The sequence below is a fragment of the Methylibium rhizosphaerae genome (assembly GCF_006386545.1).
Classification (GTDB): Bacteria; Pseudomonadota; Gammaproteobacteria; order Burkholderiales; family Burkholderiaceae_C; genus Pseudorivibacter; species Pseudorivibacter rhizosphaerae.
Map to the genome: position 1 here is coordinate 1 of NZ_SWAR01000001.1, position 115,343 is coordinate 115,343.

Genomic DNA, 115,343 nt, shown 5'->3' on the forward strand with positions numbered 1-115,343 from the left:
GTGAGCGTTTGTGGATCCGTAGATCCTTGGCATTCGCCTTCAAACGCCCACGCTTATCGGCTGTAACTTTTTAAAGAACTGCACCCTTCGGCGCGTCGCTGACTTCGTTGTGTTGTCATCAGCTGAGCCCGCAATTATGTTGACCTTCTGGGGGGTCGTCAAGCGGTCTGCGCGAAAAAATTCAAAAAAGTTTGCGAGCCCCTCCTGGAAGTACCCGCACGACAGTCAGGCTCGCAGTCCTTGACAGCCGGCAAGCGAGCGGTGTGGCGGCACCGGCCATGCAGACATAGACTTCCCCGCAGCGATGGGAAGGTGGTGGACATGGAGCGGCCGGCAAACCTATCAGCCACGCCAGCCGATGCGCGGCCGGCGAGGATCCTCGTCGTCGATGATGTGCCGCGCAACCTCGACATCGCGGCACTGCACCTGGAGGAACGCGGCCACGAGGTCCTCGTCGCGCAAGACGGCGAAGAGGCGATTGCGCGTGCCGAACTCGTCCACCCCGACCTGATCCTGCTCGACGTGGTGATGCGCGGGCTCGACGGGCTGGAGACTTGCCGCCGCCTGAAGGCGGCCCCCGCCACCGCCGACATCCCGGTGATCTTCATGAGCGCCATGACCGAATCGGTCGACAAGCTCGCCGGATTCGCGGCGGGCGGCGTTGACTACATCACCAAGCCCATCGACGGGCCCGAGTTGCTCGCGCGCGTGGACACCCACCTGGCCCTGCACGCGCTGCGCCGGCAGCTCGCCCTGCGCAATGCCGACCTGCAGCAGGAAATCGCCATCCGCGAGCAGACCCAGGCGGCGCTCGAACGCTCGAACAAGGAGCTCGAGCAGCTGGCCTACGTGGCCTCGCACGACATGCAGGAGCCGCTGCGCATGGTGGCCAGCTATCTGCAGCTGGTCGCCAAGCGCTACCAGGGGCGGCTGGATGCAGAGGCCGATGAATTCATCGGCTACGCGGTCGACGGCGCCAAGCGCATGCAGACGCTGATCAACGACCTGCTCGCCTATTCCCGCCTGGGCACCAAGGCCCGGCCGTTCGAGCCGACCGACTGCGGCGCGCTGATGGTCACCGTGCGGCGCAACCTGCAGATCGCCATCGAGGAAAGCGGCGCCAGCATCGAATGCGAGCCGCTGCCTCTCGTACAGGGCGACCCCACGCAGCTGCTGCAGCTGTTCCAGAACCTGGTCGGCAATGCCATCAAGTTCCGGCGCCACGGGGAGCCCGTCCGGGTGCAGGTGCGAGCGCAGCGGCGCGACGAGCACTGGCACTTCTCGGTGCAGGACGACGGCATCGGCATCGCGCCCGAATACTTCGAGCGCATCTTCGTGCTGTTCCAGCGGCTGCATGGACACGGCGCCTACCCCGGCACCGGCATCGGGCTGGCCCTGTGCAAGCGGATCGTCGAGCGGCATGGCGGCCACATCGGCGTCGAGTCGTCGCCCGGCCACGGGTCGACGTTCTGGTTCACCCTTCCTTAGCCTGAGGATGGCTGCGGCTCACGGGCCCCGAGCATCCACCTCGAACGAGAACGTGGTGCCGGCCCCCGGCCGGCTCGAGACGTGCAGGTCGCCTCCCATCATCTGCACGAACTTGCGGCTGATCACCAGGCCCAATCCGGTCCCGGCGCTGCGCCGCTGCTGGCCTCCCACCTGCTCGAACGGCTGGAAGATCCGCGCCAGCTCCTCTTCGCCCATGCCCACGCCGGTGTCTTCGACCTGCACGCACAGGCGCGAAGGCGAGCGGTGGGCCACGCAAAGGCGCACATGTCCCGCGTCGGTGAACTTGACCGCGTTGTCCAGCAGGTTCAGCACGACCTGCCGCAGCCGCCGCTCATCGACGTTCAGCTTCGTCGGCAGCTCCGGGGACAGTTCGCACAGGACCCGTAGCCCGTTCCTCTGCGCAGCCTTCACCCGGATGAGCTCCACCGCCGTCTCGAACAGGCGGCGGGGCTCCACTTCGGCGGGCATCAGCTCCACCTTGCCGGCCTCGATCTTGGCCAGGTCGAGGATGTCGTTGATCAGCGCCAGCAGGTGTTCGCCGGACTCGCGAATGGCCCGCACCGCGGTCACCTGCCGTGGGTCGAGCGACCCGTCCATCTGCAGCAGCTGCGCAAAGCCGAGGATGCCGTTGAGCGGCGTTCGCAGGTCGTGGCTCATGCAGGCCAGGAAGGTGCTCTTGGCCCTGTTGGCGACCTCCGCCCGCTCCTTCGCTTCGCTGAGTTCCTGGGTCCGCCGCCGCAACGCCTCCTCGGTCTGGAACCGCCCGATCGCGTAGCGGATCGAGCGCGCGAGCTGCGGGCCGTCCACCTGTCCTTTCACCAGATAGTCCTGCGCCCCCGACTGCAGCGCCTGCACCGCCACCCCTTCGTCGGTGAGCCCGCTGAACACCACCAGCGTCGGCAGCGGCGTGCTGTCGCGCAGCCGCTGCAGCGTTGCCAGGCCGGTGCTTTCCGGCAACCCGAGATCGAGCAGCACCACGTCGAACTCTCCCGACCGCAGCGCCTGCACCCCATCGGTGAGATTCCCCGCGCAGGTGAGCCTGAAGTCCAGCGCGGTCGACTCCCCCAGCATCACCTCGATGAGCCGCGCGTCTGCCGGGTTGTCCTCGATCAGGAGGACCTTGATGGGACCGTGAGTCATTTGGGCGGCAGCGTGACGATGGTCAGCCAGAACTCCTCGATCCCCTGGACGATGCGGGTGAACTGGTCGAAGTCCACCGGTTTCGTCACGTAGCAGTTGGCGCTCAGGCTGTAGGCGCGCAACACGTCTTCCTCGGCCTGGGAGGTGGTAAGGATGACCACGGGAATCGACTTGAGCGAGGCATCGGTCTTGATGCTGGTCAAGACCTCCCGGCCGTCCTTGCGCGGCAGGTTGAGGTCGAGCAGCACCAGGTCCGGCCGAGCGGCGGCCTCGTACGGCGGGCGCCGGTAAAGGTAGTCGAGCGCGGCCTCGCCGTCGCTGACCACATTGAGCTGGTGCAGCACCTTGGCGCCCTTGAGCGCCTCGCGGGTGAGCCGCACATCGCCCGGATTGTCTTCAACCATCAGGATGTCGATCATCCTCAGCGCACCCGGGTTGCCCACTTCGTGCTCCTTGCCCCGTCGGGGGCAAGCTCACTATAGACCTGCCCCTGCCTGCGCCGGGGTCTGGGTAAACACCAACCGGAGCCACCGGGGCGGAAGGAGTGCCCGGTAAGGGTGTGGAAAGTCACGAGGCCGGACAGTGCCGTCGATTCCACAGCCGGCATTCACCGCCGCCATTCCCATGACGGGCCACCCGCAGAAGCTTGCCCTCGTTGCCGCCGGCATTGCCCTCGCCGGCGCCGCCGTGACCGTCGCGCTGGCGACGGCAGAGCGTGATGCTCCCGCCGCCGGCCCGGCGGCTACCCGCCTTCCGCCGGCATCCCTGACCGTGGCCGTGGCCCGGCTGCGCCCCGCAACGCTACCGGTTCGACTGCGCGCGAACGGCAACATCATGGCCTGGCAGGAGGCCAGCATCGGCACCGAGGCCGACGGCCTGCGCCTCGCCGAGGTCCGGGTGAACGTCGGCGACACGGTGCGCCGCGGCCAGCCGCTGGCCACACTCGCCGCCGGGCCGGTCGAAGCCGAGCTGGCCCGAAGCCGGGCAGCGGTGGCCGAGGCAGAGGCGGTGCTGGCCGAAGCGGCCGGCAATGCCGGGCGCGCTCGCGCGCTGCAGGCCAGCGGCGCCCTGTCGGCACAGCAGATCGGGCAATACCTGGGCGCGGAGCGAACCGCGCTGGCGCGGCTCGCTGCGGCCAGGGCCGCCGAGCAGGCGCAGCGACTGCGCCTGGCCCAGACACGCATCACCGCACCGGACGACGGCGTCATCTCCGCACGTGTCGCCACGGTCGGCGCGGTGGTGCCTGCAGGCCAGGAACTCTTCCGCCTGATCCGGGGCGGCCGCCTCGAATGGCGAGCCGAAGTGCCGGCCGCTGACCTCGCCCTGCTGAGGCCCGGCCAGAAGGTCACTCTCAAGCCGAGCGGCGGCAAGGTGATCGAGGGTCGGCTGCGAAAGCTCGGGCCGGTGGTCGACGCCTCCACGCGCAACGGCCTTGCCTATGTGGACCTGCTCACCGGCGACGACACCGTGCGCGCCGGCATGTTCGCACGCGGCGAGTTCGAGATCGGGTCGGACGAAGTCATGACGCTGCCGCAGGGAGCGGTGCAACTGCGCGAGGGCTTCAGCTACGTGATGCGCATCGGGCCGGACGCCCGTGTCATCCGCACCAGGGTGACCCCGGGCCGCCGCTGGAGCGACCGCATCGAGATCGTGAGCGGGCTAGACGCTTCGGACCGCATCGTCGCCTCCGGTGCGGCCTTCCTCGGAGACGGCGATCTCGTGCGTGTCATCCAGGGCGCGCAATGAACCTGAACGTTTCTTCGTGGGCGATCCGCCACCCTGTTCCGGTCATCCTGCTGTTCATCCTGCTGAGCCTTGCCGGGCTCATGGCCTTGCCGGCCATGAAGGTCCAGAGCTTTCCGGACATCGACGTGCCCACGGTCACGGTGTCGGCCGCCCTGCCCGGCGCCTCGCCGTCGCAGCTCGAAACCGAGGTCGCTCGCAAGATCGAGAACGCCGTGGCCACGCTGCCGGGCGTCAAGCACATCCGCAGCAGCCTGAGCGAGGGCGAAGCCCGCATCAGCGTCGATTTCCGCCTCGACAAGCCGCCGCAGGAGGCGGTGGACAGCGTGCGTGATGCCGTGTCGCGGGTGCGCTCCGAGCTGCCCGCCGGCCTGCGCGATCCGGTGATCAAGCGGGCCGAGATCGCCGACTCGGCGATCCTCACCTACACCGTGGCCTCTTCGCGCATGGACGACGAGGCGCTGTCCTGGTTCGTCGACAACCAGCTGTCGAAGGCCCTGCTCGCCGTGCCTGGAGTCGGCGCCGTCACCCGCGTGGGCGGCGTGAGCCGCGAAGTGCGCGTCGACCTGGACCCGGACCGGCTGCTGGCGCTGCACGCCACCGCGGCCGACATCTCCCGGCAGTTGTCGCAGGTGCAGCAGGAAGCATCGGGCGGGCGCGTCACCCTCGGCGGCACCGAGCAGTCGGTGCGCACGCTGGCCACGGTTCAGACCGCCGAGGAAGTGGGCGCCCTCGAGCTCGCCCTGGGCGACGGTCGCAGGATCCGGCTCGACCAGGTGGCCACGGTGCAGGACTCGGTGGCCGAGCCCCGGCAGGCCGCCTTCCTCGACGGCGCGCCGGTGGTCGGCTTCGAGGTCGCCCGCGCAAGAGGCGCCGGCGAGCTCGAGGTCGCGCACGGCGTGCGCCAGGTGGTGGCGCAGCTGCGCGCCCTGCATCCGGAGATCAGCGTCACCGAAGCCTTCAACGTCATCGACCAGGTCGCCGAGAACTACGACGTGTCGATGAGCCTCTTCTACGAAGGGGCCGCGCTCGCCGTGGTGGTGGTGTTCCTGTTCCTGCGCGACTGGCGCGCGACCCTGGTCGCCGCAGTGGCCCTGCCGCTGTCGGTGATCCCGAGCTTTGCCGTCATGCACGGGCTCGGCTTCAGCCTCAACATCGTGACGCTGCTGTCGCTGTCGCTGGTGGTCGGCGTGCTGGTCGACGACGCGATCGTCGAGGTCGAGAACATCGAGCGCCACCTGCTGATGGGCAAGACGCCCTTCCAGGCCTCGATGGACGCCGCCGCGGAGATCGGCCTGGCCGTGATCGCCACCACGTTCACGCTCATGGCCGTGTTCCTGCCCACCGCGTTCATGGGCGGCGTGCCCGGCAGGTTCTTCGTGCAGTTCGGCTGGACGGCGGCCATCTCGGTGTTCTTTTCGCTCGTGGTGGCCCGCCTGCTGACGCCCATGATGGCGGCCTACCTGCTGAAGTCTCCGGCCCGGCAGGCCGCTGCCGAGCCGTCCTGGATGCCCGGCTACGTGCGCCTGGCGCGCTGGTGCCTGCAGCATCGCGCGGCAACCACCACGGGTGCGGCAGCCCTCTTCGCCGGCGGGCTGGCCCTGGCAGCACTGCTGCCCGCGACCTTCATGCCGCCCGACGACGATCCGCAGACCCAGGTGACGCTGACCCTGCCCCCCGGCAGCGCCCTGGCCGACACGGTGGCCATGGCCGAACGGGCGCGCCTCACGCTCGTGCGCAACCCGCATGTGCGACTCGTGTATGCCGCCATCGGCGGCGGCAGCAGCGGCGGCGACGGCGGCCCGTCCGACGGTGCGGCCGCATCGGCCGCGAACCTGCGCACCGCCACGCTCACGCTGAAGCTGGCGCCGCGCCAGCAGCGTGGCGGCGTGACGCGCCAGGACGTCGAGGCGCAGATCCGCGAGTCGCTCGCCGTCTTGCCAGGCGTACGCGTCACGGTCGGCGCGGGCGGCTCGGGCAGCTATGTGCTGGTGCTGCACAGCGAAGACAGCCGGGCACTCGAGCGGCATGCGCTGCAGGTCGAACGCGAACTGCGCACCCTGGCCGGGGTCGCTGCGGTCACCTCCACCGCCAGCCTGGTGCGGCCCGAGTTGACCGTGCGGCCGGACTTCGCGCGTGCCGCCGACCTGGGAGTCACCTCGGCCGCCATTGCCGAGACCCTGCGCGTGGCCACCGTGGGCGACGACTCGCAGGAGCTGGCCAGGCTGAACCTGAGCGAGCGGCAGGTGCCCGTGGTGGTGCGCCTGAACGAAGCAGCGCGCCAGGACCTCGAGACGCTCAAGCGCCTGCCGGTTCCCGGCGCGCGCGGGCCGGTCGCGCTGGAGAACGTCGCCACGATGGACGTGGGGAGCGGACCGTCCGAGATCACCCGCCAGGACCGCCGGCGCAACATCAACATCGAGTTGCAGCTCGACGGCCTGGCCTTGGGCGACGTGGAGCAGGCCCTGTCGACGCTGCCCAGCCTGCAGCGGCTGCCACCGGGCATCGCGCGGGGCACGCAAGGCGACGCCGAGGAATTCGGCGAGCTGGCCGCCGGCTTCGGCCTGGCCATGCTCACCGGCGTGCTGTGCATCTACATGGTCCTGGTGCTGCTGCTCAACGACTTCGCACAGCCCGGCACCATCCTCGGTGCGCTCGTGCTGTCGGTGCCCGGGGCTGCCGTGGCCTTGTTCGTCACCGGATCGGCCCTGTCCATGCCCTCGATGATCGGCCTGGTCATGCTGATGGGCATCGCGACGAAGAACTCCATCCTGCTGGTCGACTACATCGTCATCGCCCGGCGCGACCATGGCCTCGACCGCGCGGCGGCCGTGATCGACGCCTGCCGCAAGCGGGCCCGGCCGATCCTCATGACCACGATCGCCATGGGGGCCGGCATGGCGCCCATCGCGCTGGGCTGGTCCGGCGACCCGGCCTTCCGTGCGCCGATGGCCATCGTGGTGATCGGCGGACTGGTCACCTCGACGCTGCTCAGCCTGCTGGTCGTCCCGGTCCTGTACTGCCATGTGGACGATGCCGTGCGGTGGGTCGGCACGCGGCTGGCCGGGCGGCGGTAAGTGTCCGGTAAGACGGCAGCGCCGAGCATGCGCCACCCCACCCGCTTGCGAGGACTCCTTCATGCACGCCGATCCCCTGCCAGCTTCCAGGCGCCGCAAGCGCGCCTGCGGCCCCGCGCATCTGCTTCCCGTCGTCGCCGCGCTCTTGGCCGGCGCGCCAGCCGATGCCCAGGCGCTCGGGCCAAGCGACGATGACGAGGGCGAGTCGTCGTGGGGTCTGGGCATCGGCGTGGCGAACAGCCAGAAGCCCTATGCAGGGATGGACCGCCAGACCCGGGCCGTTCCGATGATCCAGTTCCAGAACCGGTACGTCCGCATCATGGGCCCGGGCCTGGAGGTGAAGCTCCCGAGCCTGGCCCTCGGCGAGACGCAGACGCTCGAGTTCAGCCTCACCGGCCGCCGCAACATGGGCGCCGGCTACGAACCGGACGATGCGCCCGTGCTGGCCGGCATGGCCGAGCGCAAGGGCGGCTTCTGGGTGGGAGCCAAGGCCGAATGGAAGACCGGCCTGCTCAGCGTCAGCGCAGAGGCGAGCGCCGATGCCTCGGGCCACAGCAAGGGCCGCAAGTTCAGCCTGGGGGTGAGCAAGCCGTGGCACCTGGGCCGGCAGTTCATGCTCATGCCGCGGCTGGGCGTCACCTGGCACGACCGCAAGCACAACGACTACTACTTCGGGGTGCGCGATGCCGAGGCACGGCCGGATCGCCCGGCCTACCGTGCCGACGCCGGCGTGAACGTCGAGGCGGGCGTCAACGGCATCTACATGTTCGATCGGCACCACTCGGCGATGCTGGGGGTCAGCGCCACCCGCCTGTCGACGGCGGTGAAGGACAGCCCCCTGGTCGACCGCTCCAGCGAGAGCCGCGTCTTCCTCGGCTACCTCTACCGCTTCTGAAGTCAGAACAGCGTACCGGGCCCGGAGAAGTCGGCGGTCTTGCGTGCGCACTGCCGCATCAGGGCCACCAGCGGGCGCGAGTCGTCGCGGCGCCATTGGTACGAATAGGGCAGCGGCGCAAGGGCCGGCTCGGATCGCAGCGACCTCAGCAGGCCGCGCTGCTGCAAGGCCTTGGCCACCCCCTCGGGCAGCAGGCCCAGGCCGATGCCGTCGGCCAGCATGCCGGCCACCGCGCCCCAGTGGTTGCAGGTGATGCGCCGGTGCACCAGCGGCTGCGCACCGTGCGCCGCGAGCCAGTCGTCGAGGATGCGGGTGGTGCCCGCCCCCGCCGGCAGCGTGACCAGCGGCCATTGCTCGAACATGGCCGCGGTGAGCGTACGGCTTCGTGGCGCGAGGCGCGCCGCCACGCACCAGGTGAACCGGGCCTGGGCGATCGGCTGGGACGCGATGCCGCTGCGCGATGAGCGCCCTGCCACGATGGCGAAGTCGAGCTCCCCCGCCTCCACCCGCCGCTCGAGCACTTCGCCGATGTCCACATGCGGCTCCGGCGTCAGCCCCGGATGCTCCTCGAGCATGGCGGCCACGAGCCGGGGCAGCCAGGTGATCGCGCTCAGCTCCCCCACCCCGAAGCGGCACACCCCGTGCAGCCGCCCCGCTGGCCGGACCTCGAGCTTCAGCCGGTCGGCGGCCTGGAGCAGCTCCTGCACCCGCGGCACCAGCCGGCTACCCGCGTCGGTGAGCGCGGCCCGGTGTCCGGTGCGGTCGAACAGCGGCTCGCCCAGCGAGTCCTCGAGCTCGGCAATGCGCTTGGACAGCGACGAGAGCGACAGGTGCAGCCGCTGCGCCGCGACGGCAAAGCTGGCGCAGGTGGCGGCCCAGTAGAAGGCCTCGAGCTGCTTGAGCGTCATGGCTGCGCGGGCACGGTCGGCCTTGGTTTCCGAAAAGCGAACGATACACGCGAAATCAATTCGCTTTTTTCGTCCATCTCGAACCGGTAGATTGAGCGCCAGAGCTTCCACCCGCCGACGCCCATGCCTGCTGCCACCCCCATGCCGCCCCGGCGGCTGCGCCCGCTCCTTTGCCTCGACGACTTCGAGGCCGCCGCACGCCGCCACCTGCCGCGCCCCATCTTCGGATACGTGTGCGGCGCCGCCGAGGACAACCGTTCCCTGAAGGAGAACCGGGCCTGCTTCGACGACTACGCACTGCGCCCCCGTGTGCTGGTCGACGTGTCGCGCCGCACCCAGCGCGCCGAGCTGTTCGGCACCGCCTGGTCGTCCCCCTTCGGCATCGCGCCCATGGGCCTGAGCGCGCTGTCGGCCTATCGCGGCGACATCGTGCAGGCGCGGGCGGCGCAGCAGGCCGGCATCCCGATGATCCTGAGCGGCTCGTCGCTCATCCGGATGGAAGACGTCATCGCCGCGGCGCCGGACACCTGGTTCCAGGCCTACCTGCCCGGCCGCGCCGAGCGCATCGACGCGCTGCTCGACCGCGTGGCCGGCGCCGGCTTTCGCACACTGGTGGTCACCGTGGACATCCCGGTGGCCGGCAACCGCGAGAACAACCTGCGCGCGGGCTTCTCCACGCCGCTGCGCCCGTCGCTGCGCCTCGCGCTGGACGGGTTGGCGCGACCGCGCTGGCTGCTGGGTACCTTCACCCGCACCCTGCTGCGGCACGGCATGCCGCACTTCGAGAACTCGTTCGCCGAACGCGGCGCCCCCATCCTTTCGGCCACGGTGCTGCGCGACTTCTCCGGGCGCGAGCACCTCGGCTGGGACACGCTGGCACAAGTGCGCAGGCGCTGGCGCGGCCGCCTGGTGGTCAAGGGCATCCTCGACCCGCGCGACGCGCGCCTGGCCCGCGAGCACGGTGCCGACGGACTGATCGTGTCCAACCATGCCGGCCGGCAGCTGGATGGTGCGGTGGCGCCGCTGCGCGCGCTGCCCGAGATCGTCGCAGCCGTGGACGACCTGCCGGTGATGATGGACAGCGGCATCCGCCGCGGCACCGACGTGCTGAAGGCGCTGGCGCTGGGCGCCAGGTTCGTGTTCGTCGGGCGGCCGTTCAACTACGCCGCGTCGATCGCCGGCGAAGCCGGGGTGGCACATGCCATCGGCCTGCTGCGCGACGAAGTCGACCGCGACATGGCCATGCTGGGCATCAACAGCCTGGCCGAACTTTCGCCGCAGTTCCTCGTGCGCCACTGAGGCAGCGCAGGCCGGGATCGCTCGGCCGCCCGGCCCGGCGCTCAGCGGTTCAGCACCGCCAGCGCGTTCTGCGCGGCGCCCACGCCCATCTTCACGTAGGCGTCGGCAGTGACCCCGCCGACGTGCGGGCTGAGGATGATCCGCGGCTCGTCGAGGAAGGGATGCTGCGCCGTCATCGGCTCGACGGCAAAGCTGTCGAGCCCGGCACTGTGCACCTGGCCGCCGCGCACCGCCTCCAGCAGCGCCGGCTCGTCGACCAGGCCGCCGCGTGCGGTGTTGACGATGATCACGCCCTTGCGGCAGGCCGAAAGCGTCTGCGCGTTCAGCAGCTTCGCGTTGTCGGCCGTCAGCGGGCAGTGCAGCGAGATGGCGTCCGATTCGCGCCAGATCGTCTCGAGGTCGGCCCGCTCGACGTGGGCCGGCACCTCCTTGGCATAGGGGTCGTGGCCCAGCACCCGCATGCCCATTGCGTCGGCGATGCGTGCGAAGCGCTGGCCGATCGCGCCGAGGCCGATCAACCCCACCGTGCGGCCTTCGAGTTCCACGCTCTTGTGGGTCGACTTGTCCCAGTGGCCGCCCCGCATGCGCCCGTCGAGCGCCACCACCGACTTGGCACAGGCCAGCAGCAGTGCCATCGCATGCTCGGCCACCGCTGCCGCATTGGCGCCCGAGGCCGCCACGACCTGGACGCCGCGGGCCGCGGCCGCGGGCTTGTCGATGGTGTCGGTGCCGCTGCCGTGCTTGGAGATCACCTTGAGGGCCGGCGCCGCGTCCATCGCGGCGGCGCCGACCTTGCCATAGCGCACGATGACCGCCACCGGGTCGTGTCGGCGGCACAGCGCCACGATGTCGTCCTCGGTCGGTGCCTTGCCGGCGTAGACCACCTCGTAGTCCCGCAGCAGAGCCAGCGCCGCCGGCGCGAGGTCGTTGCCGGTGACCAGGAAGACGGGCTTCTTCATCACAGCGTCTCGCCTTCCTTGATCACGCCGGCGGCGCGCAGCGCTGCGTCCAGCCAGGCCGGGCGCAGCGCCTTGCGGCTCCTGATGTCGGCGATGCGCCGGTTTTCGGCGGCCACCTTCTCCGCCGCCAGCGGCAGCATCGCCGCGGCCTTCTCGCGCTCGACGACGGTGACGCCGTCGGCGTCGCCGACGATCAGGTCGCCCGCCCGCACGGTGACACCGCCCACCGAGATCGGGTGGTTGAGGCGGCCGGGCACGTTCTTGGTGGGGCCGTTCGGGTTGAGGCCGGCGGCGAACATCGGCAGGCCGAGGGCGCGGATCGCCTCGCTGTCGCGCACCGCGCCGTCAATCACGACGGCCGCCACGCCGATGGCCGCGCACTGCTGGCACATGATCTCGCCCATCAGTGCGCTGCCGAGGTCGCCCTTGCCGTCGACGACGATCACGTCGCCCGGCTTCGCGATCGCCATGGCGGCATGGATCATCAGGTTGTCGCCGGGGCGCACCTCGACGGTCAGCGCAGGCCCGGCGAACCGCATCGACGGCGACAGCGGCGAGATGCGGCCGTGCAGCGCGCCCCGGCGGCCGGCCACGTCGGCCAGGATCGACGACGGGAACTGCGCGGCCTGGTCGATGGTGCCCGGGTCCACGCGCTCGAAGTCCCGAATCACGTCGGGCAGCGCAGCAGCTTGACTCATGCGTATCTCTCCTTGGAAACGGTACGGTGCCTCGGCCGATCAGCCGATCAGCCGATCAGCCGCATCAGTCGATGCGGGCGCCGGATTCCTTGACGACCTTGCCCCAGCGCGGGATCTCGTCCCGGATCAGCGCGGCGAACTGCTCCGGCGTACCGCCGGCGGCATCGGCGCCCTCGTCGCCCAGCTTCTTGCGCAGCTCCGGATGCTGCAGGGCCTTGTTGAATTCGGCGTTCAAACGGGCGATCACCTCCTTCGGCGTGCCGGCCGGGGCCAGCAGGCCGAACCAAGTGACGGCGTCGAAACCCTGGTAGCCCGACTCGTTGATCGTGGGCACGTTCGGCAGGTCGTCGACCCGCTTCGCCGAGGTGACCGCCAGCGCACGCAGCTTGTTGTTGCGGATCTGGCCGATCAGCGTCGGCACCGACGACATGTACAGCTCCACGCCGCCGCTGATCACGTCGGTGAGGGCCTGGGCCGCGCCCTTGTACGGGATGTGCTGGGTCTTGAAGCCGGCGGCCTTCTGGAACATCTCGCTGGTGAGATGGGCCACGGTGCCGTTGCCCGGCGACGCGAAGTTCAGCTGGCCCGGCCTGGCCTTGGCCGCGTTCACCGCATCGGCCAGGGTCTTGTAGGGCGTGCCCACGCCGGTGACCATGACCAGCGGCGCATTGGCCACCAGCACCACCGGCGCCAGGTCCTTCTGCGAGTCGTAGGGCATCTTGGCGTACAGCGTCGGGTTGATCGCCAGGTTGCTGGTCTGTCCCAGCACCAGCGTGTAGCCGTCGGCCGGCGACTTGGCCGCCGCATCGACACCCAGGTTGCCGCCCGCGCCGGGCTTGTTGTCGATCACGAAGGTCCACCCGGTGGCGGCGGCGACGCGCTGGCTGGTTTCGCGGGCGATCGTGTCGGTGCCGCCGCCGGCCGGGAACGGCACGACGAGGCGGATCGGCTTGGCCGGCCAGGCCTGCGCGAAGGCGCTGCAGCTGAGCGTGGTTGCGGCCAGCGCCAGCACGAGGCGTCGAGTCGGGTGCATGGTGATGTCTCCTGTTGTCTGTGCCCCCAGTATTGGCCCGCTCGACTATCGGGTCCAATCGATACTTTCTTCGGATCCATTCATGGAGCTTTTGCAATGGACCTGCGAGACCTGCGCTACTTCGAGACCATCGCCGAGCTGCAGCACCTGGGGCGGGCCTCCGCCCGGCTGCACCGCACGCAGCCGGCGCTGACCAGCAGCATCCGGCGGCTGGAGGCCGACTGCGGGGCGGCGCTGTTCGAGAAGGCGGGCCGGGGGATCCGGCTCACCGAGGCCGGCAAGGTGCTGCTGAAATGGGCCCAGCGCATGCGCTTCGACGTGGAGGACGCGCGGCGCGAGCTGCAGGCGATCGGCGCCGGGCTGTCCGGTCACGTGCGGATCGGCATCGTGCCCACCGCAGCGCAGTTCCTGCTGCCTTCGGTGGCCCGTCAGCTGCTGCATGAGGCGCCCGACGTCACCCTGCGCACGGTGGTCGCGCTGATCGACACGCTGAAGCCGCAGCTGCGCGCCGGCGAGCTCGACATGATGGTGGCCACCGAAACCGCTGCCGAGCCGGGCTGGGTCTCCAGGCCGCTGGCCCAGGACGACATCGTGGTGGCCGCCAGCGATCGCCATGAGGTCTTCCGCAAGCGCGCGAGCCTCAGGGACCTGAGCGCCTACTCATGGGCGCTGCAGCCCCCCGGTGCACCCACGCGCGACTGGCTCGACCACACCTTCGACCGCCAGGGCCTGCCGCGGCCGCACGTGCAGGTCGAGACCACGATGCTGCTGATGCTGCCGACGCTGATCGTGCAGACCGGGCTGCTGAGCTTCATCTCGCGGCACCACCTGCATGGGCGGGGGCGCATCGCGGGGCTCAAGGAGGTCCCGGTGAAGGGCGCGACCATGCACCGCCGGCTGGTGGTCACCTACCGGGCCAACAGCTTCCTGTCGCCGGCCGCCAGGCGCCTGCTCGAGCTGTTCGTGGCGTCGGCGAAGGACGCCTGATCCGGCATGGTCAGAGCCCGGCCGCTGCCAGGCTCGCGACGAACTGCTCGCCCGGCTGGTAGCCGATCACGCGCGCCGCTTCGATCTCTCGGCCCTGCCCGTCGAAGAACATGATGCCGGGCGGGCCGAACAGGCCGAAGCGGCGCAGCAGCGCCTTGTCCGGGGCGCCGTTGGCCGTGACGTCGGCCTGCAGCAGCACGGCGCCGGCGAGCTTGCGCCGCACCTGCGGGTCCTTGAAGGTGAAGCGTTCGTATTCCTTGCACGAGACGCACCAGTCGGCATAGAAGTCGAGCATCGCCGGCCGGCCGCCGGCGGCCTTGAGCGCCGCATCGAGCTCCTCGACGCTGGCCACGCGGCGGAACGCCAGGTGCTCTGCGGTGGCGGCCACCGCCTCGCCGCTGCCGGCGCGCGCCAGGTGCACGAGCGGCTGCAGCGGATCGCGCCCGCCGGACAGCGCGCCGACGAACTGCGCGGCCCCCACCAGCGCCAGCAGCACGCCCACGCCCTTGAAGAGGCGCTGCAGGCCGCGTGCTCCTTCGGGCAGCCGGTCGAAGGCCTGCAGGAACACGGCCACCACGAGCAGCAGGCTGCCCCAGGCCAGCATCACCGTCCAGGCGGGCAGCACCGGCGACACGAGCCAGATCGCCACCGCCAGCAGCGCCACGCCGAAGACGTGCTTCACCGATTCCATCCAGGCGCCGGCGCGCGGCAGCAGCGAGCCGGCCGAGAGCCCTGCCAGCAGCAGCGGCACGCTCATGCCGCAGGCCAGCGCAAACAGCGCCAGGCCGCCGATCACCACGTCGCGCGTCTGGCTGATGTAGACCAGGGCCCCGGCCAGCGGCGCTGCCACGCAAGGCCCCACGATGAGCGCCGACAGCCCGCCCATCACGAATACGCCGGCCAGCGTGCCGCCCCGCTGGCGCCCGGAGGCTTCGCTCACCCGGCTTTGCACCACGCCGGGCATCTGCAGCTCGTAGAAGCCGAACATCGACAGCGACAGCGCCACCAGCAGTGCCGCGAAGGCGCCCAGCACCCAGGGGTTCTGCAGCGCGGCCGCCAGGCCCTCGCCCAACAGGCCGGCGACCACGCCGAAGGCGGTGTACACCAGCGCCATGCCGAGGGAATAGCTCGCCGACAGCAGGAAGCCGCGCCCGCGCGACACCTGGCCGCCCTGCCCCACGATGATGGACGACAGGATGGGCAGCATCGGCAGCACGCAGGGCGTGAACGACAGCAGCAGGCCGGCCAGCAGGAACACGCCGCCGATGACGAGCAGGTTGCCCGACTGCAGGGCCGCCTGGATGCGGGCCGTTTCGCCGGCGGGGGCCGGGTTGGCGGGCGCCGGCGAGGCCTGCGGCGCAACCGGCTCCTGTGACGCCGCCGCCGGCGCCGCCGGCGCGACCGAGACGATGGCCGCGTCGGCCACCTTCACCTTGAGCTCCCGCGTGAGCGGCGGGTAGCACAGCCCCTTGTCGGCGCAGCCCTGGCTGGTCACCGCCAGCGCGAAAGGACCGGCGGCCCGTTCCACCGGCAGGCGCACGGTCAACACCCCCCTGTAGGTCTCGACGTCCTTGCCGAAGTTCTCGTCGAACTTCACCTTGCCGGCCGGCAGCACCGCCTCGCCGAGCGCCACGCCCGCCTGCTGCACCTCGAATGCGAAGCGCTCGCGGTACATGTAGTAGCCGGGCTCGATGTCGAAGCGCAGCTCGATCGTGTGCGCATCGGCGCGTTGCGCGCTCAGCCGGAAGGCCTGCTCGGGGTCGAGGAAGTCGCCATTGCCGGCGTAGGCGGGAGCGACCGCGGCGAAGACGGCCAGCACGCATCGCAGCAGCCACGATGCGAGTGAAAGGATTCGTTGTTGCATAGGCACCAGAGCTGAAGAGCGCGGTTCCGGGCCGCCAGGAATGCGGCCCGGAATGGAACACGAAGGACTCACTTCAAGGCCGGGTGCGCATTGCGCAGCAGCATCAGGAACTGCTCGTGGAACCAGGAGCCGGCGTGCGGCGCGCCGCTGAGCGCATCCACGTTGCCGGCGCCGCACATCGGGTCGAAGCGCTTGCCATCGCTGTTCGGCGTCGTGGCGGTGCTGTCGCTGGTGCCGTCCGAAGCGCCCGGCGGTTTCACGAAGACGAAGGCATCGAGGTACGGCCGATTCGTGTCGGGGGTGGCACGCGGACGCTCGCCGACGCCGGCGTTCCTGACGTTGCACCAGTTGCCGCGGTGGGCCCGGCGGTCGATGCGCATGTCGTCCACGTCGGCCGCAGCCGCGGCGGGCCGCCCGGCACCGCCCCAGCCGTTGCGCGAGGTGTCGACGATGAACGACAGCGTGCCCGGGAAGCCGGCCGCCATGAACTCGCTGCGCAGCCGGTCCACATAGCTCAGCTCGTCGACCATGCGGTTCCATTCGTAGAACTGCGTGGTGCCGCCGGTGCCGACGATGTTGTCGGTGCCGTCGAAGTACGGCTCGTCCAGCGGCGTGTAGTTGGCGGTGTTGGTGGCAAAACCGCGGATGACGCCCAGGCTGCCCCCCGGCGTGGCGCCCTGCACCAGCTCCTTGAAGCCGGCGATCGCCTTCGAACGGTTGTTGTCCCAGCCCAGCCAGCCCGAGTGGGCGATGTCCAGGTACATGTAGACGTTCTTCAGCGCGGCGAACTTGCCGATGGCGTAGCGGATGCCTTCGACATAGACCTTGTTCTGGTTGACCATGTCGCACACCGGCATGCCCACCCCCACGTTGGTGAGCATGTTCGGAAAGGAGTCCGGCTCGATGACGGTGACGATGCGCAGGCCCGCATAGGCCGGGCGGGCCACGATGGCGGCAATGCGGTCGATGAATTGCGCCTTGTACAAGGCCATGCCGTTGCTGGCCGACTGCAGCTCGCCGTTGGACGCGCGCGCCGCGCAGTCGCGGTCGGGCAGGTCGTACACCACCAGCGTCACCGTCAGCGGCTTGAGCGCACCGCTGCCGCTCTGCTCACGCTGCTGCGCGAGCGCCGCGTCGAGGTGCTCCACCAGGCCCATCTCGCCGCCTGCGGCCTTGTTTCCGTCAATGGCGGCGATGCGGTCCAGCCAGACGGCGGTGGGAAAGCGAGCGGCCTTGATCAGCGTGGCGTCGCTCGACGACGCCTGCACCTTGGCCAGTGAGCCTGCCACCTTGGTGCTGTAGTCGGGGTCGATGTACAGCAAGGCGTTGGCGTACGGGTTGCCGGTGGTGATGAGCTCACCACCCACCGGGCCGGGCGTCGGCGTCGGCGTCGGCGTCGGCGTCGGAGCCGGCGACGGCGTTGGAGCGGGCGGCGCGGGAGTGGGCGCAGAAGTGGGCGCGGGCGACGGCGTCGGGCTGGGAGCCGGAGTCGTGCCTGGCACGGGCGTGGGGGTCGGCGTGACGACCGGGGTGGGCGTCGGAGCCAGGGTGGGCGTGGGCGCGCTGCCCGCCGGCGGTTGCGCCGTGTTGTTGTCGTCGTTGCCGCCGCAAGCGGCCATCACGAGCGACGCAAGCAAGGCAAGCGCGGTGTTTCGCCCCTGCGTCACGCCGCCTCCTTGGCTATGTCGGACCTGGTTTGCCATGGTGTCGGGCTCCCTGAAAGTTTGTGGTTGTGTGGTGTGTGAGGAGCGCTGGGCCGTCAGGCGGTGCACCTCACCCGGATCAATACGTTCTCTGGTGTATCTGCCCGAGCGGATCGACGCTCAGGAAACCCACGCCCTGGTCGCGCAGGAAGTCATGGGCCTGTGCTCCCTTGAGCATGGCCACGGTGGACAGCGCGCCGGCCGCCAGGCAGGACGGCGCGCACACGCTGATGGATTGCCAGTGCTGCACCGGCCAGCCGGTGTGCGGGTCGAGGATGTGGCAGTAGCGCCGACCGTCGAGCTCGAAGTAGCGTTCGTAGTCGCCGCTCGTAGCCAGCCCGCCGCCGGTCAGCTCGATGCCGGCGATCACCTCGCCCGGCTTGCGCGGGTGCGCGATGCCGAGCGACCAGGCGGCGGCATCCGGCCCCGCCGCGCCAGGCGCCGCGATGCGCAGGTCGCCGCCCAGGTTGACCAGCGCGCTCACGCCGCGCTCGGCCAGCAGCGTGCCGGCACGGTCGGCCGCGTACTCCTTGCCGAAGCCGCCGAAGTCGATCTCCATGCCGGCAACGGGCAGCGCGATGAGGGGCCGGCGCCATTCAACCTTGTGCCAGCCCAGCCGCGCCAGCACCTGCCGGAGCTCGCCGGCCTGAGGCAGGCGCGCGGCACGGAAGTCCCACACCTGGCGCAGCACGCCGGTGGTGATGTCGAACAGGCCGTCGCTGTGCTCGTACATGCTGGCGGCGAAGCTGAGCAGGTCGGCGGTTTCGGCATCCACTTCGACGGCTTCTCCGCTGCCGGCCGCCGCGTTGATGCGCGAAACGATGCTGTCCGGCCGGTAGCGGGAGTACTTGGCCTCGATGCGCTGCACTTCGGCGATGGCCGCATCCACCGCCGCCCTCACCTCATGTTCATCACCGCCGCGGGTCTTGACGACGCACAGCGTGCCCATCGCCTTGAACTCGAAGGCGGCGTCCCCGGGTGATGCGGCGGCAGCGTTCACCGGCAACCGATGCGGCTGGTGTGCAAGGCCACGTCGTCGTACCAGACGGTGGTGCCGGCGCCGCTGTACTGTTCCCAGCCCAGCTTGATGTCCTTGAGCATCGGGCGCCAGTTGCCGTTGCGCAGCCAGTTGGCATCGACTTCGCCGGTCGAGGCGGCGTCGATCTGCAGGCCGCTGTGCGCGACGCCGTTGATCCAGGTCTGCAGGGTGCCGGCGGCCTGGTCGATGCCGAACTCGATGCAGTGCCACTCGTTCGGCGGCAGCCGGGTGCTCATCGCGATGCCGGCCGGGCTGAGCGACGGCACGGTGGCATCGTCCAGCTCGCGGTTCCACATGACGATGCCGCTCTGCCCGCCCATGCGCAGCTCCTTCGATTTCGTCTGGAGCATCGAGCCGTTGCTGGTGGACACCGAGCAGTCGCCGGTGCGCGCCGCGGCATCGGTGGCGTCGCACATCGACATGAAGGTGACGTGCGCATCGCCCAGGGCCTGCGACAGGCGCAGGTAGTAGCGTCCGTACACCGTGTTGCCCATCGACGCCACGATGTTGCTCGCCATGAAGGTGTGGCCGCAGTAGTTGGCGCCTGAAGTGATGCGCATCGACTTGCCGCCGCCGTGGAACTGCGCGGTATCGACCACCGCCGAGCCGCTCTTGTCGGAGCAGTTGGGCGACAGCATCACCCAGCGCGAGGCGTCGGGGCCGGAGCCGGCCGGCGTGGATTCGAAGTCGTCGCACAGGGCCATCTGCGAGCAGCTGGCCGTGGGCGCCGGCGTCGGGGTCGGCGTGGGCGTGGGAGCCGTGCCCCCGCAGCCGATGCGGCTGCCGGCCAGGGCCACGTCGTCGAGCCACACGTCGAACTGCCCCGGCGTGGCGCCACCCTGATAGAGCTGCCAGCCGATCCGGATCTGGTTGAAGGTCGGGAAGACGAAGTCGACGTTGTTGCCGCCGTGGTTCTTCGTCGACACGCTCATGTCGGGCTTGGCTTCGCCGTCGATCCACACGTTCACCGCGTTGTCGGCGGCGTTCATCTGCCATTCCATGCAGGTCCAGCGCCCGCCGGTGGTGGGCGCGGAGGTGCGCCAGTTGGTCCAGTCGCCGGTGGGACCGCCGTCGCTGCCCACGCCCCACAGCGCGTTGCCGTTGCCCATGCCGGGGATGTACTGGCCGCCCACCGGGCGCACCAGCGTGCTGTTGCCGCTGCCCTGCGCTTCCACCATCGTGAAATGCGCATAGTCGGGCCGGGTCGGGAAGCCATCGACCCACAGCCACATGCGGCCCCAGAAGCTGTTGCCCGGCGGCGCGAAGTTCCTGGGCACCAGGAAGGCCCGGCCGTTGTCCACCGTGTGCAGGTGCAGCGCGGCCTTGCCGCGCGCATGAACCGCGTCGATGGTCGCGCTGCCGTTGCCGGTCTCGATGTTCCAGTTCTGGCTCGTGGCCGTGCCGGACGCCGAGGCCTCGAAGTCCTCGCAGAAGAGGTAGCTGCCGCTCGCGCAGCCCGATGCGACCGGCGTGGGCGTCGGTGTGGCGGTCGGGGTGGGCGTCGGCACGGGGGTGGGCGCCACCGTCGGCACCGGCGTCGGAGTCGGCGTCGGTGTGACACCGGGGACCGGCGTGGGGGTCGGCGTGGGCAAAGTGGTGCCCGGCGACGAGCCGCCGCTGCCGGAGCCGAGCGACGAGCCGTCGCCGGTGTTCCAGCTGACCTTGTTTTCATTGCCGCCGCCGCAGCCGGCCAGCAGGACGGCCAGCATGGCGCCGGCCAGGGAATGTCGAAGGGGGCTATGCATGGATGGACGTGCTGCTGGTAGGCCGCGGTGGCGCGGTCAGAACTTCTTGCTCACGCCGACCTGGACGAAGTCGGCGATGAACGGGTCGATGGCCGGAGAGCCCTTGCCGAACGAGCGCCATTCGGAGCGCTGCTCGTAGCGTTCGTACTTCATGTCGGCGCTCCAGTCGCCCAGCCTCACCTCGCCCTTCAGGCCCACCGTCCACGCGCCAAAGGCGGAGAGGCGCTGGTCGGTCGAGGTGTACGTCGGCGAGCCCACCGGGCCCGGGAAGATCGACGTGTCGGCCACCGGGTCGTAGTAGAACCAGGCGGCGCGCTGCGTGTAGTAGCGCACCGACGGCGTGAGCAGGAAGGAGCCGCCCACCGGCTGCACCCAGGCCGCCTCGAAGGTGTGCGCCCGGATGCCGAAGCTGTCGTGGTAGTAGCGGTAGCTGCTGCGCAGCGTGGCGCCGAGGCTTGCGACGTGGTGGTTCCAGCGCGCCAGCATGGCGGCCTGCTTGCGCAGCCCGGGGCGGTTGTCGAACAGCTTGTACGGGTCGCTGTAGTACCCCCTGCCGTGGGAGTAGCTCAGGTTGAGCTGGGCCACGTCGTTGGCGGTGAGCGCCTGGGTGATGCCCGCCATGATCTCGGCGGTGCGCTTCTTCTTGAGCAGGTCCGGGTCGTTGCTCGAGCTGATCTTGTCGTTCGAGCTGCCCAGCCCCAGGTTGAAAGTCGTGTTGTTGTCGGCGCTGGACACCCGGCCGTCCAGCGAGAAGGCGCTGGACTTGTAGTCGTTCTCGGTCGAATGGGTGACGCCCACGCCGAGGGCGGCACGGTCGAAGTAGCGCATCACCTTCAGGTCGCCGGCGGTGCGCTTGTCTTCCATGCCCTTGTCGACGGTGGCACCCGAAACCGACGAGTAGTAGCGCGGCGTCGCGCCCGACACCTGGTCATGCACTAGCGAGCCCTCGAGGGACCAGCGGCCGGCGATGGGCGCGAGCACGTAGATCGACGGCGAATCCACCGTGATGCGCTTGAAGCTGCCAGGTTCGTTGCCGGTGTAGTCGGGATAGCGGGTGCGCACCTCCTGGCGGTCTTCGTAGTGCAGGTGCCGCAGCGACACGATGCCCTGCTCAGGGGCGCCCTGCGCCCGGGCCGCCGTGGGCAGCACGCCCGGCAGGCTCAGGGCGGCCAGCACGATGCTGCCGAGCACCCTGCCCTGGTGCTGGGACTGGGCTTCCTTGTCTGCGCGAAGGCCGGGATCAGTTGCAGCCACAACCACCTCCACCGACGCCATAGCCACCCGTCGCGTTCTCCTTGCTGGTGTAGATGTGCTGGACGTAGCTCTGGTCGAGCACGTCGGCATTCATCGTCATTTCCTTCTTGGCCAGGTTGCCCTTCTCCCAGGGCTGCGGCGGCGCATACACCGTGCAGCCTCCCATGGCGGCCAGCACGGCCCCGGCGGCGGCGGCGCGGCCGACGGCCCTTGCGAACGCTCCCAACACGTCGCTCATGTCTTTGCAGTTGTCGTTGTTCATGATCTCTTTCACGGCTGTGCCAGCGCGGCCACGATCGCATCCTCGAGGGCGCGGCGCTCGTCTTCGCGGAAGCCCGCATGTACCTTGATCACCTTGCCGTCGGCGCCGATCAGCACCGAGCTCGGCATGCCCTTGATCGCATATCGCCTGGCGGTGTCGCCCTTGGGGTCGTAAGCCACGGTGAACTGGGCCGGCACGTCGGCCAGGAACTTCTCCGCGTCGGTGGCCTTGGCGTCGAGGTTCACGCCCACGATCTGCAGGCCGCGCGGGCCGTACTTGGCCTGCATCTCGTTCATCCACGGAAAGGACTGCCGGCACGGGCCGCACCACGACGCCCAGAAGTCGAGGTAGACCACCTTGCCCTTGAGCTTCTGCAGGACCAGCGGGCCCTTGGTGCCGGGCAGTTCGAACGCCGGCGCCGGCTGGCCCGGCTCGACTGCCCAGCCCGCTGCGCCGCACGCCAGGCCGGCGGCCAGCATCACGGCCGCGCGATACCACTTCCTATGCATCGGGAGACTCCTTGGAACGATTTGTTGGGGTATGGATTCGGTTGCTACGCAGCGCCAGGACGGCCGCCACGATCAGCGCGAACCAGAGCAGCAGCACCGGCTCGATGGCGCCGCCGCCGACGTTGGTCATCTGCGCGCTGGATTGGCCCGCGAGCATCACCTCGCTCTTCTGGCCGGCCGTCGTCTGCACGGTGAGCACGCCGGAGCTGTCGCCGGACACGCCGGGCGCATACACCACCGACACGCTGCAGGATCCGCCCGGCGGCAACACCCATGGCACGCTGCGGCAGGCGTCCGCGGCCGAGGTGTCGACGAGCACGAACGGGCCGGTGGTGCTGACGGTCGAGATGGTCGCGTTGGCCGCGCTGGTGTTGCGCAAGACCACCGCCAGCGGCTGCGAGCGCTGGCCCGTCCTGAGGCCGACCGAGCGGTAGTCGAGCAGCGTGGCGCTGGCGGCGATGCTGCCGCCGCTGGTGGCGCCGCCGCTCGCACCCACCCCGGTGCCCGAGAGCTGGACCGCCGGCGGTGCCGTGCCGTCGGACGACACCTGCAGCAGCGCGCCGTGCGCACCGGCCGCACTCGGCACGAAGCCCACCTGCAGCGTGCAGCTTGCGCCCTGCGCCAGCCGGGTGCCCGCCGCGCAGCCACCCGCGGTGACGGTGAACGCTGCCGCATCGGTGCCCGACACGCCGATCGTGCCCAGCGTCACCGCGCCGGGCCCCTGGTTCACCAGCACGAGGCTCTGGCCTGCGGAGGCGGAGCCGACGGCGGTGGCGGCAAACCCCAGCGAGGTGGTGCCGCCCTGCCAGCCCAGTGCGGGCAGCGCGGTGTCCGAGCCGAGACCGGTGAGCACGATGGAGTTGGGCGAGCTCGGTGCGTCGCTCACCACCAGGATGGATTCCGACGCATTGGCCGTCGCCGGCCGGTACACGACGCTGAGCCTGCACGACGCCTTGGCCGCCAGGCTGGCCGGGCAGTCATGGCTCACGGTGAACTCGGTCGAGCTGCTGTTGATGGCGGTGATGGAAAGCGGCCCGCTGCCGCTGTTGGCCAGCGTGATGACCCTCGGCGCCGAGCTGGTGCCCAGCGTGACGGTGCCGAAGCCCAGTGCCACCTGCGACAGGCTGACTTCAGGCGCAGGCACGTTGATGCCGCTGCCGGAAAGACCGATGGACACGGTGCCGGCCGGGGCGTTGGAGGCGATCTCGATCGAAGCCGCCTTGCTGCCCAGCGTGCTGGGGCGCAGCGCGGCGGTGAGGGTGCAGCTGCCCTGCATCGGCACGATGGCTCCCACGGCACAGGTACCGCCCAGCACCACGTCGGCCGCATCCGCGCCGGCAGCCCGGATGGAGGTGAACGACAGGCCGGACTCGCCGTTGTTGGTGAGCGTCACGGTGCGTGCTGCGCCGGTGGTGCCCACCACCTGCTGGCCGAGGTCGAGCGTGGTGGCATCGAGTGCGATGCCAGGCAGCGGCGAGGCGTTGCCGGTGCCCACGAGGCTCACCATGGACGGGCTGCCGGCAGCGTTGTGCGCGATGGCAAGGCTGGCGTTGCGCGCGCCTTGTGCGGTGGGCTTGAAGCGCACGGCAACGAAGCAGCTGCTGCCGCTGGCCACGCTGCCGCCCGCAACGCAGGTGGAAGCCGGGTCGACGAGGTAGTCGCCCGGCTGCGCACCCGAGAGCGTGATGGACGACAGCGACAGCGCAGCGGTGCCGGTGCTGCTGACGGTGACGCGCTGCGGCTCCGACGTGCCGCCCACGACGCGCGAGAACGACAGCGAGGTCGGCGACAGCGAGACGGCGGGAGACTCGTCCACCGCCGTGCCGGCCAGGCTCACCGTGGAGCTGCTGCCGGCACCGTTGTGGCGGATGGTGAGGCTCGCGGCGCGCGCGCCCACAGCGGTGGGCTTGAACCGCACGCTGACGCTGCAGCTGGCGCCGGCAGACACGCTGGTGCCCGCCGCGCAGCTGCCGCCGCTGACCTCGAAGTCGCTGCCCGTGGTGACCTCGATGCCGCTGATCATCAGCGCGCCCGCGGCGCCGGCCGCATTGCTCACCACCACGCTCTGGGCGGCACTCGTGGTGCCGATGTTCTGGCTGGCGAACTGCAGGCTGGCCGGCGACACGCCGACGGACGGCGCGCCGCTCACCGGGATGTAGCTGGGCGTGCCGCCCAGCGTGCCGGCGATGTAGGCGGCGATGTCGTTGATCTCGGAGTCGGTGAACTTGCCCGCGAGGAAGCTCATCTGGCTCACGCCGCCCAGCGCCGTTCTGATCCTGGGCCCGCTGATGCCGCCCACGATGCGGTTCTGCGGATTGCCGGGCAGCGAGCCGTGGCAGGCGCTGTTCGAGCAGCTCTGCTTGCCCGCAACCTTCGGGTTGACATACAGCTGCTGGCCGTTGGCAGCGTCCTGGGCAGACACCGCGGCCGACCAGCCGCAGGCGGCGATCACCAGCCCTCGCAGGAAGACCCTCAAGCCTTGAGCCACGGCAGGTCCTCCTTCGCAACGTTCCAGATCGCATCGGTGTGGTCGCCGTTGGCGCCGCGCACGCTGGGGTAGCCCCAGGCACCGTTGTCGGTGGAGTACTCGCTCGCGGGCAGGCCCATCGAGCGCAACACCATGCCCATGAACTGGTTGTAGATCAGGCCCGAGTACCAGTGCGGGTTCGACGACCAGGAAAAGCCGGTGAGGTCGCGGTAGTCGACCGACAGCCCCGTCTTGAAGTAGCCGCCCGCATTGCCGAAGGTCACGATCGGGATGCAGCGGTTGTGGTGATGGCCGGGGTGGCCGCCGGAGCCCAGCTCATGACCGCTGGCCACCAGTGCCTTGTCGAGCAGCGTCTTGCCGTCGGCGGTGGTCACCTGGTCGAGCTTGCGGGCGATGTCGAGCTGGGCCTGGTCGAACTGCAGCTGCACGGCCGCGCTGTAGCCGGCCCGCTTGCCCGCGTCGTCGAGCGAGTGGGCGTAGTTGTTGTGCCAGGCATGCTCGGGCTCGGGGCCGAAGGTGTACGTGTGCGGCCCGCACACGTAGATGCGGCTGATGCCTGCGGCAAACGCGGCAACGATGATGTCGTTCCACAGCGACTCGCATTCGGCCTGGCTGGCAGGCTGGCCGTAGAAGCCCGCGGAGGCTTCGACTGCGGCGGTGTCTTTCGTGGGCCGCGTGAAACTGCTGTTGACCGTCTGCTGCAGCTTGCCCTGCACGTCGGCCAACATGTCCATGTAGTTGCCCAGGCGGGTGCGGCAGTCGGCCGAGCAGCGCGGGTCGGCCATCACCAGGTCGGCATGCTCCTTCACCCGATCGACCAGCACCGTCTGCTGCACTGCCGGCGTGCCGGTGCCCGGCGTGGTGGTCTTGAACAGGCGGTCGAACAGCTTCACGTTGCTGTCGGCCGTCTGCTCGGTGGTGGCGGTGCCCGAGCCCGACCGCGTGAGCGACACGAGGTTGCGCACGATGGCCGGCTGCAGCGGGCTGGTGGGGTAGAAGCTGCGCGAGGCCGCCAGCACCTGGTCGATGGTCGGGTTGCTGGCGTCGCCGCCCAGCGTGCCGCCGCGGTTGTGGCCCACGCCGGTGGCGAAGTCCAGGCCGTTGATCACGTTCATCAACGACAGCATCCGCGGCGTCAGCCGGCTGGCCTTGGCCTGCAGGATCTCGCTCACGACCACCATGTCGCCGCTGGCGGTGGACTTCAGCGGCGCGCTGCGCACGCCGATGCCGCCATAGGTCATGGTCTGCGTGGGCGTTGCGTCGAGCAGCGGGCCGTAGAACTGGCTCTGGAACACGCCATGCCAGGTGGTCATGTGCACGAAGTAGCGCTCGGACGAGGCCTGGGACATGGTCTGCGCTTCGGCATCGCGCGGCAGCAGCGAGGGCAGCAGCGGCACGGCCAGGGCGGCGCCGCCGGCGCCGAGCAGGAATTGACGGCGCGACACACGGTCGAAATACGGCTTCATGGCTGCTCCCTGCGGATCGACTTGAACTCGTCGCGCATGACGACGGCGGCAAACAGGCTGCGCAGGTTGGCGCCGCTGGCCGCCTGCTGGCGAATGGCCTCGATCACTGCGGCGTCGGTCTCGACGTCGGTGCGGCCGAAGGCGTAGCGGAAATAGTTCTTCGCGAAGCAGCGCTCGAAATGCCCGCTCTCGAGCACGTACTGCTGCGCCTGCGCCGCGCTGGACATCGATCGCGAGGCCATGCCCGAGAGGCTGGCCACGACGGCGGAGTCGATCGGCTTCTCGCCCATCACGCTGCCGTTGTCGTTGCGCACCACTTCCGAGGTGCGCACGCGGCCCAGGGCGTCGAAGCCTTCGAGCACGAAGCCCCACGGGTTGATGAGCTGCTGGTGGCACTGCACGCAGGAGGTGCCTTCCATCTGGGTGATGCGCTGCACCCGCTCGCGGGTGGTGAGCACCCCCGAGAGGTCGGCCGCCTTGTTCGACTGGTCCATCACCGGCGCGGGCAGCGCCTGGCAGGTGAGCGCGCTCAGCACCCGGATGCCGCGCGAGATCGGCAAGGTGGTGTCCGACGAGCCGTTGGCCACCAGGCCGATGCGCGTCATCAGGCCCACACGCTGCGGCTCGGTGAACGTGGGCGGCGCGGAGCTGCCGTCCCACACGCTGGTCTTGTAGAGCGCCGCCAGGTCGGCGGTGCGGGCGAACGAATGCCGGTCGGTCAGCACCTGCTGCAGCGAGCCGTTGCGCGAGGCGACGTACGACACCATGTCGAGCACGTCGTTGATCGCGGCGTCGCGCGTGGTGGCCAGCGGCTTGAACCCGCCGGCGAAGGCGTCGAACTTCGGGTCACCGACCTTGCCGTCCATGGCCACCAGCTCGTCGAGCCGCAGCCACTGGCGGAAGAAGCTGCGCATCGCCGCGTCGGCGCGCGGATCCTTCAGCATGCGGGCCACCTGGGCGTTGTAGACCTCCGGCTTGAGCAAGGCGCCGCTGTCGGCATCGGCGATCAGCGAAGCGTCAGGCACCGAGTCCCACAGGTGCAGGGCCAGGCGAGTGGCCAGCTCCGGCCCGGTGAGCGCGGTGCAGTTGCCCGTGCCGGTGCTCACGCCCTTCTCGACCACGAAGTAGGCCTTGGGCGAGGCGATCATGGTGGCCAGCACCTTGGTCACCGCGGCGCGATCGGCCGCGCCGCCGGCCGCCTTGCGGTAGACCTCCACTTCGGCATCGGAAAGCGGCTGACGGAACAGCACGCGCCCGGCCTTGCGGATGAAGGCGCGCATGCAGTCGTCGGCGCTGCCGGTGCAGTTGCCCAGCATGGCCGACACGCGCGCGTCGCTGCCGGCCAGGTCGGCGGCCAGCTTGCCGGCGGTCGTGTGGATGGCCGAGACCTGCCGGCTGTTGAGCGTCTGGTCGAGGCGCCAGTAACCCTGGTGCCGTGAGGAGTCCGGATTGATCGAGGCGTCGAGCGGGAACTGCGCGGTGTCGATCACCAGCTGCTGGATGCGCGCGGCTGCACCAGCGTCGGTGACCAGCGAGCTCGACAGCTCGATGAGCGCGTTGGTGAACTGCGCACGCGTCAGCCGCCGCGGGAAGGTGGCGCCGTAGCAGCCCGGCGATGCCGCCACCGGCGTGGGCGTCGGCGTGGCCGCTGGAGGTGCCGAAGGCGTGGGCTGGCCGTGCGGGTCGGGCGCCGGCGTGGGAGTGGGTGTCGGCGTCACGGCCACCGGCGGGTTCTGGCCGGTCGTCGTGTCGGTGTCGTCTCCGCCGTTGCAGGCGGACAAAAGCAGGGCGGCCGCAACCAAGCCACCGCTGATGGCGCTTATTCGCATCGCAGTCTTTCCGTGGGCCGCATGGCGCGCATGCGGAAGAGAGAGGGCCGGCCGCCTGCGTGTGCCGCAGCGTGGCCGATCGTGCCGCTCGCGAAGCGCGAGCCGGGCTGTGCCGCTATGGGCTGTGCCGAACGATGCTCATGGGGACCTCCAGGTTTTGACGTGTGGTTTTTTTCTGGAAGCGGCTTTTGCCGTCATCCGTCGCCGATGCAAGCAGCGATGGCGGCGAATGTAGGGGGGTGCGGCCGGCAACTCATGACGGACTCATGATGGACGTCGCCTCGACGCGACGCGTTTGTTACCGCGTGTGCAAGCGAGGAATGCAAGCGCCTGGCATGGGCGCCCTGGCGTCACGAGGGAAGTCGAATCACGTGCCGGCTGAACACGGAACGCACGCCTGTCGAACGCTCCTTACGCGGCGTTGCAAACCTCCATCGCCCTGGGAATCAGGCGCCAGCGGCCAGCGCCTGCACGATCTCGGCCGCCGGCACGGGCTTGCAGCCCTGGGCGTACTGGCCCGACCACAGCGGCGAGAAGTCGCCGCTGCCGCGTTTCTCGGCCTCGGCCCGCAGCGGTGCGAGTGCATTCACCGCCGTGGGAAATGCCGGCGGCAGGCCGCTCAAAGGCCCGAACTCGCGCATCAGCCGGTTGACGATGCCGCGCGCCGGCCGCCCGGTGAACAGGTTGGTGAGCGCGGTGTGCCGCGCCGCCTCCGACGCGAGCGCCTCGCGGTGCGGCTTGCTGGTGGTGGCCTCGGGGCACAGCAGGAACACGGTGCCCGCCTGCACTGCCGCGGCGCCCAGATGCAACGCCGCCGACACACCCTGCGCGTCGGCGATGCCGCCGGCGGCGATGACCGGCTTGCGCACCGCCGCCACGATCTGCGGCAGCAGGGCCATCGTGCCGATCTGCGTGGTGACGTCGTCGGTCAGGAACATGCCGCGGTGACCGCCGGCCTCCAGGCCTTGCGCGATGACCGCATCGACACCGTGCGCCTCGAGCCACAGCGCTTCGTCGACGGTGGTGGCGGACGACCACACCTGCGCACCGGTGCGGCGCACTCTGTCGAGGAGTGCGTCAGACGGCAGGCCGAAATGAAAGCTCACAACCTCCGGGCGTACGGCTTCGACGAACGCCAGCGCCTCCTCACCGAACGGCAGGCGCCCGGGTCCGTTGGAAATGCCGGCCGGATCGAGGCCCAGTTCGTCGTAGTAGGGACGCAGCGCCGCGCGCCAGGCCTGTTCGCGCGCGGCGTCGGGCTCGGGCGGCACATGGCAGAAGAAGTTGACGTTGACCGCACGCGCACCGCGCGTACGCATCGCCCTCACCTCTTGGTGCAGCACCTGCGGCGCGAGCGACGCGCCCGGCAGCGAACCCAGCGCCCCGGCATCGCCCGCAGCGATGGCGAGCGGGCTCGCCTGCACGCCGGCCATCGGCGCCTGGATGAGAGGCACGGACAAGCCCAGCCGTGCCATGAAGTCCTGCGTCGCCTTGCTGCTCATGATTGCGGTTCCTGTGGAGGTGGGCGCGCTCGTGTCGGGGGGCGCGGCGCGCCGGGCCGATTCTTGCGCACCCCTGCCCCGCGCCGCGCCCCGGCGCTGCCATTCACCTCGGCGAAGGCGGGGCTTGCCAACGGCGCGGCGACCACCAGGCCGGCAGCAGCTCGCGCACGGCGGCTCGCTCGAAGCGCTCGTCGATGAGGTACAGCGTGCCCTGGTCGGAGGTGGTGCGGATCACCCGGCCGGCCGCCTGCACCACCTTGCGCAGCCCGGGGTAGAGGTAGGTGTATTCGAAGCCGGCGCCCCGCTCACGGTCGAGCACCTGCCGCAAGCGCTCGTTGACCGCATTCAGCTGCGGCAGGCCCAGCGTCGCCACGAAGGCGCCGATGAGCCGCCGGCCAGGCAGGTCGATGCCCTCGGCGAACGAACCGCCCAGCACCGCCAGCGCCACTCCCGCGGAGCCCGGCTCGAAGCGGGCGAGAAAGGCCTCGCGGTCGGCATCGGTCATCGATCGCTGCTGGCGCCAGACCGGCAGGTCGGGGCAGTGCGCGGCCAGCCGCTGCGCCACCATCTCGAGGTAGTCGAAACTGCTGAAGAAGGCGAGGTAGTTGCCGGGCTGCCGAAGGAACTGCGCGGCGATCAGCTCGGCGATCGGCTGCGCCGAGCCGCTGCGCTGCGCGAACCGCGTCGGGATGTGGCTGACGATGTGCACGTCGAGCTGCGACGCGTCGAACGGCGCGCCCACGTCCAGCCAGGCGGTGTCCTGAGGCAGGCCGAGCATGTCGGCATAGAAGTGATGCGGCTGCAGCGTGGCCGAAAACAGCACCGCCGACGTCATGGCCGCGAAGCGCGGCTTCAGGAAGCCCGCCGGCACGACGTTGCGGATGCACAGTTCGGTGCGGGCTCGCCCGGGCAGCCGGGTGACGTCGAACACGGAGTGCGGGCCGAAGGATTCGGCCAGGCGCCGCAGGTGCAGCAGCTCGAAGTACAGGTCCGTCAAGGGCGGTGCCACGACCGCGGGCTGTGCCACCAACGCATCGCCGACCGCGTCGCACACGGCGCCCGCGGCCTTGAGCAGCGCGGCGGGCAGCTCGTCGTGGGCCGCATAGGCCTCGGTCTGCTGCGACGCGAGCGACGTCCACGCGCGCGACAGGCGCCGCAAGGGCTTGGCCACGCCGGCCGGCGCCCCGCCGCTGGCCGCCCGCAGCAGGTCGCGCGAGAGCGTGGCGGTGTACATCGCCCGCGCCCGGTCGATCAGGTTGTGCGCCTCGTCCACCAGCAGGCTGACACGCCAGCCGTTGGCCAGCGCGAGACCGTGCAGCAGCGCCGTCACGTCGAACAGGTAGTTGTAGTCGGCCACCACCACGTCGGCCCAGCGCGCCAGCTCCTGGGCCAGGTAATACGGGCAGACTTCGTGCTCGCTCGCGAGCTCTCGCAAGGCGGCTGCATCGAGCGAGCCACCGGCTTCCACCGCGGCCTTGCGGGCCATCGGCAGGCGGTCGTAGAAGCCCCGCGCCAGCGGGCACGAGTCGCCGTGGCAGGCCTTGTCCGGGTGCACACAGGCCTTGCTGCGGGCGGTGAGCTGCAGCACCCGCAGCGGCACGGCCCGGCCGCTGCCGGCCAGCCGGTCGAGTGCCTCCAGCGGCGGCCCATGGCCGCTGCTCTTGGCGGTGAGGAACAACACCTTGTCGAGCTGCTGGTCGGGCAGCGCCTTCAAGGTCGCATACAGCGTGGCCAGCGTCTTGCCGATGCCGGTGCCTGCCTGGGCCAGCAGCGCCCTGCCGTGGCGGGCGGCCAGGAAACATTGGTGCGCGAGCTGCCGCTGCCCCGCACGGAACTCGGGGTACACGAACTGCAGCTGGCGCAGCGCGCTGTCGCGGGCGGCACGATGCGACACCTCGCGGCGGGCCCAGTCGAGGAACCGCCGGCACTGGCCGGCGAAGAATTCCGCCAGCTCGGCGGCGCTGCAGGCTTCGTCGAGCGGCGTCTCCTGACCGGTGTCGACGTCGTAGTAGACCAGGCGCACGGTGACGCCGGGCAGCCCATGCTCGGCGCAGATCAGTGCGGCATACACCTTGGCCTGCGCCCAGTGCAGGGCCCGCTGGTTGGCGGGCTGGGCCGCCAGGTCGCCGCGATGGGTCTTCACCTCCTCGACCACCTGCTGGTCGCGGTCGAAGCCGTCGGCCCGGCCGCGCACGACCAGCGACTCGTAGCGGCCCTCGACCCTCACCTCGGGCCGCCAGCCCGGGCCGCGCCGCGAGGCGACCATCTTGTGCCCGGCGATGCCGTCGTCGGCAGAAGGTGAAGGCGTGAACCGATGGTCGAGGTCGCCGGCCTTGGCGGTGAAGGCGCACAGCTCGCGCACGGCGATGGTGTAGGCAGCCGGTGCCGGCAATACCTCCACGTTGACCGTCACCATGGCTGTGCCGCCCCCTGCAGACCCGACTGCGGCCGGCAGTTTACTGTACGTCCGTACAGCGCCGACAGGCGGCGGATCAGTGAACGACGGCAGCCGGCTGGACAGCCGCGGCACGGGCCGCACGCCTGGCGCGGCCGCCTGCGCCCTGGGGCAACCCGAACAAGGCGGCCACAGCCCCCAGTTCGAGCGGATGCGGCAGCACCGCATCAAAGACGCCGGAGTCGGCCCGGCCGGGCCACGCAGGTTGTGCGCTCAGGCAGACGAGCCGCTGGGAGGCGCTCAAGAGCGGGCGGATGGCGCGTGCCAGCGTTTCGGCCGTGCCGCCCGGCATGTCGCCATCGACCAGGGTCAGCTGCGGCCTGAAGGTCGCCCAATGGCGCGTCTCGAGCGCCGCCCGCGCATCGCAGCCGGCCGAGCGCAACAGGAGCAGCAGCTGCTCGACCTTGCGGGGGCAGGACGCCACGACCAGGACGCGGAGGTTGGGAATACAGAAGCTGAACACGGTGCACCCGTCAAAAGGTGGGCAATCATCCCATTTTTTGTGTCAGTTTTGCCAATGTGAAAAACCCGGGTTGCACGAAAGACACGCCGCAGCCCCTCCCCGGCCAGCGCCGGCGCCATTGCGCCCCTCGGGCAAGCTCCTTGGTACGGGCCTTGCGGTGGCGTGCTGAAAACACCGGAGACAAACCCGATGGAGACCCCTTCGAGTCAAACGGAGCTGCGTGCGCTGGTGGTGGACGACAACATCGAACAAGCCACCACTCTCGGTTACCTGATGCAGTTGCTCGGCTGCCGCAGTGCGATCGCCTTCCGCGCGACCGACGCGCTCCAGGTGGCCAGCGCCTTCGTTCCGAACCTGATGATCGTGGACCTCGAACTGGGCCCCGACGACGGCTGCGCGGTGGTGGCTGCCGTACGGGCCAGGCTGGGCGGTGCCGAGGTCTACACCGTGTGCCTCACTGGGCGTGGCGGCCTGGAGGACGAAGTGCGCTGCATCGAAGCCGGATTCGACTGCTTCGTCACCAAGCCGATGGCCCTCGACACGCTGGACCTGCTGCTCAACGAGGCAAGAGGCCGGGCCGAACACTCGTCCCGCCCGCCGCTCGGCCGGTAAGCTGTCGATTCCGGCCCGCCTCGCCCGTCGTGGCTTCCGAGGGCCATCCTCAGACCACCAACCGATCGACCACGGAGCTACTCATGGGGACTGTCCAGCTGCATCGCGTTCTTCGCTGCCCGCCCGAGCGGGTGTACCGCGCCTTCCTCGATGCGAAGGCCCTGGCCAAATGGCTGCCGCCGCACGGCTTTACCGGCCAGGTGCATGAAATGGATGCGAAGGTGGGCGGCGGCTACAAGATGTCGTTCACCAACTTCTCCAGCGGCACGAGCCACTCGTTCGGCGGGCGCTACCTCGAGCTCAGGCCGAACGAGCTGATCCGCCAGGTCGACGTCTTCGACGACCCCAACCTCCCCGGCGAGATGACCAAGACGATCTCGCTCAAGGCGGTGTTCTGCGGCACCGAGCTGAGCATCCTGCACGAAGGCATTCCGGAGGTGATCCCGGTGGAGGCCTGCTACCTCGGCTGGCAGGAATCGCTCACGCTGCTGGCGCAGCTGGTGGAGCCGACCATCCCCGGCTAGGCCTCGCGCCGGGCCCGGTACAGCATGTCCAGCGTGATGTGCCGCACCTCGAGCTTGCTCTGCTCGATATGGGCGCGCAGCAGCCGCTGCGCCTCGTCGGCGCGCCGGCGGGTGATGGCCCGCAGGATGCGGGCATGCTCGTCGTAGGTGGCCGCGATACGGGCCTGCTTGGTGAAGTCCAGCCGCCGCACGATGCGTATGCGGTCGGTGATCTCGCGGTGCACCCGGGCCATCTCGCGATTGCCTGCCGCGCGCACGAGCTCGTGGTGGAAGCGCTCGTCGAGCTCGCGCACCGCGTCGGCATCGGCGCTGCGCTCGGCCTCGGGCACCATCCAGACGGCGGCCAGCGCGCGCAACGCCTCGCGAGGCTCGCTCTCGCACAGGCGCTGGGCGGCGTGGCACTCGATGAGCACCCGCAGGTCGTAGATCTCGTCGAACTGGTCGAAGTCCAGCGGCGCGACCTGCCAGCCGAGCTTCGGAAACACGAGCAGGAAACCCTCGCGCTCCAGGCGCTGCAGCGCCTGCCGAAGCGGCGTGCGGCTCACCTGCACACGCTGGCTGAGCTCGGTCTCGCTGAAGCGGTCGCCGGGCATGAGGGCGAAGTCGAAGATGAGCTGCTTGATGTGCTCGTAGGCTTGCTCGGCCAGCGTGGCCGGTGCAACGGGTTTGAGGTCGATGGCACCCATCAGAAATCAATCATGCTCACATGAGCGGCCACGATTCTCCAGCCTTCGGGCAGGCGCACCCAGGTCTGGCTCTGAAAGCCCCGCCTGGTGGTGTCGCTGCGGACGAACTCGGTCAGCGCCACCGCATGGTCGCGGCCGAAGGTGGTGATGCGGGTCTGCTCGAGCCGGCGGGTGAAATCTGGCCGGGCACTCCTGGCACGGAACTCGGCCAGGGCATCGTGGCCGAGCTGCCGGTCGGCGATGCCGTAGCGGGTGACCGCCGGGTCGTTCCAGAAGAAGCCGTTGAGGGCCTGCACATCGTGCGCCATGAAGGCGCGCTCGTAGGCTTCGAACCGGGCGCGCACCTCGCGCAGCACTTCGGGGTCGTTCACCACCATCACGACACCCCGGCAGCCTGCGCCCCGCGGTAGGCCCGCCACCCGCCGAAGCCGCTGATGTCCTGCGCCCCGGCCAGCGCCGACGGCTCGCAGATGAAACCCTTCACCCAGCGGCCGTCCTCCAGCTCGACCGATCCGAGTCCGAGCGGGGGCGGTATGAGCTCGAGGAAGGAGCCCACTTGCGACTGCGGCATCTCGTACACCTCGAGTTCGATGGCACGGCCGCCCTCGGCCACTCGAGCGAGCCCGGGCTTGGGCGGCACCGTGCCGCTCAATGCGTAGAGGCGGTAGTGCGGCGAGGTGCGCGTGCGCGCCAGCAGCCGGCAGCCGCGCTCGGCCAGCTGTCCATGCAGCGGCATGCCCTGCAGGTGGGCACCGACGACCGCCAGCTTCAGCGCGGCGGCGCTGCGGCTTTCGGCGGCGATGGCCAGATCGACGGGACGCGGCACACCCAGGCGAGCACCCACCGGCAGCTGCAGCGCCGACTGCCAGAGCGCGCCCAGCCGGGTGAGCGCGGCATCGCTGCCGCCGGGTGCAATGAAGGTCACGCCGAATGGCAACCCGGCCTGCGTGAAACCGGCAGGCAATGCGAGGGCGGCAAGCCCCAGCAGGTTGACGAAGTTGGTGTAGCGGCCCAGCTCGCTGTTGCGCGCCAGCGGCTCGGCGGCCACCGCGGCACGCGTGGGCAGGGTCGGCGCGGTGGGCACCAGCAGCACGTCGAAGTCGCGCCACATCGGTTCCACCGCATGCGCGATCTCGCGCAGCCGGTACTGGCCCTCGAAGGCTTCGGCGGCGCTGTAGCCGGCAGCCGCCGAGATGACCTGGCGCACGACCGGATCCATCGAGCCGGGTGGTCCGCCGACCAGCGCCCGCGCCACCAGATGCCGTTCGGCCACCCACGGCCCGTCGTAGAGCAGCCGTGCCACCTCGAACAGCGGCGCCATGTCGATGGGCGAGACCTTTGCCCCCAGCGACTCGGCCTGGGCGACGGCCGCCTCGAATGCGGCGTCGTAGCCGAGCGCGGCGTCACACCCGGGCTGCGCGGGTACTCCCACGCGCAACGGGTTGCCGAACCAGGCGGGTCGCAGGGCGGGCTGATGGAACGACGGGCCGTCGTCCGGGCCTTCGATGACGGCCAGCACGCGAGCGGCGTCGCTGGCACTGAGGGCGAACACCGACACCACGTCCAGCGTGCGGCAGGCCGGCAGCACACCCTGCATGCCCACGAGGCCCGGCGTCGGCTTGAGTCCGACGACGTTGTTGAATCCCGCGGGCACCCGCCCGGACCCTGCCGTGTCGGTGCCCAGTGCAAACGGCACCAGACCGCGCGCCACCACCGAGGCCGACCCGGAGCTGGAACCGCCGCTGACGTAGGTGTCGTCGAAGGCGTTGGGCACTTCCCCGTAGGGAGAGCGCGTGCCCACCAGCCCGGTCGCGAACTGGTCCAGGTTGGTCTTGCCCATCAGCACCGCGCCGGCATCGAGCAGGCGCTGCACGCAGCTGGCATGGCGCTGCGGCGTGTAGGCGAACGCCGGACAGGCTGCGGTCGTGGGCAGGCCGGCCACGTCGATGTTGTCCTTCACCGCGAAGGGCACGCCCCATAGCGGCGTGGTGGCGGGGTCCATGGCCTCGAGGCGGGCCAGCTGCGCATCGACGAAGGCGTCGTCGCAGCGCAGGATCCAGGCCGGGTCGCCCTCGCGGTGCTGCGCCCGCAAGCGGGCCACCAGCGCGCGTGGCGTGAGGGCGCCGCTGCGGAAGGCGGACAGGCAGGCGGCAATGGTGAGCGGCGTCATGTGCCGTGCTCCATCGCCTGCAGCAGCCGGTTGCTGTGCGTGGCCCAGCCCACGATCGCGCCTTGGGCGCACATCATGTCGATGGCCGCCTGCTTGAACTGCGGGAAATAGCTTTCGGTGCCGTCTTCGAGCAACAGGCATTCGTAGCCGCGGTCGTTGGCTTCACGCATGCTGGTCTGCACGCAGACCTCCGTGGTCACGCCGGTGAACACGAGCTGCCTGATGCCGCGCTCGCGCAGCAGCTCGTCGAGCGCGGTGGCGTAGAACGCGCCCTTGCCCGGCTTGTCGATGACGATCTCGCCTTCACGCGGCGCCAGGGCCGGCACGATTTCGCAGCCTGGCTCGCCGGCCACCAGCACCCGCCCCATCGGGCCCGGGTCGCCGATGCGCAGGGCCGGCGCGCCGCGCAGACGCTTGGCCGGCGGGCAGTCACCCAGGTCCGGCCGATGGGCTTCGCGGGTGTGCACCACCAGCCCGCCCGCGAAGCGCCAGGCCAGCAGCACGCGGCGCACCGCCGGGACGACGGCCTGCAGCCGGGTCACGTCGTTGCCCAGCGAAGCGCCGAAACCACCCGGCTCGATGAAGTCACGCTGCATGTCGATGACCATCAGCGCGGCATGCTCGGCATCGAAGCCGAAGGCGAACGGCCGGGCATCGATCTCGATCATGCGGCCTCCCGTGCCGGGTCGTGCGTACGCCCGCCCATGAAGGCACCCAGCGTCTGGCGGTCGGCCTCGGCTGCCGGCACCTCATGCACGATGCGCCCCCCGCTCATCACCACGATGCGATCGGCCAGCGTGAGCAGCTCGTCCAGGTCCTCGCTCACCAGCAGCACCGCGGCGCCGCGATTGCGCGCGGCAAGCAGCCGGCCATGGATTTCGGCCACTGCGGCGAAGTCCAGACCGAACACCGGGTTGCACACCAGCAGAAGGCGAGGCTCACCCGACAGCTCCCGGGCCAGCACCGCGCGCTGCACGTTGCCGCCCGACAAGGTCTTCATGGCGGCCCCCTCGCCCTGCGCCTTGACGCGGTACTCGGCGATGAGCGCCCGCGCGCGCTCACGCAGCGAGCGCCGGCGCACGAACAGCCCCTGCTCGTCGAAGCAGCGCAGCGCCAGATTGCGCGCCAGGCTCATGTCGGCCACGCAGGCACTGGCCAGCGGCTCTTCCGGCAGCGCCCGCACACCCAGGATGCGGTTCTGGCGGCGCGTGGCCGAATACGGCGAGCCGTCCACCCGCACCTCACCGGCCATTCGCCGGCGCTGACCCACCAGCGACTCCATCAGCTCCCGCTGCCCGTTGCCGGATACCCCTGCGACACCGACGATCTCGCCGGCTCGCACCTGAAGGGACAACCCGCGCACTGCGATCTCGCCGCGGTCGCCCTCCACCTCCAGCGCCTCGATGCCCAGGCGCACCTCGCCGGGCGATACGTCGGGGCGCTCCTGGGACACGGCGACAGCCGGCCGCGCCTCACCGACCATGGCGGCCGCCAGCAGCTGCGGCGTTGTCTGGGCCACCGGGCCGCTGGTCACCAGCCGGCCGCGCCGCAGGACGCTCACGTCGTCGGCACAGGCCACGACTTCGCGGAACTTGTGGGTGATGAGCAGGACCGAGCAATGGCCCGCCCGCTCGCGCAAGGCGCCCAGCACCTCGTCTGCCTCCTGCGGCGTGAGCACCGAGGTGGGTTCGTCGAGGATGAGCAGCCGCGGCTTCAGGAAGAGCTGCTTGAGGATCTCGAGCTTCTGCTTCTCGCCGGCCGCGAGCGACTGCGGCGTCGCATCCAGCGGCAGTGCGAACGGTGCGCCGGCCATGAAGTCCTCGAGTTCGGCGCGTGCGTGCTTCCACCGGATCACGGCCGGCAGCCGTCCGCGTGCCAGCAGCAGGTTCTCGGCCACCGTCATGCCGGGGACCACGGTGAAGTGCTGGTAGACCATGCCGATGCCGAGCTCCCGCGCCACCGTGGGCGACGAGATCTCGACTTCGCGACCGTCGACCAGGACCGCGCCGTCGTCAGCGCGGTGGTAACCCACCACCGCCTTCACCAGCGTGCTCTTGCCCGCACCGTTTTCGCCCAGCAGCGCATGGACCGTGCCGGGCCGCAGGGTGAGCGACACGCCGTCGAGCGCGGTGAAGGCGCCGAAGCGTTTCGTGAGCCGGCAGGTTTCGAGCGCCAGCCCGCCTTCGCTTCGGCCATGGGGCGCGCTCACGCGTTCACCTCCCGCCTGAACACTTCGAGCGTGTGCGCCTTCACCCGCACGAACTCCGGATCGGCCACGGCCTCGGCCCGGCGCGGACGGGGCAGGCCGAAGGGCACGATCTCGGCGATACGCGTGGGCCGGCGCGTGAGCAGCAGCACCTGGTCGGCCAGGAACACTGCGTCTTCCAGGTCGTGCGAGACGATCACCATGGTCACGCCGGTGGCGAGGTGCGCCTCCTGCAGCTTGTCCCGGATGAACAGCGTCATCTCGAAGTCGAGCGCGGAGAACGGCTCGTCGAGGAACAGCACCTCGGGCCGGGTGGCGAGCGAGCGCATGATGCACACCGTCTGCATCTGCCCTCCGGACAGCTCGTACGGATAGCGCGCGAGGTCGAAGCGGATCTCGAACAGCGCCACCAGCTCGTCCACCCGCGCCTTCACCGCCGGCTCCTTCAGCCCCTTGCGGCGCAGCGGGTAGGCGATGTTGTCCCAGGCGCTGATCCAGGGGAACAGCGCGTCCCGGTAGTTCTGGAACACGTAGCCGATGCCGGTGTCGCGAAGCGTCTTGCCGTCGAACAGGATCTCGCCGGCGTCGGGCTTCACCAGCCCGGCGATCATGTTCATCAGCGTGGACTTGCCGCAGCCGTTGGGGCCGAAGATCGAGACGATCTGGCCGCGCGGCAGGTCGAGGTTGAAGTCGGTGTACAGCGGCTTGCCGGCAAAGGCCTTGGAAAGCCCGCGCACGGTGACGTGGGTGCTGGGCAAGGCCGGCAGGGTCAGCAGCGACTGCGGCGCCGCCGGCGGCAGCACGGTTGCGGGCAAGGAGGCCGTCATGCTTTGCCGCTCCAGTGGATGAGGCGCTTCTCGATGAGCAGGAAGAGCAGGTTGAGCAGATAGCCGAGCGCACCCGTCACCAGGATGGACGTGTACATCTCCTTCACGTTGAAGACCTGCTGCGCATCGATGATCCGGTGGCCGAGCCCGGTTTCCGAGCCGATGAACATCTCGGCCACGATGACGATGACCAGCGCCATCGAGACCGCGCTGCGCAGGCCCACGAAGGTCTGCGCCAGGCTCTCCATCAGCAGCACGTCCTTGAACACATGCCAGCGGCTCACCCCCATGATCTGCGCCGCCATCACCCGGGTCTTCTTCGCATGCATCACGCCATAGGCGCTGTTGAACAGCACGATGAGCAGCGCGCCGAAGCTCGCGATGGCGACCTTGTTGATGTCGGTGATGCCGAAGATCAGCAGGAACAGCGGGATGAGCGCCGACGACGGGGTCGAGCGGAAGAAGTCGATCACGAACTCGACGCTGCGATACGCCGCCTCGGCGCTGCCCAGGGCGACGCCCAGCGGCACGCCGATCACCACCGCGATGCCGAAGGCGCACAGCGTGCGGTAGACGGTGGCCCACAGGTCAGGGTAGATCGAGCCGCTCGCGAAGGCGCTCGCCAGGTGCAACAGCGTGTCGCCCGGCGGCGGCAGCAGCACCGGCTTCACCCACTGCGCCGAGATGACGAGCTGCCACAGCGCGAACAGCAGCAGCGGCCCCAGCAGCGGCAGCAGCCGCCGGTCGAACAGACGGTCGAGCAGCTTGTTCATGCGGTGTAGAGCAAGGGCCTGACCTCCACGCGGCGCGAGAAGATCTTGCGTTCGGTGAAAAGGTCGAAGAACTGCTGGAAGTAGCCCACGTCGCTGGCGGTGAACTCGTTGTAGAGCGTGAAACCGGCCAGCGGCACCTCGTTCACCAGCGAGGCGTCGATCGAGGTGAAGCCGTCCATGTGCTGACGCACGGCCGTTGCGTTCTTGCGCACGAAGTCGACCGCCCTGGCGTAGGCGGCGATGTACTTCTTCGCGTCTTCGGGACTTTCCTTCAGGAAGGCGGTGGTCACGCTGGCCGATCCGCCGAACCAGGGCGCGTCCGGGTTGCCGAGCACGTACCTGGCGATCACGCCGTTCTCGAGCACGCGCGTGAGGCCCTTGAGCCGGCCTGCGGTTCCGGTGGGCTCGAGCGTGTACACCGCGTCGAGCTGGCCGGCCGCCAGCGCGGGCACGTGCTGGCCGATGGGCAGCTCCACCACCTTCGGATCGGCGATGCCGTTCTTCTCGAGGATCACCTTGGCCAGCGTCACGTTCTGGATGCCCGGGCCGCTGGCGATGCGCTTGCCCGCCAGCTCGGCGATCGACTTCACCGGCGAGTCCTTCGGCACCACGAACTGGTCGAGCACCAGCTTGTGGTTCGAGGGGTTGGAGCAGATGATCTTGAACAGCCCCGGCGAGGTGATTTCGGCCAGCGCCAGCGCCGCTGAGGCGGTGCCGTTGGCCGACCCCTGCACGCGCCCGGCCACCATGGCCTCGGCGACCTGCTGGGCGCTCGCGAACTTGGCGCCTTCCACGTTGAGCCCGGCTTCCTTGAAGAAGCCGCGCTCGAGCCCCGCGTACAGTGGCAGCCCCGAGGCGATGGGCCAGAAACCGATGCGGATCGGCTCGCTGGAAGCAGCCCGTGCGAAACCCGCCATGGCCAGCGACGCGGCTGTGCCGGCGCGCAGCGCGGTGCGGCGGGAGTTGGACTTCAGGGTCATGAAAGCTCCTGGTTGCTTCAGAGTTGGCGCAGCACTTCGATGAGCTGCGTCGAGCTGGAGACGGCACCGAACACGCCGCCTTGCATCTGCACCATGGACAAGGCGGCCTGGTGGTTGCGCAGGTCGGTAGCGCCTGTGCAGTCTTCGAGCAGCAGGCATTCGAAGCCGCGGTCGTTGGCCTCGCGCATCGTCGTGTGCACGCACACGTCGGTGGTGATGCCGGTGAGCACCAGGTTGCGGATGCCGCGGGTGTGCAGCACCAGCTCCAGGTCGGTGGCACAGAACGAACCCTTGCCCGGCTTGTCGATGACCGGCTCGCCGGGCAGCGGTGCAAGCTCCGGAATGATTTCCCAGCCGGGTTCGCCGCGCACCAGGATGCGGCCGCATGGTCCCGGGTCGCCGATGCCGGCGCCTATGCGCCGGGAGCGCCAGCGCTTGTTGGCCGGCAGGTCGGACAGGTCGCTGCGGTGGCCTTCGCGCGTATGGATCACGTGGAAGCCCTTGGCGCGCATGACGGCCAGCAGCGCCCTGAGAGGCTCTATGGGTGCCCGGGTGAGCGACAGGTCGTAGCCCATGGTGTCGACGTAGCCGCCCGGTCCGCAGAAGTCGGTCTGCATGTCGATCACGACCAGCGCGGTGTTGGCGGGCCGGAGATCGCCGTCGAAGGGCCACGGATAAGGTGAGCTGGCAAGGGTGGTCACTTGGAGACTCCGAGTTCAATGGGCGCGCCCTTGAGCGCACGTCTGGGCGAACAGGTGACGACGAGGATGACGAGCGTCAGCGCATAGGGCATGGCATTGAACAGGTGATAGCCGGCGCTGATGCCCACGGACTGCAGCGCGGGGCCCACGGCACCCGCACCGCCGAACAGCAGGGTGGCCCACAGGCAGCGCATCGGCGCCCAGCGGGCGAAGATGACCAGCGCCACCGCAATGAGCCCCTGGCCGCTCGACAGGCCCTCGTTCCAGCTGCCGGGGTAGTACAGCGACAGCGACGCTCCGCCCAGGCCGGCGACGAAGCCGCCGGCGGTGGTCGCCGCGACGCGGATGCGCTTGACCGAGTAGCCGAGCGCGCGTGCCGCATCGCTGGAGTCGCCGGCCATGCGCAGCACGAGGCCGAAGCGGGTGTTGGCCAGCCCCCACGCAATCAGCAGCGCGAGCGCCACGCCCAGCGGGAACAAGGCATTCACCGACAGAGCGGCCTGCACCTGCGGCGAGCTGCTCCATGCGCCCATCTCGATCGAAGGAATCTGCGGAGCCTGCGGCTGGATCAGCGGCTTGCCCAGGTGGAAGGCGAGCCCGGTGCCCAGCAGCATGAGCGCAATGCCGGTGGCGATGTCGGACACCCGCGGCAGCGAGCAGAGCAGCCCATGCAGCAAGGCGAGCAGCGCGCCGCTGCCGCCGGCTGCCAGCACGCCCAGCCAGGGGGAGCCGCTGGCATGGGCCGCCGCGAAGCCTGCCATGGCCGAGAACACCAGCACGCCCTCGAGCCCGAGGTTGATGCGCCCCGACCTTTCGGTGAGGCATTCGCCCAGGCTCACGAAGAGGAAGGGCGTGCCCACCCGGATGGCGCCGCCCAGGATGGCCAGCAGCAGTTCCATCACGCCGCCTCCCTTGCACCCACCAGGCGCAGCCTGGGCCGCGGCAACTGCAGCGAGAACAGGCGCCCGCGCAGGGCTTCGCTCGCGAGGATGAGCACGAAGGCAAACCCCTGCAGCACGAGGACCGAGGCGTCGGGCAGCTCCAGCCGGCGCTGCAGCAGGCTGCCAGCCGCGCCGAAGCCGCCGAACAACAAGGCGACCGGCGGGACCGCCCAGGGGTTGTGGCGCGCAACGAACGACACGAGGATGCCGGTGTAGCCGAGGCCGGCGATCACCGATGCATTGGCGGCGGTGTGCACCGCCGCCACCTCGATCGCACCGGCCAGGCCTGCACAGGCACCGCCCGCCGCGCAGGCCAGCAGAATGAGCCGGTCGCACGGCAGGCCGACCAGCCGCGCGGCGCGCACGTTGCCACCCACCACGGCGATGGCAAATCCGGAGCGGGTGAAGGCCAGCCAGGCGCCCGCCGCCAAGCACAGCGCCAGGCCCCATGCCAGGCCCCAGTGCACGTCGGTGCCGAACATGCCGCCGATGCGCAGCACTTCTTCGAGCGCCCGCGTGGACGGCTTGTTCAGGCTCGCCGGGTCGCGCAGCGGCCCTTCGACGACATGCTTGAACAGCGAGATCGCGAGGTAGCCGAGCAGCAGGCTCGAGATGGTCTCGTTGACGCCGCGCCACTGCCGGAGCACGCCGGCCAGCGCGACCCAGGCCGCCCCGGCCAGGGCACCGGCTGCCAGCACCATGAGGCTGCCCGCCGCATGGCCGGGCAGCGGCAGCGCATATGGCAACGCCGCCGCTGCCAGGGCACCCAGCACCAGCGCGCCCTCGCCGCCGATCACGATGAGCCCTGCCCTCGCCGGCAGCGCCACGGCCAGCGCGGTGAGCATCAGCGGTGCCGCGCGCTGCAGCGTGTTCTGCCAGGAGAACGCATCGCCGAAACCGCCCCTGAACAGCAGCACCCAGGTCTCGATGGGGCTCACGCCATGCAGCGCGACGAAGGCGCCGAACAGCAGCAGCGCTCCCCCGAGCGCGAGCCCGGGCAGCACGATGGCTTCGGCGAACGGTTCCCAGGGGCGCGACATCGCAGCCTCAGACCTTGCCGACCACGCCTTCGACGAGGTAGTTCATGCCCTCGAGTTCGAGGTCGGTCTGCTTGAGGCTGCGACTCTTGGCGATGACCACCTTGCCGGTGTTGTCCTTCAGTTCGCCCGCAAAGATGTCGAAGCTGCCCGCCAGCATCCTGGCCTTCACCGCATCGGCGTTCCTGCGCGCGGCCTCGCTGACCGTCGCGCCGTAGGGCGAAGCCTTGACGAAGCCGTCCTTCAGGCCGCCGCGTACGAAGTTGGGATGCGGCTTGCCGCTCTTGGCTGCCTCGATGATCTGCCGGTAGGCCGTCACCCAGTTCCACTCCGCACCGGTCAGGTACGCGGCAGGAGCGAGCTTCGCCTGGCTGGCGTGGTAGCCGCACACCATCTTGCCGCGCCTGGCTGCGGTCTCGACCACCACCTTCGGGCCGTCCACATGCATCGTGAACACGTCGACCCCCTGGTCGGCCAGGCTGTTGGTCGCTTCGGCCTCCTTGACCGGCATCGACCAGTCGCCGGTGAAGATCACAGTGGTGGTGAACGCCGGATTCACCGAGCGTGCGCCGAGGGTGAAGGCGTTGATGTTGCGCAGCACCTGCGGAATGGGCTTGGCCGCCACGAAACCCAGCTTGCCGCTCTTGCTCATGTGCCCGGCCACCACGCCGTTGAGGTACTGGCATTCGTCGATGTAGCCGAAGAAGCTGCCGACGCTGCGCGGATGCTTCGCTTCGTTCCACAGGCCGCCGCAGTGGGCGAAGCGAACGTTGGCGTTCTTCGGCGCGACGGCCAGGACATGCGGATCGAAATAGCCGAAGGAGGTGGGGAACAGGACCGCCGCGCCGTCCTGCGAAATCATGCCCTGCATGCTCTTCTGCACGGCCACGGTCTCCGGAACGTTCTCTTCCTCGACCACCTTCACCCCGGGCATGGCCTTCACCTGCGTCGCCGCCTCGGCATGCGCCTGGTTGTAGCCGAAATCGTCCTTGGCCCCGACATAGATGAAGCCCACCACGATCGGCTTCTGCGCCCGCACCAGCCCACTGAAGGCCAGGCCGGCGCCGGCCATTCCCGTCATCCAGACGCGTCGATTCCACGAAGCCATTCGCTCGCTCCTTCCGGCTCGCTGCGGGCACCGGTTTGGTGTCCTGGTTGATGTTCTACCTGGTATACAAGCAAGCGACGGGCCAGCCGGAAACAGGCCGGAGGGGTTCTTTCACGCGGCAATCGGCACCCGGTTGGTGCCGGACGCACCAACCGGGTTGCCTGCGGGAGGCACGCAGTCGTGCCCCCTTCCCTGCCTCAGCCGAGCGCGACCTCGGCCACGACGCCGGCGGGCGCCGCGTCGTAGTGGTCGAACTGCATCGTGTACTGCGCCCGCCCCGACGACAGGGCGCGCAGGCTGCCGATGTAGCCGAACATCTCCTTCAACGGCACCCAGGCTTCGACCACCGCTGCATTGCCGCGCGGCTGCTGGCTCCGGACGCTGCCGCGGCGCCGGTGCAGGTCGCCGAGGCAGTCGCCCAGGTACTCGAGCGGCGTGACGACTTCCACCGCCATCACCGGCTCCAGCAGCTGCGGCCCGGCCTTGGCGAAGGCTTCGCGCGCCGCCGCAGCAGCCGCGTGCTCGAACGCCATCGACGACGAGTCGCGCTCATGGAAGCCGCCATCCACCAGCGTGGCGCGGAAGTCCACCGCCGGAAAGCCGCCCAGCACGCCGGACTGCGCCGCACGACGGACACCCTGCTCCACAGCAGGAATGAACTCGCGCGGGATCGCACCGCCGACCACCCGGCTCTCGAAGTGCACGCCCTCGCCCCGCGCCAGCGGCTCGAAGCGCAGCCTCACCTCGGCAAACTGCCCGGGGCCGCCGGTCTGCTTCCTGTGCAGGTGATGCACCTCGACAGCCTGCGTGATGGTCTCGCGGTAAGCCACCTGGGGACGGCCCACCTGCACTTCGACGCCATGCCGCGCACGCAGCTTCTCGATCGACACCTCGAGCTGCAGTTCGCCCATGCCCGACAGGACGGTCTGCCCGGACTCGGCGTCGTGCCGCAAGCGCAGGCTCGGGTCCTCGCGCACCAGCGTCTGCAGCGCCTTCGCAAGCCCCGGCACGTCCGCCCGCGTACGCGGCTCCACCGCCACGTCGATCACCGGTTCCGGCACGCTGATCTCTTCCAGGCGCAGCGGATGCGCCGGATCACTGAGCGTGTGGCCGGTCAGCGTGTCCTTCAGCCCGACGATCGCGGCGATGTCTCCGGCCTGCAGCTGCGAGACCTCCTGGTGCTTGTCGGCATGCACCTCGTACAGGCGGCCGATGCGCTCCGTGCGGCCGGTGCTGGTGTCGAGCACCGTGTCGCCACGACGCAGGCGCCCGCGGTACACCCGCACGAACACCATCGAGCCATGGTCGTCGGCCACCACCTTGAAGGCCAGCGCGGCGAACGGAGCGTCCGGGTCGGACGCAGGTTCGCCCTCGGCGCGCAGCACCTCCTGCGGTGAAGGCAGGTAGTCGACCACCGCATCGAGCAGGGGCTCGACACCCCGGTTCCTGAAAGCCGACCCGGCCAGCGCCGGCACCAGGGCGCCCGAGAGCGTGCCGCGCCGGATGCATGCGCGCAGCAGCGCCTCGTCCACCGGCCTGCCGTCGAGGTAGGCCTGCAACGCCTGTTCGTCCTGCTCGACCACCGCCTCCACCAGCCGGGCCCGCTGGCGAATCGCCAGCGCCTCCAGCTCGGCGGGCACCTCGGTCTCGCGATAGGGCGCACGCGCGTCGTCGCGCTCCCACACCAGCGCACGCAGGCGAAGCAGGTCCACCACGCCGCGGAACTCGCCTTCCGAGCCGATCGGCAACTGCAGCGGCACCACGGTCGCGCCCAGGCGCTCTTCCATCATCGCCACGACGCGACCGAAATCGGCTCCGACGCGGTCGAGCTTGTTGATGAAGGCGATGCGCGGCACGCGGTACTTGTCGGCCAGGCGCCAGTTGGTCTCGGTCTGCGGCTCCACGCCGGCGACGCCGTCGAACACCACCACGGCGCCGTCGAGCACGCGAAGCGACCGGTTGACCTCGATGTTGAAGTCGATGTGGCCCGGCGTATCGATCAGGTTGATCTGCACGCCCTTCCAGTGAACGGTGGTCGCCGCGCTGTTGATGGTGATGCCGCGCCGACGCTCCTGCGGATCGAAGTCCATGCGGGTGGTGCCTTCGTGCACCTCGCCCATGCGATGGCTTTCGCCGGTGTAGTACAGGATGCGTTCGGTGGTCGTGGTCTTGCCGGCGTCCACGTGTGCGATCACGCCGACGTTGCGCAGTCTTCTGAGGTTCGAGTTCATGGCGAATCTTTCTTGAGCCTGTTTCGGGCAAGACGCTGCCCTCAGGCCGATTCGCCCGATGGCTAGCGTCGAAGGAGGTGCGGGCTACTGCGGCCGGAGCGCAAGCGCACGAGGTCCACGCTCCGGCGGTCGGAAATCGTGGCGATCAGCTTGTCGTAGGTGCGCATGGCTGGAATACCTTGGAAAAAACAAGACCCCGGAGGGCGGAGCCTGCCGGGGTCGTTTGCCGGAAGGCGCATACGCCTTCCGAACGCAGTCGAAGGGCGCTGTCAGGTGGCGGTGCTCGCCTCGATCACGTAGATGAACTTCATGGTGGGCGCGATTGTCCCGGAGCTATGGGCATTGCGCAACCGGCGCAAGGGTGGGCCGTGCGCAATAGACCATTCCTCGAGGCGCAACTGCGGCAGATGCACCGCCATCCACGGCGGCATGGATTGCGTCATGTTTTCGTCATGCAAGTCGGCGGCCCGACTCTTAGAGTGCAGCCGCTCCCCTATCCGAACCAACGCCAAACCAACGACGAAGGCATGCCGTGGGCACGACCACCTCGCTGATCATTGCCGCCTGTTCCGGCGCGACCGTCGCAGCCTTGGCCGCCTGGTGGCTGACACGCAGGCACTACGGCGCACACCTGCAGCAGCTTCAGGTGCGCTATACGCAGCTGCACACGGCCGCCGTGCAGTTCGAAAAGGACGCCCGCCGGCAGGTCGGTTCACTGCAGGCCGAACTGGCCGTGCAGCGCGCGAGTACGCAATCGGCTCGCGAAATCGCCGAACAGCGCCGGCGCAAGGCGGCGCTCGAAGCCGCCCTCGCCGAAGAAGCCTCGAAGCCGAGCACCGACTGCACCCTGTTCCCCGACACCGAGCCGCTGGCTCCCTGGGCGCCGAAAGCCCGCTGAATCGCCCCGGAGCCCCCCATGACCCATGCTCGCTTGCCCAAGCCCGCGGGCCAGCCCTTCCGATCCTGGGCCAGGTGCGTGCTTGCCCTGGCAGCGTGTTGCGTGGTGTCCACCGCCCGTGCCGACATCGTCATCGGCCAGGTGGCCCCGTTCAGCGGCCCGCAGGCCGTCACCGGCAAGGCCATCCATGCGGGAGTGAAGCTCTACATCGACGCGGTCAATGAACGCGGCGGCGTCAAGGGTCAGCGCATCAGGCTGGTCACCCGTGACGACGCGCAGAAGCCCGACGAAACCGTGCGGCTGGTCAAGGAGCTGATCGCGCAGGAGTCCCCCGTCGCGCTGATCGGTACGGTGGGCACGAGCAACCTCGAGGCGGTCGGCAAGGACGGCGTGCTCACCCGCGAGCACATCTCGATGGTCGGTGCCGTCTCCGGCGCCGCCTCGGTGGCTCGCACCCAGGGCATGCTGGTGGTGAAGGCCAGCTACCACGACGAGGTCCGCCGCCTGTTCAGCCAGCTGTCCCAGCTCGGACTGACGCGTGTTGGGCTCGTCTACCAGGACGACGGGCTCGGCAAGGACGTGCTGGCAGGCGCGGAGCAATTCGCCAGGCAGCACGGCATCGTGCTGGTCGCCAAGGCCGGCTACGAACGCAACACCACCAATGTGCAGGCCGCCGTCGACGCCATGCACAAGGCGGCGCCGCAGGCCATCTTCCTGGGCGCGACCACCGCTGCCGCGATCGAGTTCGTCAAGGCCTTCGGCGCGGACCGCTCGACCACCATCTACGGCCTGTCGATCATCGACACCGAAGTCCTCATGAAGAAGCTCGGTCCGCAGCAGTCGGTCGGCTATGCGTTTTCCGTCGTGCTGCCTCTGCCGACCGACGAAAAGGTGCCGCTGGTTCGCGAGTACCTGGCGATGCGCGCCCGGTCCGGCGATCCGGACCTGGCCACCCGCTCGCTGGAAGGGTTCATCGCCGCGAAGGCGCTGGTTCGAGCGCTCGAGAGAACCCCGCGACCGACCCGCGAGACCGTGGCGGCCACGCTGCACGGCCTGGCTGACGTCGACCTGGGCGGCTATCACCTGGACTTCACCGAAGCGGGCCGCGCCCGCTCCCGCTACGTCGACTTCGCCATCGTCGGCAGCCGCGGCAAGATCGTCAAATAGCCTGACGCTTCAACGCGGCCGGTGCGCTGCCGCGCCCGCACCGTCGTATTCCTCGAAGACCGACAGCCCGACTTCGCAGACCTGCAGCTTGTCGGGCGTGCCGAAGGTGGACAGCAGGTTGTCGTGCTCGACCTGCGGCGCAGGTCGTGCGGCTTTCGACAGGCGTGTGCGCAACTCGGAGATGCCGGCCTGCGACCAGTCGTCGGTCAGCGCCTCCAGCTGCTGCAGCGCTCGAGCCAGCACCGGATCAGGCAAGGCCCACAAGCCCGCCTCGCCGCTGCGGCGCAGCATCTTCTCCACGAACGCCAGGTGAGGCAGCGTGCGCCGCGCACGCGGATGGCGGGCCAGCAGCGTCGCGAGCTGGCCCTGCATCAGCATCAGCAGCGGCTCCGGAAGGTCTGCCCGGCCCTTGGCGGCCGGCTGCGGCACGCGAGACGAGGCCGGCGCGGGCCGGAGTCCGCGCACCCACCGGCGCAACCAGCGCATCACCGAAGGCCTCGACATCGTGCGAGGGCCGTCAGACAAGGAAGTCCAGGCCTGCCGGGGCCTCCGTGCGCGGCCTGGCCGGCACACCGACGGGTGCGATGACCACCGGATCGACGCCCTCGCCGTACTGCTGCGCAAGCACGCCGACGTCGAGGCTCACCAGGGCCTCGACGCACCAGGGATCGAACTGGACCGAGGCACGGTGGCGGATGTAGTCGAGGGCCAGGTTGACCGGCCAGGCGCCCTTGTACGACCGCTCGCTGCACAACGCGTCGAACACGTCGGCCACCGAAACGATCCGCGCCGCCAAAGGAATTTGCTGCCGCGACAGGCCAAACGGGTAGCCATGGCCATTCCACCACTCGTGGTGCAGCAGGGCCACCGTCACCGCGTCGCCGGAGATCGACACATCTGACTGCGCCTGCTGGCGCAGCATCCAGGCGCCCATGGCGCAGTGGTGCCGCACGATCCCGTGCTCAATGCGTGTCAGGGAGGCCGGCTTCGTCAGCAGTTCCTGCGGCAGCAGCTGTTTGCCGACGTCATGCGTGAGTGCGGCTGCCGTGATGGATCGTGCCTGCGCCCCCTCAAGCCCGAGCTGCTCGCAAAGACGCCCGGTCAACCAGGCTGTGCGGACGCCGTGTTGTGCGAGATCAGGGTTCATGGGTAGTGCCGCGTGGGCCTCGAAAGTGCCTGGCCAGTCTAGGCAGCGGCGCCGCACAAGACATGACGAGGACTTGACGAAACCCCGATGTCACCTGAACGAGGGGCGCACGCCGTGGATCAATGCAGCGGATCGACCCGCAGCGAAACGGTCGTGCCGGCGCCGGGGCTGCTCGCGACGCTCAGCTCGCCGCGCAACAGCCGCGCGCGCTCCTGCATGCCGAGCAGCCCGTGGCCCGGGTTGCGGACGGCGGCGTCGAACCCCACCCCGTTGTCGCGCACCGACAGCACCACACCCTCGGGGCCTCGCTGCAGCCTGAGGGTCACCTGAGAGGCATCGGCATGACGGCGCACATTGGTGAGCGACTCCTGCGCGATGCGGAACACCATGGTCGCCTGCTCGGGCCGGAGTTCGCAGGCCGCCGGGTCGATTTCCAGGCGACACGCGATGCCGGTGTTCCGCCTGAACTCCTCGGCCAGCCAGTCGAGGGCCGCCGCCAGGCCGCCGTCGAGCGCGGGCGGCCGCAGCTGCGACACGAGGCCTCGCACGCTGCGCACCAGTCGGTCCACGCGGTCGAGCAGCATGTCGAACTGCTCGGCATGCGGCGGCTTCTGGTTGCGCACCTGCATGCCCAGCACCGAGACTTCCATGCGCAGGGCCGCGAGCTGCTGCCCCATCTCGTCATGCAGCTCCCGCGAGACGTGCTTGCGCTCTTCCTCCAGCGCACGCGCGTTGTGCTCGCCGAGCTGGCGCAAGGCCTGCTGCGAAGCATCCAGGGCCGCCGTGCGTTCGGCCACCGCCCGTTCGAGCTCGATGCGGCGAGCCCTCGCGCGCCGGCTGGTCAGCCAGGTCGACAAGGCCCAGAGGGCCGCCAGCCCGGCGGCGTAGCCCAGCTTCGCCGGCACAGAAAGCCACCATGGCGGATCCACCTCGAACGAAACCTGCAGCGCCGGCCCGGCCTGCTCCGCGCCCAGCGAACCGGCCGCGCGCATCTCGAGCAGGTGCCAGCCGGGTTGCAGCGAGTCGACCTGCAGCACGCCGCCCACCACCTCGCGCCAGGGCGCGTCACCGCCGCCGAGGCGGTATTCGATGCGCATGGAGCGCCCGCTCGCAAAGTCGGCAGTGGCCACGGTGGCGCGCAGGTTCCTGTCGCTCCAGTCGATGGCCTCAAGTGGCGGCTCGCGGAAGCTGCGGGAGCCGAACTCGAGCCGTTCCAGCCGGAGCCTGGGTGGGTTCGGCGCCTGCCAGCCGGGCAGCAGCTGCGTGAGCCCCGCGCTGGTGCCGATCCAGGCCGTGCCGTCGGCGTCGAACCTCAATGCGAAGTCGGACGCGTCGTTCCACAGCAGGCCGTTGCTGCGGTCCAGGCGCGCCCAGCGCCCGCCCTCGTGCACCAGCACGCCGCGATCGCTGCCGAGCCAGATGCGCCCACCGGCATCGGCGCGCAGGAACATCGGCGAGACGCCGCCGAGCTGCTCCTTGCTGAAGCGGCGCACCGGGCGCGCGACACCGTCGTCCTTCACCTCGTAGGCCGATACCCCTTGCGAATCGACCGTCCACAGCCGCGACCCGCTGAAGGTGGCATAGACATGAGCGCCCACCGGCCGCCCCTGCTCATCGAGCAGCGGGCGCCAGCCGCTGCCTTCGCGGCAGAGCAAGCGCTTCGAGGAAACGAACCAGTCGCGGCTGCCGTCGTGCGCAACGCTCCAGAAGCGCCCGTCCGGCGGATTGGTCGCCAAGGGCTCGGCGCGCGCAGCTGCGCCGGCAGCCACCATGCGGTGCACCCGCCGGTTGCCCAGTGCGTAGATCTCGCCCTTCCCTCCCCGCGCCAGGTCCACCTCGGAGTCCGGCTCGGCGAAGGCTGCTCGCACGATGCGCTCACCCTCCAGCGCCACCAGCACGCTGTCGCCCTCTCGCCACCAGATGTTGCCGGCGGCGTCGGCCTGCAGGCCCCCGACCCACTGGCCCCCGGCCCCGTGTACCAGCTCGAAGCGCCCGGCCTGCGCATCGAAGCGGGCCAGCCCCTGGGACGTGGCCACCCACAGGCGCCCGCGACGGTCGCGTGCAGATCCCCAGGCGACAGGTGAAGGCAGGCCGTCGGCAGTGGTCCAGTGCTCGACCCCGCCCCAGCCGACCCAGCGATGCAGTCCGCGGCCGGAGGTGCCCAGCCAGACGGAACCTTCGGCGTCGACCAGCAGCGCGCGCACTGCGGTTTCGGGCAGGCCGTTGCGCCGGGGGGTCCATTGCCGCCACTTCCGGCCGTCCCAGCTGGCCAGGCCTTCGTCGGTGGCGGTGACGATGCGGCCAGCGGCGTCCTGCACCATGGCGACCGTGCCGCTCCAGCGCCGGGCCGGCGGCGCTGCGATGGATTCGAAGTGCCGGGTCCCGGGACTCAAGCTCAGCAGCAGGTCGGGGCTGCGTGCCCAGAGCGTGCCATCACGCCCGCGCACGAAGCTCGCCCAGGCTCGCGGCGGCACGCCGCTCTCCTCGCCCCAGCGGTGCAACCGGCCGTCGCTCCATTCGCACAAGGCCTTGCCGCATCCGAACCACAGCGCGCCGTCGAACACCCGCAGCGGGGCGCCTTTGGCATCGTGGCTGCCAGGCCAGGGGTCGTACGCCGGCAATGGAACCCGCTGTGCGACCACGCGGTCGGTGTCGCGCTGCGGCGGCCGGATCGTCCAAACGACGCCGTCATCGTCCATCGCATAGGCAGCACCGGCAGCGTCGAGATCGAGCCGTTGGCCGCTCGACAAGATGAGCGCGCCGCCCGCTTCGGAGCGCACTTCATCCCAGCGATAGCCCGCACCGGCGGACCGGCCCACGAACAACCCGTCTCCTGTGGCCACCCACACCCGACCGGCGGAATCGGCCCGCACCACGCTGATCCACATGCCCGCGGCTTCCGGCAGCAGCTCTTGCCGAATGCGAAAGCCGTCGAAGGTGAACAGGCCGTTGGCGGTGCAGACCCAAAGGGCGCCGCGGACATCCTGCTCGATGCACTGCGCCGTCAGGTTGGCCAGCCCCTGCTCCTGCTGGAAGGAGTCGACCACCACCTGCTGCGCGTGTGCGACCGCGGCTGCACCGGCGAGGGCCAGCGCAACGCCCAGCCCGGCGCACCGATCAGTCCACCAGCCCATTGCGCAAGGCGTAGCGCACCAGGTCGCTCAGGGATTCCTGCCCCAGCTTTTCCATCAGGCGTGCCTTGTAGGTGCTGACAGTGTTGGCCGCCACGTTGAGCTGGGTCGCGATCTCCACCAGCGTGTCGCCGCGCACCAGCGCGACCAGCACCTGCCGCTCGCGGGCCGACAACTGTTCGAGCGGCGCCTGGGCCGGCTTTTCCGAACGTATCAACGCCGCGCTCAACGCGGGATCCACGAAGCTGCGACCCGCCGCGACCTGCTGCACGGCTTCGATCAGCAGTTCGGGGGAGATGTCCTTGGTGAGATAGCCGGCCGCGCCAGCTTCGAGGGCGCGGCGTGCAATGTGCGGGTCCGCGTGCATCGTCAGCACCAGCACCGGCAGCTTCGGGTGCGCGGCCACCACCCGCTCGATCAGGTCGACCCCGTTGCTGCCCGGCATCAGCAGGTCCAGCAGCAGCAGGTCGACCGATGCCTCCTTCAGGTAGGCGAGCACTTCTGCGGCGGTGGTCACTTCGCCGGCCACTTCGATGGAGTCGCCGAGCGAAAGGATCTTGCGGATGCCGTCGCGCACCAGCGCATGGTCGTCGGCGATGAGGACGTGGATCTTGGCGGCTCCGGGGGCTCGTGACATTTTTGGCTGCTCCTGAACGCAAGTGTGCCCTGTAGTGGTGCCACTACACACTCAACCAGGGGGAAGTCTGCGCGAATTGTAGACGTTTGTGACAAATTGCCCCGACAAATGCTTCGCGATTTAACTACATGAATGTAGAGTTAACACTACACGATGCGTGTTCAATGAGTGTTCAGTCAGAGTGAAGGAGTTGGGATGTTCCGAAGCATCAACGTGGAAGACCCGCACTATCGGCCTGCGTTTCTCCCCTTGCCGGTGGCATCGGCGGTGGCCCCGGCGCCCGCCAGGGATCGCACCTTCCGGTTCGGCGGTTGCGAAGTGAGCCCGGGTCGCCGCGAGATCACGGTCGACGGCGAGAGCAGGGCCCTGCAGCCGCAACCGTTCGACCTGCTGGTCTACCTCATTGAACACCGCGAGCGCGTGGTGCGCCTGGACGAACTGCTGGACGAGCTCTGGGCCGACGAGTGCGTGCAGCCCGGCACGGTCGCCTCCACGGTCGCGCGCATCCGCAAGGTGCTCGAAGACGGCAGCGGCACCGAAGTGATCCGTACCTACCACCGCGTCGGCTACCGCTTCGTGGCCCCCGTCAGCCTCGGCTGAACGAGCCCCCGGCCCGCAGGCCGGGGCACTGGCAGCCCCTGTGTCGCGGTGCGACACTATCCGTCCCCGACGACGGATGGTGAGAGGGCGCGGCGATGATCACCAGGCACAGGCGCCTGCTGAACGCACTGGGCGTGGTGCTGATCCTGACGATGTGCGCGGTCGTGGCGCTGCTGCTGCACCGGTCGCGCGATCGCGCCATGGACGACCTGCGCCGCGACACGAAGAACCTGACCTCGGCGCTGGCCCTGTACACCCGCGGTGTCGTGGCCAGCATCGATCTGGCCCTGGTGGGCGGCCGTGACAGCCTGACCCTGCTCGAAGTCACCGGCGGCAAGGCCACCCCTGACCTCGCCGCCGAGATGCTTCGCAACAACGTGGCGAGCATCGGTCTGCCGGTGCTGATGCGCGTGCTCGACGCAGACGGCTACCAGCGGTTCAGTTCCGACCCGCAGCCGTGGACGCAGACCTCCAGCGACCGCGACTTCTTCAAGGCGCATGTCGCGCGCGACGCCGGCCTCTACATCAGCCAGCCGTTCGTCTCGCGCATCAACGGCAAGTGGGCCATCGTGTTCAGCCGGCGGCTGAGCGGACCCGGCGGCGAGTTCAAGGGCATCATCCAGGTCGGCGCCCCGATGGAGGTGTTCGAAGACATCTTCCAGCGTTTCGAGGTCGGCGCCCGGGGCACCCTGATCCTGGCCGACGACAACGGGATCCTGCTGGCGCGCCGGCCGGCGAACCCCGAGCTCGTCGCCAAGAAGGTCCTGCGCGACGACGGCGCGCTGGGCCAGCTGCGCAGCGGCGTCAATTCGGGCGTTCGCATCAACACCGCGCCGGTCGACGGCTTGCAGCGCATGCTGGGGTTCGAACGGGTGGCATCGACCCGGCTCGTCGTCGGTGTCGGCCAGAGCGTCGATGACTGGCTCGCCAAGTGGCGCCGTGAGGCGGTCATTTCGGGCACGGTGACGGTGCTGTTCGGTGGCGTTGCCCTGTTCATGCTGTTGCGCACCACCCAGCATGCGAAGGAAGCCGCACAACGAACGGCCCAGCTCGAACGCAGCGAAGACCGGATCCGCTCGATCCTGGCCAACGCGCCCGATGCCTTCATCGGTATCGACCAGCAAGGCCGGATCACCGACTGGAACCGCCAGGCGCAGCACACCTTCGGCTGGACCGATGAGCAAGCCCTGGGGCGATCGCTGGCGGAGCTGCTCATACCGCCGCGCATGCGCGACAGCCACACGGCAGGACTGAGCGCCTTTGCCAACACCGGCACCGGCCCGGTCATCGACAAGCGGATCGAGCTCACCGCGCTGCACCGCGACGGCCGCGAGATTCCGGTGGAGGTGTCTGTCGCGGCCCTGCCGACGCCGAGCGGCTACGTGGCGAACGCCTTCCTGCACGACATCTCCGAGCGCAAGGAGGCGGCCGCCCGGCTGGCACTGGTGCACCGGCGGCTGCGCGACATCACCGACAACCTGCCGCTGCTGGTGTCGTACGTCGACAAGGACCGGCGGCTGCGCTTCTGCAATGCGACGTGGCGTGAATGGCTGGGGGTGGACCCGACATCAGCCACCGGACACCTGCTCGAGGAGGTGATCGGCCCCACCCTCTACGAGCAACGGCGCGAATCGCTCGATCGGGCCCTCGGCGGCGAGCGCGTGAGTTTCGACGTCGAGTCGGTGGCGCTTGGCATCAACCGGTTCCTGCACACGGTCTACGTCCCGGACCTGCAGCCCGACGGCACGGTGGCCGGCATCTACGCGGTGAGCACCGACGTCACGGCCTCCAAGAAGGTGGAGATCCAGCTGCAGGACCTCGCGCATGCCGATTCGCTGACCGGCCTGCCGAATCGCCGCCGGTTCGAGGAAAGGCTGCAAGAGGCAGTGGCCCGCTCCAGGCGGGACCAGCGCCCCATGGCGCTCATGTTCCTCGACGTCGACCATTTCAAGCGCATCAACGACACGCTCGGCCATGCCGGCGGCGACGCGGTGCTCAGGGAGTTCGCCAGGCGGCTTGCGCGCTGCATCCGTGCCACCGACACGGCGGCCCGTTTTGCGGGCGACGAGTTCGTCGTGATCCTCGAAGGGCTGCATGACGGCGAGGATGCGAACGTGGTGGCCGGCAACATCGTCGCCGAGCTGCAGCCGCCGTTCGTCTTCGGCGACAAGCAGCTGTCGGTCACCACCAGCATCGGCATTGCCATCTTCAGCGGCGAGCACGTTTCGGCGGACGTCGCAGTGGCCAAGGCGGACGAGGCCCTCTACCGGGCCAAGGACGCCGGCCGCAACACCTTCGTGGTGTCCAGCATGGACTTCACCGAGATGGGCGGCGGCGACTCCACCTCGCGCCACTGACGGCCTCTGCCTGCCTGTCCGGCCGAGGCCGCCCGTGGCCCGCCGGTGGCTCAGTCGCTGACCCGCACCCAGTCGTAGTACGCCGGACCGCCGCCGCCGTTGTATCGGCCGAGGAAGCCGACCGCGCCGGCCGAGTTGTTGCCGACCCAGTGGTTCAGCATCAGCCGCATCGGCGCCGAGATGGAGGTCTGCACGCGCCGGATCTCCTGCTCCTGGCCCGCGTCGTTGACATGGAACCAGCGCACGAAGGTCGGCCGCCACTCGAAGCCGATGGTGCGCCAGCCGGTCCCCACCGAGAACTGCTGGTAGTTCTGCCGGCCGGCGGTCCACACGTTGGTGTGCAGCGTGCGCCCGCTGTTGATGAACTCGATGTCGATCTCGAAGTGGCTCGACGTGCCCGCCTGGCCGGTATAGAGGAAGAACGAGCTGTTGCCGCCGGCGATGGTGCCGGGCTGCATGCGCGTGACGAACTTGCCGTAGGTGAACGACTGCCAGGTGCGCACCTCCCCGCATTTGCGCGTCGAGCCGTTCACGTTGAGCTGCAGGGCGCCCCAGCCGGTGCGCCAGACTTCGCTGTAGGCGAAGCCGCAGCCGAAGATGTCGCCGTTGTGCCAGTTGGCGGTTTCCCAGGCGCCGCCGGCGCCGCCGGTGCCGTCGAAGCCTTCGAAGAACGAGGCGGCCGTCGCGGGCGCGGCCATGGAAGCGGCCAGCGCGAGCGCTGCCGCCGATACGAGTTTCTGCATCGCTTGTCTCCTGTTGGTAGATCGGGGCCGGCGCTTGCCGCCCCGTCGTGTGACGTGTGTCGTGATGCGCCGGGGCTCTGCTGCCCCGGTGGCGTGGCGAGAACCGTCTATTTCGCGAGCTTCACCGTGCCGATGGCCAGGTCGTGCGCGCCGGCATTGGTGGCCGGGTTGATCACGTCCACGGCGAACAGACCGCTCTTGACCGCGCCCACCACGGTGCCAGAGCCATTGCAGTAGGCGGGCAGCGGGAAGCTGGCGTCGTTGAGGTCGATGGTCAGCTCGGTCAGCGTGGCGTTGACCACGGCCTGAGCGGTGGCGGTGCAACCGTCGGCCGCGACAGGCGAGGGCTGCAGCTTCACCGTCAGCACGGCGTCGGTGCTCGAGCGCAGCTGGATCTTGAGCTGGGTGTAGGTCGATGCATTGAACGGCGCGACCGGCGCGGCACCGGTGTTTCCAGGGGCATAGGCGCGCAGCGCCACGCCCGCAAAGGCCTGGGCTCCCGTCAGGGTGGCGCCGTAGCTGACGGCGCCGTCGGCGAACTGCGCGGTGCCGAGCGTCTGCTCATTGGACTTTTCGGCAAAGGCGTAGGTGTCGATCTTGCCGGCCTCGCTGGTGTCGGTGGCATTCATCGGGGTCGCGAACGCCACGTCGGTGGGCGCCGGCGTCGGCGTCGGCGTGGGAGATGGCATCGGCGCCGGAGGCGCGCCGGCAGTCGGCGGGTCATCGCCACCACCGCAGGCGGCCAGTGCGGCGACCGCACAGAAGAGCGCGGCCAGCGTGCGGACCGGAGCGTGGGTTGACGGCATGTTCACTGTGTGTCTCCTTTTGTGAGTGACACCTTCATGCTGCTGTCTTGCCCCTGCCCTTGCCGGTCTGCACTTGCGTTCGGCCTGACGGATCTTGCGCTTGGCCTGACCGATCTTGCTTTCATGCGCCCCGGCCTGGGGCTCAGTAGCACATCATCAAGCCGTAGCGGCTGTTGCGCTCGCAGGTGACCTGTCGCACCGGCTGCTGCGACGCACCCGCATCTGTCGCCGGCTTGCGCTTGCGCGCCGGCTCCTTGCCCTGGGCAGGTGCCGCCATTGCGCTGCGCCGCGCCTGCCAGGCCGAGAGGCGCGCGCGAGCGGCCGCCGCGAGATCGTCGCGCTGGTAGACGCGCACATGATCGACGAGCAACCTCGCATCGGCCCCGCCTTTGCCCGAAGTGCCGGCGGCCGATGTCAGGCCGACGTTCAGCAGGAAGGGCCATTGCTCGAACACCTCGCGCGAAGCGGGTGGCAGGTCGGCGCGCAGCTGCGTCTTCACCAGCACCCCGTCGAGCAGCCAGCGCAGTCGTGCCGGCTCCCACTCGACGGCGAGCTCGTGGAAGCCGCCGCCTGCCGCCTCGCCCGGCGGGAGCGCCACCTGGGCGAGATGGGCATCGTCCTCGAGGCCGGGGCCGTGCAGGCCCAGTTCCGCGACGCCAGGCGCCTGCGTTTCCAGCATCACGATCTCGCCGGCCTCCGGCCAGGACAGCTCTGCCAGGGGGGCGCCCAGCAGCGACAGGCTGCTGGAAAGCCCCGGCCGTTCGGGCGCCTTGAAACGCACTTCGATGCGGCCGTAAAGCATGGCGCCGGCGGGCCGGGCCTGCAGCCGCGCGGTGGAAGGCGCGTCTGCCTCGCCCAGGCGGAGCGCCAGGTGGCCGAGACCGTCGTGCGAGGCCTGTCGTGATGCCGCCGACCAGCGGGCCGCATCCGCCGGCTGGTCTGCCGGTGCATTGAATTCATCGGCCCATGCGAGCTTCCAGCGGGCATCGCGCGGCACCCGCGGACCGGTGACGGGCGGCGCCGAGGCGACTGCCGCCCCGCTGCGCAGGAACTCCATGCGGCCGACGCTGTAGCGCACCGGTTCGGCGGCCGGCTCATTGGCGGTGACCTCCACCGACACCACCGCCGGCAGCGTCTTGTCCACCGGCGAGCCGCGGCCGATGCACCAGGGTTGCGGCTCGAAGGCGCTGAGCGGGATCACATAGTCGGTCGGCTGCGGACCCACTTGCTGCAGCATGACCGGGTAGCAGCCGGTCGTGAGGAACTGAGGATCGCTGCCCTTCAGGCGGATGCGCAGCACGCGCGGCGTCGCCGACGACAGCCGGAGGCGCATGTTCTGGTAGGCCGACAGGTCCACCGGCGCGCCGCCGGCATTCCCCCTCACCTCCATGCCGAGCGTGGCCCATTGGCCGCCGCTCGCATTCGACAGGCGGCCGCCCACCAGCACCTGCCCGTCCTTCACGCGCAGCGGCTCGGCGGCCACGTCGCCCGGCTTGTCGGACAAGGCCAGCGGCAGCACCGGTGCGCCGCTGTGGCTTTGCAGCGGCTCCCTGAAGTCGGCCCACAGCAACGAAGGCCCGTCGGCCGCGTGGACGCAGCCGCACACCGCGCCGAGCAGCAACGCGGCGCTTCGAAGCAATCGTTCCATCCCTGGCTTCCTTGGTACTCGCGCGTCACTGCGCGCGGGGTTGCACCGGCATGCACAGCTCGCAGCGCACGATGCGGCTGCCCGGGGTGCCCTCGAGCGGGTCGTAGCGCTCGAAGAACGGTCCCTCGCCCATGTCGAAGGCCGCCTCGGGCAGCCAGTCGTTCAGCAGGGCATGCCAGCCCGCGCCGATGCCGCTGGCCGGCCCGTCGTAATGCAGCGCGGCCACCCAGTGGGCCTCCACGCGACGCCTGGGCAGGCGCAGGCCCGGGTCGCGCCAGCCTGCCGGCAGCTGCACGCAGGCGTCCATGCGGCAACGGGTCGGCCCTGCGATCGCCGGGTCGTCGAGGCCGACGAAGGCCATCGGCTGGTCGCCCAGCCCCAGGCTGTGCACCCACGGCAGAAAGCGGTCCCACAGCTCCCTTGCAGTGGCGCCGTAGTGGCCGCGTGCCCGCATGAAGAGGTACTCCGCGGCTTCCTGCCGCTTCACCTCGATGCGAAAGGGCCCTGCCGGCGCCTCGTCGTCGGACGGCCTGCGCCAGTCGACCCAGCCGCCGCTGCGCCACTGCGACGGCGTCATGCCGAAGTGTTCGCGAAAGGCCCTTGCAAACGCCTCGGGCGAGGCGAAGCCGCAATTGAGCGAAATGACGGTGATCTTCTCTTCGGGGCAATGGCGCAGCCGGCCGGCAGCCGCCTCGAGGCGCCGCCGGCGCACGAACGCATTGAGCGTCTCGCCGGTCCACGCGAGGAACAGACGGTGAAAGTGGAAGGGCGAGATGGCCGCCAGCCGTGCCAGGGTCTCCAGCTTCAGGTCTTCCGCGAGGTGCCGCTCAACGTGGTCGAGCACGGCCTCGATGCGCTTGACGTGATGGCTGCGGATCGCCGGCGGGTCAGCATTCACCCGACGGGGCTTCGCGCCTCCTCCGGCAAGGAAGGTCGGTTCGCCGCGCACCGGCAGGCGAGACATCTCTGGTGCAAGGGACTCGAGGCTGTTCACGCAAACCCTTTCGTACTGCTTGTGTTTGCCCGCTGCCGCGGTTCAGCGGGCGTTGACCACCCTGCCCTCTCGGTCGAACAGGTGGCAGTTCTGCGCATCCGGGCGCAGCCACACGGCGTCTCCGCGCGAAAGCTGCGTCTGCGAGGCGGGCAGCTTCACCGTCGCCACTTCTTCGCGGCCTGCCAGCCGCGCATAGGCGATGTCGCAGTCGCCCAGGTGCTCGACCTGGTCGACCACCGCGCGCAGGCCCTGCTCTTGCGGCGCCACCGTGAAGTGCTCGGGCCGCACGCCCAGCGTCACCTCGCGTGCGGTGCCCTGCAACTGCTGGCCCGGCAGCAGCACGCTGCCGGCCTCGCCCAGCTGCAGCCGGATGCCGTCGCCTTCGGCGCTGGCGGTGCCGGCGAGGAAGCTCATCTTGGGCGAACCGAGGAAGCCCGCCACGAACTGCGTCGCCGGCTTGCGGTAGAGGTCGATGGGGCGCCCGACCTGCTCGATGCGCCCGGCATTGAAGACCGCGATGCGGGTGCCCAGCGTCATCGCCTCGACCTGGTCGTGGGTCACGTAGACCATGGTCGTGCCCAGCTCGCGGTGCAGGCGTGCCAGCTCCATGCGCATCTGCACGCGCAGGGCCGCATCCAGGTTCGACAGCGGCTCGTCGAACAGGAACACGCGCGGCTTGCGCACGATGGCGCGGCCGATGGCCACGCGCTGGCGCTGGCCGCCGGACAGCTCCTTGGGCTTGCGGTCCAGCAGCGGCGTGATCTGCAGCACTTCGGCCGCGCGGCGCACCGCCTCGGCCCGCTCGGCCTTGCTCATCGGTGAGAACTTGAGCGCGAAGCCCATGTTCTCGGCCACCGTCATGTGCGGGTACAGCGCATAGCTCTGGAACACCATCGCCACCCCACGCTTGACCGGCGGCAGGTCCTGCGCCTCCTGATCGCCGATGACGATGCGCCCGGCATTCACCTCCTCCAGCCCTGCGATGCAGCGCAGCAGCGTGGTCTTGCCGCAGCCCGAGGGCCCGACGAACACCATGAACTCGCCCGAGGCGATGTCCAGGTCGATGCCGTGCAGCACCCGCACGCCCGCGCCGTAGTGCTTCTCGATGCCGCTAAGCCTCATGGATGTCATGTTTTCCTGTCCTTTGGATGAAGCGCTCTCAGCCCTTGACCGCACCGGCCGTGAGCCCCTCGATGAGGCGGCGCGTGTAGAAGACGAACAGCAGCAGCAGCGGCAGCACGGTGATGGCCGAGCCGGCGCTGATGGCGCCCCAGGGCGTCTGGCCGGTACCCTGCAGCGAGCGCAGCACCAGCGGCGCGGTGAACATCTCCATGTCGCTCATCACCAGCAGCGCGCCGACGAAGTTGTTGTAGGAGCCGATGAAGGTCACCAGGCCCAGCGTGCCCATGGCCGGCCCGATGAGCGGCAGAACGACGCGCCAATAGATGCCGAACTCGCTGCAGCCGTCCATGCGGGCGGCCTCGACCAGCTCGCGCGGCACGGCCGAACCGATGTACTGGCGCATCAGGAAGATGCCGAAGGCGGAGCAGGCACCCGGCACGATGAGCGCGCGCGTGCTGTTGAGCCAGTCGAGCTCCTTCATCATCAGCACGAACGGGATCATGCCGACGAAGGACGGCAGCAGCATCGTGGCCATCAGCGCGCCGAACAGCTTGTCGCGCCCCCTGAACTCGTACATCGCGAAGCCGTAGCCGCCCAGCGAGCAGAGGAACAGGTTGAGCACGGTGGAGGCACCGGCGATCCACAGCGACAGGCCCACGCTGCGCCAGAAATGCGGGCGCTGCGAGACCAGGTCGCCGATGTTGTCCAGCAGCGCCGAGCCGAACCACAGCGGCGGCGGCACCGAGAGGATCTCGGTGTTCGTGTGGGTGGCGAACACGAACATGAAGTAGAACGGCGCCAGCATGATGGCCGCGCCGGCCAGCACCAGGGCATGCGGCAGCCAGCGCGACGGCAGCAGCGCACGCAGGTCGCGGGAACGGGTGATGGGCATGGGGACTTCGAGCGCCCCGCGGGGCGCCGGCGAAACGGTGGAAGAAAGGACGTCCGACACGGTTCAGTCCTTCCGGCCGAGGTAGCGGTTGTTGAGCCAGGTGAGCGCGGCGATCACCATGAACATGAGCCATGCCACCGCCGAGGCCGTGCCGAAGTCGCCATCGGTGAGGCCGACCTTGTACATCTGCATGGCCACCGTCTCGGCCACCTGCCCCACCCCGCCGCTACCGCCGGTGAGGATGAAAGGCTCCTCGAACAGCTGCAGGTTGCCGATGATGGTGAGCGTGACCGCGAACAGCATCATGGGCTTGAGCAGCGGCAGCGTGATGTAGCGGAACTGCTGCCAGGTGCTCGCGCCGTCGACCGTGGCGGCCTCGTAGAGGTCGTTCGGAATGGTCTGCAGCGCCGACAGGTACAGCACAGTGTTCCAGCCGACGAATCGCCACCACACGATGAACGCGACGATCGGGCGGGTGTACTCCGGCCGACCCCAGTCGATGTTGGCGGTCGGGAACAGCCAGGCCAGCGGCTGCATGCCCATCACCTGCCACTGCCCCAGGCCGGTGAGCACCTGGTTCACCACGCCGAAGTCACGCGAGAACAGCGACGAGAACACCAGCGTGATCGCCACCGTGTTCGTGATGTACGGCAGGAAGTACATCGCGATCACCGGGTTGCGGATGCGGCGCAGGCGGGTGTGGATGAAAAACGCGAGCGGGATCGCCACCAGGTGCTGCGGCAGCCCGGCGGCGATGCCCAGCCAGAAGGTGTTGGCCAGGGCGCGCCAGAAGTCGCGTGCGTACAGCTCCGACCAGAACGCGCCGCTGAAGAACTCGTTCCACGGCAGGCCGTCGAGCTGCAGCACGAACAGGTAGTTGCCCCAGCCCTCCCACTTCATCCCGCCGAGGCCTGCCGCCAGCTCCCAGCGGAAGAACGACGCATACGCCGAGAACAGCAGCGGGAACAACCCGAAGCCGATGAACAGCACGAAAAACGGCGCGACGAAGACATACGGCATCCAGTGCCAGGGCTTCAGGCGGCGCCGTTGCGGCGCAGGGGACGGCGGCGTCGAAGAAGCCGCAGCAGACAGCGATGCCATGGGATGAGGCTGCGTCGTTCAGGAAGCGGCGTTCAGCGGCGCACGCGGCGTTCGATGGCCTTGCGGGCGTCGGCCAGCGCGAGCTTCACGTCCTTGTCCTGCTCCAGCACCTTGTCGAACTCGGAGGCGATCACTTCGGCAGCCACCGGGTCGAGGCGGTCCACCGCCACCGCGGGGATCTTCTGCGCCGTCGCCTTCCAGGCCTTGCGCGCCGGCTCGTTGCCGAGGAACTCGACCGGCTTGTCGATGAAGGCGTCGTTGGTCGCTTCCACCAGCGCGGGGAAGGCATCGAGGTCGCGGAACGCGGCCAGCTGCACTTCCTTGTTCGTCGTCATGAACTTGACGAACTCCCAGGCGACGTCCTTGTTCTTGGCACCCTTCGGGATGGCATAGAACGAGCCGCCCCACGAGGCGTTGATGCCGCCGGGCAGGCCGGCCGATCGCCACAGGCCCTTGGTTTCCGGCGCGATCCAGTTCTTCAGGTGGCCTGCCAGCCAGGCCCCCATCATTTCGCCGGCGACGGTGCCGCGCTTGAAGCCTTCGCTCCACTCGTTGCTCCAGGCACCGACCTTGGCATCGATGCCGGCGGCGCGTGCGCGCTTGGCGGTCTCGAACGCCTGCACGAAACGCGGCGACTCGACCAGCACCTTGCCCTTGTCGTCGAAGTAGATGCCTTCACCGTCGTGCAGGCCGGAGCGCAGGATGATGTCCTTGATGGCCGCCGCATGCGGGATCAGGTAGGCGCCCGTCTTGGCCTTGAGCGTCTTGCCCGACTCGATGAACGAATCCCACGACTTGGTGAGCTGCGCCTCGCTGACGCCGGCCTTGTCCATCAGGTCCTTGCGATAGAACAAGGCGCCCGGGCCGATGTCGGCCGGCATGGCAGCACGGATGCCGCCGCGGCTGGTGGCCTGCGCCACCGAGAACTTGAAGAAGCGGTCGCCCAGCGCATTGGCGTTGTACGGCGGCTTCGACAGGTCCTCCAGGCCGCCGCCCTCGGCGAACTTGGCCACGAAGCCGATCTCCAGGCCCATCACGTCGGGCAGGTTGGCACCGGTGGCCAGCGAGGTGGTCATGGCGTTGTGGTGGTCGCCATAGCCCAGCGCGACCAGCTTGACCTCGACATCGGGGCGCACCTTCTTGAACAGCGGGATGGCCGCCTGGACCGAACGGTCGAGGTCCTTGAAGGAAGCGACGGTGAGCACCGTCTGCGCATGCAGCGACAGCGAACAAAGGCCGAGCCAGGCGGCCAGCCCCAGGCGGGAAGCGAGTTTCACGAAGGTCTCCTTGTCAGGGTGCACTCACCTGCACGGTCGTATGACATGATTTGTGCAAGCGCTTGCATAAAAGTGTAGGAGGGGCCGCTCCAGGCTGTCACTGAGGACGAACCCCCAAAGGAAAAGCAAGAAATGACAGGCGCCGTGAAAAATGGCGCAGTAGCCGCGCCGGGCTCGGCGCGAGCCTAGGCGCGGCGCCTGGCCGGGCGCCCGGCGGACGGTGCCGGCCCGGCCTGGGCCGGCAGGGCCCGCGTGGATTCGCGCACGATCAGTTCGAGCGGCGCCACGGTGCCCAGCGGCGGCTTGCGCCCCTCGATCAGGGCGACGACGGCATTGGCCGCTTCGCGGCCGAGCTCGCGCAGCGGCTGCCTCACCGTGGTGAGCGGCGGCAACGAGAACGCCGAGTGCTGCACGTCATCGAAGCCGACGATCGAGATGTCGTCGGGCACGCGCAGGCGGCGGCGGTGCAGCGCCAGCATCGCGCCGTAGGCCGAGTCGTCGTTCGCCGCGAACACCGCCGTGAACGGCAGGCCGCGGTCGAGCAGCACGTTCATCGCGGCCAGGCCGCCCGGCTCCACATAGCTGCCGGCGGCCACCAGGCGGTCGTCCGGCTCGACGCCCGCCTCGGCCAGCGTGTCGTGATAGGCGCGCAGGCGATCGTCGGCATCGTCCCGCCCGGGCGGGCCCGAGATGAAGGCGATGCGGCGGTGGCCGAGCTCGAGCAGGTGCTGCAGCGCCCGGCGGGCGCCCTGGTAGTGGTCGAAGCCGAGTGAATGCACGCGGCGCGTGGCCACCTTGCGCCCCACCACCACCATCGGAACGCCCTCGGCATGGCGCTCGAGCACTTCGTCGGACAAGCCGGGGTGGATCAGGATGACGCCGTCCACGCCCCGCCCCACGAGGGAATTCAGCCGCTGTGCCTCGTGTTCCGGCTGCCAGTGCCCGCTGGCATAGATGGCCTCGTACTGGTGGCCGGCCAGGCCGTCCTCGACGCCGCGCATCGCGGCATTGAAGAAGGTGCTGACGATCTCCTGGGTGAGCACGCCCACGGTCATGGTGCGGCCCTTGGCCAGGCCCCGCGCCACCAGGTTGGGCCGGTAGTTCAGGCGCTGGATGCTGCCTTCGATGGCGGCCACCTTGTCCTCGGACACCGGATGGGATCCGCTCAGGTAGCGCGAGACGGTGCTGGTCGAAACGCCCGCCAGGCGCGCGACTTCCTCGAGCGTGATCTTTTGGCCGCTGGGCATGAGGGTGCTGAGTCGTCGAAGTGGGGCGCGATGATAGCGCTTGCCATGACGAGCCGCCACGCACTCGGAAGTCGCCCCCAACGGCGCTGCGGCCTCGTCCTCTCGCTTCCCCTGACGAAGTCCGCAAGATCGGCAAGCCTGCAGCGTTGCAAGCGCTTGCAAGGAGCCGCTATCGTTCGGGCATGCAACCATCCGACTTCAAGTTTCCGGCCGGATTCCTCTGGGGAACCGCCACGTCCGCCTACCAGATCGAGGGCTCGGCAGACGTCGACGGCCGCACGCCCAGCATCTGGGACAGTTTTGCCAGGACGCCCGGCCGCGTCGAGAACGGCGACACCGGCGACGTCGCCTGCGACTCCTACCGCCGCGTCGAAGAAGACGTGGCGCTGCTGAGCGAACTGGGCGTCAAGGCCTACCGCTTCTCGATCTCCTGGTCCCGCGTGATGCCGGCCGGGCGCGGCGAGTTGAACCCGCTGGGCATCGCCTACTACCGCCGCCTGGTCGACCTGCTGCACGACGCCGGCATCATGCCCATGGCCACGCTCTACCACTGGGACCTGCCGCAGGTGCTGCATGACGAAGGCGGATGGCTCAACCGTCGTTGCGCCTATGACTTCGCGCAGTACGCCCGCGCCATGTTCGACGCCCTGGGCGACCGCGTGGCAGTGTGGTTCACCATCAACGAGCCCTGGTGCGCCTCGATGCTGTCGCATGCCATGGGCATGCACGCCCCGGGCGAGAAGGACCTCGGCAACGCAGTCACCGTGGCCCACCACCTGCTGCTCGCGCACGGCCTGGCGGTGAAGGAGTTCCGCCGCACCGAGCAGCCGGGCCGCATCGGCATGGCCCCCAACGTCGAGTGGCATGAGCCGTACTCCTGCCACCCGGACGACGTGGCCGCCTGCGAACGCGGGCTGGACTGGTTCAACCGCTGGTTCATCGACCCGATCTACCACGGCCGCTATCCACAGGGGCTGCTGGCCCGGTATGCGGTGCTGGGCATCCACCCGCCGGTCGAAGACGGCGACATGGCCATCATCGGCCAGCGCACCGACCTGCTGGGCATCAACTACTACACCGGCGGCTACACCCGGGAGGCGATCCGGGCGATGCTGGCGACGCCGGCAGACGCCTTCCAGCAGATCGATGCGCTGCGCCACCTGCAGACGGTGAACGTGGCCGGCTTCCGCAAGACCGACATCGGCTGGGACATCTACGCCGACGGCTTCTACAAGGTGCTGACCTGGCTGAAGGACGAGTACGGCAACCCGCCGCTGCTCATCACCGAAAACGGCGCCTGCGACAACACCGAGCCCGATGCCACCGGCCGGGTCGACGATGCCCTGCGCATCGAGTACCACCGCCGCCACGTGATCGCGCTCGACCGTGCGCTGCGCTCCGGCTGCGACCTGCGCGGCTACACCGCCTGGTCGCTGCTCGACAACTTCGAATGGGCCCACGGCTACAGCAAGCGCTTCGGCCTCGTTCACGTGGATTTCCAGACACAGCAGCGCACGCCCAAGGAAAGCTTCCGCTGGTACCAGCGCCTCATCCGCGAAGGTGGGTTTGCCGTATGAGAACCCGGCTGCATCGATCGTTGCGGCGCCTCTGCGCCCGCGCCCTCGCCTGCGCCCTGGCGCTCACGCCGGCGTTCCTGCCCCTTGCGGCCGGTGCCGCCGAAAACGCCCGCGTGGTCATCAAGGCCGACGAGGAAGGGGTCGCGGTCAACCCGGCAGTGATCCGCGGCTACAACTTCGGCAACTGGATGGCGGTGGCCGAGTTCCGCGAGGGCCTGGCGCGCGTGCCGGCGGCTTCGCTGCGCTTTCCAGGCGGCAACATCGGCGACGAGCAGGACATGGACAGCGCGACGCTGGACACCTTCCGTGCGCTGCTGGGCCTGGTGAGCGGCGGCCCCGAATTGATGGTGCAGACCCGGGTGTTCGCCGGCCGCATCGACCGCAAGCCGGCCAACGAGCCGGAAGACGCCGCCAACGCGGTGCGTCTGGCCCGCGAACGCGGCCTCGCGGTGCCCTTCTGGGAGATCGGCAACGAGCCCGACCTCTACAGCGTGACCCGCGGTGACCCGAGCTGGACGCCCGAGCGCTACTGCAAGGTGTTCCGCGCCCAGGCGCAGGCCATCAAGGCGGTCGACGCCAACGCGCAGGTGGCTGGCCCGGCGGTGTCGGGCGCGGCGGACACCGCGATGCGCTTCCTCGACCGGTTCGTCGAATTGTGCGGCGACGCGGTGGACGTGCTCACCTGGCACCTCTACCCGACCGAGGGCAACGGCACCGAGGAAGCGGCCCTGCAGACCATCGCGCAGGTCGATGCCTCGGTGAAGCGGGTGCAGGCGCTCTGGCGCGACCCCAAGCGCAATCCGCTGGGACACGGCCGCGACGTGAAGCTGGCCGTCACCGAGTACGGCCTGTCGTGGCGCACCGACCGGCCGCGCTTCCTGTCGGACCAGGTGGCCGGGCTGTGGGCCGCCGAAGCCGCATTGCGCCTGGCCCAGCACGGTGTGCGCGCGGCGCACTACTTCGCCTACCAGGGCACCGGGTTCCACGGCCTGCTCGACAACGCGGGCGTGCCGCGGCCCACCTACTACGCCTTCTCGATGCTGAGCGGGCTCGAAGGCCGCTTCGTGAAGGCCGGCTCGAGCCACCCGGCGCTGTGGGCCCATGCGGTCAAGGGCAAGGAGGGCCTGACCGTGCTGCTGCTCAACACGCTCAACGAGCCGGTGCAAGCCGAACTCGACGTTGCCGGATGGCGGGTCGAGCAGGCGCAGTACTTCGATGCAGCCATCGTCGAGGAAGAACACCCGCTCGCCACGCTGCCGCAGGCCGGCCGCCTGAAGCTTGCGCCGCGCTCGATGTCGCTGCTGCGCCTGCGGAGGCAACCATGAGCCACTCGATCGCACGCCGGCGCATGCTCGGCGGCATGGCAGGGCTCGCCGCCATGCCCTTCACCAGCGCCTGCGGCACCACGGCCGGCTCGGATGCGCCCTCGCCGCTCGACGACGCCCTGGCGCTGCCGGTGCTCGAAGACACCAGCACCAGCCCCACGCAGGGCGTGTTCTTCGGCGTCTTTCGCGAGAACGCGCTCACCGACGTGGTGAGCGGCGCGCAGGCCGACCTGCGGCGCAAGCCGGCCGCGGTGATGTGGTTCACGCGCTTCGGCTCGGCCTTCCCCCAGTCGCAGCTGCAGTACCTGGCCAGCCAGGGCATGGCGGCCCAGGTGACCTGGGAGCCCTGGGGCGCGCATGGCGAGGCCATCACGCTGGCGCAGATCGAAGCCGGCCTGTGGGATGCCTACATCGACACCTGGGCCCAGGCGGCCGCGCGCCTGGACCTGCCCTTCATGCTGCGCTTCGGCCATGAGTTCAACGGCGACTGGTATCCCTGGTGCGTGGTGAACAACGGCAGCAACGGCGAAGCCTTTGCACGCGTGTACCGGCGGGTCGTGGCCCGCTTCAGGGCTGCGGGCGCGCACAAGGTGCAGCACGTCTGGTGCTTCAACAACGCGAACCAGCCGGCCGCGGCATGGAACGACCCGCGCTTTGCCTACCCGGGCGACGACGTCGTCGACTGGATCGGCATCGACGGCTACAACTTCGGCACCAGCCAGTCGTGGTCGCGCTGGACGTCGTTCAGCGATGTCTTTTCAGGCGCGCTTGCCACCGCGCAGGCCATCTCACCGCGCAAGCCGGTGGTGCTGGCCGAGATGGGCTGCTCCGAAACCGGCGGCGACAAGGCGGCCTGGATCGCCCGCATGGCCGCCGACCTGGCCCGCATGCCCTCGGTGCGCGCCTTCACCTGGTTCGACATCGTCAAGGAAACCAGCTGGGCGCTGACGTCCAGCGACGCGAGCTGGCATGCGGCCATCCAGGCGCTGCGGCAGCCGCACATCCGGGGCAACGGCACGGCCCTGCTTTCGGTCGCCACGCCGCGGGCCTGACCGGCGCGGCATTCACAACACCAACAGGACATCCACCATGACCACCACCTCCCACGGCACCCGGCTCGGCCTGCTGGCACTTGCCATCACCGCCATGGCCGGCTGCGCCATCGCGCCGCAGCCGAAGGCCCAGGCCCCTGCCGCTTCGCCGGCGCCTGCACCGCAAGCCGCAGCCGCAGCGCCGTCGCCCGCCCTCGCCTTCGCCGTGTTCAGGCCCGACGGCACCACGGCCCAGGGCGGCATGTTCACCGGCTTCGCCTATTCCGAGAAGCCGGGCGACGCCACCTTCGACAAGATCGCAGTCGCCAACGGCACCGCGCGGGTCAACGGCAGCGTGTGGCCGCAGAAGGGCAGCACCTGGGCCGGCATCGGCTTCACCGCTGCGGCCGGTGCGGACGGCAAGACGCTCGATCTTTCGCAGCAGCGCACGCTGCATCTTCAGCTTGCGTCGGCCACCACCACGCAACTGCGCGTGCGCCTGGTCGGCGACGACAAGGCCACCCGCGACAACGGCTGCTACCCGGTGGCGGTGCAGAACGTGACGCCGGAACTGCGCGACTACGCGATCCCGCTGTCGCGCTTCGCCCCTGAGGCGTATTGCGGCGCCCAGGGTCGATCCGTCGCCGCCACCGCGACGGCAGTGGCGGCCATCGAGGTCAGTGATCCGGCGCTGACCCCCGGCACCAAGCGGCTGGTGGACTTCCAGGTCGGGCGCATCGAACTGAAGCCCTGACCCTTTCCTGATTCCGACACCGCGCGCGCAGCGACGAGGGGGCTGCGCGTGCTGGTTGAACTCGCCCCCAAGAAAAGTGGAGACAGCTTGAAGATCTCAAAACTCGCCATGGCCGCGACGCTGTGCGCGGCGGCCGGCTGGGCCCATGCCGCCAACGTCGACTTCAGCGGCTACTTCCGCGCCGGCACCGGCGTCAGCGAACGCGGCGGCACGCAGGTGTGCTTCGGCCTGCCCGGCGCCGACACCAAGTGGCGTCTCGGCAACGAGTGCGACTACGTCATCGAGCCGGTGTTCGACACCAAGGTCGCCGAATACGAAGGCTCCGGCTGGCATGTGCGCATGATGCCGGGCGTGTACCGCGCCTGGGGCCAGACCGAGTTCGGCACCGACGAACTGGTCGCGCGCTTCGGCCAGGCCTATGTCTATGGCGACAAGATCGCCCCGCTGGCCAACGGCACGGCCTGGGCCGGGCGGCGCTTCTACAACCGCCTGCAGACCGGCATCAACGACCAGTTCCTCGAGAACAACGACGGCGACGGCGCCGGCATCGAGAACATGGACTTCGGCTTCACCAAGGCCAGCATCGCCTTCATGATGAGCGGCCGCGGCGGCGCCAACAACAACCGGTTCTCCGTGCCGGTGCGGCTGACCGACATCAAGACCGTGGCCAACGGCGCCTTCTCGGTCTACGTGACGCCGTCGCTGCAGACGCGCTCGCGCAACCAGGTGACCGACACGGCCACCCCCCGCGAAGCGAAGGGCCTGGCGGTCGGCGCGTACCACACCCTGGGTGGGGTGCTGGGCGGCGAGCTGCTGGGCGGCGTGCGCTTCGACAAGCTCGGCGAAGCCACCAACTCCCGCGCCGTGCTGCAGCAGACCGGCAACCTCGGCGCCGGCACCCGCTTCGACGTGGTGGCCGAATACCGCCTGGCCCATGCCGCCAACGGCCTCGACTCGCGCTGGACCGCCATCGGCGGGCGCACCGACACGCACATCACCGGCCCCTTCCGCGTGCTGGTCGAGCTGGGCCACGACCGCGTCAAGCCGGACGGCCAGGACCTGCGCACCATGACCAAGCTCACGCTCGCCGGCGCGGTGTCGGCCGGCAAGGACGCCTGGTCGCGTCCGACGCTGCGTGTCTTCGTGACCCATGCGGTGTGGAACGAGGCGGCGCGCAAGGTGCTGGGCCAGAACTGGGTCAACGGCGAACGCCTGCAGCAGGTGTACGGCGACCGGCTGAACGGCACCACCTTCGGCGTGCAGACCGAAGCCTGGTGGTGAACCAGGCCTGACGCGGGCCGGGGCTCAGCCCCAGCGCCCGCGCATGCGCGACAGCACGTCCACCGGCGGGCCGGCAGCGCCGCCCGCCGGCTCGGCCGCCAGCAAGGCCGCCGGCCCCACACGCTCGAAATGGTGCTGGATGGCCGGCGGGATGAAACGCGTCAGCGAGGCATACACGTGGCGGTCGCCGTACGCGCCCTGCTGGGTCACGTAGTAGCGCTGCGGCACCAGCAGGTGCAGTTGCTCCCTGGCCCGCGTCATGCCCACGTACAGCAGCCGCCGCTCTTCCTCGATCAGCGAGGCGGAGCCGGTGATGATGTCGCACGGGATGCAGCCGTCCACCGTGTTGAGGATGGACACCGAGCGCCACTCCTGTCCCTTGGCCGAATGCAGCGTCGACAGGATCAGGTAGTCCTCGTCGAGGTGGGCGGCACCTGACTCGTCGCTGCTGGCCGCCGGCGGATCCAGCGCCAGCTCGGTGAGGAAGCGTTCGCGCGACTGGTGGCCGCCCGCGATCTGCACGAGCTGCCGCAGGTCGGCCACCCGCACTGCCGCATCATCGGCCGCCTGTTCCAGCAGCGGCACGTACCACTGCAGCACGTCTTCCAGTTCGGCCGGCCAGCCGCCCTGCCCGCCCGCCAGGCGGCCGTGCAGTTCGGCAAAGCACCGCAGCGATCCGCGTGCCGCGGCCGGTGCGTCGAAGGCCTGCAAGGCAGCGGTCGCATCGGCCGCCTCGGCCACCGCCTGCACCAGACGCCGCGCCGTGGCCGGCCCCACGCCGGGCATCAGCTTGGCGACGCGGAAGGCCGCCACCTCGTTGCGCGGATTGCCGGCCCAGCGCAGCACGGCCAGCACGTCCTTGATGTGGGTGGACTCCAGGAACTTGAGGCCGCCGAACTTCACGAAGGGGATGTTCCGGCGCACCAGCTCCATCTCGAGCGCTGCGCTGTGGTGGGCGGTGCGAAACAGCACCGCCTGGTGCCGCAGCAGCATGCCGGCCTCGCGCTGCGCCAGCACGCGGTCGGCCACCCAGCGCGCCTGTGCCAGCTCGTCCTCCACCGTCACCAGCAAGGGCTTGCACGACGACTCGCGGTCGGTCCACAGCTGCTTGGCGTGCCGCTCGGCCGCCTGTGCGATGACCGCATTCGAAGCTTCCAGGATGGGCCGCGTCGAGCGGTAGTTGCGCTCCAGCGTCACGCGCACGGCGCGTGTCGCGAACTGCCGGTCGAAGTCGAGGATGTTGCGCACCTCGGCGGCACGGAAGGAATAGATGGCCTGCGCGTCGTCGCCCACCGCCACCACGCCACGGCCGTCGGGCTTCAGCCGCTGCAGGATGCCGGCCTGCAGCCGGTTGGTGTCCTGGTATTCGTCGACCAGCACATGGTCGAACCGCGCACCCACCTCGCTGGCCAGCGCCGGGTCTTCGAGCATCAGGCTCCACGACAGCAGCAGGTCGTCGAAGTCGAGCAGCTGCTGGTCCTGCTTGGCCCGGGCATAGGCGCCGAACAGCGCCTTCAGCTCGTCGATCCAGTCGAGGCACCAGGGGTAGTGATCGCGCACGACCGCCGCCAGCTCTGCGTCGCTGTTGATGACGCGCGAATACAGGCCGAGGCAGGTCGCCTTGGTCGGGAAACGCTTCTTCGTCTTCGAAAAGCCCATGCCGTCGCGCACGACGTCGAGCAGGTCCTCCGCATCGCCGCGGTCGAGCACGGTGAAGCTGTCGGACAGGCCCAACCGCGGCGCATACAGCCGCAGCAGGCGCGCCGCCACCGAATGGAAGGTGCCGGCCCATTCGAGGTGCGGCCGCTGGCCCGAGCGCAAACCGAGCGAGGCCTGCAGCAAGGCGCCGGCCCGCTGCGTCATCTCGAGCGCCGCGCGTCGCGAGAACGTGAGCAGCAGGATGCGCTGCGGGTCGGCGCCCGCCAGCACCAGCCGGGCCACGCGGGTGGCCAGCGTCTTGGTCTTGCCGCTGCCGGCACCGGCGAGCACGAGCAGCGGCGCCGCTGCACGCGCATCGCCGTCGAGCCCGTGCTCGACGGCGATGCGCTGCTGCTCGTTGAGCGAGGCGAGCACGTCGACACGCGAGGAAGCAGCAGGGACATCGGGGGCGGGAGCAACGGTGGCGGACAGCATGGCCGGTACTGTATACGCGTACAGGCGCCATTCAGCCGCGCGGCCGGCCGGCATTCGTGAAGTCCGTTTGACCCTCTTCACGAGATATTGCAGCGCGCACGGGCTCGGTCGCGTACTATCCGCCGGCTGATATGCACAAGACCGTCCGCACACAGGTCTTTCTTCCCGCCCCGGCACCCCTGCCGTGATCGTGTCGAATCCCCCGTGAAGATCTTCTTGGCGTCTCTTCGCAGGACGCGCTGTTGCTTCCTGCAACTCCGGAAGGAATTCGACATGACGACTCAGACTGGCACCGTGAAATGGTTCAACGAAGGCAAGGGCTTCGGCTTCATTGCCCCCGATGACGGCGGCAAGGACTTGTTCGCCCACTTCAAGGAAATCCAGGGCAGCGGCTTCAAGACGCTGACCGAGAACCAGCGGGTGCAGTTCGAAGTGACCCAGGGCCAGAAGGGCCCGCAGGCCTCGAACATCCGCAGCCTCGGCTGACGCCCCCGTGGGCGTAAGCCCACCCGACCTTTGATGGTTCCCTCGAAGCGCGGCTCGTCCGCGCTTTGTCGTTGATGGAGGCTTCCGCCTTGAAGAACCTGCAAGAAGCCACCGAGCGCATCTGCGAACTCAAGGGCAGCCTCGTGACGCTCGACGCGCTGCTGCCGGCGCTGGTGCAGATGCTGCCGCCGCAGTCTCGAACCCAGCTCATGGAGTCGTTCGAATCCCATGCAGAAGCGGCGCGCACCGTCATGCTGCATGCCGACATCTCGGACCTGGTGCTGAACACCTTCGAGCGGGACGTGACCCGATACCGCGCCGTGCTGGCGAGCAGCAGCGATGCCGCCACTCCCGGGAGGGTCGCCGGCTCGCTCGACCCCCTGCTGCTCACGGCCGCGAAGATCACCACATTCCAGCGTGCGCGCCTGCTCACCGGCGCCAGCGGCTTCTTCTTCCGGCGCGGCGAACGGCTGTTCGTGGTGACGAACCGCCACGTGTTCTCCGATGTGTCGAGCGGCCACTTCCCCGATCGCATCGAGATCGAGATGCATACCGACGCGCACGACCTGACGCAGTTCGCCACCTGCTCGATCCCCCTCTACCACGACGAACTCGGACAGTGGCGCGAGGCCACCGACAGCGGCGGGACCGTCGATGTCGCGGTGCTGGAGCTTGACGCCGGCGAGTTGCCGGAGGGCGCGGTGTACCGTGCGTTCGACGAGACCCACCTGGAGCCCCGTGGCGAGGCGGTTTCGCTGGGCGATGCGTTGACGATCGTCGGCTTCCCGCTCGGCTTTCACGACACCATCCATCACCTCGCGGTCGCGAGAAGCGCGTCCATCGCTTCGGCCTACGGCGTGCGATTCCAGCAGCAAGGCTGCTTTCTCACCGATGCCCGGACGCACCGCGGCATCAGCGGAGCTCCGGTCCTGCGGCGCCGCACGCATGTTTCGTCGCAAGCCGCGCCACTGCCGTGGCAACTGCTGGGCGTTCACTCGACCCGCATGGACATGCGCACCCGCGACCAGTCCCAGGACGAATCGCTGGGCTTGAACTGCGTCTGGTACGCCGACGTCCTGATGGCGCTGACCGCCGCGCCGACCTCCGCGCCGGACGACGGTGCACGAACCTAGAGCCCCTCGATGAAGGCGCGAAGCTTCTCCGAGTGGCTCGGATGCTTCAGCTTGCGCATGGCCTTCGCCTCGATCTGACGGACGCGTTCGCGGGTCACGTCGAACTGCCGGCCCACTTCCTCGAGCGTGTGGTCGGTGCTCATGTCGATGCCGAACCGCATGCGCAGGATCTTGGCTTCGCGGGGCGAAAGGCCGTCGAGCATCTCGCCGACCACGGCGCGCAGGCTCGACTGCATGGCCGCTTCCATCGGCGCGACGCTGTTCCCGTCCTCGATGAGGTCGCCCAGCGTGGTGTCGCCTTCGTCACCCACCGGCAGTTCCAGCGAAACCGGCTCCTTGGCGATCTTCATGATCTGCTGCACCTTGGCCGGCGGCAGCTCCAGCAGCTGCGCGATCGTCGCCACGTCGGGCTCGACGCCGAACTCGTGCAGGTGGGCGCGGGTCACGCGGTTCAGCTTGTTGATCGACTCGATCATGTGCACCGGCACCCGGATGATGCGGGCCTGGTCGGCGATCGCGCGAGTGACGGCCTGGCGGATCCACCAGGTCGCGTAGGTCGAGAACTTGAAGCCGCGGCGGTACTCGAACTTCTCCACCGCCTTCATGAGGCCGCAGTTGCCTTCCTGGATCAGGTCGAGGAACAGCATGCCGCGGTTGGTGTACTTCTTCGCGATGGAGATCACCAGGCGCAGGTTCGCCTCGACCAGTTCGGCCTTGGCCGCGAGCGACGTCCGCTCGCCTTCGTCCATCTTCTGGTGGATCGCCTTCAGCTCCTCGAACGGCACCACCGCCTTGAACTGCAGGTCGATCAACCGGGCCTGCAGTTCCTGGACGGCCGGCGCGCTGCGCCCGAGCTTCGCGCCATAGGGGCTGGCGGTGGCCGACTCGAGCTCGACCCAGGCAAGGTTGAGCGCATTGGGCGGGAACCGCTCGATGAAACGCTCCTGCGGCATGCCGCACTTGTCGACCACGATCCTGCGGATGTCGCGCTCGCACCGGCGCACGCTTTCGACCTGCGAACGCAGCAGGCCGCACAGGCGGTCGATGGTCTTGACGGTGAAGCGGATGCCCATCAGCTGGTCGCTGAGCGCCTGCTGCGCCTTCCGGTAGGCGGTGCTGCCGCAGCCGCCCTTCTCGAACGCCTGGCGCAGCCGGTCGAAGCCGGTGCGCAGGGACGCAAAGGCCTCGAGCGCGGCGACGCGGAGTTCCTCCAGCCGCTGGGTCATCGCCCGGCTCGCTCCGCTGCCGTCGCCCTCGTCATCGTCGTCATCGAACGAGTCGATGTCCTCCTCGGCCACGTAGTCGTCGGCCTCGCCGGCCACGACGATGCGGTCGACGACCTCCGCAATGCCGAGTTCCCCGGCAGCGATCCGTTCGCCCAGCACCAGGATCTCGGCCATGATCGCCGGCGCTCCGGAGATGGCGTGCATCATGGCTTGCTGGCCGCCTTCGATGCGCTTGCAGATCTCGATCTCGCCTTCGCGCGTCAGCAGCTCGAAAGAGCCCATCTCGCGCATGTACAGGCGCACCGGGTCGGTGGTGCGACCGAACTCGGAATCGGCCGCCGACAGCGCCACCTCCGCGGCCTCCTCGGCATCCTCTTCGGTGGCTGCGGTGCCGGCGCCGCCTGCGACGAGCAGCGCCGCGGCATCGGGCGCCTGTTCGTACACCGCGATGCCCATGTCGGTCAGCATCTTCCCGATCGCCTCGAGCCCCTCGGCATCGATGAGGCTTTCCGGCAGGTGGTCGTTGACCTCCTGCTGCGTGAGGTAGCCCCGGGTCTTGCCCATCTTGAGCAAGGCCTTCAGCTCGCCGCGGCGCTTGTCCGCTTCATCGCTGGTGAGGCGGGTCACATCGAGCCCGAACTCGCGGTTCAGTGCGCGCTCCTTGGAGCGGGGCACCTTCACGCGCAACGGCTTCACCTTCGCAGTGGGCTGCACATCGTCGGGCAATGCCTCGGGGCGAGTGGCGATGGCGGGCTTCCTGGGTGGAACGGCGAGCGTCTTCTGGCGGGTGGTGGTCATGTTCGCAAGACGGCCGCGAGGAACTGTCGTCGCCCGCCGGCCCAGCGGCCCGAAGGGGCGATGAGCGTGTGGGCGGGGCATTGCCGCGGCCGATGTGGACCGGTCTCGATGAAGGATCAGACCGGAGATGAGGCTCGCCGCTTGGTGAGGCTGACCACCATGGGACCGGGAGCGGTCGGTGTGGCGTGCGGCATCAAGGGGGCCGGCGCCGTGTCAGGCGACTTCGCCGCGCCAGTGAGCAATGCGCGGCGGAAGCGGCGGATTGTACTGCCCCGTGACCGATCGCTCCGTGCGGCCGGCGCCGCGGGGCGCTACCGCCCCAGCTGCGCCAGCGCAGCCTGCAGCCCGGCCACGCCCCCCACCCGCTGATCGTTGATGAAGACCTGCGGCATCTGCCGCACCGAAGGGCCGCATTTGGCGAAGAACGCCTGCCGTTCGGCCTCGTCATCGATGCGGATCTCCTCGAAGTCGAGCGTGCGCGACTTGAGCAGCATCTTGGCCGTGTCGCATTGCGGGCAGTTGGATTTGGAGTAGACGACGATGTTGAGCTTCATGCGGAAAGTGTAGGACCGCCAGGCTCAGCCCTTCGCGTCCACCGCCGAGGAAAAGACATAACCCTCGCTGCGCACCGTCTTGATGTAGCGCGGCTCGCGGGCGTCGTCGCGCAGGCGCTGGCGCAAGCGGCTCACCAGCAGGTCGATCGACCGCTCGAAGGGTTCGGTCTCGCGCCCCTGCGTCAGGCTCAGCAGCTGGTCGCGGCTGAGCACCTTCTGCGGGTGGTCGAGGAACACCCGCAGCAGCCGATACTCGGCGCCGCTCAGGGCGACCATCAGGCCGCTGTCGTCCAGCAGGTGACGCGAGAGGGTGTCGAGCTGCCATTCGCCGAAGGCCAGCTTCGGCGCCTCTTCGGTCAGGCGCATGTTCGGCGGCAGCATGCGGGTGCGCCGCAGCACCGAGCGGATGCGCGCCAGCAGCTCGCGGGCGGCAAACGGCTTGACCAGGTAGTCGTCGGCGCCCATCTCCAGGCCGAGGATGCGATCGGCCTCCTCCCCGCGCGCCGTCAGCATCAGGATGGGCGTGGCCTTGTGCCTGCCGGCGCGCAGGTCGCGGCACAAGGTCAGGCCGTCCTCGCCCGGCAGCATCAGGTCCAGCACGATCAGGTCGAACGGGGCTGACTCCTCCAGCGCCGCGCGCATGTGCCGGCCGGTGGCCACCGCCAGCGCACGCAGGCCGTTCTTCACCAGGTAGGCGGTGAGCAGGTCGCGGATCTCCCGGTCGTCGTCGACGATGAGGATGTGGTCGGCGCCGTTCGAGTTCATGGCCGCAATGGTAGAGACAAAGGCGCCCGGCCCGCCGGGCGCAGGTCCGGGCGCCGGGCCGGCTCAGGCCAGATCGATGGTCACGTCGATGTTGCCGCGCGTGGCCTTCGAATACGGGCAGGTGCGATGGGCCAGGTCGACGATCTGCCGGGCCGTGTCCTGCGGCAGCCCGGGCAGGCTGACCTTCAGCCGCGCGGCCAGGAAGTAGTCGTCGCCGGTCTGGCCGAGGTCGACTTCGGCATCGACCGCCGTGTCGTCGGGCAGCTTCACCTGCAGCCTGGCCGCGGCCTTGCCCATCGCGCCGATGAAACAGGCGGACCAACCCACCGCAAACAGCTGTTCCGGGTTGGTGCCGGGCCTGCCCGAGCCGGGCGTGCTCAGCTTCACGTCGAGTGCGCCGTCGCCGGACGCTCCCACGCCGTTGCGGCCGCCGGTGGTGCGGGTGTGGCCGGTGTAGATGACCTTGTCGATGGTCTTGATCACGGAAGCTCTCCGGTTGATGCTTCGTCGCCGAAGCGGAGCCTGCATTGCACCGGGCGCATGTATGCGGGATGTGTCGACACCCGGGCGGATTTGAAATCGCGCATGTCCGCCTGCGCTGCGGACACAGTGCAATACAAAGCGGCCGATCGCCGGGCCCGCGCCGGGCCTATAAACCCGGGCGTGGAACGAGGAACAACCATGAGTCGCCTCACTGAAGCTGCCGCCGCCGGCAAACCCGCCGCTGCCCTGCGCAGGCTGGTGCCCCGGACGCTCTTTGCGCGGGTCACCCTCATCATCGTGGTCGGGCTGGCCATTGCGCAGCTGCTCACCTTCGCGGCGATCCGCCACGAGCGCGGCATGGCACTGCGCGAGCTGATGATGCTGGGCATCGAGCGCGACATCGCCAGCTCCATCGCCCTCCTGGACCGGCTGCCCGGGCCTGAGCGACACCAATGGCTCGACCGGCTGGAACGCCGCAACTACCGCTTCGAGCTGGGGGCCCGGGCGACCGGGTCGGCGGTCGCTGCCCTCGAGCCCGACTCGCAGCGTTTCGTCCAGGCCATCGTCGATGCGATGCGCCCGTTCAAGGTGGTCAGGACGCTGCAGGCCGTCCCACCCGATGAAGGCTTCCAGATCGAGGTGCGCCTGAACGACGGCAGCGTGCTGCTGGTGCATGCGCGCCGGGTCGGGATGCCGGTGCCGGACTGGCTGCTGTGGCTGCTGCTGGCTCAGCTCGCGGTGCTGGCGGCGTGCGCCTGGGTTGCGGTGCGCCTGGTGACCCGGCCGCTGGCCGAACTGGCCGCCGCGGCCGACGACCTGGGCCCCGACCTGAAAGGTCAGCCGCTCGCCGAGAGCGGCCCGTCCGAGGTGGCGCATGCGGCGCGGGCCTTCAACGCGATGCAGCGCCGCATCGCCAGCTACATGGCCGAGAGGGTCGAGATCCTGGCGGCGATCTCCCACGACCTGCAGACCCCCATCACCCGGATGCGGCTGCGCACCGACCTGATGGACAGCGAAGAAGACCGGCGCAAGCTGCAGCAGGACCTGGACGCGATGCAGGCGCTGGTGCGCGAAGGCGTCACCTACGCACGCACCCTGCATGGCACCGCCGAGCCGCCCTGCCGCATCGACGCCGATGCGCTGCTGGAAAGCATCGTGGCCGACTACCAGGACGCCGGCGAGCAGGTCAAGCTCGAAGGACGCACCGGCGCGGCCATCGTGACCCGGCCCAACGCGCTGCGCCGCATCCTCACCAACCTGATCGACAACGCGCTGAAGTTCGGCCATGACGTGCAGCTGCGGGTCCAGGGCGAGCCGGAGCAGCTGGTGCTCTCTGTGCTCGATCGCGGACCGGGCATCCCGCCCGACCAGCTGGAGGCGGTGCTCAAGCCCTTCTACCGTGTCGAGGGTTCACGCAACCGCAGCACCGGCGGCACCGGCCTGGGCCTGGCCATCGTGTTGCAGCTGGCCACGGCCCTGGGGGCGCAGTTCGAGTTGCGCAACCGCGCCGAAGGCGGGCTGGAGGCACGCCTCGCCCTGACGACGCGAGCGCCGCCCGACAAGTAGCGCCTTCCACCTGTGCCCACCCGCGCCACGGCTCGCGTACCGACGCCGTGATGGCCGCGCTCGTCCCGGCCGCTCCTTCACCCACCCGCACGGACCCCTCCATGCATCTCCTGCTTGTTGCCTATGTGGGCGGTGTGCTCACCATCGTGAGCCCCTGCATCCTCCCGGTGCTGCCCTTCGTCTTCGCCCGCTCCGACCGCGCCTTCACCTCGCACGGGCTGCCTTGGCTGTGCGGCATGGCGCTGGCCTTCGCGGCAGTGGCCAGCCTGGCGGCCGTGGGCGGCGGCTGGGCGGTGGCGCTCAACCAGGGCGGCCGCTACGCCGCCATGGCGCTCCTGGCGCTGTTCGGCCTCGCATTGCTGTGGCCCGCGCTGGCGCAGCGAGCCGGCAGGCCCCTGGTCGCGCTGGGCGCACGGCTGTCGCAGGCCGGCGCCGGGCGCCTTTCACCGCTCCTGCTCGGCGTGGCCACCGGCCTGCTCTGGGCGCCGTGCGCCGGGCCCATCCTGGGATTGATCCTCACCGCAGCCGCATTGAACGGCGCGAGTCTGGGCACGTCCTTGCTGCTGCTGGCCTATGCGGCCGGCGCAGGCACCTCGCTGGCAATCGCGCTGCTGGCCGGCCGGCGCGTCCACTCGATGCTCGGGGCCTCGGCGCGCGCCGGCGAATCCCTGCGTCGCGCGGCCGGGGCGGCGGTGCTGGCCAGCGTGGCGGCCATCTCGCTCGGGCTCGACGTGCAGGTGCTCGTCCGCCTGTCGACCGGCATCACGTCGCGCGTCGAGCAGGCCCTGCTCGACCGGCTCATGCCGCAGCAGCCCGCCGGCAAGCAGGCCGGCGAGGCAGGCGAGGCGGGCAAGCCAGGCGGCAAGGGCGCCATCCTGCTCGCCGCCGACACCGAAGCCACCCCGCCGGCAAGCACGCGGCTCAGCCGGGGGCCGCTCGCCTCGCTGGCGGGCGTCGGCGAGTGGATCAACTCTCCCGCGCTCGACCCTGCGAGCCTGCATGGCAAGGTGGTGCTGGTGGATTTCTGGACGTATTCATGCATCAACTGCCTGCGCACCCTGCCGTACCTGCGCGCATGGGCCGACAAGTACAAGAGCGCCGGGCTGGTGGTGATCGGCGTGCACACGCCCGAGTTCGCCTTCGAGAAGCGCCCGGACAACGTGCGCCGCGCCACCCGGGATCTCGGCATCGGCTTTCCGGTCGCGATCGACAACGACTACGCCGTGTGGCGCGCCTTCGGCAACCGCTACTGGCCGGCCTTCTACTTCATCGACGCGTCAGGCCGGATCCGCCATCGGCAGTTTGGCGAGGGCGGCTATGACACGGCCGAACGGATGATCCAGCAGCTGCTGCGGGAGGCCGGGCAGGCACCGGTGCCTGGCGACCTGGTCGATGCACAAGGCCGCGGCGCACAGGCCGCGGCAGGCACCGGCCCGGTGTTCTCCGGCGAGAGCTACCTCGGTCATGCACGCGCCGAAGGTTTTGCGTCACCCGGCGGCCTGGCAGCCGACCGCCTGCGGCGCTACCCGCCCGCCCCGCCGCTGCGCACCAACCAATGGGCGCTCACCGGCGACTGGACGGTCGACGCCGAGCGTGCGGTGCTGCAAGGCGCACACGGCCGCATCAGCCACCGCTTCCATGCACGCGACCTGCACCTGGTGCTGGGCATCGCGCCGGGCGGCAAGCCGGTGCGCTTTCGCATCCTGCTGGACGGCAAGCCGCCGCTGGGCGACCACGGCGCCGACGTCGATGAACAAGGCCTGGGCATCATCGACGGGCAGCGGCTCTACCAGCTGGTGCGGCAGCCCGGCGCACGCGAGCGGCTGTTCGAGATCGAGTTCCTGGACGAAGGCGCGCAGGCTTATGCCTTCACCTTCGGGTGAAGGCGGCCGCGCGCCGCCCGCCGCCTCAGGCGGCGAAGTCTTCCAGGGTCTTGCCCGCCGCCACCGCCTCCTTCAGCCAGCGCGGCTTCGGGCCCATGCCCGTCCAGCTGTTGCCGTTCTCGTCGCGGTACTTCACGCCGCGCGAACGCAGCGCCGGCTTCGCGGCCTTGGAGGCATTGCGCCCCGCGGCACGCCGGGCCGCCTTGCCGGCCGCGCGCTGAACCGCGAACTCGTCGAGGGAGCGACCGGCAGCCAGGGCGTCTCGCAACCACTGCGGACGCGGCCCGCGACCGCTCCAGGTGTTGCCCGCTTCGTCGCGGTACTTGACGCGGGTTGCCGAAGTGCCGTTGCCGGCGTGTTGCTTGCGAAGGCCCGCACCGCCCAGTCCGAGATCCGCGGCGGTGAGTCCATAGACCTGGATGGCCTCCTTGATGCGTGCAATGACACCTGCCACTTCTTCTTGTCTGAGCCTTTCAGCCTCGCGCTGAAGTCTTTCGATTTCTTGTTGGATCTGGTGATAAGTCTTGCTCATGGCGTATTGGAGATTGAGGGGCCCTCCCCGCACGACACAAAACAAATGACAAAGGAACGTTCACTGATTTGCATCGACCTGCGATGTCTTTTTGCACCGCTGGATACAAGGTATCACAGCGCTCCCTGCAAAAGACTCACCATTGCGACGAGAAGTCATTACAAATCGCAACTTGCAGACTCACTCGACTCAATGCGGAGAGCAAATGGAGCAAACCCGCGAGTCCCGGATTGCAATGTGTCGTTGATTCACAGAGCCCGGGTCATGAAGCGGTTGAAGTCTGTCGCCTCATAGGTCCCGAACTGATTTCCCCACTCGAAACCATTGCGCAGGTACAGCGCATGTGCCGCGGTGAATGCAGCGCCCGTTCCGGTTTCGAGGCAGAGCCGCGAATAGCCCCTCTCGCGCGCCGTCCTGATGATCTCGTCGAGAACAGCCTGAGCGACGCCTTGGCGCAAGAAGCCGGCGCGAGTCCTCATGGACTTGATCTCGCCGCTGGACGCATCCAGCTCCTTCAGTGCGCCGCATCCGCAGAGGTCCGTTCCGCGCCATGCCGACCAGAACGTGACGTCGGGCCTGCGCAAGGCCTCCAGCGCAAGCGCATTCACATGCCCGGGTGGGGAATTGCCGTGCATGCCGGCGAGGTGTTCCGCCACCAGGGCTTGCACCTCGCGCGATGACAGGTCGTCGATACGGGTCTGGATCCGCATGGGGCGCGAGTGTGCCGCATGTGACCGGGCCAGGACTTGCCCACTGTCCACACAAGCTGTGGACAACCCTGTGCAGTCCCCGTGCATGGCGGTCGCCAGGCCGCGCCGGCCAAGGCATCCGGTTCGGTCGCCTGAATTTGTGGCAGCCCGATGACAAGGCGGCTGCCCGAAACCCTACGCCCGCCGCTTCGGCCGGAAGCCGAGCACCTTCATCGCCCGGGTGAGTGTTTGCCGGGTCGTCCAGTAGTCCTGCCACGGATCGGCCTGCTGGAAAGACAGGTACTCGCGCGCCGTGGCGATGCTCCACTGGGCCGCGCCCTTCAGCTCCGCCAGCTGGTCCCAGGCCACCGGCATCGACACGCCCAGCCCGCGCCGGGCCCGCGCCGAGAAGGCCGCAACGGTGGTCTGGCCATGGCCGTTGCGCAGGTAGTCGATGAACACCTTGCCGACCCGGTTGGCTGCGCCCGACCTGGCGACGAAGCGCTGAGGAATGGTCTTCGCCATGTGCACCACCACGGCCTGCGAGAACCCCTTGACGGCGTCGTAGTCGAGCCGTGGCGTGAGCGGCACCACCACGTGCAGTCCCTTGCCGCCCGAGGTCTTGAGCCATGACGCGAGGCCCAGCTCGTCGAGCAGGGCACGGGTGAGCAACGCGGCTTCCTGCAGCTGGCTCCACGGCACGCCTTCGCCAGGGTCGAGGTCGAACACCACAAGGTCCGGCTGGTCGATGCGGCGGGTGGTGGAGTTCCAGGTGTGGAACTCCACCACGTTCATCTGCGCCGCGCAGGCGAGCGCCTGCGCGCTGCCCACTGCCAGCAGCGCGTCATGCCCCGGCCAGAGCTCGGGGTCGAGTTCGGTGAGACCCGGCATGCGGGTTTCGGGGTGCTTCTGGAAGAACAGCTGGCCGGCAATGCCTTCGGGCGCGCGCACCAGCGACACCGGGCGGTCCTTCAGGTGCGGCAGCATGCGCTCGGCAATGCTCTCGTAGTAGCGCACCAGCTCCACCTTCCGGAACCCGGTGGAGGGGTCGACGATGCGTTCGGGGTGGGTGACCTTGATGCTGCTCTTCATCGACGGGGCCGATGCAGCGCCTTGCGGCACGCTGCCGGCCGGCCTTTCCCGAACGATGCTCGACGCCGGCTTGTCGGTGCGCACGCCACGGAACGAGGCATGCCGGACATGGCCGTCCGGCGTCCATTCGGCGAAGGCGATCTCGACCACGGTCGAGGGCTGCACCCATCGCTGCGAGCCCGCCCCCCTCCGGGACCATCGCCCTGCCTTGATGGTGCGCTTGTCCACCACCGGCTGCGGCACCTCCAGGCGCGACAGCAGCCGGTGGAGCTCCCGGCCGGTCGCATGGTCCCAGCCGGTGCCCACCGAGCCCGCATGGCGCAGCTGGCCGTCTTCGTGGTAGCCCAGCAGCAGGCTGCCCACTTCGCCGTCGGTGCCGGTCCGGTCGGTGAAGCCGTGCACCACGAACTCCTGGCGCCGCTGGCACTTCAGCTTGAGCCAGGTGTCGGTACGGGCGCTCACGTAGGGAGCATCGGCTCGCTTGAGCATCACGCCTTCGATGCCCATGCGGCAGGCTGCCTCGAGCAATTCCTGCGGCGAGGCTTCGAACGCCTCGCTGAAGCGCACGCGGTCGCTGTGCTGCTGCCCGGCCAGCAGTTCCCGCAAGACCTCCCTGCGAGAGCTGAGCGGCACCTCGCGCAGGTCCATGCCGCCGAGGAAGGGTACGTCGAAGAGGAAGTAGACGACCTCCTTCGTGCGGCTGTTGTCCATGGCGTTCTGCAGCCGGTTGAAGTCGGGGGCACCCTGTTCGTTGAGCACGACGATCTCGCCGTCGAGCCAGGCCTCGGTGACACCCAGCGCGGCCACGTCGTCCTCGAGGCCCCGCAGCTTCGTCGTCCAGTCGTTGCCGTTGCGGGTGTGCAGGCGCACGCCATGGGCATCGCAGCGCGCCAGCAGGCGGTAGCCGTCGAGCTTCGATTCCAGCACCCACCGGCCGGACGCCGGCGCAGTGTCGACCAGGGTGGCGAGCTGCGGCGCCAGGCGCGCGGGAAGCGCCGCCCGCACCGCACGCGCCAGGTCCACGCCGGGCTCGGCCGCGGCCGCCCTGCCCCGCGGCTCGCGTTCTTCCACCGGCCCGAGCGGCTGCTGCACCACGCTGTCGGGCAGCGCGGTGACGACGTCGTATTCCGAGACGGGCCGCGCCCATGGGTCGCCCCGCTTCTTCAGCAGCAGCCAGCGCGGCTGCCCGGCTTCCTGGGGCTTCGAGATGCGCACCAGCTCCCACACCCCCGCGAGCTTTTCGCCGTGCAGCTTGAAGATGAGCTTGCCCTTGTCGAGCCCCTCGCGCGGATCACCCACCGGCTCCCAGGTGCCCCGGTCCCACACGATGACGGTGCCGGCCCCGTACTGCCCCTTCGGGATGGTGCCTTCGAAGCTGTTGTAGCTGAGCGGATGGTCCTCCACCTGGATGGCCATGGACTTCACCGCGGGGTCGTACGAAGGCCCCTTCGGCACCGCCCAGCTCAGCATCACCCCATCGAGTTCCAGCCGGAAGTCGTAGTGCAGCCGCGAGGCCCAGTGCTTCTGGATGACGAAGTCCAGCGCTTTCGAGCGACGCCGCGCCGGCCTGCCGACCGGCTCCGAGGTGACGTTGAAGTTGCGCTTGGCGTTGTAACGCTCCAGGGGCGCGCTGCCTCCACGGCGAGGGGTTGCCCCGGACTTCGGCGGTGCAGCCTCAGCCGCGCCCTTGCGCGGCCCGCTCGCTGCTGGCATTGCTCGACGCGCGAGAGCCCTTCAGGTGCATCTCCACCTTGTCGGCCCTGTCGCCGACCGCCTCCACCGCCTCGCGGATCTGCTGCGGCGAAGCGTCGAACCTCTTCGCCCAGTCGCGGACTTCGTAGTCCTGATTGACATTGATGCGGTTGCGGTCCTGGCCTTGTGCGCGGGTCTTGTCGTCCATGGTGTACCTCCGAGTCGGTCCGATGGATGACCCAGTCTGTCGCCGCGGCGGCCGCCGGGGGTAGCAGACGGGGGGCAGCCGGCGTGACGGTGGAGGCCTACAGCCCGGCCGTCCAGCTCCAGCACTTGAGGTGCGCACCTCATGGATTCCACCAGTGGAGAACCACGCGGTCGTGGACTCAAATCCGGCTGCACGGGCGATCCTGGCCCGCTGCGCAAGTCCAGCCATGGCAACGGCAACGCCGCCCCTCATCCTTGTCACCGGTGCCACGGGCAAGGTGGGGCGCACCTTCATCGACCGCCTTCTCGCCGACCCGGCGTTCACCCGCTGGCAGGTGCGGGCCCTTTGTCATCGGCGCGCATTGCCGGCCCGGCCGCGCCTCGAATCCCAGTTCGGTGCCATCCAGGAGCGCGGGGACGTCCTGCGAGCGCTGGAGGGCGTCACCCACGTGCTCCACCTCGCCACCAGCAAGGAGACCCCCGACGACGTGATGGACGTGGCGGTGAAGGGCCTCTTCTGGCTGCTCGAAGGCTGCCGTGCGAGCCCCACGTTTCGCCAGTTCATCCTCATCGGCGGCGATGCGGCCGTGGGGCACTTCCACTATCCGCACCCGGCGCCGGTCACCGAGACGCAGGCCTACAGCCCCTATCCCGGCTGCTACGCGCTGTCCAAGGTGCTCGAGGAGACGATGCTGCAGCAGTACTACCTGCAGTACGACCTCAACGGATGCTGCCTGCGCGCCCCCTGGATCATGGAGAAGGACGACCTGCGGCATCACCTCAGCTTCGCAGCCGACGTGTTCGGAGCGCCCCGCTGGTGCGAGCTCGTCGGCGCCGAGGCCGCGGCGGAGCATGAGCGGCGGGGCGCCGTCCCGGTGCTGCTCGATGCGCAAGGCAACGGCCTGCTGCGCAACTTCGTGCATGTCGACGACCTGGTGGGCGCCATCGTCGCAGCCATCGACGAGCCGCGCGCCCGCCAGCAGCTCATGAACGTGTGCATGGACGAGCCGGTGGACTATGTGCGCCTGGGCGACCACCTGGCTCGCACGCGCGGCTGCCCGCTGGTGCCGATCCGCGCGCACTACCACTCCACCTGGCTGGACAACGCCAAGGCGCGCTTCCTGCTCGGCTGGCGTCCGAAGTACGACCCGGAGCGCCTGGCCGACTCGGCCTGGGACTACCAGCGCGCGGCGGATGACCCGCGGCGCGTCTGGTACCCGGGCTGAGACGCGCCGCCCGCCCGTGCAGGCCGTTCAGAACGGCGAGTCCGGGAAGTAGTACTGCTTGGCGTTGTCCTTCGTGATGAGCACCGACGGAATGATGGTCTTCTCCGGCAGCGGCTCGCCCTTGGCGCGTGAGCGGGCGGTGAGCTTCATCGCGTCGGCGATCATGCTGGGCGAGTAGGTCACGTCCGCGGTGACCAGCTTGTCGCCATCCATCACCTTCTTGATGTAGTCCTTCGAGCCCGCCCCGCCGAGCACGAGCTTGATGTCGCTGCGCTTGGCCTGGGCGATCGCCTTCTGCACGCCGACGGCCATGTCGTCGTCGGACGCCCACACCGCATCGATCTGCTTGAAGCGCGTGAGGAAGTCCTGCATCACCTTGAACGCGTCGTCGCGGTTCCAGTTGCCGTGCTTGGCGTCGAGGACCTTGATGTCGGGGTGGTTCTTCATCACGGCATTGAAGGCATCCACCCGCTCGTTGTCGATCACGGTCGGGATGCCGCGCAGCACGACGACGTTGCCCTTGCCGTTCAGGGCCTTCGCCATGTATTCGCCGGCCACCTTGCCGAAGCCGGGGTTGTCGCCGGCCACGTAGGCGTTCTGCGCATTCGGGTCGTTCAGGCCGCGGTCGACGACGGTGACGAACACGCCCTTGCCCTTCACCTGCGCGACCGGCTGCGTCAGCGGCGCCGACTCGAACGGCAGGATCACCAGCGTGTCGATCTTGTTGACGGTCGCCAGGTCCTGCACCTGGTTGGCCTGTTCGGCCGCCGAGCCGGCCGTCCGGACCACCACGCTCAGGCCCGGGATCTCCTTCTCGAGCTCCTTCTTCGTGCGGTTGGCCCAGTAGACGACGCCTCCGGTCCAGCCGTGTGTGGCGGCGGGAATCGAGACGCCCATCACGACTTTCTTCTGCGCCCATGCGGACGGGCTGCCGGTCAGCGCAGCGGCGGCGGCGAGCGCCAGCGCGGTGCGCGCGAGGAATCTGCGGTTCATGCTCTGTCTCCAGTTGCTTTGGTTGCGTTGCTCAGGAACTCACATCACCGCCGTCCCCGCTGCAGGAAGGCCACGATGATGATCACCACGCCCTGCACCGCCGCGTTGAGGTACACGCTGATGATGCTGGTCAGGTTCAGGATGTTGCTGATGACCGACAGCAGCACCGCGCCGACGACGGTGCCGAACACGCTGCCGCTGCCGCCTTTCAGCGCCGTGCCGCCGACGATCACCGCGGCGATCGCCTCCAGCTCCCACAACAGCCCGGTCGTCGGCGAGGCCGACCCGAGCCGCGGCACGTACAGCACCGTCGCGACGCCGACACAGGCGCCCAGCAGCACGTACGAGACGACCTTCACGCGGTCGACCGCCACCGCCGCGTACCGCGCGACCTGCTCGTTGCTGCCGATCGCCTGCACGTAACGGCCGAAGCGGGTGCCGTTGAGCAGGAAGCCGCCTGCCGCCGCGACGGCCGCGAAGACCCAGATCGGGACCGGGATGCCGAGCAGGCTGCCGTAGTAGACCGGTGCGTAGGCTTCCGAGAGCGTTCCGTCGAGCGTGATCGCGCCGCCGTCGGCCAGCCAGGTCAGCACCGCGCGAAAGATACCCAGCGTGCCGAGCGTGACGATGAACGGCTCGATGCTGCCCTTGGTGATGAGCAGGCCGTGCGCGAGGCCGAACGCCGCACCCATCGCGATGGCGGCGACCAGGCCGGCGGCGACCACCATCGTCGAGGAGCCCGCGTGCGGCGCAAGAGCGTTCAACAGCAGGATCTCGGCGCCGGCGATCAGGGCTGCCATCGAGCCGACCGAGAGATCGATGCCGCCACCGATGATCACGAAGCACATGCCGACGGCGATGATCCCGATGAAGGCGGTGCGCGTCAGCACGTTCATCATGTTGTCCCAGGTGCCGAAGTCGCTGTTGAGCAGCTGCCCCGCAAGGCACACGAGCACGAGCCCGATCAGCGGCCGCGCGCCGGCGAGCCTGCGGCCGAGCCTTCGCCGGCCTTGCGGCTGCGTGCGATGCGCCGCCTCGCCGTCCAGCGGCGCGGCGAGGCTGTCAGTGGGTCCCGGTGACATGGGCGATGAGCTCCTCTTCGGTCAGCTGGTCCGCGCCCAGCGTGGCCTGCACGCGCCCGGCACGCATCACGACGACGCGGTGGCACAGGCCGATCAGCTCCACCAGCTCGGACGAGACGACGACGATGCCGCGCCCTTCGTCGGCGAGGCGACGGATCAGGAAGTAGATGTCGCGCTTGGCGCCGACGTCGACGCCGCGGGTCGGCTCGTCGAGCACCACGACACGCGGCCCGGGCTGCAGCACCTTGGCGATGGCCAGCTTCTGCTGGTTGCCGCCGGACAGCGACGAGGCCGGCGCGCCGAGGTCGTTGCAGCGGATGCCGAACTGCTCGACCGCCCGCACCAGCGCGCGGTGCTCGCTGCGGTGATCGAGCCATGGGCGCGCATGGCGGTCCAGGTCCATCAGCGTGAGGTTGTCGGCCAGCGGCAGCCGCACATGCAGCCCACGGCCTTTCCGGTCCTCGCTGAGGTAGGTGATCCCCTGCCGGGCGGCCTGCCTGGGCGACGCGAAGCGCGCCGCCGCGCCGTTCAGGCGCACCTCGCCGCCCCGGCAGGGCCGCAACCCGAGCAGGCCTTCGAACAGCTCCGTGCGGCCCGAACCCACCAGCCCGGCGAACCCGAGGATCTCTCCGGCGCGCAGGTCGAAGCTCACTTCGTGTGCCCAGCCGGGCACCGACAGCCCTTGCACCTCGAGCACCGGCGGCCCGGCGGGCGCCGCCGTCCTGGGCGGGAACATGTCCGACAGCTCGCGCCCCACCATCAGGTTGGCCATCTGCTGGCGCGTCAGGCTGACCGTCGGCGCCCGGGAGACGAAGCGGCCGTCGCGCATGACGACCACCTCGTCGGTGATGCGCTCCACCTCGTCGAGCTTGTGCGAGATGTAGACGACGCACACGCCCTGGTCGCGCAGGCGCCGGATCAGCGCGAACAGGCGTTCGATCTCGGCCGGCGTGAGCGTCGCGGTCGGCTCGTCCATCACCAGCAGGCGCGCCCGCCGCGACAGCGCCTTGGCGATCTCGACCAGCTGCTTCTCGGCCACGATGAGGTCGCGCGTGCGCGTGTCGGGGTCGATGTCCAGCCCCACCTGCTGCAGCGCATGCATGGCCTCGCGCCGCATCGCGGCGCTGTCGAGCCGCCAGCCCTTCACGCGCTCGTGGCCGAGGAAGATGTTCTGCGCCACCGTCAGGTCGTCGGCGAGGTTGAACTCCTGGTGGATCATCACGATGCCGGCGGCCTCGGCCGCGCGCGAATCGGCAAAGCGGCAGGCGCGGCCGTCGACGTGCAGTTCGCCGTTGTCGAGCGCCTCGTAGCCGGCCAGGATCTTCATCAGCGTCGACTTGCCCGCACCGTTCTCGCCGAGCAGGCCGATCACCCGGCCGCTGGCGAGGTCGAAGCTGACGCCGTGCAGCACGCGCACCGGCCCGAAGGCCTTGACCACCTCCCGGAAGCTCACCTGGAGCGCCATGCCGCCCTCGCCTACAGCCGCACCCAGCGGCCGTTCTCGGCCGACGACCGCACTGCCGCCTCGATGAAAGCCACGCCTTCGATGCCGTCGTCGATCGTCGGGAAGTGCACCTCGGCCGGCAGCACCGCACCGTCGCGTGCCGCGCGGATCGCCCCGGCGATCTCGCCATACACCGTGGCAAAGGCCTCCAGGTAGCCCTCGGGGTGGCCAGAGGGCAGCCGCGAGACGCGCTGCCCGTCGGACAGCACTGCGCCGGTGCCGCGAGATACCGTGCGCACCGGCTCGCCGAAGGGCGCGTGACGCAGCTGGTTCGGCTGTTCCTGCGCCCATTCGAGGCCGCCCCGGCTGCCGTAAACCCGCAGCCGCAACCCGTTCTCGTTGCCGGGCGCCACTTGGCTCGCCCACAGGCAACCGCGCGCGCCGTTGGCCAGGCGCAGCATGACCTGCACGTTGTCGTCGAGCGCACGGCCCTCGACGAAGGTGCTCAGCTCGGCCGCCAGCTCGCTCGTCTTCAGGCCGGTCACGTAGTGCAGCAGGTTGAAGGCATGCGTGCCGATGTCGCCGATGCAGCCGCCCGCACCCGAACGCTTCGGGTCGGTGCGCCAGGCGGCCTGCTTCTGGCCGGTGCTCTCGAGCCGCTCGGTCAGCCAGTCCTGCGCATATTCCACCTGCACGACGCGGATCTCGCCGAGCGCGCCCTCGCGAACCAGCTGCCGCGCGTGCCGCACCATCGGATAGCCGGTGTAGTTGTGCGTCACCGCGAAGATCCGCCTCACCTGCTGCGCGAGCGCCTTCAAGCGCTGCGCTTCGGCCAGCGTCGTGGTCACCGGCTTGTCGCAGATGACATGCACGCCGGCCTTCAGGAAAGCCTCGGCCGCCGGCGCATGCTGGTCGTTCGGCGTGACGATCGCAACCGCCTCGATGCCGTCGGCCCGCTCGGCCTCTTCCCGCGCCATCGTGAGGTAGTCCGGATAGCCCCGCGGCAGGCCGATCGCCTCGGCCGAGCGCAGCGCCCTGCCGGGCTCCGAAGACAGCGCACCGGCCACGAGCTCGTACTGGTCGTCCAGCCGGGCGGCGATGCGGTGCACCGCGCCGATGAAGGCGCCTTCGCCGCCGCCCACCATGCCCAGGCGGATGCGGCGCCCGGCAGCCGGGGCAGCGCGTGAGGACTCGATGGCCATGGCGTTGCCCTCCTCAGCGGCTGGCGAGGCCGAGCATGCGCTCGATCTGCGCGCGATCGGTCGTGCCGCCGGCAAAGTCGTCGAAGGACTTCTCGGTGACCCGGATCATGTGGCGCCTGATGAACTCGGCCCCCTCGGCCGCGCCCGCTTCTGGATGCTTCAGCGCGCATTCCCACTCCAGCACGGCCCAGCCGCCGTAGTCGTACTGCGCCATCTTCGAGAAGATCGCGCCGAAGTCGACCTGCCCGTCGCCGAGCGAGCGGAAGCGCCCTGCGCGGTTCACCCAGGACTGATAGCCGCCGTAGACGCCCTGCCGCCCGGTCGGCCGGAACTCGGCATCCTTCACATGGAAGGCCTTGATGCGTTCGTGGTAGACGTCGATGAACTCGAGGTAGTCGAGCTGCTGCAGCACGAAGTGCGAAGGGTCGTAGTTCAGGCAGCAGCGCGGGTGGCCCTGTACACGCTCGAGAAACATCTCGAAGCTCGTGCCGTCGAACAGGTCCTCGCCGGGGTGCAGCTCGAAGCAGACGTGGCAGCCGGCCTCGTCGAAAGCGTCGAAGATCGGCCGCCAGCGCCTGGCCAGCTCGTCGAAGGCCGCCTCGACCAGGCCGGCGGGCCGCGGCGGCCATGGGTACAGGTAGGGCCAGGCCAGCGCCCCGGGGAAGCTCACGTTGCTCGTCAGGCCGAGGTTGCGGCTGGCCTTGGCCGACAGCAGCATCTGCTGCACCGCCCAGCGCTGGCGCTCCGACGGCTTGCCGTGCACCGCGGCCGGCGCGAAGGCGTCGAAGGCGTCGTCATAGGCCGGGTGCACCGCCACCAGCTGGCCCTGCAGGTGCGTGCCCAGTTCGGTGACCTCGACGCCGTTGGCCCGGGCGATGCCCACGATCTCGTCGCAGTAGCCGCGCGACTCGGCGGCGCGCTGCAGGTCGAACAGGCGGCCGTCCCACGACGGGATCTGCACCCCCTTGAAGCCATGCCGGCCGGCCCAGGCGGTGATCGCCTCCCATGAATCGAACGGCGCCGCGTCGCCCGCGAACTGGGCGAGGTAGATGCCGGGGCCTTTGAGGTTCTTCGCCATGGAGGTCTCCTTGCGTTTCAGAGTCGATGAAGGCGGTCAGTCGCTCGAGCTTCGTGAACGAAGCCGGTCGAACAGCACCGCGATGACGATGAAGCTGCCGACGAAGGTGCCCTGCCAGAAGGTGCTGATGCCCAGCAGCGTCAGGCTGTTGCGGATCACTTCGATCAGCGCGGCCCCGACCACCGCGCCGAATGCGGTGCCGATGCCGCCCGAGAGGTTGGCGCCGCCGATCACGGCTGCGGCGATGACTGTCAGCTCCATCCCCTGGCCCAGGCCCGTGGTGATCGTGCCGAGCCAGCCCACTTCCAGGATGCCCGCGATGCCGGCGCACAGCGCGCAGAACATGTACACGCTGACCTTGACCGCCTTGACCGGCACGCCATTCAGCACTGCCGCCCGCTCGTTGCCGCCGATGGCGAAGAGATGGCGTCCCCAGCGGGTCCACCGAAACGCGAGGCTCGCCAGCAACGTCAGCACCGCCATGAAGACCAGCGGGTTCGGAATGCGCACCGCATCGACGAACGGAACGGACAGCTCGACGAAGCCCCCGCCCAGCGCCAGCAGCGCCGGCTGGTCGGGCCCGAACGAATAGACCATGCGGTTGTCCGACAGCACCATTGCGAGGCTGCGCGCGATCGACAGCATGCCCAGCGTCACCACGAAGGGCGGCACGCCCACGTAGGCGATCAGCACCCCGTTGACCGCCCCCACCACGAGCGAGACGGCCAGCGCCAGCGGCACGGCGAGCCAGATCGACATGCCCGCATGCATCGCCATGCCGATCACCATGCCGGACAGCACCAGGGTCGCGCCCACCGACAGGTCGATGCCGCCGGTGACGATGACCGCCGTCATGCCGATGGCGATGATCGCGACGAATGCGAAGTTGCGGCCCACGTTGAACAGGTTCTGCTGCGTCGCGAACACGTCGCTGGCGAGGGTGAGCGACACAAAGGCCAGCACGGCCGCCACCGAGACCCAGAAGGTCTGCTGGCCGATCAGCCAGGACCAGCCGTTGCGGCGCGACCGGCCGCCGGTCACCTCCTGGAGGCTGGCATCGATGGAAGCGGCCTTGTTCATCGCGTGGCCCGGGTGGCTTCAGGCCGCGGCGATCGCGCCGGTGATGAGGCCGGTGACCTCCTCCGGCGAGGTCCGGGCCACCGGCTTGTCGGCCACCTTCTGGCCGCGCCGCAGGACGACCACGCGGTCGGCGACCGCGAACACATCGGGCATGCGGTGGCTGATCAGCACCACCGCGATCTGGTGGCCGCGCAGGCGGCGGATCAGCTCCAGCACCTCGGCGACCTGGCGCACGCTGATGGCGGCGGTGGGCTCGTCCATCAGCACGATCTTGGGATCCGACAGCCGCGTGCGTGCAATGGCCACCGCCTGGCGCTGGCCGCCCGACATGCGGCGCACCAGGTCCTGCGGGCGCGTCTCGGACTTGAGCTCGGCGAACAGCTCACCGGCACGCCGGAACATCGCGCGGTAGTCGATCCAGCGCAGCGGCCCGAAGCCTCGCATGAGCTCGCGCCCGAGGAACACGTTCTCCGCGGCGCTGAGGTTGTCGCACAGCGCGAGGTCCTGGTAGACCACCTCGATGCCCTGGCCGCGCGCCTGCGACGGCTTGGTGAACTGGACAGGGCGCCCCAGCATCGTGATCGTGCCTGCGCTTGGCGGAAAGTTGCCGGCGATGATCTTCACCAGCGTCGACTTGCCTGCGCCGTTGTCGCCCATGAGGCCGACGACCTCGCCGCCGCGCAGCGTCAGCGACACGTTGGCCAGCGCATGGATCGCGCCGAAGTGCTTGGAGACGTTCGAGAGTTCGAGGATCGACATGCTGCCGGGCTCGTCGTCGCGTTGCGCATCGGGACGCCGGCGGCACCTCGGTGCGTTCCTCCCCCTCGCCTCTTGCGCTTCTCTTGCGCTTCAGCAGGCGGTGGTCACTTGGCCGGGCACTTGCCCAGGTTGGCCTGGGTGCACTCGTCCAGCCCGGTATAGAGCGGATCGGCCACCTGCTTGCCGTTGATGAGGTCGATCAGCACCGCCGGCGCGCGACGTCCCATCTCGAACGGGCGCTGGCCGATCTGCGCATGGCTGCGGCCGGCCTTGAGCGCGTCGAGCTGCGGCGGCAGCGTGTCGCCCGCGATGATGATCAGTTCCTTGGCCTTGAGCTTGGGCATGACCTGGTCGGTGACCTGCGCATAGGCCTGCGGGCCGAACTGCGCCCAGCCGCCGACCAGGATGAACGCGTCCAGCTTGGGGTTCTTGGTGAAAACGTCGGCCATCTGCTGATTCGCGAGGTCGATCTGGTCGTTGGTGAACACCGGGCAGCCGGCGATTTCGGTCCAGCCGCCCTCGCCCTTGAGCCGATCGATGCCCTTCTTGCCGCTGATGGTGTCGCGGAAGCCGGCGGCGCGCGCATTGATGTTGTCTGCCGCGACGTTGCCGAGCTGCAGGCAGACGGTGCCGCCCTTGGGCTTGAGCTGCCCCAGGTGCCTTGCCATCAGCACGCCCATGTCGTAGTTGTTGGTGCCCAGGTAGGTCTTGCGAAGCGCGCGATCGCTGGCGGCAAGGTCGGCGTCGATCGTCATGATCGGCATCCTGGGCCGCCGCGCCTTCAGCATGTTCGCCATGGCCGGCGCGTTGGACGGCGAGATCGCGATGCCGGCCACGCCCTTGTTGATCAGGTCCTCGACGATCTGCACTTCGCCGGCCTCGTCGGCACTGGAGGCCGGGCCGGTGTACAGGCAGGTGTACTCGGAGTTCGGGTTCTCCTTGTTCCACAGCGCGCAGCCATCGCCCAGCACCGTGAAGAACGGGTTGTCCAGGCCCTTGACCACCACCGCGAGGGTCTTCTTCTGGCCCCACGCCGACGCGGTTGCCAGCGCCGCCGCCAGCGCGACGGCCACGACCTTCAGCATTGCCTTGTTCATTCGCTGCTCCTTTCGCTGGCCGCACTTGGCAGCCGATTCCAGGGATCGCCGACTTCTGAACTGCATTGCAAAGACCGCCGACGGCGGTCGATCCGGCCGATTCTGAGGTGCGCACCTCATTTCGGTGCTAGGAGTTTCCCTTGGCTCGGCGCGCGGTGCGCATCAGCCCTCGCGGCCGATCTCTTCCCAACGCGCACTGCGCTCGGAGCGCCACAGCGCGTCGATCACCTGCATTTGCGCGATGGCATCTTCGACCCCCCATCCGGGTGCCGGCTCGCCGCGCACGCGGCGCGAGAAGGCCTCGACCTGCAGCTGGTACTGGTCGGCCGACGGCAGGGTTTCGGTGGTGATGCCGCTGCCGTCCACGGCGCCGCCGTCGTCGATGGCGATCCGCATGGCGCCGCCCTGCGGTGCGTTGAACGGGATCTGCACCTCCACCCGCCCGCGCGTCCCCACGGCCTGTACCCGCTGGTAGCGACAGCTCTGCGTCGAGACGGTGAACGCGAGCTGGCGGCCCGTGCCGAAGTCCAGCAGTGCGCTGGTCGTGCGGTCGGTGCCCAGGCGCGGGTCGCGGTCGACCAGCGCAACGCAGCGGTGCGGTTCGGCTTCGAACAGGTAGCGCCCGGCGAGGACGGCATAGCAGCCGATGTCGTACAGCGCCCCACCGCCGGTGGCCCGCTGGTTGCGGATGTTCGCGGGGTCGTCGTTGAAGTACGAGAAGAACACCTGCACCGCGCGCAGCTCGCCGATGCGGCCCGAACGGACCAGATCGCGCGCGCGCTGCCACTGCGGATGGTGGCGCACCATGAACGCCTCCTCGATCAGCACCCCGGCGGACGCCTCGCGCAGCGCCTTCGCCTCGGCCGCATCGAGGGCGATCGGTTTTTCACACAGCACGTGCTTTCCGGCCGCGGCCGCCTGCAGCGTGAGCGGCACATGCAGGTGGTTGGGCAGCGGGTTGTAGATCGCCTCGACATGCGGGTCGGCGATGAGTTCTTCATAGGAACCGAAGGCCTGGGGTATGCCCAGCGCGCCCGCAGCCGCCTGCGCCGATTCGAGAGAGCGCGACGCGATCGCCCGCAGCTCGACCAGCGGGCTGGCCAGCATCGCCGGCACGACGTGATCGGTCCCGATCCGGGCGGTGCTCAGCACGCCCCATGCAACTCGCTTCATGGCGGTTCCCCCGATGTCGCGCCGGTGCCGCAAGGCCCGTTTGAGTGGCGCACCTCATCCTGAGCGTCATATGATAGTCCTCATGTCCGATCCGCCTCGCACCAGCCTGCACGACGTGGCCCGAGCCGCGGGAGTCAGCCTTGCAACGGTGGATCGCGTGCTCCATGGCCGCGCCGGCGTGCGCGAGCGCACGGTCGAACACGTGCGCGCCGTCGTCGAACGCCTGGGCTACCGGCCCGATCCGGCCGCCGCCCGTCTCGCGCGCAAGAGCCGTACCCGGGTCGTGTTCGTGCTGCCTTCGGGCACCAACACCTTCGTCGACATGCTCGACAAGCAGGTGCATGCCGTGCTGCCCTGGCTGGCCGAGCAGCGCGCCACCGCCGTGGTGCAGCGCGTCGACGTGTTCTCGCCCGACGCACTGGCGCGCCACCTCGTCGGCCTGCGGGGCCGCTGCGACGCCGTCGTCGTGATGGGGCAGGACCACCCGCTGGTGCGCGCCGCAATCGACGAACTCGTGGCGCACGACGTCGTCGTCGTCACGCTGGTCTCCGATGTCCCCTCGTCCAGGCGCGCCCGCTTCGTCGGCATCGACAACGTGACCGCCGGCCGCACCGCGGCCTCCCTGCTGGGGCGCTTCGTCGGCTCGCGCGCCGGCAGCGTCGGCATCGTGATGGGCAGCAGGGCCCTGCGCGACCACGCCGAGCGGCTGTTCGGGTTCGAGCAGGTGATGGCCACCGAGTACCCGCACCTGAGCCTGCTTCCCCCCATCGAAGGCCAAGACCTCTCCGCGCGCACCGAGCCGGCGGTGGCCAAGCTGCTGCAGCGCGAAACGGGGCTGGTCGGGCTCTACAGCATCGGCGCCGGCAACCGTGGCATCCAGGCCGCGCTCGAACGCAGCGGCCGGGCCGACCGCATCGTCTGGATCTGCCACGAACTCACGCCACAGGCGCGTCAGGCGCTGTTGTCAGGGGTGGCCGATGCGGTGATCAACCAGGACGCGGGCCACGAAGTCCGCTCCGCCTGCCGCCTGGCGCTGGCCACACTGTCGGGCGAACGTGTCCTGCCAGACCAGGAACGCATCCGCCTCGACATCTTCCTGCGCGACAACCTGCCGTAGCAGCCAGTCGAAATCCTTCAGCGTCTGATAGGCTAGCCGCGCGCCTTGACGGGGCGCCCAAAGCGCGGGGGACGGCATGGCGTTGAAGCCGACTGGGGCAGTTTCGAGAGCCCGCGAAAGATCGCGAACCGACGGCTGCCCGGGATGAATCCGAGGTCCTGGCACCAGATCACGTGGCTGGCGGCCACCCGCGCCTCTCGCATCGGCCGCGCCCGGGACACCGCCGACGGCTCGTCCGTGCTGCTGAAGGTCTCGACCGTCGACGTGACGACCTTTCGCGAGGAATTCGCGCTGCTTCGCAGCCTCGACATTCCAGGCCTGCTGCGGCCGCTCGAACTCACGACCGAGGGGGCGTTGCCGGCGATGGTGCTCGGCGATCGCGACGTGGCCGCGCTGTCGGCTGCGATGGATGGCCGCCCATGGGAGGTGGCCGCCGCGCTGCGCATGGGCTGCGCATTGACCCGCACGCTGGCCGGCCTGCATGCGGCCGGGGTCCCGCACGGCGACCTGCGCCCGGCCAACATCCTGCTCGAGCCCGCAACCGGCCAGACCTGGATCGCCGACCTGAGCGCGGCCGTCGAGCGGCGCCGCCGGGGCGTTGGCGAATCGGCAGCGGTCGACGACTGGGCATGGGTCGCCCCCGAACAGACGGGGCGCATGGACCGGCCGGCCGACCACCGTGCGGACTTCTATCAGCTGGGGCTGCTGCTGTACCGGGCGCTGGCAGGGCGTGCGCCCTATGAAGCGGCCGACCCGCTGGAATGGGCGCACTGTCACACGGCCCGCACGCCGGCGCCGCTGTCCGGCACGTCGCCCGGCGTGCCGGCGATCGTGTCGGACCTGGTTCTCAAGCTGCTGGCGAAGACGGCCGAGCAGCGCTACAGCCATGCCGACGCATTGCTGAACGACCTGCAGCACTGCCTGGCCGAATGGGAACGCACCGGCACGGTCGCCCCTTTCCCGCTGGGGACCGAAGACCCCCCCGACGAAATCGAGCCGCCGGGGCGGCTGCACGGCCGCCAGGCAGAGCTGGCGGCACTGGCTGAAGCTCGCGGGCGCATGGTGGCCCTGGCTCGGCCGCAGCTGGTCCTGCTGCTGGGTCCGGCCGGCATCGGCAAGACCTCGCTGGTGAAGTCCTGGCACGAATCCGTGGCCGGCAGCCATGACCGTTTCGTGGCCGCCAAGTTCGACTCGCAGCGCCGCGATGTGCCCTACGCGGCGCTGGCCCAGGCACTGGACGAACTGGTCCGGCAGCTGCTGGCCGAGCCGGAGGCGCGCATCAGCGCCTGGCGTGCCGCGCTGGCCGAGGCGCTGGGCGTCAATGCACAGGTGATGGTCGAGATGGTGCCCACGCTGGCATTGCTGCTCGGACCGCAGCCGGCTGCGGTCGAGCTGGGCCCGGCCGAGGCGCAGAACCGCCTGCGCTGGGTGCTGGCGCGCTTCGTCGGCGTCCTTGCACGCCCGGAGCACCCGCTGGTGATCTTCTTCGACGACCTGCAATGGGCTGACGTGGCCAGCCTCGGCTTGCTGCGCGACCTGCTGCTCGGCAGCACGACCGGCGCGCTGCTGGTGGCAGGCGCCTGCCGCGACCAGGAGGTCGACGCGTCGCATCCGCTGTCCGCGATGCTCGAGCAGGTGGCGGCCGGCGGCGTGGACGTCACACGCATCCCGCTGGCGCCGCTCGATGACAAGGCCATGTCGGAGCTCGTCGCCGAGGCGCTGCACACCTCGCCCGCGGAGGCCGAGCCGCTGGCCGCGCTGGTGTCCCGGCACACCCGCGGCAACCCCTTCTTCGTGCTGCAGAGACTGTCCGAACTGCGTGCCGAGGGGCTGCTCCTCCACGACGCCCGGCGCCAGGCCTGGCGCTGGGACATCGACACCATCCGCGAGCGCCAGCTGTCGGACGACGTGGTGGCGCTGGTCGAACGCCGCCTGCGCCGGCTGCCTCCCTTGGCGCGCCGTGCGCTGGAGCATGCGGCGCTGCTGGGCGGCAACGGATCCATCGACCTCCTCTCGCTGGCGCTGGACCTGTCGCCCGCCAGCACGCTCGACGCATTGGCCGACGCGAAGCGCGCGGGCCTCGTGGTCTGCGTGGGCCACCGCTATCGCTTTCCCCACGACCGGATGCACGAGGCCGCGCTGGCCCTGGTGGATCCGCACGAGCGGACCGCCCGCCACCTGCACATCGGCCGCAGGCTGCTCGCCGGACTCGAGCCCGCGGCGCTGGCCGAACACCTCTTCGAGGTGGTGCACCAGCTCAACCTGGGCGCAGCACTGATCACCGATGCCAGCCTGGCGCTGCGGCTGGCGCGCCTGAACGCGCAGGCCGGTCGCCAGGCCAAGGCCCGGCTGGCCTTCGCCCTGGCGCAGGAGCACCTCGCCAGGGCGGCAGCGGCCTGGCCGGCCGATGGCTGGGACACCTGCCGCGCCGAGACCTTCGCACTCGAGCTGGACCTGGCCGAGAGCGAACTCCTCGTCGCCCGCTTCCAGGACGCCGACGGCCGCCTGCAGGCGCTGCTCGCACGCGCGTCATCGGCCCGCGAGCGTGCACGCGTGTGCGCCCTGCGCATCCGCCTGCGCCTCGTGCCGGGCCAGTTCGGCGCCGCGGCCCAGGCAGCGCTCGATGCCCTCGGCCTGTTCGGCATCTCCTTCCCCGAGGGCGACACCCAGGCGCTGCTGGCGCAGGCGCACGCGGCGGTGAGGCGCGAGCTGGCCGGCCGCGACATCGAGACGCTGTTGAACGGACCGCCGCTGGACGACCCCGAGATCCGTACGGTGCTGGGCCTCACCGTCGATTCCTTCACCGGCATCTACATCGCCCGGCCCGACATCTTTCCGCGGCTGGTGCTGCACGCCACACAGCTGGTGCTGCGGCACGGCAACTGCGAAGAAAGCGCGGTGGTCTACACCTACTACGCCCGTGTGCTGCTGGCAGGCGGCGACATCGCCGCCGCCTTCGACTTCTCGCAGCTCGCGGTGCGGCTGAACGAGCGGCTCGACGACCACAAGCGGCGCGGCATGCTGCTGTTCTCGCACGCCGGCTTCATCCACTTCTGGCGCCGACCGTTCGCCAGCGGCCGTCCCATCCTCGACCGCGGCTTCACCGCCTGCCTGGAAGTCGGCAACTTCGTGCATGCGGCCCTGATCGCGGTCAACACCTGCCTGTACATGGTCGAAGCCGGCGAACGGCTCGAGGAGCTGTCGGCGCAGGCCGAGCGCAGCATCGAGTTCCTGCATGCAACGCACAGCGGCGGCACGCTGGAAGTGGTGCAGTGCTTCGCCCGTTTCGCACGCTGCCTGCAAGGTCGCACATCGGCGCCGGCATCGTTCGACGGCGATGGCTACGACCATGCCGCCACGGTGGCACGCATGGCCGAACAGAAGAGCCTGGCAGGACTCGGCATCGTCCACGCGCTGGAACAGATCGCAGCGTTCATCGTCGGCGCGCCGCAGGCGGCGCTGCCGGCCGCAAGCCGGACCGAAGCCGTGCTGCCGGCCGTGTTTGCGATGGCGGTGCGGCCCACCTTCGTGTTCTACCGGGCGCTCGCGCTGGCCGCCGGCTTCGGCGAGCTGTCGCCCCCCGAGCAGGCAGCCGCACTGCGCACGCTGGAGCAGGCTGCGGCCGACCTGTCGGCCTGGGCCGTGCAAAGCCCCGAGAACTATGCGACCCGGCACGCGCTGGTGGCGGCGGAACTCGCCCGCCTGCAGGGCCAGGAGCTGCGGGCCGAGCAGCTCTACGAGGAAGCGATCACCGCGGCGAGGGTCGGCATGCTGGTGCACCAGGAGGCGGTGGCCAGCGAACGGGCCGCCGCCTTCCACCGCTCGCGCGGCATGGTGCGCATGGCCGAGGCCTACCTGGCCGATGCCCACGCGGCCTATTCGCGCTGGGGCGCCACGGCGAAGCTGCGCCAGCTGGAGGCCGCCCATCCGGCGCTGCGCGCAGGCGCAGCGGCAGCGGCGGTCCCGCTCGACACGCTGGCCTTGATGAAGGCGGCACAGGCGCTGTCGAGCCAGATCGACCTGGACGCGCTGCTCGAGACGCTGATGCGCATCGCCCTCGAGCAGGCTGGTGCCCAGGCGGGGTGCCTGTACGTGGCTGCAGCCGACCGCTTCGAACTGGCGGCCCAGGCCGAGGTGAGCGGCGAAGCGCTGACGGTGCAGCTGCACCGCCCCGGCGTGCCGGTGGAAGACGGCGACCAGCGGCACCCGGCCAGCCTGCTGAACTACCTGCGACGCAGCCGCGAGCCCGTGCTGCTGGCGGACGCGACACAGCCCCACCCCTTCGCCGGCGATGCCTGCCTGCGCCAGCGCAACCCGCGCTCGGTGCTGTGCGTGCCGCTGCTGCGGCGCTCACAGGCGATCGGCGCGCTGTACCTGGAGCACCGGCTCGGCACGCACGCCTTCACCGCCACGCAGGTCACCGCGCTGGGCATGCTGGCGGCCCAGGCCGCCATTTCGCTCGAGACCGCTCAGCTGTATGCCGCGCTGAAGCAAGAGAACGACCAGCGCCGGCGCGCCGAGGCGGCCTCGCAGCAATGGCAGGCGCGCATTTCGAGGCTGGTGGACTCCAACCTCATCGCCGTGCGCATCACCGATCTGGACGGGCACATCCTCGATGCCAACGATGCCTACCTCGCCATCGTCGGCTACAGCCGCGACGAAATGCGCGCAGGCCTGCTCACGACCGAGCGCGTCACGCCGCCGGAGTACCGGGCGGCCGACGAAAAAGCCGCCCAGGAGCTGCTGGGCGCAGGCCGCTACCAGCCGTTCGAGAAGGAGTACCTGCGCAAGGACGGGACCCGCGTGCCGGTGCTGGTCGGGGGCATCCTCGTCGAAGGGCCGCCTCCGCAGACGGTCGGCTTCGTGCTCGACCTGAGCGAGCGCCGCCGTGCCGACGCCGAACGGCAGGCACGTCTGCAGGCCGAGGCCGCCAACCAGGCCAAGTCGATCTTCCTGGCCAACATGAGCCACGAGATCCGCACACCCATGAACGCCATCCTCGGCATGTCCCAGCTGGCCCTGCAAAGCGGCTTGAACGAGACACAGGCCCGCTACGTGCATCACGTGCAGCGCGCCGCGGAGTCGCTGCTGTCCATCCTCAACGACATCCTCGACCTGTCCAAGATCGAGGCGGGCCACCTGGAGATGGAGCAGGTGGAGTTCGACATCGACGACGTCCTGGACCGCCTTGCGTCGGTGATCGGCCTCAAGGCCGAGGAGAAAGGTGTCGAGCTGGTGTATGCGCTGCCGCCGCGCCTGCCGCGCAGGCTGCTGGGCGACCCGACGCGGCTCGGCCAGGTGCTGCTGAACCTGGCCAGCAACGCGGTGAAGTTCACCGAACGCGGCGAGGTGCTCCTCACGGTGGCGCAGGGTGCGCGCGAGGATGGCAGCATCCAGCTCGTCTTCGAGGTCAGCGATACCGGCATCGGCATGAAGCCGGAAGAGATCTCCCGCCTGTTCCAGCCCTTCACCCAGGCCGACAGCTCCACCACCCGGCGTTTCGGCGGCACCGGCCTGGGCCTCGTCATCTGCCGGCGGCTGGTGCAGCTGATGGGCGGCGAGATCACGGTGGACAGCGAGCCCGGGCGTGGAAGCAGGTTCCGCTTCACCGCCCGTTTCGGCCTGCCGGAAGCAGCGGTGGCCCCGCCGCGCGGCTTCGAGCAGCTGCAGGGCCTGCGGGTGCTTGTCGTCGATGACAACGAGTGCGCCCGCGAGCAGATGGCCGAGATGGCCCGCGCGATGGCACTCGACGCCGCGACGGCCGCCGACGGCGCCGGCGCGCTGGCGGCCATCGCCGGAGCGGACCGCGCCGACCGCTCGTTCAACCTGGTGCTGCTCGACTGGAAGATGCCCGGCATGGATGGCGTCGAGGTGGCGCGCCGGCTGGTGGGCATGCAGCTGCGGCATCAGCCGCCGTCGGTCCTGATGGTCACCGCATTCAGCCGCGACGAAGCCCGGCGCCGCGCCAGCGCAGCCGCTGCGCCGGTGGCCGCCATGCTGGCCAAGCCGGTCACGCCGTCGACCCTGCTGGACGCCTGCCTGGAGGTGCTGCTGCCTGCCCGCGCCGCAGCCGCCGCCCCCGCCGTCGACGACATCGTGCTCGAGCGGCAGCAGCAGGCCCTCGCCGGCATCCGGCTGCTGCTGGTCGAGGACAACCCGGTGAACCAGGAACTGGCCTGCGAAGTCCTGCGCCGCGCCCAGGTCGACGTAGCGGTGGCCGACAACGGCCTGCGCGCGCTGCAGATGCTGGAACAGCAGCCCTTCGACGGCGTGCTGATGGACTGCCAGATGCCGGTGCTCGACGGCTACGAGACCACGCGCCGCCTGCGCCAGGACCCGCGTTGGGCGCAGCTGCCGGTGATCGCGATGACGGCCAACGCCATGCTGTCCGACCGCGCGGACGCCCTTGCGGCGGGCATGAACGACCACATCGCCAAGCCGATCAAGCTCGGGCAGTTGTTCGCCACCCTGGCGCGCTGGATCCATCCCACACCGGCCCCTCTGCCAGCGCCGGGCCCTTTCGACGACAACGCTCTGCGCGACAGCGGCGTGCAACCCGGCAGCCCCCTGCACCACCGGCTGCTCGCCATGTTTGCCGAGCGCGGAGCGCAGTTCGCCGAGCGGTTCGAGGCCGCGGCGGACGATCGCGTCACGGCTGCCCGCCTGGCCCACGACCTCAAGTCAGAGGCCGCGCTGCTGGGCGCTCGCCAACTGGTCAGCCTGGCCGCAGAACTCGAGGCTGCGTGTGCCCGGGGCGCGCCCGCCTCCGAGATCCGGGCGTGCCTGCACGGCGTGGAGGCTGCGCTGGCACCGGTGGTCGAAGCCGCTGCTTCGCGCGCCCCTGCGACGGGCCTCGAAGAAGCACCCTGAGCGACGGTCTCGCCGCCTGCGACACCCCCGAGCCGTCGTCGCGGCGTCAATGCCGCTTGGAGGGAGGCTGGCTGAACAGCTTTGCAGCGCGGCCTTTCAGCTCGAGCAGTTCGCTGGCCGTGACCGAGTAGCGGCCGCCCACCGCATCCACTTCGATGCGGAACTCCACCTCGCGCGCGCCATTGCGCAGGATGCCGACGGTGAACTCATAGTCCCGGCGGGCTGCAGGAATGCCCGACGCTGCAACGTCGTAGGCCTCGTAGCGAACGTTGCGGATCTCTCCGCTGGCCAGGTCGAGCTCGCCCTGTGACGTCACTTCGTCTTCGCTCAGTTCGTCGATGATGGAGATCGGAAGCTTCAGGTCCACGGCAGTGCTCAATCCTTGGCCGAGGTGACGGTGCCGAACCCGGAGAAATGTCGTTGAAGGTCGTCGTCGCGCACGGAATACGGCAGATCGCCGACGTAGAGTTTGCTGGTCATCTGGGGTGCCTGTCAGTGGATGGCGTGCACAGGAGATACCTGTGTCCGGCAGGGGCAGGCCGTTCGCGTTTCCATTCTTTCCAGAGAAGGTTCGGCTACCAGCCCGCTCAGCGGCGGCGGGAGTGTGACACATCGACACCCGGCCGGCGCAGGCGGTGCTGCGCCGGGGCAGCTGCTACCACTCCGACAGCGACTGCGGTGTGGGCCAGAACAGGCGCCCATTGGCCTGGACCACATAGCTCAGCGTTTCTCGCGGCTGTTGATCCTTGAACTCGAAGCCGAGCAGGCCGGGGCGCACGCCTGCCGGGATGACAGCCTCCACACGCGCCCCCACGAGCTTCTGCCGGCCGGAGGGGGTCGAGGCCCGCATCAGCACGGGATCGCCTACCTTGAAGTACTGGATGTTCATGCAACGACGGGAGTTGGCGCGGCCGGTCGGGCAGGCCGCCATATCTGCTCTCGGCGACGGAGTATGACCCCGCCGGCCGGCAAAACAGCCCCCCGGATGCGCGCCTGTCTCACCGTCGCGACGTGTCAATTTCCTCGCGATCTCAAAGTGCGGCGAAGTCGTAACGAATGCAACGACGCGCTGCATCCCGGCCCCCGATGCCACTGTCTTAAGCTCGCCGGATGTGGACGCTTTTCGATCACCAGCCCGTCAACGACAGCTTTGGCGATTCCGCCGTCCATGTGGACTTTCGCGACGGGCGCAGGGGCCTGCTCATCGACCTCGGGGACATCCGCGCGCTGCCGCCGCGCAAGCTGCTGCGGCTGTCCCACATCTTCGTCACCCACACACACATGGACCACTTCAGCGGCTTCGACCACTGGCTGGCCGTGGTGCTGGCGCGCAAGGCCCGGGTCACGTTGTACGGCGGGCCGCAGTTCATTTCGCAGGTGGAACACAAGCTGCGCGCCTACACCTGGAACGTGGCGCCTCGCTATGCAGTGGCGCTGAACCTCGAGGTGCGGGAGATCGGCACCGACGGCCTCATCCGGCGGGCAAGGTTCTCGAGCAGCGCAGGCTTCCAGCGCGAAGCGCTGGAGTCGACTCCCATGGTTCAGGACGTCATCCACGATGAACTCACCTTCCGCGTGCGTGCCCGCTTCGTGGACCACGGGATGCCGTGCCTGGCCTTTGCGCTGGAAGAGAAGGCCGCCGTCCGCGTGGCAGGCGACCGGCTCGCGGCCATGGGCTTCACCACCGGCGCATGGCTGCGAGAACTCAAGCATGCGGTGCTCACCGGCGCGCCAGGCGAAACGCCCATCCTCGTGGAGTGGAACGACCGTCAAGGCGCGCATGCGGTCACGCGCACCGTGGACGACCTGCGCCCGCTCGTGCTGGACGTGGCGCCGGGCAAGCGCCTGGGCTACGTGACGGACCTGCGCTACACCGAGGCCAACGTGCAGACGCTCGTCGAGCTGCTCGCGGGCGTGGACACGCTCTACATCGAGAGCGTGTTCCTGGCCGCCGATGAGGATCACGCCAGGCGCAAGAACCACCTGACGGCGTGGCAGGCCGGCGACATCGCGCGCCGGGTGGGTGCACGGTCGCTGGTGCCCATGCACCACTCGCCGCGCTATGAAGGACGTGGCGGTGAGCTGGTGGCCGAAGCCATGGCCGCCTGGGGTGGTCCACCCCGCCGCGTCCCCGCGTCGGCCGATGTCGATTCCGGCCCGGCTCGTTCGTCGTGTTGAACAAGGCAACCCGGGCGCGGCGCAGCCGCCCCCCTCAACGGAGTCCCGATGAACCCGATCGAAGCAACCCCTTCCCCTGAGCAGCGCCGGTCCCTCTGGCGCGAACTCGGCGACGCGATCCGCGGCACCGGCGCCGACTACACCAAGATCCCGCTGCGGCGCGCGGTGTTCCTGCTGGCCGTGCCGATGGTGCTCGAGCTGGTGCTCGAGTCGACCTTCGCCGTCGTGGACATCTGGTTCGTCGCCAAGCTGGGCGCCTCGGCGGTGGCGACGGTCGGACTCACCGAGACCTTCCTGTTCCTGCTGTACGCGGTGGGCATCGGCCTCGCGATGGCGGTCACAGCGGTCGTTGCCAGACGAACCGGCGAAGGCGACCCCGAGGCAGCTGCGGTCAGCGCCGCGCAGGCCATGTGGATCGCCGTGCTGGCTTCGCTGCCGTTTGCGGCGGGCGGCATCCTCTTCGCGCGCGAGCTGCTGCAGCTCATGGGCGCCGACACCTGGACGCTGACGCACGGCGTGCGCTACATGCAATGGATGCTGGGCAGCAACATGGTCATCATGCTGCTGTTCGTCTGCAACGCGATCTTCCGCGGCGCCGGCGACGCGGCGGTGGCCATGCGGGTGCTGTGGGTCTCCAACGGCCTGAACCTCGTGCTCGACCCTATCCTGATCTTCGGGCTGGGGCCGATCCCGGCGCTGGGCGTCGAGGGGGCGGCGATCGCCACCGTCATCGGCCGCGGCACCGGCGTGGCGATGCAGCTGTGGATCCTGCTGCGCGGCAGCCGCCACATCCGCATCCGCATCGCCCAGCTCGCCATCGAGGCGGCCACCCTGTGGCACATCGTGCGCACCTCGCTCGGCGGCATCGGCCAGATGATCGTGGCCATGACGGCGTGGATCTTCCTGATGCGCATCCTGGCCGCCATCGGCAGCGATGCGGTGGCCGGCGCCACCATCGCCATCCGCCTGATGATGTTCACGCTGATGCCGGCCTGGGGCATGTCCAACGCGGCGGCCACCCTTGTGGGCCAGAACCTCGGCGCTGGCGAACCGGGCCGTGCCGAGGCATCGGTGTGGCGCATCGGCTGGTACAACATGGCGTTCACCGTCGCGGTGTCGGTCGTCTTCTTCCTGTTCCCGCGCGAACTGATCGGCCTGTTCACCACCGAAAGCGCCGTCATCGACATCGGCGCCGAATGGCTGCGCATCCTGTCTTACTCCTACTTCGTCTACGGCTGGTGGATGGTCTCGGTGCAGGCCTTCAACGGCGCGGGCGACACGGTGACGCCGACCAAGATCAACCTCGTGTTCTTCTGGCTGATCCAGATCCCGCTCGCCTGGCTGCTGGCGCTGCAGATGGACCTGCAGGCCACCGGCGTGTTCTGGGCGGTGTTCGCCTCCGAGACCTCGGTGGGCCTGTTCACGCTGTGGCTGTTCACCCGCGGCCGGTGGAAGACGGTGCGTGTCTGAGCCGGGCCCGGACTGGCCTCGCCTGGCCGCCTTCAGCGGCGCGGCAAGGCGTAGGCGATGACGGAATCGCCCGCCTTGGTTTCGGTCGACCCGTGGCCGCCCGCGGCCACCAGCAGGTACTGCCGGCCATCGGCCCCTGTGTAGGTCATCGGGGTGGCCTGCCCGCCGGCGGGCAGGCGGTGCTTCCACAGCTCGCGGCCGTCGGCCAGGTCGTAGGCGCGCACGTAGTAGTCCATGGTGCCGGACAGGAACGCCACGCCGCCCGCCGTGACCATGGGCCCGCCCAGGCTCGGCACGCCCATGCGCAGCGGCATCGGTATCGGCGCGAGGTCGCGCACCGTGCCGTTGCGATGCATCCAGACCACGTCGCCCTTGGCCAGGTCGACCCCGGCCACATAGCCCCATGGCGGCTCCTGGCACGGAATGCCCAGCGGCGACAGGAAGGGCTCCATCTTCGAAGCGAAGGGCGCACCGAAGTTTTCGTTGAGTGCGGGCAGGCTGCCGGGTGGTCGCTCGCCGCCCTCCTGCACCAGCAGCGTCCTGTCGTCCGGCCTGGGCACCAGCTCCGACACGAAGGCCAGGTAGGCCGGCGTGGTGAACGCGATGCCGCGACGCGGATCGACCGCGATGCCGCCCCAGTTGAAGACGCCGAAGTTGCCGGGGTGCACGAGCGTGCCCTGCGTGGTCGGTGGCGTGAATCGCCCCTCGTACCGCAGCCGGTGGAACGCGATGCGGCAGGTCAGCTGGTCGAACACGGTGGCGCCCCACATGTCGCGGCTGCGCAGCGGCGGCGGGGCCAACGACAGCGCCGACTGAGGCTGTGTGGCGTGGGTGCGGTCGCCCTGCGCTGCCCCCTGCGGCGCGGGCACCTCGCGCACCGGCAGCAGGGGCCGGCCGTCGCGGCGGTCGAGCACGAAGAGCTCGCCCTGCTTGGTCGGCTGCACGAGGGCCGGCACGGTGCGGTCGCCGACGCGCAGGTCCACCAGGCTCGGCTGCGACGGCACGTCGTAGTCCCACAGGTCGTGGTGCACCGTCTGGAACACCCAGCGCACCCGACCCGTTGCGAGATCGAGGGCGACGACGGAAGACGAATACCGCTCCACCGCTTCGCTGCGGCGGCCGCCCCACTGGTCGGGCGGCTGGTTGCCCATGGGCACGTAGACCATGCCGAGCGCCTCGTCCACGCTCGAGACGGACCAGCTGTTCGGTGAATTGGCCAGGTACTTCCGGCCCGGCCCGATGGGCGCGGTGGCCTCGGGGTTGCCGGAGTCCCAGTTCCACACCAGCTCGCCGGTCTCGATGTCGAAGGCGCGGATCACGCCGGACTGTTCGTTCACCGACACGTTGTCGAGCACCGTGCCTCCCACGATCACCAGCCGGCTCGTCACCGCGGGGGGCGAGGTGGAGTAGTAGGCACCGGGGCGGCGGTTGGGCATGTTGGCCCACAGGTCGATCGCCCCGCGGCCGCCGCCGAAGCTGGTGCAGTCGGCGCCCGTGTCGGGGTTCAGTGCCACCAGGCGGCCGTCGGCCGTCGGCATGAAGAGCCTGGCGGAGCAACCGTCATGGCCACCGCCGGCGGCCGCCCGCGCCGGCTGGTAGGCCAGGCCGCGGCAGGTGAGGTGCTGCAGCGCCAGCTCCTGCGGCAAGGCGAGGTCGCGGCGCCAGACTTCCTTGCCGGTGGTCGCGTCCAGCGCGATCACCGACTGGTGCGGCGTGCACAGGAAGAGCCGCTCGCCCACCTTCAGCGGCGTCACCTCGAAGGTGGTTTCCTTCGGGTCGCCCGGGCGCCCGCGCACATCGCCCGTGCGGTAGTGCCAGGCCACCTGCAGGTCACCCACGTTCTGCGGGGTGATCTGGGCCAGCGGCGAGTAGCGCTGGCCGGCACCGGTGCGACCGTAGGCATGCCACTCGCCGTCCGGCACGGCCTCGGCCTGGCCGGCCGACAGCGACGCCGCCGCTTGCGGCAGGCGGCCCTCGATCGTGCGAGGGTCATGCAGCCAGGAGGCCCCCGCAGCCAGCAGACAAGCCGCCAGCGCCAACGCCAGCGCCGTGCCGCCCCGCGCCGGGCCTTCGTGGTGGAGGGAACTGCGTACCCAACCTTGCATGAGGACCAGCCCGAGCACGAACCACACGTCGAGCCGGGCCGCCAGGGGCCACCAGTCCAGGCCCGCTTCCCACAGGGCCCAGCCCAGCGTCGCGGCCAGCAGGCCGGCATAGGCCCACAGCGCCGATGCCCTGCGACGTACCAGCAGCACGGCGGTGAGCAGCGAGCCCAGCCCGGCCAGCAGGTAGTACCAGGAGTCGCCATAGGCCACCAGCCAGACGCCGCCGGCAAGGAGGCCAACGCCGATGGCCGCCAGCAGGACGCCCATCACCCAGGGACCCTTGGCTACGCGAACCTTGCTCTCGTGCATCGCCGTTGCCTCCGTTTCGACGAATCACGTCGGCAAGCGGAGTGCCACGCGGCCCTGCGTGCGGGGCAGGAGGCGCCTTCGGCGCCGGCAACTTGCTACTTGAGCGCATCCCCCACGCACTTGGACACGGAGCTGTTGCGAGCCGCCCCGGACAGCTTCTTGTCGTCCGCCGCGGCGTCGCAGGTGGTCTGCACATCCGGCGTCGCGTCGGCCACGCACTTCTTGACGAAGCTGCTCTTCGCAGCACCCGCCAGCTTCTTCTCGGCGGCCTGCGCATTGCAGGAGGTCTTCGATGCGGCCACCGCGTCGCTGGTGCATTTCTTCAGGAAACTGGCCTTGGCCGCACCGGCCAGGTTCTTCGCGCCGGCCTGCGCGACACATGAATCGGCGGCATGGGCGCCTGCGGCGGCCAGCGACATCACCAAGGCGGCGAGTGCAGTTCTCATGGGGGAGCTCCGGGAGAGTTGATGACGGTCGCCACTCTAGCGCCACGCCCCCCGGCAGGTGCAGCGCGCTGCGTCCGGGCTCGATGGTTGCCTGTCGCAGGCCGCGGCCCTCGCGGCAGGTCTCGTCGGTTTTCTACAAGACCCGGGAGCGCCCGCGCGCGACAGTCTGGTCGTCCCAAACCGCCCCACCGAGGAGCCTTCCATGTCCACCATCCGCCCGTTCCAGATCGAGATCCCGCAGGACCGCATCGACGACCTGCGCCGCCGCCTGAAGCAGACCCGCTGGCCGCATGCCACGGTGCAGGACTTCAGCCGCGGCCAGCCGGTGTCGCGGGTGCGCGAGCTGGCCGAGTACTGGGCCGAAGGCTTCGACTGGCGCGCCCGCGAGGCGCAGCTCAACCGCATCCCGCAGTTCATGACCGAGATCGACGGCCAGCCGATCCACTTCATGCACGTGCGCTCCAGGGAGCCGGCAGCCTTTGCGCTGATCCTCACCCATGGCTGGCCGAGATCGCCGGCCGAGTACCTCGACCTCATCGGCCCGCTGACCGATCCGCGCGCCCACGGCCTGGATCCTTCTGTCGCCTTCGACGTGGTGATCCCTTCGCTGCCCGGCATGGGGCTCTCGTCTCCGCTGGCCGCCCCCGGCTGGGATGCGGCGCGCACCGCGGCCGCCTGGGACACGCTCATGAAGCGCCTGGGCTACACCCGCTACGGGGCGCAGGGCGGCGACGTGGGGGCGCTGGTCACCCGGGAGCTCGGCATCCTCGGCCCGCAGGGGCTGGCCGGCGTCCACCTGCAGCAGATCTTCGCCTTCCCTACCGGCGCGCCGGGCGAGATGGAAGGCCTGTCGCCCTTCGAGCTCGAAGGCATGGGCACCCTGGGCTCCTTCCAGAAGTACGCGGGCTACGTGGACATCCAGTCCAAGCGCCCGGGCACGCTGGCCTACGGTCTGGTGGACTCGCCGGCCGCCCTGCTGGCGTGGAACTCCGAGCTGTTCTACGGCTTCGAGGGCCAACAGGCAGCCCAGGTAGACCGCGACCGCTTCCTGACGCACGTGTCGCTGTACTGGTTCACCGCCACCGGCGGCCAGGCGGCCGAGTCGTACCTGGAGAAC

The 115,343-nt window shown here is 69.6% G+C and carries 95 protein-coding genes and 1 pseudogene (1 of these 96 running past the window's edge); 27 read left to right on the forward strand and 69 right to left on the reverse strand.

Features of this window, described 5'->3' with window-relative positions:
* Positions 1-321 precede the first annotated feature (321 nt).
* A complete protein-coding gene (locus E8D38_RS00005) occupies positions 322-1,488 on the forward strand; it encodes a sensor histidine kinase (RefSeq protein WP_140625671.1) in 1,167 nt (388 codons plus the stop codon).
* A gap of 18 nt (positions 1,489-1,506) precedes the next feature.
* On the opposite strand, the gene E8D38_RS00010 is transcribed toward E8D38_RS00005, so the two are convergent.
* Positions 1,507-2,649 (reverse strand): ATP-binding response regulator, encoded by a 1,143-nt coding sequence (locus E8D38_RS00010; protein ID WP_140625672.1) that lies wholly within the window; start codon positions 2,647-2,649, stop codon positions 1,507-1,509.
* Positions 2,646-3,068, reverse strand: coding sequence for a response regulator (locus E8D38_RS00015; RefSeq protein ID WP_140625673.1), 423 nt, complete (start codon positions 3,066-3,068; stop codon positions 2,646-2,648). The genes E8D38_RS00010 and E8D38_RS00015 overlap by 4 nt, the downstream gene beginning before the upstream one ends.
* 163 nt (positions 3,069-3,231) lie before the next feature.
* Here E8D38_RS00015 and E8D38_RS00020 point away from each other — a divergent pair, with 163 nt between their 5' ends.
* From E8D38_RS00020 to E8D38_RS00030, 3 genes are all read left to right on the forward strand, one after another.
* Entirely contained in the window at positions 3,232-4,395 is a 1,164-nt protein-coding gene (locus tag E8D38_RS00020; protein WP_246099275.1) for an efflux RND transporter periplasmic adaptor subunit, read from the forward strand.
* On the forward strand, positions 4,392-7,469 hold the full coding sequence (locus E8D38_RS00025; RefSeq protein WP_140625674.1) for an efflux RND transporter permease subunit: 3,078 nt from the start codon (positions 4,392-4,394) through the stop codon (positions 7,467-7,469). The genes E8D38_RS00020 and E8D38_RS00025 overlap by 4 nt, the downstream gene beginning before the upstream one ends.
* Positions 7,470-7,530: 61 nt before the next feature.
* On the forward strand, positions 7,531-8,364 hold the full coding sequence (locus E8D38_RS00030; RefSeq protein WP_140625675.1) for a MipA/OmpV family protein: 834 nt from the start codon (positions 7,531-7,533) through the stop codon (positions 8,362-8,364).
* Between the two features lie 2 nt (positions 8,365-8,366).
* Here E8D38_RS00030 and E8D38_RS00035 read toward each other — a convergent pair whose 3' ends face one another.
* Positions 8,367-9,272, reverse strand: a complete 906-nt coding sequence (locus E8D38_RS00035; protein ID WP_140625676.1) for a LysR family transcriptional regulator — start codon at positions 9,270-9,272, stop codon at positions 8,367-8,369.
* A 123-nt stretch (positions 9,273-9,395) separates the two neighbouring features.
* Between E8D38_RS00035 and E8D38_RS00040 the strand changes: the two genes are divergently transcribed.
* Entirely contained in the window at positions 9,396-10,571 is a 1,176-nt protein-coding gene (locus E8D38_RS00040; protein WP_140625677.1) for an alpha-hydroxy acid oxidase, read from the forward strand.
* 41 nt (positions 10,572-10,612) lie between these two features.
* Here E8D38_RS00040 and E8D38_RS00045 read toward each other — a convergent pair whose 3' ends face one another.
* The 3 genes from E8D38_RS00045 to E8D38_RS00055 all read right to left on the reverse strand — a co-directional run bounded on the left by E8D38_RS00045 (position 10,613) and on the right by E8D38_RS00055 (position 13,261).
* The gene (locus tag E8D38_RS00045; RefSeq protein ID WP_140625678.1) at positions 10,613-11,530 is read right to left on the reverse strand and encodes an NAD(P)-dependent oxidoreductase; all 918 of its coding nucleotides are present in this window, start codon (positions 11,528-11,530) and stop codon (positions 10,613-10,615) included.
* A complete protein-coding gene (locus tag E8D38_RS00050) occupies positions 11,530-12,228 on the reverse strand; it encodes an RraA family protein (protein ID WP_140625679.1) in 699 nt (232 codons plus the stop codon). The genes E8D38_RS00045 and E8D38_RS00050 overlap by 1 nt, the downstream gene beginning before the upstream one ends.
* Before the next feature lie 64 nt (positions 12,229-12,292).
* A complete protein-coding gene (locus tag E8D38_RS00055) occupies positions 12,293-13,261 on the reverse strand; it encodes a Bug family tripartite tricarboxylate transporter substrate binding protein (RefSeq protein WP_140625680.1) in 969 nt (322 codons plus the stop codon).
* A 96-nt stretch (positions 13,262-13,357) separates the two neighbouring features.
* Between E8D38_RS00055 and E8D38_RS00060 the strand changes: the two genes are divergently transcribed.
* Positions 13,358-14,248, forward strand: coding sequence for a LysR family transcriptional regulator (locus tag E8D38_RS00060; RefSeq protein ID WP_140625681.1), 891 nt, complete (start codon positions 13,358-13,360; stop codon positions 14,246-14,248).
* Between the two features lie 10 nt (positions 14,249-14,258).
* On the opposite strand, the gene dsbD is transcribed toward E8D38_RS00060, so the two are convergent.
* The 13 genes from dsbD to E8D38_RS00125 form a co-directional block, all read right to left on the reverse strand.
* Positions 14,259-16,112 carry a protein-disulfide reductase DsbD gene (dsbD, locus tag E8D38_RS00065; protein ID WP_140625682.1) on the reverse strand — a complete coding sequence of 618 codons (1,854 nt, stop codon included), beginning with the start codon at positions 16,110-16,112 and terminating at the stop codon, positions 14,259-14,261.
* Positions 16,113-16,180: 68 nt separating this feature from the next.
* On the reverse strand, positions 16,181-17,779 hold the full coding sequence (locus tag E8D38_RS00070) for a glycoside hydrolase family 6 protein (RefSeq protein ID WP_140625683.1): 1,599 nt from the start codon (positions 17,777-17,779) through the stop codon (positions 16,181-16,183).
* A 115-nt stretch (positions 17,780-17,894) separates the two neighbouring features.
* Positions 17,895-18,815 (reverse strand): FAD:protein FMN transferase, encoded by a 921-nt coding sequence (locus tag E8D38_RS00075; RefSeq protein ID WP_246099277.1) that lies wholly within the window; start codon positions 18,813-18,815, stop codon positions 17,895-17,897.
* Positions 18,812-20,599 (reverse strand): hypothetical protein, encoded by a 1,788-nt coding sequence (locus E8D38_RS28580; RefSeq protein WP_140625684.1) that lies wholly within the window; start codon positions 20,597-20,599, stop codon positions 18,812-18,814. Before E8D38_RS28580 ends, E8D38_RS00075 begins: the two co-directional genes overlap by 4 nt.
* Before the next feature lie 36 nt (positions 20,600-20,635).
* Positions 20,636-21,853: a DUF3570 domain-containing protein gene (locus E8D38_RS00085; RefSeq protein WP_181178865.1), complete on the reverse strand. Its 1,218-nt coding sequence runs from the start codon at positions 21,851-21,853 to the stop codon at positions 20,636-20,638.
* Positions 21,840-22,115, reverse strand: a complete 276-nt coding sequence (locus E8D38_RS00090; RefSeq protein ID WP_246099279.1) for a DUF4266 domain-containing protein — start codon at positions 22,113-22,115, stop codon at positions 21,840-21,842. Before E8D38_RS00090 ends, E8D38_RS00085 begins: the two co-directional genes overlap by 14 nt.
* A gap of 8 nt (positions 22,116-22,123) precedes the next feature.
* A complete protein-coding gene (locus E8D38_RS00095) occupies positions 22,124-22,624 on the reverse strand; it encodes a TlpA family protein disulfide reductase (protein WP_342779502.1) in 501 nt (166 codons plus the stop codon).
* Positions 22,617-25,112 carry a choice-of-anchor D domain-containing protein gene (locus E8D38_RS00100; protein ID WP_140625686.1) on the reverse strand — a complete coding sequence of 832 codons (2,496 nt, stop codon included), beginning with the start codon at positions 25,110-25,112 and terminating at the stop codon, positions 22,617-22,619. The genes E8D38_RS00095 and E8D38_RS00100 overlap by 8 nt, the downstream gene beginning before the upstream one ends.
* Positions 25,097-26,578: a DUF1552 domain-containing protein gene (locus E8D38_RS00105; protein ID WP_140625687.1), complete on the reverse strand. Its 1,482-nt coding sequence runs from the start codon at positions 26,576-26,578 to the stop codon at positions 25,097-25,099. Before E8D38_RS00105 ends, E8D38_RS00100 begins: the two co-directional genes overlap by 16 nt.
* Positions 26,575-28,407, reverse strand: a complete 1,833-nt coding sequence (locus tag E8D38_RS00110) for a DUF1592 domain-containing protein (protein ID WP_140625688.1) — start codon at positions 28,405-28,407, stop codon at positions 26,575-26,577. Before E8D38_RS00110 ends, E8D38_RS00105 begins: the two co-directional genes overlap by 4 nt.
* A 446-nt stretch (positions 28,408-28,853) precedes the next feature.
* Complete coding sequence (locus E8D38_RS00115; protein WP_140625689.1) at positions 28,854-29,909, reverse strand: NAD(P)H-dependent flavin oxidoreductase; 1,056 nt, start codon at positions 29,907-29,909, stop codon at positions 28,854-28,856.
* Positions 29,910-30,012: 103 nt separating this feature from the next.
* Entirely contained in the window at positions 30,013-32,325 is a 2,313-nt protein-coding gene (locus E8D38_RS00120) for an ATP-dependent DNA helicase (RefSeq protein WP_140625690.1), read from the reverse strand.
* Between the two features lie 76 nt (positions 32,326-32,401).
* Complete coding sequence (locus tag E8D38_RS00125; protein ID WP_140625691.1) at positions 32,402-32,788, reverse strand: hypothetical protein; 387 nt, start codon at positions 32,786-32,788, stop codon at positions 32,402-32,404.
* Positions 32,789-33,016: 228 nt separating this feature from the next.
* On the opposite strand from E8D38_RS00125, the gene E8D38_RS00130 reads away from it, so the two are divergent.
* Together E8D38_RS00130 and E8D38_RS00135 are read left to right on the forward strand one after the other, a co-directional pair.
* Positions 33,017-33,439 carry a response regulator gene (locus E8D38_RS00130; protein WP_140625692.1) on the forward strand — a complete coding sequence of 141 codons (423 nt, stop codon included), beginning with the start codon at positions 33,017-33,019 and terminating at the stop codon, positions 33,437-33,439.
* An 83-nt stretch (positions 33,440-33,522) separates the two neighbouring features.
* Positions 33,523-33,963 carry an SRPBCC family protein gene (locus E8D38_RS00135; protein ID WP_140625693.1) on the forward strand — a complete coding sequence of 147 codons (441 nt, stop codon included), beginning with the start codon at positions 33,523-33,525 and terminating at the stop codon, positions 33,961-33,963.
* Here E8D38_RS00135 and E8D38_RS00140 read toward each other — a convergent pair.
* From E8D38_RS00140 to E8D38_RS28155, 14 genes are all read right to left on the reverse strand, one after another.
* On the reverse strand, positions 33,960-34,649 hold the full coding sequence (locus tag E8D38_RS00140; protein WP_140625694.1) for a GntR family transcriptional regulator: 690 nt from the start codon (positions 34,647-34,649) through the stop codon (positions 33,960-33,962). The two genes, E8D38_RS00135 and E8D38_RS00140, sit on opposite strands and share 4 nt — an antisense overlap.
* Positions 34,649-35,026, reverse strand: coding sequence for an oxalurate catabolism protein HpxZ (gene hpxZ / locus E8D38_RS00145; RefSeq protein WP_140625695.1), 378 nt, complete (start codon positions 35,024-35,026; stop codon positions 34,649-34,651). Before hpxZ ends, E8D38_RS00140 begins: the two co-directional genes overlap by 1 nt.
* A complete protein-coding gene (atzF, locus tag E8D38_RS00150; protein WP_140625696.1) occupies positions 35,026-36,819 on the reverse strand; it encodes an allophanate hydrolase in 1,794 nt (597 codons plus the stop codon). Before atzF ends, hpxZ begins: the two co-directional genes overlap by 1 nt.
* Complete coding sequence (locus tag E8D38_RS00155; RefSeq protein WP_140625697.1) at positions 36,816-37,487, reverse strand: cysteine hydrolase family protein; 672 nt, start codon at positions 37,485-37,487, stop codon at positions 36,816-36,818. Before E8D38_RS00155 ends, atzF begins: the two co-directional genes overlap by 4 nt.
* On the reverse strand, positions 37,484-39,028 hold the full coding sequence (locus tag E8D38_RS00160; protein ID WP_140625698.1) for an ABC transporter ATP-binding protein: 1,545 nt from the start codon (positions 39,026-39,028) through the stop codon (positions 37,484-37,486). Before E8D38_RS00160 ends, E8D38_RS00155 begins: the two co-directional genes overlap by 4 nt.
* Complete coding sequence (locus E8D38_RS00165; protein ID WP_140625699.1) at positions 39,025-39,852, reverse strand: ABC transporter ATP-binding protein; 828 nt, start codon at positions 39,850-39,852, stop codon at positions 39,025-39,027. Before E8D38_RS00165 ends, E8D38_RS00160 begins: the two co-directional genes overlap by 4 nt.
* Complete coding sequence (locus E8D38_RS00170) at positions 39,849-40,625, reverse strand: ABC transporter permease (protein WP_140625700.1); 777 nt, start codon at positions 40,623-40,625, stop codon at positions 39,849-39,851. The genes E8D38_RS00165 and E8D38_RS00170 overlap by 4 nt, the downstream gene beginning before the upstream one ends.
* Complete coding sequence (locus tag E8D38_RS00175; RefSeq protein WP_140625701.1) at positions 40,622-41,605, reverse strand: ABC transporter substrate-binding protein; 984 nt, start codon at positions 41,603-41,605, stop codon at positions 40,622-40,624. Before E8D38_RS00175 ends, E8D38_RS00170 begins: the two co-directional genes overlap by 4 nt.
* A 17-nt stretch (positions 41,606-41,622) precedes the next feature.
* Complete coding sequence (biuH, locus tag E8D38_RS00180; RefSeq protein WP_140625702.1) at positions 41,623-42,306, reverse strand: biuret amidohydrolase; 684 nt, start codon at positions 42,304-42,306, stop codon at positions 41,623-41,625.
* Positions 42,303-43,205 (reverse strand): ABC transporter permease, encoded by a 903-nt coding sequence (locus E8D38_RS00185; RefSeq protein WP_140625703.1) that lies wholly within the window; start codon positions 43,203-43,205, stop codon positions 42,303-42,305. Before E8D38_RS00185 ends, biuH begins: the two co-directional genes overlap by 4 nt.
* Entirely contained in the window at positions 43,205-44,287 is a 1,083-nt protein-coding gene (locus tag E8D38_RS00190; RefSeq protein WP_140625704.1) for an ABC transporter permease, read from the reverse strand. The genes E8D38_RS00185 and E8D38_RS00190 overlap by 1 nt, the downstream gene beginning before the upstream one ends.
* A gap of 7 nt (positions 44,288-44,294) precedes the next feature.
* Positions 44,295-45,392, reverse strand: coding sequence for a BMP family ABC transporter substrate-binding protein (locus tag E8D38_RS00195; protein ID WP_140625705.1), 1,098 nt, complete (start codon positions 45,390-45,392; stop codon positions 44,295-44,297).
* A 197-nt stretch (positions 45,393-45,589) separates the two neighbouring features.
* Positions 45,590-47,623: an elongation factor G gene (gene fusA / locus E8D38_RS00200; protein WP_140625706.1), complete on the reverse strand. Its 2,034-nt coding sequence runs from the start codon at positions 47,621-47,623 to the stop codon at positions 45,590-45,592.
* Between the two features lie 269 nt (positions 47,624-47,892).
* Complete coding sequence (locus E8D38_RS28155) at positions 47,893-48,066, reverse strand: hypothetical protein (protein WP_181178866.1); 174 nt, start codon at positions 48,064-48,066, stop codon at positions 47,893-47,895.
* A gap of 89 nt (positions 48,067-48,155) precedes the next feature.
* Here E8D38_RS28155 and E8D38_RS00205 point away from each other — a divergent pair, with 89 nt between their 5' ends.
* Together E8D38_RS00205 and E8D38_RS00210 are read left to right on the forward strand one after the other, a co-directional pair.
* A complete protein-coding gene (locus E8D38_RS00205; protein WP_140625707.1) occupies positions 48,156-48,521 on the forward strand; it encodes a hypothetical protein in 366 nt (121 codons plus the stop codon).
* 18 nt (positions 48,522-48,539) lie between these two features.
* Positions 48,540-49,688, forward strand: a complete 1,149-nt coding sequence (locus E8D38_RS00210) for an ABC transporter substrate-binding protein (RefSeq protein ID WP_140625708.1) — start codon at positions 48,540-48,542, stop codon at positions 49,686-49,688.
* Positions 49,689-49,697: 9 nt separating this feature from the next.
* Here E8D38_RS00210 and E8D38_RS00215 read toward each other — a convergent pair whose 3' ends face one another.
* From E8D38_RS00215 to E8D38_RS00230, 4 genes are all read right to left on the reverse strand, one after another.
* Complete coding sequence (locus E8D38_RS00215) at positions 49,698-50,192, reverse strand: hypothetical protein (protein WP_140625709.1); 495 nt, start codon at positions 50,190-50,192, stop codon at positions 49,698-49,700.
* A 13-nt stretch (positions 50,193-50,205) separates the two neighbouring features.
* Positions 50,206-50,835: an HD-GYP domain-containing protein gene (locus E8D38_RS00220; RefSeq protein WP_140625710.1), complete on the reverse strand. Its 630-nt coding sequence runs from the start codon at positions 50,833-50,835 to the stop codon at positions 50,206-50,208.
* A gap of 119 nt (positions 50,836-50,954) precedes the next feature.
* On the reverse strand, positions 50,955-53,969 hold the full coding sequence (locus E8D38_RS00225; RefSeq protein WP_140625711.1) for a sensor histidine kinase: 3,015 nt from the start codon (positions 53,967-53,969) through the stop codon (positions 50,955-50,957).
* Positions 53,953-54,603 carry a response regulator gene (locus tag E8D38_RS00230; RefSeq protein ID WP_140625712.1) on the reverse strand — a complete coding sequence of 217 codons (651 nt, stop codon included), beginning with the start codon at positions 54,601-54,603 and terminating at the stop codon, positions 53,953-53,955. Before E8D38_RS00230 ends, E8D38_RS00225 begins: the two co-directional genes overlap by 17 nt.
* A 195-nt stretch (positions 54,604-54,798) precedes the next feature.
* Here E8D38_RS00230 and E8D38_RS00235 point away from each other — a divergent pair, with 195 nt between their 5' ends.
* The gene (locus E8D38_RS00235; RefSeq protein WP_140625713.1) at positions 54,799-55,203 is read left to right on the forward strand and encodes a winged helix-turn-helix domain-containing protein; all 405 of its coding nucleotides are present in this window, start codon (positions 54,799-54,801) and stop codon (positions 55,201-55,203) included.
* 95 nt (positions 55,204-55,298) lie between these two features.
* Positions 55,299-57,560 carry a bifunctional diguanylate cyclase/phosphodiesterase gene (locus E8D38_RS00240; RefSeq protein WP_140625714.1) on the forward strand — a complete coding sequence of 754 codons (2,262 nt, stop codon included), beginning with the start codon at positions 55,299-55,301 and terminating at the stop codon, positions 57,558-57,560.
* A 50-nt stretch (positions 57,561-57,610) separates the two neighbouring features.
* Here E8D38_RS00240 and E8D38_RS00245 read toward each other — a convergent pair whose 3' ends face one another.
* The 9 genes from E8D38_RS00245 to E8D38_RS00285 all read right to left on the reverse strand — a co-directional run bounded on the left by E8D38_RS00245 (position 57,611) and on the right by E8D38_RS00285 (position 67,390).
* Positions 57,611-58,303: a family 16 glycosylhydrolase gene (locus tag E8D38_RS00245; protein ID WP_140625715.1), complete on the reverse strand. Its 693-nt coding sequence runs from the start codon at positions 58,301-58,303 to the stop codon at positions 57,611-57,613.
* A 107-nt stretch (positions 58,304-58,410) separates the two neighbouring features.
* Positions 58,411-59,109: a hypothetical protein gene (locus tag E8D38_RS00250; protein WP_181178882.1), complete on the reverse strand. Its 699-nt coding sequence runs from the start codon at positions 59,107-59,109 to the stop codon at positions 58,411-58,413.
* 142 nt (positions 59,110-59,251) lie between these two features.
* The gene (locus tag E8D38_RS00255; RefSeq protein WP_140625717.1) at positions 59,252-60,757 is read right to left on the reverse strand and encodes a glycoside hydrolase family 16 protein; all 1,506 of its coding nucleotides are present in this window, start codon (positions 60,755-60,757) and stop codon (positions 59,252-59,254) included.
* A 25-nt stretch (positions 60,758-60,782) separates the two neighbouring features.
* Positions 60,783-61,655, reverse strand: a complete 873-nt coding sequence (locus E8D38_RS00260) for an AraC family transcriptional regulator (protein WP_181178867.1) — start codon at positions 61,653-61,655, stop codon at positions 60,783-60,785.
* A gap of 138 nt (positions 61,656-61,793) precedes the next feature.
* Positions 61,794-62,882, reverse strand: a complete 1,089-nt coding sequence (locus E8D38_RS00265) for an ABC transporter ATP-binding protein (protein WP_140625719.1) — start codon at positions 62,880-62,882, stop codon at positions 61,794-61,796.
* Positions 62,883-62,910: 28 nt separating this feature from the next.
* Entirely contained in the window at positions 62,911-63,765 is an 855-nt protein-coding gene (locus E8D38_RS00270) for a carbohydrate ABC transporter permease (RefSeq protein WP_140625720.1), read from the reverse strand.
* Between the two features lie 63 nt (positions 63,766-63,828).
* Positions 63,829-64,866, reverse strand: a complete 1,038-nt coding sequence (locus E8D38_RS00275; protein ID WP_140625721.1) for a carbohydrate ABC transporter permease — start codon at positions 64,864-64,866, stop codon at positions 63,829-63,831.
* A 32-nt stretch (positions 64,867-64,898) separates the two neighbouring features.
* On the reverse strand, positions 64,899-66,143 hold the full coding sequence (locus E8D38_RS00280) for an ABC transporter substrate-binding protein (RefSeq protein WP_140625722.1): 1,245 nt from the start codon (positions 66,141-66,143) through the stop codon (positions 64,899-64,901).
* Positions 66,144-66,328: 185 nt separating this feature from the next.
* On the reverse strand, positions 66,329-67,390 hold the full coding sequence (locus tag E8D38_RS00285; protein ID WP_140625723.1) for a LacI family DNA-binding transcriptional regulator: 1,062 nt from the start codon (positions 67,388-67,390) through the stop codon (positions 66,329-66,331).
* Between the two features lie 182 nt (positions 67,391-67,572).
* Between E8D38_RS00285 and E8D38_RS00290 the strand changes: the two genes are divergently transcribed.
* The 5 genes from E8D38_RS00290 (at position 67,573) to E8D38_RS00310 (ending at position 73,358) form a co-directional block, all read left to right on the forward strand.
* A complete protein-coding gene (locus tag E8D38_RS00290; RefSeq protein ID WP_140625724.1) occupies positions 67,573-68,967 on the forward strand; it encodes a GH1 family beta-glucosidase in 1,395 nt (464 codons plus the stop codon).
* Positions 68,964-70,292 carry a GH39 family glycosyl hydrolase gene (locus E8D38_RS00295; RefSeq protein ID WP_140625725.1) on the forward strand — a complete coding sequence of 443 codons (1,329 nt, stop codon included), beginning with the start codon at positions 68,964-68,966 and terminating at the stop codon, positions 70,290-70,292. Before E8D38_RS00290 ends, E8D38_RS00295 begins: the two co-directional genes overlap by 4 nt.
* On the forward strand, positions 70,289-71,344 hold the full coding sequence (locus E8D38_RS00300; protein ID WP_181178868.1) for a glycoside hydrolase family 26 protein: 1,056 nt from the start codon (positions 70,289-70,291) through the stop codon (positions 71,342-71,344). The genes E8D38_RS00295 and E8D38_RS00300 overlap by 4 nt, the downstream gene beginning before the upstream one ends.
* Before the next feature lie 37 nt (positions 71,345-71,381).
* Entirely contained in the window at positions 71,382-72,077 is a 696-nt protein-coding gene (locus E8D38_RS28160) for a hypothetical protein (protein ID WP_181178869.1), read from the forward strand.
* A gap of 87 nt (positions 72,078-72,164) precedes the next feature.
* Positions 72,165-73,358, forward strand: a complete 1,194-nt coding sequence (locus E8D38_RS00310; RefSeq protein WP_140625727.1) for a carbohydrate porin — start codon at positions 72,165-72,167, stop codon at positions 73,356-73,358.
* A 24-nt stretch (positions 73,359-73,382) separates the two neighbouring features.
* On the opposite strand, the gene E8D38_RS00315 is transcribed toward E8D38_RS00310, so the two are convergent.
* Entirely contained in the window at positions 73,383-75,491 is a 2,109-nt protein-coding gene (locus E8D38_RS00315; protein ID WP_140625728.1) for an ATP-dependent helicase, read from the reverse strand.
* A 273-nt stretch (positions 75,492-75,764) separates the two neighbouring features.
* Between E8D38_RS00315 and cspE the strand changes: the two genes are divergently transcribed.
* A complete protein-coding gene (gene cspE, locus E8D38_RS00320; RefSeq protein WP_140625729.1) occupies positions 75,765-75,977 on the forward strand; it encodes a transcription antiterminator/RNA stability regulator CspE in 213 nt (70 codons plus the stop codon).
* Between the two features lie 89 nt (positions 75,978-76,066).
* Positions 76,067-77,110: a trypsin-like serine peptidase gene (locus E8D38_RS00325; protein ID WP_219851594.1), complete on the forward strand. Its 1,044-nt coding sequence runs from the start codon at positions 76,067-76,069 to the stop codon at positions 77,108-77,110.
* Here E8D38_RS00325 and rpoD read toward each other — a convergent pair.
* The 4 genes from rpoD to E8D38_RS00345 all read right to left on the reverse strand — a co-directional run bounded on the left by rpoD (position 77,107) and on the right by E8D38_RS00345 (position 80,933).
* Entirely contained in the window at positions 77,107-79,134 is a 2,028-nt protein-coding gene (rpoD, locus tag E8D38_RS00330; RefSeq protein ID WP_246099281.1) for an RNA polymerase sigma factor RpoD, read from the reverse strand. The genes E8D38_RS00325 and rpoD overlap by 4 nt on opposite strands.
* A gap of 311 nt (positions 79,135-79,445) precedes the next feature.
* On the reverse strand, positions 79,446-79,688 hold the full coding sequence (locus E8D38_RS00335) for a glutaredoxin family protein (RefSeq protein ID WP_140625731.1): 243 nt from the start codon (positions 79,686-79,688) through the stop codon (positions 79,446-79,448).
* 24 nt (positions 79,689-79,712) lie between these two features.
* Positions 79,713-80,453: a response regulator gene (locus E8D38_RS00340; protein ID WP_140625732.1), complete on the reverse strand. Its 741-nt coding sequence runs from the start codon at positions 80,451-80,453 to the stop codon at positions 79,713-79,715.
* 63 nt (positions 80,454-80,516) lie between these two features.
* Entirely contained in the window at positions 80,517-80,933 is a 417-nt protein-coding gene (locus E8D38_RS00345; RefSeq protein WP_140625904.1) for an organic hydroperoxide resistance protein, read from the reverse strand.
* Positions 80,934-81,134: 201 nt separating this feature from the next.
* On the opposite strand from E8D38_RS00345, the gene E8D38_RS00350 reads away from it, so the two are divergent.
* The gene (locus tag E8D38_RS00350) at positions 81,135-82,502 is read left to right on the forward strand and encodes an ATP-binding protein (RefSeq protein ID WP_140625733.1); all 1,368 of its coding nucleotides are present in this window, start codon (positions 81,135-81,137) and stop codon (positions 82,500-82,502) included.
* 101 nt (positions 82,503-82,603) lie between these two features.
* Complete coding sequence (locus E8D38_RS00355) at positions 82,604-84,385, forward strand: cytochrome c biogenesis protein DipZ (RefSeq protein ID WP_140625734.1); 1,782 nt, start codon at positions 82,604-82,606, stop codon at positions 84,383-84,385.
* Between the two features lie 25 nt (positions 84,386-84,410).
* Here the strand turns inward: E8D38_RS00355 and E8D38_RS29415 are convergent, their stop codons facing one another.
* The 4 genes from E8D38_RS29415 to E8D38_RS00375 all read right to left on the reverse strand — a co-directional run bounded on the left by E8D38_RS29415 (position 84,411) and on the right by E8D38_RS00375 (position 88,598).
* Entirely contained in the window at positions 84,411-84,917 is a 507-nt protein-coding gene (locus E8D38_RS29415) for an H-NS family nucleoid-associated regulatory protein (RefSeq protein WP_342779503.1), read from the reverse strand.
* A gap of 248 nt (positions 84,918-85,165) precedes the next feature.
* Positions 85,166-85,627, reverse strand: coding sequence for a GNAT family N-acetyltransferase (locus tag E8D38_RS00365; RefSeq protein WP_140625735.1), 462 nt, complete (start codon positions 85,625-85,627; stop codon positions 85,166-85,168).
* A 174-nt stretch (positions 85,628-85,801) separates the two neighbouring features.
* Positions 85,802-88,411, reverse strand: a complete 2,610-nt coding sequence (ligD, locus tag E8D38_RS00370) for a DNA ligase D (RefSeq protein WP_140625736.1) — start codon at positions 88,409-88,411, stop codon at positions 85,802-85,804.
* The gene (locus E8D38_RS00375) at positions 88,374-88,598 is read right to left on the reverse strand and encodes a DUF3606 domain-containing protein (RefSeq protein ID WP_140625737.1); all 225 of its coding nucleotides are present in this window, start codon (positions 88,596-88,598) and stop codon (positions 88,374-88,376) included. Before E8D38_RS00375 ends, ligD begins: the two co-directional genes overlap by 38 nt.
* A gap of 226 nt (positions 88,599-88,824) precedes the next feature.
* Here E8D38_RS00375 and E8D38_RS00380 point away from each other — a divergent pair, with 226 nt between their 5' ends.
* Positions 88,825-89,823, forward strand: a complete 999-nt coding sequence (locus E8D38_RS00380; protein ID WP_140625738.1) for an NAD-dependent epimerase/dehydratase family protein — start codon at positions 88,825-88,827, stop codon at positions 89,821-89,823.
* A 27-nt stretch (positions 89,824-89,850) separates the two neighbouring features.
* Here E8D38_RS00380 and E8D38_RS00385 read toward each other — a convergent pair whose 3' ends face one another.
* From E8D38_RS00385 to E8D38_RS00425, 9 genes are all read right to left on the reverse strand, one after another.
* Complete coding sequence (locus E8D38_RS00385) at positions 89,851-90,816, reverse strand: ABC transporter substrate-binding protein (protein WP_140625739.1); 966 nt, start codon at positions 90,814-90,816, stop codon at positions 89,851-89,853.
* Between the two features lie 44 nt (positions 90,817-90,860).
* Positions 90,861-91,898, reverse strand: a complete 1,038-nt coding sequence (locus E8D38_RS00390) for an ABC transporter permease (RefSeq protein ID WP_140625740.1) — start codon at positions 91,896-91,898, stop codon at positions 90,861-90,863.
* The gene (locus E8D38_RS00395) at positions 91,879-93,363 is read right to left on the reverse strand and encodes a sugar ABC transporter ATP-binding protein (RefSeq protein ID WP_140625741.1); all 1,485 of its coding nucleotides are present in this window, start codon (positions 93,361-93,363) and stop codon (positions 91,879-91,881) included. Before E8D38_RS00395 ends, E8D38_RS00390 begins: the two co-directional genes overlap by 20 nt.
* Positions 93,364-93,374: 11 nt before the next feature.
* Positions 93,375-94,544 (reverse strand): Gfo/Idh/MocA family protein, encoded by a 1,170-nt coding sequence (locus E8D38_RS00400; protein ID WP_140625742.1) that lies wholly within the window; start codon positions 94,542-94,544, stop codon positions 93,375-93,377.
* Between the two features lie 13 nt (positions 94,545-94,557).
* Positions 94,558-95,622 carry a sugar phosphate isomerase/epimerase family protein gene (locus E8D38_RS00405; RefSeq protein ID WP_140625743.1) on the reverse strand — a complete coding sequence of 355 codons (1,065 nt, stop codon included), beginning with the start codon at positions 95,620-95,622 and terminating at the stop codon, positions 94,558-94,560.
* Between the two features lie 36 nt (positions 95,623-95,658).
* Entirely contained in the window at positions 95,659-96,702 is a 1,044-nt protein-coding gene (locus tag E8D38_RS00410) for an ABC transporter permease (protein WP_140625744.1), read from the reverse strand.
* Between the two features lie 18 nt (positions 96,703-96,720).
* Entirely contained in the window at positions 96,721-97,461 is a 741-nt protein-coding gene (locus E8D38_RS00415) for an ATP-binding cassette domain-containing protein (RefSeq protein WP_140625745.1), read from the reverse strand.
* Between the two features lie 104 nt (positions 97,462-97,565).
* Complete coding sequence (locus E8D38_RS00420) at positions 97,566-98,558, reverse strand: substrate-binding domain-containing protein (RefSeq protein WP_140625746.1); 993 nt, start codon at positions 98,556-98,558, stop codon at positions 97,566-97,568.
* A gap of 162 nt (positions 98,559-98,720) precedes the next feature.
* Positions 98,721-99,731 carry a Gfo/Idh/MocA family protein gene (locus E8D38_RS00425; RefSeq protein WP_140625747.1) on the reverse strand — a complete coding sequence of 337 codons (1,011 nt, stop codon included), beginning with the start codon at positions 99,729-99,731 and terminating at the stop codon, positions 98,721-98,723.
* An 82-nt stretch (positions 99,732-99,813) separates the two neighbouring features.
* Here E8D38_RS00425 and E8D38_RS00430 point away from each other — a divergent pair, with 82 nt between their 5' ends.
* Positions 99,814-100,848, forward strand: a complete 1,035-nt coding sequence (locus E8D38_RS00430) for a LacI family DNA-binding transcriptional regulator (RefSeq protein WP_246099283.1) — start codon at positions 99,814-99,816, stop codon at positions 100,846-100,848.
* Positions 100,849-100,992: 144 nt separating this feature from the next.
* Positions 100,993-107,718: a response regulator gene (locus E8D38_RS00435; RefSeq protein WP_140625749.1), complete on the forward strand. Its 6,726-nt coding sequence runs from the start codon at positions 100,993-100,995 to the stop codon at positions 107,716-107,718.
* Positions 107,719-107,764: 46 nt separating this feature from the next.
* Here the strand turns inward: E8D38_RS00435 and E8D38_RS00440 are convergent, their stop codons facing one another.
* From E8D38_RS00440 to E8D38_RS00450, 3 genes and pseudogenes are all read right to left on the reverse strand, one after another.
* Positions 107,765-108,085, reverse strand: coding sequence for a hypothetical protein (locus E8D38_RS00440; RefSeq protein WP_140625750.1), 321 nt, complete (start codon positions 108,083-108,085; stop codon positions 107,765-107,767).
* Positions 108,086-108,099: 14 nt separating this feature from the next.
* A pseudogene (locus E8D38_RS00445) lies at positions 108,100-108,198 on the reverse strand (RNA-binding protein); the annotation flags it as partial.
* 175 nt (positions 108,199-108,373) lie between these two features.
* On the reverse strand, positions 108,374-108,607 hold the full coding sequence (locus E8D38_RS00450; RefSeq protein WP_140625752.1) for a hypothetical protein: 234 nt from the start codon (positions 108,605-108,607) through the stop codon (positions 108,374-108,376).
* 221 nt (positions 108,608-108,828) lie between these two features.
* Between E8D38_RS00450 and E8D38_RS00455 the strand changes: the two genes are divergently transcribed.
* Positions 108,829-109,896 (forward strand): ribonuclease Z, encoded by a 1,068-nt coding sequence (locus E8D38_RS00455; RefSeq protein WP_140625753.1) that lies wholly within the window; start codon positions 108,829-108,831, stop codon positions 109,894-109,896.
* Positions 109,897-109,944: 48 nt separating this feature from the next.
* Positions 109,945-111,366 (forward strand): MATE family efflux transporter, encoded by a 1,422-nt coding sequence (locus tag E8D38_RS00460; RefSeq protein WP_140625754.1) that lies wholly within the window; start codon positions 109,945-109,947, stop codon positions 111,364-111,366.
* Positions 111,367-111,398: 32 nt separating this feature from the next.
* Here E8D38_RS00460 and E8D38_RS00465 read toward each other — a convergent pair whose 3' ends face one another.
* Positions 111,399-113,780, reverse strand: a complete 2,382-nt coding sequence (locus tag E8D38_RS00465) for a glucose/quinate/shikimate family membrane-bound PQQ-dependent dehydrogenase (RefSeq protein WP_140625755.1) — start codon at positions 113,778-113,780, stop codon at positions 111,399-111,401.
* Between the two features lie 95 nt (positions 113,781-113,875).
* The gene (locus tag E8D38_RS00470) at positions 113,876-114,226 is read right to left on the reverse strand and encodes a PsiF family protein (RefSeq protein WP_140625756.1); all 351 of its coding nucleotides are present in this window, start codon (positions 114,224-114,226) and stop codon (positions 113,876-113,878) included.
* 202 nt (positions 114,227-114,428) lie between these two features.
* On the opposite strand from E8D38_RS00470, the gene E8D38_RS00475 reads away from it, so the two are divergent.
* On the forward strand, positions 114,429-115,343 hold the 5' portion of the coding sequence (locus E8D38_RS00475; protein WP_140625757.1) for an epoxide hydrolase family protein. 264 nt of this gene lie beyond the right edge of the window; 915 of the gene's 1,179 nt are visible here — the first part of the coding sequence; its start codon is at positions 114,429-114,431; the stop codon falls past the right edge of the window.

Excerpts from the sequence above, each read along its gene's own strand:
- E8D38_RS00005 (WP_140625671.1), top strand. The coding sequence starts at position 322 with ATGGAGCGGCCGGCAAACCTATCAGCCACGCCAGCCGATGCGCGGCCG.
- E8D38_RS00010 (WP_140625672.1), bottom strand. The coding sequence starts at position 2,649 with ATGACTCACGGTCCCATCAAGGTCCTCCTGATCGAGGACAACCCGGCA.
- E8D38_RS00015 (WP_140625673.1), bottom strand. The coding sequence starts at position 3,068 with ATGATCGACATCCTGATGGTTGAAGACAATCCGGGCGATGTGCGGCTC.
- E8D38_RS00025 (WP_140625674.1), top strand. The coding sequence starts at position 4,392 with ATGAACCTGAACGTTTCTTCGTGGGCGATCCGCCACCCTGTTCCGGTC.
- E8D38_RS00030 (WP_140625675.1), top strand. The coding sequence starts at position 7,531 with ATGCACGCCGATCCCCTGCCAGCTTCCAGGCGCCGCAAGCGCGCCTGC.
- E8D38_RS00035 (WP_140625676.1), bottom strand. The coding sequence starts at position 9,272 with ATGACGCTCAAGCAGCTCGAGGCCTTCTACTGGGCCGCCACCTGCGCC.
- E8D38_RS00040 (WP_140625677.1), top strand. The coding sequence starts at position 9,396 with ATGCCTGCTGCCACCCCCATGCCGCCCCGGCGGCTGCGCCCGCTCCTT.
- E8D38_RS00045 (WP_140625678.1), bottom strand. The coding sequence starts at position 11,530 with ATGAAGAAGCCCGTCTTCCTGGTCACCGGCAACGACCTCGCGCCGGCG.
- E8D38_RS00050 (WP_140625679.1), bottom strand. The coding sequence starts at position 12,228 with ATGAGTCAAGCTGCTGCGCTGCCCGACGTGATTCGGGACTTCGAGCGC.
- E8D38_RS00055 (WP_140625680.1), bottom strand. The coding sequence starts at position 13,261 with ATGCACCCGACTCGACGCCTCGTGCTGGCGCTGGCCGCAACCACGCTC.
- E8D38_RS00060 (WP_140625681.1), top strand. The coding sequence starts at position 13,358 with ATGGACCTGCGAGACCTGCGCTACTTCGAGACCATCGCCGAGCTGCAG.
- dsbD (WP_140625682.1), bottom strand. The coding sequence starts at position 16,112 with ATGCAACAACGAATCCTTTCACTCGCATCGTGGCTGCTGCGATGCGTG.
- E8D38_RS28580 (WP_140625684.1), bottom strand. The coding sequence starts at position 20,599 with ATGCATAGCCCCCTTCGACATTCCCTGGCCGGCGCCATGCTGGCCGTC.
- E8D38_RS00090 (WP_246099279.1), bottom strand. The coding sequence starts at position 22,115 with ATGAACAACGACAACTGCAAAGACATGAGCGACGTGTTGGGAGCGTTC.
- E8D38_RS00095 (WP_342779502.1), bottom strand. The coding sequence starts at position 22,624 with ATGCATAGGAAGTGGTATCGCGCGGCCGTGATGCTGGCCGCCGGCCTG.
- E8D38_RS00105 (WP_140625687.1), bottom strand. The coding sequence starts at position 26,578 with ATGAAGCCGTATTTCGACCGTGTGTCGCGCCGTCAATTCCTGCTCGGC.
- E8D38_RS00110 (WP_140625688.1), bottom strand. The coding sequence starts at position 28,407 with ATGCGAATAAGCGCCATCAGCGGTGGCTTGGTTGCGGCCGCCCTGCTT.
- E8D38_RS00115 (WP_140625689.1), bottom strand. The coding sequence starts at position 29,909 with ATGAGCAGCAAGGCGACGCAGGACTTCATGGCACGGCTGGGCTTGTCC.
- E8D38_RS00120 (WP_140625690.1), bottom strand. The coding sequence starts at position 32,325 with ATGGTGACGGTCAACGTGGAGGTATTGCCGGCACCGGCTGCCTACACC.
- E8D38_RS00130 (WP_140625692.1), top strand. The coding sequence starts at position 33,017 with ATGGAGACCCCTTCGAGTCAAACGGAGCTGCGTGCGCTGGTGGTGGAC.
- E8D38_RS00135 (WP_140625693.1), top strand. The coding sequence starts at position 33,523 with ATGGGGACTGTCCAGCTGCATCGCGTTCTTCGCTGCCCGCCCGAGCGG.
- E8D38_RS00140 (WP_140625694.1), bottom strand. The coding sequence starts at position 34,649 with ATGGGTGCCATCGACCTCAAACCCGTTGCACCGGCCACGCTGGCCGAG.
- hpxZ (WP_140625695.1), bottom strand. The coding sequence starts at position 35,026 with ATGGTGGTGAACGACCCCGAAGTGCTGCGCGAGGTGCGCGCCCGGTTC.
- atzF (WP_140625696.1), bottom strand. The coding sequence starts at position 36,819 with ATGACGCCGCTCACCATTGCCGCCTGCCTGTCCGCCTTCCGCAGCGGC.
- E8D38_RS00155 (WP_140625697.1), bottom strand. The coding sequence starts at position 37,487 with ATGATCGAGATCGATGCCCGGCCGTTCGCCTTCGGCTTCGATGCCGAG.
- E8D38_RS00165 (WP_140625699.1), bottom strand. The coding sequence starts at position 39,852 with ATGACGGCCTCCTTGCCCGCAACCGTGCTGCCGCCGGCGGCGCCGCAG.
- E8D38_RS00170 (WP_140625700.1), bottom strand. The coding sequence starts at position 40,625 with ATGAACAAGCTGCTCGACCGTCTGTTCGACCGGCGGCTGCTGCCGCTG.
- E8D38_RS00175 (WP_140625701.1), bottom strand. The coding sequence starts at position 41,605 with ATGACCCTGAAGTCCAACTCCCGCCGCACCGCGCTGCGCGCCGGCACA.
- E8D38_RS00185 (WP_140625703.1), bottom strand. The coding sequence starts at position 43,205 with ATGGAACTGCTGCTGGCCATCCTGGGCGGCGCCATCCGGGTGGGCACG.
- E8D38_RS00190 (WP_140625704.1), bottom strand. The coding sequence starts at position 44,287 with ATGTCGCGCCCCTGGGAACCGTTCGCCGAAGCCATCGTGCTGCCCGGG.
- E8D38_RS00195 (WP_140625705.1), bottom strand. The coding sequence starts at position 45,392 with ATGGCTTCGTGGAATCGACGCGTCTGGATGACGGGAATGGCCGGCGCC.
- fusA (WP_140625706.1), bottom strand. The coding sequence starts at position 47,623 with ATGAACTCGAACCTCAGAAGACTGCGCAACGTCGGCGTGATCGCACAC.
- E8D38_RS28155 (WP_181178866.1), bottom strand. The coding sequence starts at position 48,066 with ATGACGCAATCCATGCCGCCGTGGATGGCGGTGCATCTGCCGCAGTTG.
- E8D38_RS00210 (WP_140625708.1), top strand. The coding sequence starts at position 48,540 with ATGACCCATGCTCGCTTGCCCAAGCCCGCGGGCCAGCCCTTCCGATCC.
- E8D38_RS00215 (WP_140625709.1), bottom strand. The coding sequence starts at position 50,192 with ATGTCGAGGCCTTCGGTGATGCGCTGGTTGCGCCGGTGGGTGCGCGGA.
- E8D38_RS00220 (WP_140625710.1), bottom strand. The coding sequence starts at position 50,835 with ATGAACCCTGATCTCGCACAACACGGCGTCCGCACAGCCTGGTTGACC.
- E8D38_RS00225 (WP_140625711.1), bottom strand. The coding sequence starts at position 53,969 with ATGGGCTGGTGGACTGATCGGTGCGCCGGGCTGGGCGTTGCGCTGGCC.
- E8D38_RS00230 (WP_140625712.1), bottom strand. The coding sequence starts at position 54,603 with ATGTCACGAGCCCCCGGAGCCGCCAAGATCCACGTCCTCATCGCCGAC.
- E8D38_RS00235 (WP_140625713.1), top strand. The coding sequence starts at position 54,799 with ATGTTCCGAAGCATCAACGTGGAAGACCCGCACTATCGGCCTGCGTTT.
- E8D38_RS00240 (WP_140625714.1), top strand. The coding sequence starts at position 55,299 with ATGATCACCAGGCACAGGCGCCTGCTGAACGCACTGGGCGTGGTGCTG.
- E8D38_RS00245 (WP_140625715.1), bottom strand. The coding sequence starts at position 58,303 with ATGCAGAAACTCGTATCGGCGGCAGCGCTCGCGCTGGCCGCTTCCATG.
- E8D38_RS00250 (WP_181178882.1), bottom strand. The coding sequence starts at position 59,109 with ATGCCGTCAACCCACGCTCCGGTCCGCACGCTGGCCGCGCTCTTCTGT.
- E8D38_RS00255 (WP_140625717.1), bottom strand. The coding sequence starts at position 60,757 with ATGGAACGATTGCTTCGAAGCGCCGCGTTGCTGCTCGGCGCGGTGTGC.
- E8D38_RS00265 (WP_140625719.1), bottom strand. The coding sequence starts at position 62,882 with ATGACATCCATGAGGCTTAGCGGCATCGAGAAGCACTACGGCGCGGGC.
- E8D38_RS00270 (WP_140625720.1), bottom strand. The coding sequence starts at position 63,765 with ATGCCCATCACCCGTTCCCGCGACCTGCGTGCGCTGCTGCCGTCGCGC.
- E8D38_RS00275 (WP_140625721.1), bottom strand. The coding sequence starts at position 64,866 with ATGGCATCGCTGTCTGCTGCGGCTTCTTCGACGCCGCCGTCCCCTGCG.
- E8D38_RS00285 (WP_140625723.1), bottom strand. The coding sequence starts at position 67,390 with ATGCCCAGCGGCCAAAAGATCACGCTCGAGGAAGTCGCGCGCCTGGCG.
- E8D38_RS00290 (WP_140625724.1), top strand. The coding sequence starts at position 67,573 with ATGCAACCATCCGACTTCAAGTTTCCGGCCGGATTCCTCTGGGGAACC.
- E8D38_RS00295 (WP_140625725.1), top strand. The coding sequence starts at position 68,964 with ATGAGAACCCGGCTGCATCGATCGTTGCGGCGCCTCTGCGCCCGCGCC.
- E8D38_RS00300 (WP_181178868.1), top strand. The coding sequence starts at position 70,289 with ATGAGCCACTCGATCGCACGCCGGCGCATGCTCGGCGGCATGGCAGGG.
- E8D38_RS28160 (WP_181178869.1), top strand. The coding sequence starts at position 71,382 with ATGACCACCACCTCCCACGGCACCCGGCTCGGCCTGCTGGCACTTGCC.
- E8D38_RS00315 (WP_140625728.1), bottom strand. The coding sequence starts at position 75,491 with ATGCTGTCCGCCACCGTTGCTCCCGCCCCCGATGTCCCTGCTGCTTCC.
- cspE (WP_140625729.1), top strand. The coding sequence starts at position 75,765 with ATGACGACTCAGACTGGCACCGTGAAATGGTTCAACGAAGGCAAGGGC.
- rpoD (WP_246099281.1), bottom strand. The coding sequence starts at position 79,134 with ATGACCACCACCCGCCAGAAGACGCTCGCCGTTCCACCCAGGAAGCCC.
- E8D38_RS00335 (WP_140625731.1), bottom strand. The coding sequence starts at position 79,688 with ATGAAGCTCAACATCGTCGTCTACTCCAAATCCAACTGCCCGCAATGC.
- E8D38_RS00340 (WP_140625732.1), bottom strand. The coding sequence starts at position 80,453 with ATGAACTCGAACGGCGCCGACCACATCCTCATCGTCGACGACGACCGG.
- E8D38_RS00350 (WP_140625733.1), top strand. The coding sequence starts at position 81,135 with ATGAGTCGCCTCACTGAAGCTGCCGCCGCCGGCAAACCCGCCGCTGCC.
- E8D38_RS00355 (WP_140625734.1), top strand. The coding sequence starts at position 82,604 with ATGCATCTCCTGCTTGTTGCCTATGTGGGCGGTGTGCTCACCATCGTG.
- E8D38_RS29415 (WP_342779503.1), bottom strand. The coding sequence starts at position 84,917 with ATGAGCAAGACTTATCACCAGATCCAACAAGAAATCGAAAGACTTCAG.
- E8D38_RS00365 (WP_140625735.1), bottom strand. The coding sequence starts at position 85,627 with ATGCGGATCCAGACCCGTATCGACGACCTGTCATCGCGCGAGGTGCAA.
- ligD (WP_140625736.1), bottom strand. The coding sequence starts at position 88,411 with ATGCCAGCAGCGAGCGGGCCGCGCAAGGGCGCGGCTGAGGCTGCACCG.
- E8D38_RS00375 (WP_140625737.1), bottom strand. The coding sequence starts at position 88,598 with ATGGACGACAAGACCCGCGCACAAGGCCAGGACCGCAACCGCATCAAT.
- E8D38_RS00380 (WP_140625738.1), top strand. The coding sequence starts at position 88,825 with ATGGCAACGGCAACGCCGCCCCTCATCCTTGTCACCGGTGCCACGGGC.
- E8D38_RS00385 (WP_140625739.1), bottom strand. The coding sequence starts at position 90,816 with ATGAACCGCAGATTCCTCGCGCGCACCGCGCTGGCGCTCGCCGCCGCC.
- E8D38_RS00390 (WP_140625740.1), bottom strand. The coding sequence starts at position 91,898 with ATGTCACCGGGACCCACTGACAGCCTCGCCGCGCCGCTGGACGGCGAG.
- E8D38_RS00395 (WP_140625741.1), bottom strand. The coding sequence starts at position 93,363 with ATGGCGCTCCAGGTGAGCTTCCGGGAGGTGGTCAAGGCCTTCGGGCCG.
- E8D38_RS00400 (WP_140625742.1), bottom strand. The coding sequence starts at position 94,544 with ATGGCCATCGAGTCCTCACGCGCTGCCCCGGCTGCCGGGCGCCGCATC.
- E8D38_RS00405 (WP_140625743.1), bottom strand. The coding sequence starts at position 95,622 with ATGGCGAAGAACCTCAAAGGCCCCGGCATCTACCTCGCCCAGTTCGCG.
- E8D38_RS00410 (WP_140625744.1), bottom strand. The coding sequence starts at position 96,702 with ATGAACAAGGCCGCTTCCATCGATGCCAGCCTCCAGGAGGTGACCGGC.
- E8D38_RS00415 (WP_140625745.1), bottom strand. The coding sequence starts at position 97,461 with ATGTCGATCCTCGAACTCTCGAACGTCTCCAAGCACTTCGGCGCGATC.
- E8D38_RS00420 (WP_140625746.1), bottom strand. The coding sequence starts at position 98,558 with ATGAACAAGGCAATGCTGAAGGTCGTGGCCGTCGCGCTGGCGGCGGCG.
- E8D38_RS00425 (WP_140625747.1), bottom strand. The coding sequence starts at position 99,731 with ATGAAGCGAGTTGCATGGGGCGTGCTGAGCACCGCCCGGATCGGGACC.
- E8D38_RS00430 (WP_246099283.1), top strand. The coding sequence starts at position 99,814 with ATGTCCGATCCGCCTCGCACCAGCCTGCACGACGTGGCCCGAGCCGCG.
- E8D38_RS00435 (WP_140625749.1), top strand. The coding sequence starts at position 100,993 with ATGAATCCGAGGTCCTGGCACCAGATCACGTGGCTGGCGGCCACCCGC.
- E8D38_RS00450 (WP_140625752.1), bottom strand. The coding sequence starts at position 108,607 with ATGAACATCCAGTACTTCAAGGTAGGCGATCCCGTGCTGATGCGGGCC.
- E8D38_RS00455 (WP_140625753.1), top strand. The coding sequence starts at position 108,829 with ATGTGGACGCTTTTCGATCACCAGCCCGTCAACGACAGCTTTGGCGAT.
- E8D38_RS00460 (WP_140625754.1), top strand. The coding sequence starts at position 109,945 with ATGAACCCGATCGAAGCAACCCCTTCCCCTGAGCAGCGCCGGTCCCTC.
- E8D38_RS00465 (WP_140625755.1), bottom strand. The coding sequence starts at position 113,780 with ATGCACGAGAGCAAGGTTCGCGTAGCCAAGGGTCCCTGGGTGATGGGC.
- E8D38_RS00470 (WP_140625756.1), bottom strand. The coding sequence starts at position 114,226 with ATGAGAACTGCACTCGCCGCCTTGGTGATGTCGCTGGCCGCCGCAGGC.